Origin of the sequence: Streptomyces sp. Ag82_O1-12, from assembly GCF_900182715.1 — a bacterium.
In the GTDB taxonomy this organism is placed as follows: Bacteria; Actinomycetota; Actinomycetes; order Streptomycetales; family Streptomycetaceae; genus Streptomyces; species Streptomyces massasporeus.
In genome coordinates, this window is sequence record NZ_FXUW01000001.1 from 2733574 (window position 1) to 2848496 (window position 114923).

Consider the following 114923-nt stretch of genomic DNA (forward strand, 5'->3'; position numbering starts at 1 on the left):
GCGGCGTGCCCGCCACGGTGGCGGAGGTCGTCTCCTCCGGCCGCCTGTCCCGGGCCCGCTTCGGCGTCCTGCGCAAGGCCGACCACGCGGCCGTACGACGCGCCCTGGACCTCGTCGGCATGGCCGACCGGGCCAAGGACTCCGTCGACGCCCTGTCCGGCGGCCAGCACCAGCGGGTCCTCATCGCCCGCGCGCTCGCCTCCGAGCCGGAGCTGCTGATCATGGACGAGCCGATGGCCGGCGTCGACCTGGCCAGCCAGGAGGTCCTCGCGCACACCCTCACCGAGCAGGTCTCCCAGGGCACGACCGTGCTGCTCGTGCTGCACGAACTGGGCCCCCTGGAGCCCCTCATCGACCGGGCGGTCGTCCTGCGCGACGGCTGCGTCGTCCACGACGGGCCGCCCCCGAAGGCCGTCGGCCAGCACGCCCTGCCCGGCCACGACCACGTACACCCGCACGCACCCGCGGGCGCCGAACCGATCCGCACGGGACTGCTGAGCTGATGGACTTCCTCGACTACGCCTTCATGCAGCGGGCGCTGCTCGCCGCCGTCCTGGTCGGCATCACCGCCCCCGCGGTCGGCATCTACCTGGTCCAGCGCCGCCAGGCCCTGATGGGCGACGGCATCGGCCACGTCGCGATGACCGGCGTCGGCCTCGGCTTCCTGCTGACCTGGTCCCCGGTGTGGATGGCGACCCTGGTCTCCGTCCTCGGCGCGGTCCTCATGGAGCTGATCCGCTGGTACGGCAAGACCCGCGGCGACATCGCCCTCGCGATGCTGTTCTACGGCGGCATGGCCGGCGGTGTGATGTTCATCAACCTCGCGCCGACGGGCTCCAACGCCAACCTGACGTCGTACCTGTTCGGCTCCCTGTCGACGGTGTCCCAGTCGGACGTCACCGCGATCTGTGTCCTGGCCGCGTTCGTCGTCCTGGTCACCCTCGGCCTGCGGCGGCAGCTGTTCGCCGTCAGCCAGGACGAGGAGTTCGCCCGGGTGACGGGCCTGCCGGTGCGCGTCCTGAACCTGCTGACGGCCATCACCGCGGCCGTCACGGTGACCGTCGCGATGCGGGTGGTCGGGCTGCTGCTGGTCAGCGCGCTGATGGTGGTGCCGGTCGCGGCCGCCCAGCAGATCACCCGCAGCTTCGCCGCCACGTTCGCGATCGCCGTCGCCATCGGCGTCAGCGTGACGATCGGCGGTACCGTCACCTCGTACTACCAGGACGTGCCGCCCGGCGCGACGATCGTGCTGCTGACCATCGGCGCGTTCATCGTGCTGACGGCGATCGCGGCCCCGCTGGCCCGGCGCCGCGCCCGCGCGGCGGCGGCCTCGGACCCGACGGCCGACCCCGCCGAGTGCACGATCCCGGGCAGCCGGACGTCGGCCGACGAAGTCGGCGTCTGACCGCCCCCACCCCGGGCTGGCACAATGGCCCGGGCAAGGCAGACGTGAGGAGGCAACGGTGACGACCGCTGGACCGTCCGTGAAGGGCCGCGCCACCAAGCAGCGGGCCGCTGTGGCGGCGGCCCTGCAGGAGGTCGACGAGTTCCGCAGCGCGCAGGAACTGCACGACATGCTCAAGCACAAGGGCGACTCGGTCGGGCTCACCACGGTCTACCGCACCCTGCAGTCCCTCGCCGACGCCGGTGAGGTCGACGTCCTTCGCACGGCCGACGGTGAGTCGGTGTACCGGCGTTGCTCCACGGACGATCATCACCACCACCTGGTGTGCCGCGGCTGCGGCAAGGCCGTCGAGGTGGAGGGGCCGGCCGTGGAGAAGTGGGCCGAGTCCATCGCCGCGGAGCACGGGTATGTGAACGTGGCTCATACGGTTGAGATTTTCGGGACCTGCGCGGACTGTGCGGGGGCCTCCGGCGGTTGAGCCGGTTCACTCCCCGCCGTGGGGGTGAGGTTTCGTGGTCGGATGCGGCTGTGCGGGGGGTGTTCGCGCAGTTCCCCGCGCCCCTGAGGTCGGAAGCCTGCGGGTTCGTTGCCGGGTGCGGGTGCCTGGGGGGTGTTCGCGCAGTTCCCCGCGCCCCTGAGGTCGGAAGCCTGCGGGTTCGTTGCCGGGTGCGGGTGCCTGGGGGGTGTTCGCGCAGTTCCCCGCGCCCCTGAGGTCTGTTCGCGCGGTTCCCCGCGCCCCTGAGGTCGGAAGCCTCCTGGCCTCCTACGCGCCTCGGGTGCTCAGCCTGCGGCGGACCAGCAGGGACAGGGCGGTGGAGGTCAGGATCACGGCGCCGCCGACGCGCAGGACGAGGTCGTAGGCGCGTTCCGGGCCGGTCTCGGGGGTGAGTGAGGTGATGGCCGCCGCGACGGCCGCCAGGCCGATGGCGCCGAGCGTGACGAGGGCGGTGAGGACGACGCCCGAGGCCTCTCCGGCGCGGGCGGGCGAGACGACCTGTTGGGTGGCGACACTGGCGAAGGTCCAGCCGAGGCCCAGCCCGAGCGCGCACCAGGTGAAGACGGGCAGGTAGACCCACCAGGACCAGGCGAAGCTCAGCCCGATCATGCCGGTGCCGGCGATGGTCCCGGCCAGGGCCATGACGCTGGTGGCGCGCATCCGGCCGGACAGCCAGGCGCCGATGGGCCCCGAGCAGGCCACCATCACGGCCGGGGCGAGGAAGACCGTGCCGGACAGGATCGCCGACAGGCCGCGCACCTGCTGCAACTGGAGCGTGGCGAGGAACACCGTGACGGCGTAGCCCATGTTGGCGACCGACCCCATCACGGTGACCAGGTCGAAGCGGATGTTGCGGAACAGCCGGAAGTCGACGAGCGGATGGCGGCAGGTCCGCTCCCGCAGCGCGAAGAGGGCGCCGGCCACCACGGCGATCCCGAACAGGGCGAGCGTGCGGGCGTGGTCCCAGCCCCAGGCGCTCCCCCGCTCCACGGCCAGGGTCAGGGCGGCCAGGCTCGTCACCACGGCCAGACAGCCCGGCAGGTCGATCTGGCGGGGCGCGCTCTCGTCCCGCGAGTCCGGGACGTACCGCAGGGCGATCAGCAGGGAGACGGCGCTGAGCGGGGCCAGCAGCCAGAAGATCCACCGCCAGCCCGGCCCGTCGGTGAAGCCGCCGCCGACGAACGGTCCGAGGGCGGTGCCGACGTTGGCGATCCCGAACATCGCCCCGAGCGCCCGGGCCCGGGTCTCCTCGGGAAAGGCGTTGGTGATCACGGAGACCGACACGGGGAAGATCAGCGCCGCGCCCGCGCCCTGCACGATCCGGGCCGTGACGAGCACACCGAGGCTCGGCGCGAGGGCGCAGCCGACGGAGGCGGCGGCGAACAGCCCGGTCCCGGCCAGCAGGACCGGACGCCGGCCGAGGAGATCGCCCAGCCGCCCGCCGACGATGAACAGGCAGCCGAACGGCGAGCATGTACGCGGACAGCGTCCACTGGGCCGCGGAGACGGTCGTGTCCAGCTCGTCGGCGATCCCGGGGATGGCCAGGTTGAGCGCGAAGAAGTCCAGCTGGATGCAGAACAGGGCCAACGAGGCCGCGATGAAGACCCCGGCCTGTCTCGTGGTCCGCCGGGGTGCGCCGACGGCGGTCCCACCCATGCCACCAGGACACCGCCGCTGCGGCCCGGCTGCCACTGGAGGGGCCTGCCGGGCCGCGGCGGCGGCTGCGACGGATGAGGCCGCCGGGCCTGGCGTGCTACTGCTGCTCGCCCTCCATGGCCAGCAGTTCCTCGTTCGGGACGGCCCCGCCGAAGCGCCGGTCGCGCGAGGCGAACTCCAGGCAGGCCCGCCACAGGTCACGCCGGTCGAAGTCCGGCCACAGCACGTCCTGGAAGACCATCTCGGCGTAGGCGCTCTGCCAGATCAGGTAGTTGGAGGTGCGCTGCTCGCCGCTGGGCCGCAGGAACAGGTCCACGTCCGGCATGTCCGGGTAGTACATGTACTTCGCGAAGGTCTTCTCGCTGACCTTGGAGGGGTCGAGCTTTCCGCTCTTCACGTCCTCCGCCATGGCCTTGGCCGCGTCGGCGATCTCGGCCCGGCCCCCGTAGTTCATGCAGAAGTACAGGGTCAGCCGGTCGTTGTCCTTGGTCTGCTCCTGGGCGATCTGGAGCTCCTTGGCGACCGAGCGCCACAGCTTGGGCATCCGTCCGACCCAGCGCACGCGGATGCCCAGCGCGTCGAGCTGGTCCCGGGTCTTGCGGATGAAGTCCCGGTTGAAGTTCATCAGGAAGCGCACCTCGTCCGGCGAACGCTTCCAGTTCTCGGTGGAGAAGGCGTAGAGGGAGATGGCGCCGACGCCCATCTCGATGGCGCCCTGGAGCACGTCCAGCACGCGCTCGGCGCCGACCTTGTGCCCTTCGGTACGGGGCAGCCCCCGGTCCTTGGCCCAGCGGCCGTTGCCGTCCATGACGATCGCCACATGCTGCGGTACGAACTCCCCGGGGATCTTCGGGGGCCGCGCGCCGGACGGGTGCGGCTCCGGCGTCCTGTACTCCCGGCGCTGGCGCCCCAGGATCCCGCGTACGGCCATGTGTTTCTCGTCTCCTCGTGCTCGCTTGTCTCTGTGCTGCTCTGCTCCGCCGCCGCGCTACTTCTCGACGTAGCGCAGGGAGCGCAGCCCGCGCTCCATGTGCCAGTGCAGATACGCGGACACCAGCCCGCTGCCCTCCCGGACGTAGCGCGCCTCGCACGCGTCCGCGGTCTCCCAGTCTCCCGTAAGCAGGGCGCCGAGGAGTTCCAGGGCCTGGGGCGAGGGTACGACGCTGCCGGGTACGCGGCAGTCCACGCAGACGGATCCGCCCGAGGCGACCGAGAAGAACCGGTTGGGCCCGGGCATCCCGCACTTCGCGCAGTCGGTGAAGCTCGGGGCGTACCCGTTGACCGCGAGGGAGCGGAGCAGGAACGCGTCGAGCACGAGGTGCGGTGCGTGCTCGCCCCGGGCCAGGGTCCGCAGCCCGCCGACCAGCAGCAGGTACTGCTGCACGGCCGGCTCCCCCTCGTGGTCGGTGAACCGCTCGGCGGTCTCCAGCATCACGGTCCCGGCCGTGTACCGGGCGTAGTCGGTGACGATTCCGCCGCCGTACGGCGCGATGGTCTCGCTCTGGGTGCACAGCGGCAGCCCCCGCCCGATGAGCTCACTGCCCTTGGCGAAGAACTGCACGTCGACATGGGAGAACGGCTCGAGACGCGCACCGAACTTCGACTTCGTCCGGCGCACGCCCCGGGCCACCGCGCGTACCCGTCCGTGACCGCGCGTGAGCAGCGTGATGATCCGGTCCGCCTCACCCAGCTTCTGGGTGCGCAGCACGATGCCGTCGTCGCGGAACAGACTCATGGAGCCATTCTGGCAGGGCCGTCACGTCAAGGGACCTCGCCCCTGCTGCGTGCGTTGGCGTACGCCGTCGCCGCGCGCAGCCGCTCGGCCGGGGTGGCGTGCCGGACGGCCCCGGGGTCGGCGTCCCACTCCCTGCCGCCCCCGTACGGCCGCAGCTGCACGTAGGGCCCCTCATGCCCCATGACGATGCCGATGCGTCCGCAGCGGGTGTCCACGACATAGGCGCCGACCGGTGGCTTCATCGCGGCACCGCCGCGAGTCGGCGGGCGATCTCCATGGAACACCGGCCCAATTCCACGAGCGGACAGGGTGCCTTCCGCACAAGACTCACCGGGTCAAGTCCCAGTGAGGGCAGGATAATTCCGGCCTCGGCGAGTTCTGCCCGCAATTCTTTCACCGCGTCCTCCGCTTCTTCGACGCAGAGCGTCGAGTGTCGTGCCTCCACCGTGTTCCCCCCTCTTTCACTGTTTCACTCTTCGTATCCCCACGGTGACGCTCCGCGCCTACAATGAGGAGGGGTCTGTGTCCTACAACTGCGGTGCAGCACAGAGGGGTTCGGCAATGGCCAACGGTTTTCGACAGGTGGTGTGGGAGTTCTTCGGCGCGGGGAGGCCATTCGCAAACCGCCGTTGGATGTGGCGCAGCGGATCGGCGGGGTGCTGCAAACCGACGGTATTTTCGAGCGGTTGTGCAGGAAGCTGATTGACGATAGGCGGTATGCGGAGCATGGAGACGAAGAAGACCCAGCCGGGCCACCAGTACACCGAAACAGGACTGGCCTGGTCGATGCTTCCGGCACGACCGATGGACGTCGACGCGATTGCGGAACTGCGAGCGACAGTGATGCGCCCGGACCTGGAGCGTCTGGGCCGCTACGACGAACACCGGGTGAGGCGGCGGTTTCGGGACAGCTTCTCCCCGCAGCACACGTCGATCATCACGGCCGCCGGTTCCTTCGCAGGCAGCGTGACTCTTCGCCCAGCCGAGGACGGCCACTGGCTGGAGCACTTCTACCTCAGCCCGCACGTCCAGGGCCGAGGCCTGGGATCGGCAGTCCTCCGAACCCTCCTGGCCGGGACGGACGCCGCCGCCGAACCCGTCCGTCTGAACGTCCTCCAGGGCAGCCCCGCCCGCCGTCTCTACGAACGCCACGGCTTCAGGGCGGAATCCCAGGACCCGATCGACATCTTCATGCTGCGCCTCCCCCTGACGAGCCGAACACGCCAAGGGCTCTTGTAAAGCAACGAGCCGAAGCACGCGGAGGGGGTAAACCCCCTGAACAGTACGGCAGTTGACCGGATGTGATCAGGGTCGGAAAGCCGTCAAGCTCGTCCCATGAAGCAGATCAAGCGCAACGCCTCCCTGATCGCGGCCTCCGCCCTCCTGTGGGGACTCGCCGTCCCGCTGACCGCTTCCGCCGCCGATGCCGGGCCTCTCCGATGGACCAAGTGCGAGGGCACCGGCCTCGACCCCCGTCAGCAGTGCGCGACGCTCTCCGTGCCGATGAGCTACGCCGACCCGGGCGGCCGGAAGATCGACATCGCCCTCTCCCGCCTCCCCAGCCAGAACCCCTCGGCCCGCCGCGGCGCCTTACTGATGATCCCCGGCGGGCCCGGCGGGGACAGCCTCGCCGGCCCCTCCGAGGAGGGCAGGCAGCTGCCCCGGTCGGTACGCGACGCTTACGACCTCATCGGCTTCGCACCGCGCGGCAACTCCCCGTCCACGGCCGTGAGCTGCGGCATCGACCACTCCGATCTCGCCCGCACCAAGCTGCTCCCCTGGCCCGCAGCGAGCGGATCCGTCGCTGAGAACATGGCCACCGCCCGCCGGCTGTCGGACGCCTGCGCCCGCGAAGGCGACGAACTGCTGCGGCACATCAGCACCAAGAACAACGCCCGCGACATCGACCGCATCCGTGCCGCCCTCGGCGAGCGCAAGCTGTCGGCCTGGGGCGTCTCGTACGGCACCTACGTCGGCGCCGCCTACCTGGAGATGTTCCCGCGGCGCACCGACCGCATCGTGCTCGACAGCAACGACCACCCCGACCCGGCGCAGGCCCAACGCGCCTGGCTCGCCGCGTTCGAGGTCGGTGTCGAGGACAACTTCCCCGAGTTCGCCACGTGGGCGTCCCGGCCCGGCAACCCGTACCGGCTGGCCCGCACCGCGGCCGAGGTGCGCCCGCTCTTTCTGCGCCTCGCCGCCCGTCTGGACCGCACGCCGATCCCCTGGCCGGGCGCCAACCCCGAGGAGCTGAACGGCAATGTTCTGCGCCAGACCATGCTGGACGCGTTCTACGACCCCGCCGACGGCTACCCCGTCCTGGCCGAGTTGATCCGGGCGGCGAAGAAGGGCACGGTGCCGCCCGCGCCCCAGGCGCCGCCGGACTCGGCGCTGCGGAACTATGCCGCGGTCGTTGCCGCCACCCTCTGCAACGACGCCGCCTGGCCCCGGTCGGCCGCCGCCTACCGGAAGGACGTCGCCGCCGCCCGCCTGAAGTACCCGCTGACCGCGGGCATGCCGCGGAACGCGATGGTGTGCGCCGCCTGGCCGTGGCAGCCGAAGGAGCCGCCGGTACGGGTCACCGACCGGGGCCCGTCCCATGTCCTGCTCATCCAGAACGAGCGGGACGTGGCGACCCCTCTCAGTGGTGCGCTGAAGCTGCGCGAGGCCCTGGGCCGGCGAGCCGTGATGGTCACGAACGACGCCACCGGCCATGGCGCCTACCTGGACAACGGCACCGCGTGCGGCGACGCCCTCGTCTCCCGCTTCCTGGCCACCGGGGAACGGCCCCGCACGGACGCCTACTGCGGCTGACCGGCCCGGCGCGCCCTGGCGTACCTGCGGGCCACCGCGTGGAACGCCTCCTTCGGCTCCCAGTGCCAGCCGGAGGCGGGGTCGTCCGGGCGGTCCCTGATCACCTTGGTGAGGGCGTACGACGCCATGTCGAGGTCGAGGCGGGGCGCGTCCGGGCGGTGCGGGGCGTCCGCGCTGATGAACTCGAAGGCCATCGCCGCGTACAGACCCATCGACGCGAAGACGTCCAGCAACCCGCCCACGTAGTCGGCCTGGACACGCTCGCTGCGGACCGGATTCCCCTTGATCTCCGGCGGCTCCTTGGCGTAGTCGACGATGTCCCAGCCCATGCCGCCGGTCTCCGGCGCACCGACGTACGCGCAGGTGCCGAACTCGGTGATGGCGAGCGGCTTGCCCCACTTCAGGTACTGCCGCAGCTCCCGGACGTGGTCGGAGGGGGTGTCGAAGTACGCGTAGTAGTCGATGCCGACGATGTCGAAGAGGTTCCAGTCCGGGTCGTCGATGCTCTGGGCGGCCGCGTAGCTGAGGTCGCCCTTGAAGACGGAGCGGCCGACCTTCGCGGCCTTCGCCGTGAACTCGGCGAGGCGGCGCTGCGTCCGTGGCCAGTCCACCGTGCCGTTCTGGAGGTTCTCGATGCGCTCCAGCACCGTCTCGCCCGGCAGGATGCCGGGGACGAACAGCCAGAACTCGCAGCCGACACTGAGGTCGACACTCGCGCCCTGCCTGCGCAGCCGCTCCGCGAACCGGCCGGTCTCGGCGAGGTGCTCCAGGATGTCCCGCGAGGGGGCGTCCCCGAGGGTCGGCTGCAACCAGACGTGCAGCCCGCGTTCGGCGGCCTCGGCCGCGGTCTTCGTGAGGCGTTCGACGCCGTCGCCGGTGACGTCGACGGTGTCGGCGTGCAGGTCGTCCCGGATGGCCCGGATGTCGTGCCGCATCCGCCGGGCACTCCACGCAGTGCCCGGTGTCTCCCCCGCGCCGACCGTGTAGACGACGCCCCGCCTGCGCAGTCCCCGTCCCCGCCGGGTCTGCGCCGCCTGGGCCTGTCCGGCCGGTCCCGCCACCCCGGCGGCCCCCACCGCCGCGGCCCCGGCCAGGAACTGCGCCCGGCTGATTCCTCTCGCCTGCCTGGTCCCCTTGGTCTCTGCCATGCGGCCCACTGTGCCGAGCGCGGCACGGGCTGCGCTGTCGGCCGTCGGTCTACGGCCGTGCGACCAAGGTATGAGGTGCCGTGCCGAAGGAGAGGCTCATCCCTCCCCGAACCGGCGCACGTACCGCCGCTGCCAGGGCGTTTCCACCGCATGCCGGTCGTAGTGCTCACGGACGTAAGCCACCGCCTCCCCGCCGGGCACCCCGTCCAGCACCGCCAGGCAGGCCAGGGCCGTGCCCGTGCGACCGCGGCCGCCTCCGCAGGCGATCTCCACGCGTTCTTCGACGGCTCGTTCCCACGCGGCGGTCAGCAGGCCGCGGGCGGTCGCGCGGTCCGTCGGGAGGCGGAAGTCGGGCCAGCGGATCCAGTCGGATTCCCAGGCGGACTCGGGCGGCCGACGGCCGAGGAGGTAGAGGCCGTAGGAGGGCACCGGGGCGTCCGGGTCCAGGGGACGGCGCAGCCCGCGGCCCCGCACCAGCCGCCCGGACGGCAGGCGCAGGACGCCGCTGTCGGTCTCGCTCCACAGTTCGCTCACACCCCTCATCATGCTGGGCGTGCACCCGGCGCGGAGGCGCAATCAGCCGGCCCCCCGGGACTCCTTCGACGCCCTCGCCTCGATCCCCCGGAAGTGGACGGCCATCGCCCGCTGCGCACCCTCGGCGTCCCGGGCCCGGAGCGCCGTGACGATGTCCCGGTGGCGACGGGCGGTGACCTCGGGCGCCGGGTCTCCGGTCCAGCCGCGCGCCCCACTGACCCGGCGGAACACCGTCCAGAACGCGGCGAGAAGCTGTGGCACGAGGTCATTGCCCAGCGACGCGTACAGCACCTCGTGGAACTCGCGGTCGAGGTCGGGGAAGGCGCTGCCCGTGCGCCCCGTGCCGCACGCGGACTCCATGCGGGTCACCACGGCTTCCAGTCTGTCCAGCTCCGCCTCGGTGACCGTCGCGGCGACCCGGCGGATGAGGCCCACCTCCAGCACCTCCCGGACCTGGAGGATCTCGGCCAGGGCGCCGGCGTCGTCGTCGTGACGGGTGAGGGTGCGGAAGGTGAGGCCGTCGACGAGGGGGGTCAGGGAGGCCCGGCCGACATAGGTGCCGTAACCGTGCCGGATCTCCACGATGTCGAGGGCCTGGAGGGCCTTGAGCGCCTCGCGCACGGAGTTGCGGCTGACGCCGAGGTCCTCCATCAGTGCGGCCTCGGTGGGCAGCGGGGCCCCGGCGGTGAGTCTGCGGTCGAGGATGAGCTGGACGACCTGGCGCTGTATCCGGCTGGTCCTGGGCTCCTCGGACATGCGCCGCATCGTACGCGCCCCTGACATCCCACGTCCCACCTCTGGCGGTACCCGGTGCCGGACCTGCCCTGATAATGCGTCAACTCGCCACGCACACGCCGCCATTGGTCCGACCTCTGGCAGATACGCCATTCGTGTGCGATCCCTTGACCGCCCCCGAGCCCCCTCCTATGGTCGCGCTGACCACCGGACGTAGGACGTCGTATCTCCGCTGCCCGTCCCTTCCCCCCGGACCTCGCTGGAGGACCCGTGCGCGACGAGACCCCCGACGTGCCGGCGCCGCACCGCCGGTCGTTCCTGAAGTACACCGGCGCCCTGGGCGCGGCCGCCGCCGTCTCCGCGTCGCTGTCGGCCTGTTCGTCCGGGCCGGAGTCCACCAACGACACCGGTACGGGCAGCGGCCGGGACCGGACCCTCACCGCGGTGATCGGCTACGGCAACGACGGCAGCTGGGACCCCACCCAGACGGCGTCCGCGTTCTGCATGGCCGCCAACAACCACATCTACGAGGGCCTGCTGGACACCGACCCGATCTCCCGTGAGCCGTACGCGGCCCTGGCGACCGAGGTGCCGAAGGACCCGAACGGCACGTCGTGGACGTTCACGCTGCGGGCGGGTGCGACGTTCCACGACGGCAAGCCGGTCACCGCCGACGACGTGGTCTTCGTGTTCCAGCGGATCCTCGACCCGGACACCCAGACCCTCGCCAAGGGTTTCTTCGCGAGCTGGCTGAAGGAGGTCCGGAAGATCGACGCGCGGAACGTGGCGCTGGTGCTGAAGTTCCCGTTCCCGGACGGGCTCTCGCGGCTGACCCTCGCGAAGATCATGCCGAGGCACGTGTTCTCCCGGCCGGGCGCCTGGGACGACGCCATCAAGGGCAAGGCGATCGGCTCGGGGCCGTACCGGCAGACCGCGCACCACCCGAAGTCCAACACGACCTTCGAGGCGTTCGACGGCTACAACGGCCCCCGCAAGCCCGCCTTCCGGAAGATGAACTGGCTGACCATCGTGGACGCGGCCCCGCGCGTCGCGAAGATCTCGGGTTCCAGTGCCGGCGCCCAGATCGCGGACAACATCCCGTACGCCAACATCGGCCAGTTGGAGAGCGGCGGGATGACGGTGGGCGGCGGGGCCGGGATGAACAACCTGTTCCTGATGTTCAACACCCGGCACAAGCCGTTCGACGACGTGCGGGTGCGCCAGGCCCTGCACTACGCCATCGACACCGAGAAGATGGTGGAGGTCGCGCTCAAGGGCCACGGCAAGCCGTCCAGTTCCTTCCTCGACGAGGCCAACCCGTCCTACCGCCGGGCGAAGACGGTCTACGACCACGACCCGGACAAGGCGAAGGCGCTGCTGAAGGAGGCCGGGGTCACGGGGCTGAGCATCGAGATCCTGGCCGTGAACGTCAGCTGGATCGTCGACTGCCTGCCGACCGTCAAGGCGTCCTGGGACGCGATCGGGGTGCGCACGACCCTGTCCCCGCAGGAGACCACGGCCGTGTTCACCAAGATGGACCAGAAGCAGGACTACCAGGTCGTCGCCGCGGCCTCGAACCCCAACCAGTTCGGCCTCGACGCCGACCTGATCATGCACTACAACTACGGGCCCGAGAACCTCTGGATGCAGTACACCCGCTGGGCCGCCGACCCCGTCGCCAAGCAGCTCTTCAAGGACATGGACCGGGCCACCCGGGAGCCCGACCCGGCGAAGAAGAAGGCGATCGTCCAGGACTACATCGACGTCGTCGCCGAACAGGCCGTGCTCTACCCGGTCGTCCACAACGAGCTGATGACCGCCTGGGACCCGGAACGGCTCAGCGGGATAAGGGCACAGCCGTACCCGGGCATCAACCTCCTGACGGCCAAGTGGGCCTAGCCCCGTGACGGCCGTCCTGCGGATCCTGCTCCGCCGTGTCGCCCTGCTCGTGCCGCTGACGCTCGGGATCGTGCTGTTCGTGTTCCTGGTGATGCGGTTCTCGGACGTCGACCCGGCCTCGGCGTTCTTCCAGGGCGCCAACCCGACGCCGCGGCAACTGCACGACTTCCGCGAGGAGCACGGCCTGCTGGATCCGCTGCCGGTGCGCTACGCGGACTTCGTCGCCGCCCTGCTCCACGGCGACCTGGGCACCAGCGCGCTGACCCGGGCACCGGTGATCGACCAGGTCACCACCGCGCTGCCGCTCACCCTCCAGCTGACGTTCCTCGGCCTCGGCATCGCGGTCGTGCTGTCCCTCGTGGGCGGGGTGACCGCGGCGATCTACCGGGACCGGCTGCCCGACCAGATCATCCGGGTCGTGTCGCTGACCGGGGTCGCCGCGCCCGGCTTCTGGCTGGCTCTGCTGATGATCCAGTACCTGGCGGTCGACCTGGGCTGGTTCCCGACCGGCGGCTACATCAACCCGGCCGACTCCTTCACCGGCTGGCTGAGGACCATGACCCTCCCCGCCCTGGCGCTGTCGCTGCCGGTGGCGGCGCAGCTGACCCGGATCGTGCGGACGGCCGTGGTGGAGGAGTTGGACAAGGACTACGTGCGCACGGCGATCGGGAGCGGCCTGCCGCCGCGGGTGGTCGTCGGACGGAACGTGCTGCGCAACGCGCTCATCAACCCGCTCACCGTGCTCGGGCTGCGCGTCGGCTATCTGCTGGGCGGCGCGGTCGTCATCGAGACGATCTTCTCGCTGCCCGGCATGGGCAAGCTGATGATCGACGCCGTGAAGAACGGCGATCCGGCCGTCGTCCAGGGTGTCGTGCTGACGACGGCGGCCGGGTTCGTCGTCGTGAACCTCGTCATCGACGTCCTGTATCTGCTGGTCAACCCGCGACTGAGGGATGCGACCACATGATGACCCGCAAGAGTCTCACCGCGGAGCTGTCCCGGCCCGGCATCCGGCTGCGCGGCTGGCGCAGGCTGCCTCCGCTGTCGAAGATCGCCGTGTGCTTCCTGGCGGTCGTCGTCCTGATGGCGTTGCTCGCGCCGCTCCTCGCCCCGCACGACCCGCTCGACCAGCAGCCGCCGGCCGACGGCACCGGGCATCCGTCGGCCGGGCACTGGATGGGCCAGGACAGCCTCGGCCGGGACATCCTCAGCCGGCTGATGTACGGGGCGCGCTGGTCGCTGGCGATCGGGCTCGGCGCGACGGGGCTGGCCCTGGTCGCCGGTGCGCTGCTGGGGGCGGTCGCGGCGACCTCGCGCAAGGCGGTCGACGAGACGCTGATGCGCTGTCTGGACGTGGTGATGGCGTTCCCGGGCATCGCGCTGGCCGCCGTGCTGGTGGCGGTGTTCGGCGGCGGCATCACGGTGCTGATCTGCGCGATCGCGTTCCTGTTCACACCACCGGTGGCGCGGGTGGTCCGGGCGAACGTCCTCGACCAGTACGGCGAGGACTACGTGACGGCGGAACGGGTGATCGGCGCGCGGACCCCGCACATCGTGCTGCGGCACGTGGCGGTCAACTGCGCGGCGCCGGTGCTGGTGTTCTGCACGGTCCAGGTCGCCGAGGCGGTCGTGTTCGAGGCGTCGCTGTCGTTCATCGGGGCGGGCGTACGGCCACCCGACCCGTCCTGGGGCAGTGTCATCGCGGACGGCAAGAACATGGTGCTGACCGGCGGCTGGTGGGCGACGGTGTTCCCCGGGCTGCTGATGCTGGTGACCGTGCTCTCGCTGAACATCCTGTCCGAGGGCGTGTCCGACGCGTGGGCGGTTCCGTCGGAGCGGGAGGTGGACGTACGCGAGAACGACGACCCGCTTCAGGCCCCGGAGCCGGGCAGCGGCGAGGTACTGCCACTGCCGGGCCTCGCGGCAGCCGCGCAACGGCTGCGCGCGCGGGCCCGCCCCCTGCCCCAGGGGCGGCAACCGGTCCTCGCGGTCGAGAATCTCACCGTCGGCTTCGAGGGCCGGCACGGCGGGGTGGACATCGTCGACGGCGTCGGCTTCGAGGTGCTCCCCGGTGAAGTCCTGGGCCTGGTCGGCGAGTCGGGCTGCGGCAAGTCGCTCACCGCACTGGCGATCATGGGGCTCCAGCCGAAGGGGGCGCGGATCGGCGGCCAGGTCCGTTTCCACCAGCGGGACCTGCTCGCCGAGCCGACGCGCGTGCGCCGCAAGCTGCTCGGCCACGAGATGGCGATGATCTACCAGGACGCGCTGTCGTCCCTCAACCCCGCGATGACGATCCGCGCCCAGCTCAAACAAGTCGTACGCCGAGGCGGCCGCCGCACCCCCGCCGAACTCCTCACCCTGGTCGGCCTCGACCCCGGCCGCACCCTGCGCAGCTATCCGCACGAACTCTCCGGCGGCCAGCGCCAGCGCGTCCTGATCGCCATGGCCCTGTCCCGCGACCCGAAACTGATCGTCGCCGACGAGCCGACGACCGCCCTCGACGTGACCGTGCAGGCCCAGGTCATGGAGCTGCTGCTGCGGCTGCGTGCGGAGCTGGGCTTCGCGCTGATCCTCGTCTCGCACGACCTGGCGCTGGTCGCGGACGTCACCGACCGGGTGGTGGTGATGTACGGCGGGCAGATCGTGGAGACGGGCGTGACCGCCGACCTGGTGGAGGCCCCGGCGCATCACTACACCCGCGGGCTGCTCGGCAGTGTGCTGTCGCTGGAGTCGGCGGCCGAGCGGATGACACAGATCAAGGGTGTCGTGCCGTCCCCGGCGGACTTCCCGGCGGGCTGCCGCTTCGCCGACCGCTGCCCGCTCGCCTCCGAGACCTGCCGTACGACGCCTCCAGACCCGCTGGGCACGCCGACGCACACGGCGGCCTGCCACCACCCCGCGATCGACCTGGTCACCTCGGAGGTCGGGACATGAACGCCTGGTCGGAGGTCGGGACATGAACGCCCTGGTGGAGCTGTCCGGCACCCACGTCGTCCACAAGGCCCGCAGCGGCGGCCTCTTCACCCGGGACCGCGTGTACGCCCTGACCGGTGCCGACCTGGCGATCGCGCCCGGCGAGACCGTCGGCGTGGTGGGCGAGTCCGGCTGCGGGAAGTCGACGCTGGCGAAGGTGCTGGTCGGGGTGCAGCCGCCGACGCGGGGGACGGTGGCGTTCCGGGGCCGGGACCTGTGGGCGATGCCGGCCGCCGAGCGCCGCCGGGCCGTCGGCGGCAGCATCGGCATGATCTTCCAGGACCCGTCGACGGCCCTGAACCGCCGCCTGACCGTCCGGCAGATCCTGCGGGACCCGCTGGACGTGCACGACCGGGGCACGAGGAGCGGACGGGACGCGCGGGTCCGCGAGTTGATGTCCTTGGTCGGCCTCCCCCGCGCCCTCGCCGGGGCCCTGCCGGCGCAGTTGTCGGGCGGGCAGCGCCAGCGCGTCGCGATCGCCCGGGCGCTGGCGCTGGAGCCGGACCTGGTCGTGGCCGACGAGCCGACGAGCGCCCTGGACGTGTCGGTCCGGGCCCAGATCCTCAATCTGCTGCTGGACCTGAAGGAACGCCTGGGCCTGGCCCTGGTGTTCGTCTCGCACGACATCCAGACGGTACGGCGGATGAGCGACCGTGTGATCACCATGTACCTGGGCCGGATCGTGGAGGAGTCCCCGGCGGACCTGGTCACCGACCGGTCCCGGCACCCGTACACCCGCGCCCTGTTCTCCGCCACGCCGGGCCTGCTCGACCCGGTCGACCCGATCCCGCTGGCCGGTCCGCTGCCGTCGGCGACCCGCCCGCCGAGCGGCTGCCCGTTCCGCACCCGCTGCTGGAAGGCGGACGGGCTGTGCGCGGACGAGATGCCTGGCTTCTCCGCCGCGTCGGCGCCCGCGCACCGCTTCCGCTGCCACCATCCTGTCCAGGAGGACGAGTCGACCCGCGACCTCGTCCTTCGACGCGACCCGATGGAGGCCCCATGACTCTCGCCCCGCTGACCGGTGTCATCCCGCCCGTCTGCACGCCCCTGACATCGGACGGCGAGGTGGACGTCCCCTCGCTGACCAGGCTCGTCGACCATCTGGTGGCCGGCGGGGTGCACGGGCTGTTCGTGCTCGGCTCGACCTCGGAGGCCGCGTATCTGCCGGACCGGCAGCGCAGGCTGGTCGTCGAGTCGGTCACGGCCCATGTGGGCGGGCAGCTGCCGGTACTGGCCGGGGCGATCGACATGACGACGCCCCGGGTCCTGGACCATGTCGCGGCGGTGACGGCGGCGGGCGCGGACGCGGTCGTCGTCACCGCCCCGTTCTACGCCCGCACCCACCCCGCGGAGATCGCCCGCCACTACCGCGCGATCGCCGCCGCGAGCCCGGTCCCGGTGATCGCCTACGACCTTCCCGTCGCCGTCCACACGAAGCTGCCGGCCGACGTGGTGCTGGAGCTGGCCGCCGACGGTGTGGTGGCCGGGCTCAAGGACTCCAGCGGCGATCTGGCCGCCTTCCGCCAGGTCGTGACCGGTGTGCGGGAACGCCGGGGCATCACCGGCTTCAGCGTGCTGACCGGCTCCGAGCTGATCGTCGACGCGGCCCTCGCGATCGGCGCGGACGGCACGGTGCCGGGCCTGGGCAACGTCGACCCGCACGGCTACGTCCGCCTGGACGGCCTGTGCCGTGCCGGGGACTGGGAGGGGGCCCGGGCCGAACAGGAGCGGCTGTGCGCCCTGTTCGGCATGGTGACCGTCGGCGACCCGGCCCGGATGGGCCCGAACTCCTCGGCGATCGGCGCCTTCAAGACCGCGCTGCACCTGCGTGGCGTGATCGACTCCCCGGCGACGGCGGAGCCGCAGATCCCGCTGTCGCCGGGCGAGGTGGAGCAGGTCGGGAAGTACCTCGCGGCGGCCGGTCTGCTCTAGAAGCCGGGCCGTGCCCGGCCGTCAGACGCTCCCCGGGGTCACCATCCCCGACTCGTAGGCGACGATGACCAGTTGCGCCCGGTCCCGGGCCGCCAGCTTGCCCATGATGCGGCTGACATGGGTCTTCGCGGTGAGCGGGCTCAGGCCCAACGCGTCGGCGATCTCCGTGTTGTTGAGGCCGCGGCCGACCAGCGCGAGCACCTCACGCTCCCGGCCGGACAGGCACTCGGGTCCGCCCGTCTCCGGTGCCGAGGGGCTGCGCAGGAACCGCTCGATCAGCCGTGCCGTGGGCCCGGGCGACAGCAGGGCCTCGCCGGCCGCGACCGTGCGGATGGCGTCGAGGAGTTCGGCCGGCCGGGTGTCCTTGACCAGGAACCCGGAGGCCCCGGCGCGCAGGGCGTCCACGATGTTCTCGTCGGTGTCGTACGTGGTGAGGACGAGCACCCGGACGTCCGCGAGGTCCTCGTCGGCCGCGATGAGCCGGGTCGCCTCGATGCCGTCCAGGTCGGGCATGCGGATGTCCATCACCACGAGGTCGGGGCGGGCGCCGCGGGCCAGTTCGACGGCCTGCCGGCCGGTGGCGGCCTGGCCGACGACCTCCATGTCGCGGGCCGACTCCACGAGCATCGCGAACGCCTCCCGCACCAGCGTCTGGTCGTCCGCGAGCAGCACCCGTACGGTCATCCGGTCCTCTCCCCCGTCGTGGCCAGCGGCAGGACCGCGGTGACCTCGAACCCGCCCCCGGTGCGCGGTCCGGCGTCGAGTGTGCCACCGACGCTGCGGGCCCGCTCGCGCATCCCCACGAGTCCGAAGCCTGGGTGCCGCCCGGGGCCGGTCCGGTGCCGTGGTCACGGACCGACAGGTGCAGGGCGCCGTCCCGCTCGTCCAGTGCGACGTGGACGGCCGGTTCGGGTCCCGGGGCCGTGCCCTGGGTGGTGGTCGGGCTGTGGCTCGCCGCGCTCGTGCTGGTCGGGCCGCTCGCCGGCAAGTTCGCCGACATCCGGCAGAACCGCGCGGTCGACTACCTGCCCGACAGCGCCGACTCGACGCAGGTGGCGCGGATCCAGGACGAGTTGCCGGGCGGTGAGGCGACCGACCTGGTGCTCGTCTACCACCGGGACGGCGGACTCACCGACGCCGACCGGCGCACCGCCGGCCGGTAGATCACCGAGGTGAGCGGCGCCTACGACCTGCCCCTCGAATCGACCTCACGCCCGACGAACCGGCGCCCGGCCGGCGGGAGTCTGGAGACCGATCCAGACACCCGACCGGAGGGAGCCGGACCCATGGGGGCCGTAAGGACGCGTACCGGGCGGAAGCGTACTTCGGGGGGCGGCCCGGGCCGCGCGTTACTCCCCGGGGAGTACGCGGAAGCGGGTCCTACGAGGGGGTGCGCGCCGCCGCCGGCGGGCGGGCCCTACGAGGGGGTGCGCGCCGCCGCCAGCAGGCGGGTCACGTCGTCGGAGCAGATCGTGAGCGCCGCACCCACCGTCGCCAGCGCGTCCCGCTCGGCCGGGGTGTACGGCCCGTCCGCCAGGGCGATGCGGGCCCCCTGGAGCAGGATCGATTCGCGGCCGACGGTCGCGAGGTGCGGGGCGAGGGGGTCCAGGGCCTCGTGCAGTTCTATGGCCAGCCCCGCGCCGCAGGGTTCGCCGGCGATCCGGCCGGTGTCGGCCTCCAGCGCCTCGACGAGGGCGGCCAGCTGCTCCTCGGTGCAGTCGTCGAAGCCGGCCGCGCGCACGGCGAGCACGGCGGACTCCAGGGCCGAACGGGACCCGGCGCCCCCCGCGGCGAGCACCGCGAGGGCGACCGTGTGCACGGCGTCGCGGAGCATCGCGGAGAAGCGGGTGGTGGTCGGATGGTCGAGGACGTCCGTGCCGAAGTGGCGGCGGCAGGCGGCGCACTCCACGACCGGGCCGGTCTCGCCGCGCGGCAGCACGGGCAGGCCGAGCAGGGTGAAGCGGCGCTGTCCCGTCAGCCGCTGGTAGTTGCGGTCGCCGCCGCAGCCGGGGCAGAAGAACTCCCCGTCACCGGCGGCCGTCCACGCGGTCCGGGTGCCCAGGACGCGCGAAAGCCTGGCGGCATGGCCGTTTCGTCCCCGTCCTGGCAGCACGTCACACCTCCGTCACGCCGCACGGCAACGTCGCCGCGCTTGCGTGATGTTAGCCACATGAGAGACGAGGAGTCAGCACCCCGGAGGAGACCTTTCCGTGACCTCCACAGCAAATGGCCGGTATACGACGGGGCTCCACCCGCCGTACATCGGCGGACGGAGCCCCTGTGGCACCGGTGAGCGGCCTACGGCCGCGAACCCGTACGGCTGGTCAGCGAGCCGCGCGGTTGACGGCCGAGACGACGGCCTTCAGCGAGGCCCGCGTGGTGTTCGCGTCGATTCCGATGCCCCACAGGACCTTGTCGTCGATGGCGCATTCGATGTAGGAGGCGGCCTGCGCGGAGGCGCCCTCGCTCATCGTGTGCTCCTGGTAGTCCAGCAGGCGTACGTCGATGCCGACGGACTGCAGGGCGTCGAAGAAGGCCGAGATCGGACCGTTGCCCGTACCGGTCAGGACGGTGTCCTGCCCGTCGACCGTGGCCTCCACCGTGAGGGTGTCCACGCCGTCGGTGTCGGTCGTCGACTGGCCGTTGCGGACCTGGATGCGGCCCCACGGGTTCTCGGGGTTCGGCAGGTACTCGTCCTGGAAGACCGCCCAGATGTCCTTCGGCGTGACCTCGCCGCCCTCGGCGTCCGTCTTGGCCTGGATGACCTTGGAGAACTCGACCTGCATACGGCGCGGCAGGTCCAGACTGTGGTCGTTCTTCAGGACGTAGGCGATACCGCCCTTGCCGGACTGCGAGTTGACCCGGATGACCGCCTCGTAGGAGCGGCCGACGTCCTTGGGGTCGATGGGCAGGTAGGGGACGGCCCACTCGATGTCGTCGACGGTGACGCCCTGGGCGGCGGCGTCGGCCTCCATGGCGTCGAAGCCCTTCTTGATGGCGTCCTGGTGGGAGCCGGAGAAGGACGTGTAGACCAGGTCGCCCACGTACGGGTGGCGCGGGTGGACCTCCATCTGGTTGCAGTACTCCCACGTGCGACGGATCTCGTCGATGTCGGAGAAGTCGATCTGCGGGTCGACGCCCTGGGAGAACAGGTTCATGCCCAGGGTGACCAGGTCGACGTTGCCGGTGCGCTCGCCCTGCCCGAACAGGCAGCCCTCGACGCGGTCGGCGCCGGCCATCAGGGCCAGCTCGGCGGCGGCGACGGCGGTGCCGCGGTCGTTGTGGGGGTGGATCGACAGGCAGACGTGCTCGCGGCGGGAGAGATTGCGGCCCATCCACTCGAAGCGGTCCGCGTGCGTGGAGGGCGTGGAGCGCTCCACGGTGGCCGGCAGGTTCAGGATGATCTCGCGGCCCGGGCCGGGCTGCCAGACGTCCATGACCGCCTCGCAGACCTCCAGCGCGAAGTCCAGCTCGGTGTCGGTGAAGATCTCGGGGCTGTACTGGTAGCCGAACTCGGTCTCGGGGCCCAGCAGCTTCTCGGCGTACTCGACGACCAGCCGGGTGCCGTCGACGGCGATCTGCTTGATGTCGTCCTTGGAGCCGCGGAAGACGACCCGGCGGAAGACCGGGGCCGTGGCGTTGTACAGGTGGACCGTGGCGCGCTTGGCGCCCTTCAGGGACTCCACCGTGCGCTCGATCAGGTCCTCGCGGGCCTGGGTCAGTACGGAGATGGTGACGTCGTCGGGGATGGCCCCGGGCTCCTCGATGATGGAGCGCACGAAGTCGAAGTCGGTCTGGCCGGAGGCCGGGAAGCCGACCTCGATCTCCTTGTAGCCCATCTTCACCAGCAGGTCGAACATTGCGCGCTTGCGGGCGGGCGACATGGGGTCGATCAGGGCCTGGTTGCCGTCACGCAGGTCGGTGGAGAGCCAGCGGGGGGCGGTGGTGATGCGCTGCTCCGGCCAGGTGCGGTCCGGGATGTCGACCTGCTCGTAGCGGCCGTACTTGTGGATCGGCAGGGAACTGGGCTGCTGGCGGTTCGCCATGATGCTTAGGGCTCCTCAGAGGGTGTCCGGAAGGACGGCCGACGACGCAGCACCAAGCTCCGCGGGGAGGGAGTCGGCCTCGACTACAGGCCCTCGCCGCGGCAGCTAAGGAGAAGCAGCCCGAAACGCATGATGCGCAGCATGCTAGCCGAGCCTCTCCCGGCGCGTGGGGTCGTATCAGTATGCGGGACCCGGCGCACATAGGGGACAAAAAGTGCGCTATGCCACTTCGCCATAGCACTCACCACGGAGCGTGAGGGGTGTTGTCCCGGTATTTCACCAATCATGGTGGCGACTAGTGACAGCTTCGTCACGCAGTGCAAGGGTGCCGGGCATGACGACTCACGGGGGCTTCGAGCCCGTCTTCTGCACCATCGTTCCGCCTCATGTCCTCGACAAGCTCGCCCAGGCCGAGGACTCCGCGCTCGCCGGTCCCGCCCGCCGCACCCTGCAACGCGACGCCTTCGAGCGCACCCAGCGCCGCCTCACCACGGTCATCGGCGCGAGTGCCGTCGCCGCGGCCGCCGACGGCAAGCCGCGGCGCACGGTCCACGACGCCCGGCACGGCACCGACCTGCCCGGCCACAAGGTCCGCGGCGAGGGCGACAAGCCCGGAAAGGACGCCACCGTCAACCGCGCCTACGCCGGCCTCGGCGCGACCTTCGAGCTGTTCCTCCAGGCCTACCGGCGCGACTCGATCGACGGCAACGGCCTCCCGCTGAACGCGACGGTGCACTACGACCGCGACTACAACAACGCGTTCTGGAACGGCGAGCAGATGGTCTTCGGCGACGGGGACGGGGAGATCTTCCTGGACTTCACCATCCCGATCGACGTCATCGGCCACGAACTCGCGCACGGCGTCACGCAGTACACGGCCAACCTCACCTACTTCGGCCAGCCCGGCGCGCTCAACGAGTCCCTGTCGGATGTCTTCGGCGCCCTGATCAAGCAGTACACGCTCGGCCAGACCGCCGCCGAGGCCGACTGGCTGATCGGCGCGGGCCTGCTCGCCCCGCGCGTGACCGGCACGGCGCTGCGCTCCATGAAGGAGCCGGGCACGGCGTACGACGACGACGTCCTCGGCAAGGACCCGCAGCCGGCGACGATGGACGACTTCGTGCGCACCGGACGCGACAACGGCGGCGTCCACATCAACTCGGGCATCCCGAACCACGCCTTCTACCTCGCGGCCACGGCCCTCGGCGGCCACGCCTGGGAGCGGGCCGGACAGGTCTGGTACGACGTCCTGACCGGCGGCGAGCTGGAGCAGCAGGCGATGTTCGCCGACTTCGCCACGCTCACCGTGAAGGCCGCCCGGGAGCGCTTCGGCGACGGGGAGGAACTGGACGCCGTGTCGAAGGCCTGGGAGCAGGTCGGGGTGCGGACCCTGTAGTTCCGTACTAGACAGGTGTCATGCGTATTCAGGTGCGGCGCACGGGCGGGTTCGCGGGCATCGAGCGGCATGCCGAGGTGGACACCTCGGACCGGCCGGATGCCTCCGCGTGGCACGCCCTCGCGGAGCAGGCCGTGGCCGCCGGCCGGAGCACACCGCCGGTCGGGGTCCCGGACGGGTTCTCCTACCAGCTCACCGTGGACGGGAAGACCGTGTACTGCGCGGATCCCCGGCTGACGGACGAGCAGCGGAAGCTGATCTCGCGGGTGCTGAAGGAAGGGGCGTGACGGGTCCGCGCCACCAGCCGGACAACAGCTCCTTTCCGCCGGGCCGTTGACTTCCGTTACCGCCGGTACGGATGATCCAGCGCATGGCGACTGACGCAGGCAATCCGATCCCCCGTTTCCCGGCCGGTTTCCTCTGGGGCGTCTCCACCTCGGCGCACCAGATCGAGGGCGCCGCGGACGAACGTGAGCCGTCCGTGTGGGACGCCTTCACGGCCGAGCCGGGGCGGGTGAAGGACGGCTCGACGGCGGCGGTGGCCTGCGACCACGTCCACCGCCACCGCGAGGACGTGGCACTCCTGGCCGGCCTGGGCGTGAACGCCTACCGCTTCTCGATCTCGTGGCCGCGGGTGCGCTCCGAGAAGGGCCTGGACTTCTACGACCGGCTGGTCGACGACCTGTGCGCGGCGGGTGTCCGTCCCGTCCCGACACTGTTCCACTGGGACCTGCCCGCGGACCTGGACTGGCTGGAGCGGGACACGGCCGAACACTTCGCCGAGCACGTGGCGCGGGTCGCGGACCGCCTCGGCGACCGCGTGACGAAGTGGATCACCCTGAACGAGCCCGCCGAGCACACCCTGCTGGGCCACGCCCTGGGCGTGCACGCGCCGGGGCGGCAGCTGCTGTTCGACGCGCTGCCGGCAGCCCACCACCAGTTGCTCGCCCACGGCCTGGCCGTCCGGGCCCTGCGCGCCTCGGGCGCGTCGGACATCGGCATCGCCAACTCGCACGGCCCGACCTGGGCGGCGTCCACGGAGGCGGCGGACGTGGAGGCGGCGGACTTCTACGACCTGCTGCTGAACCGCCTGTTCGCGGACCCGCTGCTGCTGGGCCGCTACCCGGACGGCATCGGCGAGCTGATGCCGGGGGACGTCGAGGCGGACCTGAAGGTGATCGCCGAGCCGCTCGACTGGTACGGGATCAACTACTACGCCCCGACCCGGGTGGGAGCCCCGCAGGGCGCGGAGATCGAGTTCGGCGGGATCACCATGCCCGCCGAACTGCCCTTCTCCGTCCGCGAGATCGAGGGCCACCCGGTCACGGACTTCGGCTGGCCCGTCGTCCCCGAGGGCCTCACCGAACTCCTCACCACCTTCCGCGACCGCTACGGCGACCGGCTCCCGCCCGTCGTCATCACCGAGAACGGCTGCTCCTACCCGGGCGTCGACGACCAGGACCGCATCGCCTACCTGGACGGCCACGTCCGGGCCCTGCACCGGGCGGTGGAGGCGGGCGTCGACGTGCGCGGCTACTTCGTGTGGTCCCTGCTCGACAACTTCGAGTGGGCGGAGGGCTACGCACGCCGCTTCGGCCTGGTCCACGTCGACTTCGACACCCAGGAGCGCACCCCCAAGGCGTCCTACCACTGGTACCGGGAGCTGCTGAAGGCGCAGGCGCCTACGGCTTGATGCCCACCCCGGTCCACAGGCTGACCTCGGCGTCCGTCGGGGCGTCGCCCCCGGTGGCGTCGGGCCGCCAGCGGTGGCCCACGCTGACGCCCGGCTCGAGCAGGTCCAGGCCGTCGAAGAAGCGGGCGACCTCCTCCCGCGAGCGGAACCGCACCGGGGTGCCTGCCGAGGTGTAGATGTCGGTGACCTTCTGCCAGGTCGACGGGTCGAAGTCGGGCGTGCAGTGGCTGAGCGCGAGGGCGCTGCCCGAGGGCAGCACGTCCAGCAGGCGGCGCACGATGCCGTAGGGGTCCTGGGCGTCGGTGACGAAGTGCATCAGGGCGTTGAGGGACAGCGCGACCGGGCGGTCCAGGTCCAGGATCTCGGCCAGCTCGGGCGCGTTCAGCAACGACTGCGGGGCGTTGACGTCCGCCTCTATGTACGTGGTGCGGCCCTCGGAGGTGCTGCGCATCAGGCGCTCGGCGTACTTCAGGACGAGCGGGTCGTTGTCGGCGTAGACCACCCGGGCGTCCGGCACCACGGACTGGGCGACCTGGTGCAGGTTGGGCTCGGTGGGGATGCCCGTGCCGATGTCCAGCCACTGGCGGATGCCGTGCTCGCGGGCCAGGACGCGGGTGGCGCGGTGCATGAAGGCCCGGTTCTCGCGGGCGCACACGAAGATGGCGGGGTAGGCCTCGGCGACCCGCTCCGCCGCCAGCTTGTCGACCTCGAAGTGGTCCTTGCCGCCGAGGTAGTAGTCGTACATGCGGGCGGAGTGCGGCCTGCTGGTGTCGATGTCCCGCGCGGTCTGCGAGTTGCTCATGGGGTGCCTCTCAGTGGGGGGTGGTGGTGCGGGCCCGGCCCGCAGGGGGCTTCAGCGGGCCGTCAGATGGTCGGCGAGGCCCTGCTTGACCCCCGCGACGAACGCGGTGATCTCCTCGGGCGTGTAGATCAGCGCGGGACCGGCGGGATCCGTGGACTGCCGGACCGCCACGCGGCCGTCGGCGAGCTGCTTGGTCTCCACGCACTGGCCCCCGTTCGGACCGCTCCAGGGCCGTTCCCAGCCCTGCTCCCCCAGGTCCGACGCGGGCATCCCGTTGTAGACGGTGCCCTCGGTGATGGTCATGCGTACTCCTTCCGCATGCGGTTCAACAGCGCTCTGCTGTCCGCGGACGAGGTCTTCAGCGACAGCCGGTTGTGCGCCTCCAGATGGGCCACGACATCCGCGCGCTGGTCCAGGTAGACGGAGGCGGAGAGGATCTCGCTGTAGACGATGTCGGGCAGCTCACGCTCCTCGAACCGGAAGTAGGTGAAGGGCGCGCACGCCCCGACGTGGGCGCCCGCGCCGAACGGCACGATGTCGACGCTGACGTGCTCCAGCTCGGACGCCTCCAGCAGCCGGTCGATCTGGTCCCGCATCACCTCGGGGCCGCCCACCACCCGGTGCAGCACGGCCTCCTCCATCACCACCCACAGCGTGGGCGCGTCCGGCTTGGTGAGCAGGCTCTGGCGGCGCAGCCGCAGCTCCACGCGCCGGTCGAGGTCGTCCTCGCCGTCGTTGGGGAAGCCGCCGCGCAGCACGGCCCGCGCGTACCCGGGCGTCTGGAGCAGGCCCGTGACGTACTGCGGCTCATAGGTGCGCAGGGTTCTCGCGCCGGTCTCCAGGCTCACGTAGGCGGTGAACCAGGACGGCATCACATCCCGGTAGGGGTGCCACCAGCCGGGCTCGTTGGCCCGCTCGGCCAGGGTGACGAACTCGTCGATCTCCTGACGGCCGGCCCCGTAGGTCTCCAGCAGCTTCTCGACGTAGAGGATCTTCAGGCCGACCTCGGCCTTCTCCAGGCGGCGGATGGTCAGCGGCGTGACGCGCAGGGCCTTGGCGGCGTCGTCGAGCGACAGGCCCGCGCCCTGCCTGGCCTCCTGGAGCCGGCGGCCCAGGATCATGCGGAGAACGGTGGGAGCACCGGCACCGGCGCCGGATCGCGCGTCGTTCACGCCGTGCCTCCTGAAGGGTCGTCATCGCCGCTGATTTTGGGAGGACTTGAACGTTTCACCAGATCGTCCCGCCCGGGCGATACCGTCCTTCTGAAATTATCAGGCAGATGGTTGCAGCGTGAACTGCTCTACGAGCATAGTTACTTGTGTGACCAGGGTTCCGGAAGAAGCAACTCCCCCATCCGGCCGGTCCGTTGTCCGCTCGCCCCTTCCTTGACTGCGCCCACCCCCCACGGAAGGCGATCGCCGTGTCCCCCCACACGACATCCACTCCCCGGTTCCTGGACGCGGTGCGCCCGGACCGCACCGAATGGCTGGAGCTGCCTCCACAGCGGACCAGCGTCAGAGTCGCCCGCCATGCCATGAGCGCGCGGCTGGCCTCGTGGCAGGTGCCCGAGGAGGTGTGCGCGAACGCCGTGCTGCTCGTGTCCGAGCTGGTCACCAACGCCGTGCTGCACACGCTCAGCGAACGGGTCCTGTGCGGCGTCCAGCTGATGACGGACGCGCGCTTCCGGCTGGAGGTCCACGACGGCGACCTCACGGGCCGCGGCATCCCCGACCGCTGCCCCGGCCCCGACGACGAGGGAGGCCGCGGCCTGCTGCTCGTCCGGGAGATAGCCGACAGCTGGGGCATCACCCGCTCGACCCTCACGGGCGGAAACGCGGTGTGGGCGAGCCTGGGGACGGCGTTATGACCCGCCGCGGGACGTCACGAGGCCTGGGCTCGCGCCGTGGCCTCGCCGAACCTCAGAACCCCAGCTTGCGCAACTGCCTGGGATCCCGCTGCCAGTCCTTCGCCACCTTCACATGCAGGTCCAGGAAGACCGGGGTACCCAGCAGCGCCTCGATCTGCTTGCGGGACTTGATGCCGACCTCCTTCAGGCGCTTGCCCTTGGGGCCGATGATGATGCCCTTCTGGCTGGGGCGCTCGATGTAGACGAAGGCGTGGATGTCGAGGAGGGGCTTGTCGGCGGGGCGGTCCTCGCGGGGGAGCATCTCCTCGACGACGACGGCGATGGAGTGCGGCAGCTCGTCGCGGACGCCCTCCAGCGCGGCCTCGCGGATCAGCTCCGCGATCATGACCTGCTCGGGCTCGTCGGTCAGGTCGCCCTCGGGGTAGAGCGCCGGGCCCTCGGGCAGCAGGGGCACGATCAGGTCGGCCAGCAGACCCACCTGCTGGTCGCCGACCGCCGACACCGGCACGATCTCGGCCCACTCGAAGCCCAGCTCCTTGCCGAGCTGGTCGATGGCGATCAGCTGCTCGGCGAGCGTCTTGCTGTCCACGAGGTCGGTCTTGGTGACGATCGCGATCTTCGGCGTCTTCTTGATGGACGCCAGTTCCTTCGCGATGAAACGGTCACCGGGGCCGAGCTTCTCGTTCGCCGGCAGACAGAAGCCGATCACGTCGACCTCGGCCCACGTCGTGCGCACGACGTCGTTGAGCCGCTCGCCGAGCAGGGTGCGCGGCTTGTGCAGTCCCGGGGTGTCGACCAGGATCAGCTGGGCGTCCGGGCGGTGCACGATGCCCCGCACGGTGTGCCGCGTCGTCTGCGGCTGATTCGCCGTGATCGCCACCTTCTGGCCGACCAGAGCATTCGTGAGAGTGGACTTGCCCGCGTTGGGACGGCCCACGAAGCAGGCGAAACCGGCCCTGTGGACAGCTCCGGCCGGCTCTTCGGATGACTGGGTACGAACGCTCATGCCGCCCATTCTCCCTGATCCCCGGAGCCGCCCCGTACCGGACGCCCTCCGTGAGCTCCTGGAAACCCTCACGCAACGAAACGTCATGGAAACACACCCGTACGCAACCGGAAACGAGGGCCGGTGAACCTCTGACGAGCCCCCGCACCGTTGGAGACAACCGTGACCCTCGCCGCCGCAAGCGCCGACACCGGTGACACCGCCTGGCTGCTCGCCGCCACCGCCCTCGTCCTGCTGATGACCCCGGGCCTGGCCCTCTTCTACGGCGGCATGGTCCGTACGAAGAGCGTGCTGAACATGCTGATGATGAGCTTCGTGTCGATCGCCCTGGTGACGGTGGTGTGGCTGGCGGCCGGCTACTCGCTGGCCTTCGGCGAGGACGCGGCGGGCGGACTCATCGGCGGGCTGGAACACGTCGGCATGAGCGGCCTGGGCCCGGACAGCGTCCAGGGCACGGTCCCCACGGTCCTGTTCGCCACCTTCCAGCTCACCTTCGCGATCGTCACGGCCGCGCTGGTCAGCGGGGCGGTCGCCGACCGGGCGAAGTTCGCCGCGTGGCTGGTCTTCGTGCCGGTCTGGGCGCTGCTCGTATACGTTCCGGTCGCGCACTGGGTGTGGGGGCCGGGCGGCTGGATCCTGGAGCGGCTGGGTGCCCTGGACTTCGCGGGCGGACTGCCCGTGGAGATCGTCTCCGGCGCCTCGGGGCTGGCGTTGTGCCTGGTCCTGGGCCCGCGGATGGGCTTCAAGAAGGACGCCATGCGCCCGCACAACCTGCCCATGGTGATGCTGGGCGCCGGTCTGCTGTGGTTCGGCTGGTTCGGCTTCAACGCCGGCTCGGCGCTCGGCGCCAACGGTCTCGCGGCCGCCGCGTTCCTCAACACCCTGGCCGCGGGCTGCACCGGCCTGCTCGGCTGGCTCTTCGTGGAGCAGAAGCGCGACGGCCATCCCACGACCCTGGGCGCCGCGTCCGGCGCGGTCGCGGGGCTGGTCGCCATCACCCCGTCCTGCGGGTCCGTCTCCCTGCTCGGCGCGCTGGTCGTGGGCCTCGCGGCCGGTGTCGTCTGCTCGTACGCCGTGAGCTGGAAGTTCAAGCTGAACTACGACGACTCCCTGGACGTCGTCGGCGTCCACCTGGTCGGCGGTGTCATCGGCACGCTCCTCATCGGCGTCTTCGCCACCCGGGCGATGACGGGCGGCGCCGAGGGCCTCCTCTACGGCGGCGGCCTCGCCCAGCTCGGCAAGCAGCTGCTGGCCGTGGTCGTGGTGGGGGCGTACGCGTTCGGCGTGACCTACGGCATCGGCAAGCTGATCGACGCCACGATGGGCCTGCGCGCCACCGAGGAGCAGGAGCAGACCGGCCTGGACCTTACGGTGCACGCCGAGACGGCCTACGATCACGGGGTCCTGGGCCACGGCGCCCCGGTCTCCTCCTCCGTCGTCTCCCACCCCCAGAAGGTCACCCCCCAGGCATGAAGCTCATCACCGCGATCGTCAAGCCGTACCGCCTCGACGAGGTCAAGAACGCCCTGCAGGAACTCGGCGTGCACGGCCTGACCGTGAGCGAGGCCAGCGGCTACGGCCGGCAGCGCGGTCACACCGAGGTGTACCGCGGCGCCGAGTACCAGGTCGACCTGGTGCCCAAGGTCCGTATCGAGGTCGTCGTCGAGGACGCGGACTCCGAGGCCGTCATCGACGCGGTCGTGAAGGCCGCGCACACCGGCAAGATCGGCGACGGCAAGGTGTGGGCGCTGCCCGTCGACACGGTCGTGCGAGTGCGGACGGGCGAGCGCGGCCCCGACGCGCTCTGACACCGGGGCCGCGCCGCCGCTTTTCTCAGTCGAACACGAACGGGCCCGGCGACTGCGGCCCGGTCGCCGTGCAGGTGATGGTGATGCCGAAGACGGTCATCTTCAGCGAGCCGCCGAAGGCCTCCAGGCTGTCGCCGGAGGCCACGGTGCCGCTGAGCGGGCCGACCTCGACGGGGGCGCCGGCGGCCATCGCCGGGTTCTCCGTGCCGGCGAAGTCGACGGTGCCGCCGCCGGCCTTCACCAGGGTGAGGGTGGACGAGATCGAGTCCTCTCCCAGCGCGATGGGCGCCGTGATCGCGGAGGACTTGACGGTGAGCGTGGCGGCGGTGCCGTCCTGCGTGGCCGTGAGGGTGGCCTCGCCACTGCCGAAGGTGCCGCAGTCCGCGCTGATCGTCGCCGTCTGGGGGGTGACGGCGAGGGCCGCGGGGGCGAAGGCGAGTCCGGTGACCGCGAGGGCCCCGGCAGCCAGTGCCGCACCTGCTCCGATTCGCTTGCATCTCATGGGATTCCGGCTCCGTTTCCGTGGGGGGCGGACCGCTCGGCGCATGGATGCGGGCACACCGCCGAGAGTCGAACCTGACGGTCCGTCGGAATGGACGGTTCCATTGATGCGCGTGGGGCAGGCGGCGGCAAGGTTGAAAACTGGCCTAATTACCGCCGGTTACAGCGAAGTTCAGCCAGCGGTGACGGTGGTCCGGACCGTTCCGTCGGGCCCCGCCACCAGAACCGGTGTCCCCGCACCACCGAGGTCCCGTACGGCCGCCCGGTCCGCGTCGGACGCGGTCTCCGCCTCCGTCACGACCGCCGCCGCCTCCAAGGACGTCGCGCCCGAGGCCACCGCCATCGCCACCGCCGTCCGCAGGGCACTGAGCTTCAGTGAGTCGAGGGCCACGGTGCCCGCGACATAGGTACGTCCGGTCTCGTCCCGTACGGCCGCGCCCTCCGGCACGCCGTTGCGGGCCCGCGCGGAACGGGCCAGGGTGACGATCTTGCGGTCCTCGGGGTCGAGCGCGCTGCTGTCGGTCATGATCCGAGCATACGGAGCGAGCGCCCCGGCCCCGCCTCAGGGCCGGTCGAGGCGGAGGCGGTCCGCTCGGGGCAGGCTCGCGACGACCAGGTCGTACGAGTCCTCGATGAGCTCGCGGACCAGCTGGTCCGGCAGCTCGCCGTCGACCGTCACGGTGTTCCAGTGGCGCTTGTTCATGTGCCAGCCGGGGGCGATGAGGCCCTCGTACTCGCCGCGGAGACGGACCGCCTCGTCCGGGTCGCACTTGAGGTTGGCCTTGAGGGGGCGCGCGTCGAGGTGCGACAGGGCGAACAGCTTGCCCTGCACCTTGAAGACCGAGATCTCCGGGCTGAACGGGAACTCCTCCACCGCCGCGTTGAACGACAGGCAGAAGGCGCGCAGTTCCTGCGGGGTCACTCCGGCTTCTCCTCCTCGGGCGGGTCCGCCGGGTTCACCGGCTCCGCCAGCACGGTCACGATCTTGTTCCGGCGGCCGGCCGAGGCCTCCGCGGTCAGCCGCAGTTCCCGGCCGTCGGGGAGGTCCACGACGGACGAGGCTCCGGCGATGGGGACGCGCCCCAGTGCCTTGGCCAGCAGGCCGCCGACCGTCTCGACGTCCTCGTCGTCGAACTCCTCCAGGCCGTACAGCTCGCCCAGGTCGCTGATGTCGAGGCGGGCCGTGACGCGGAAGCGGTCGTCGCCGAGCTCCTCGATCGGCGGCAGTTCACGGTCGTACTCGTCGGTGATCTCGCCGACGATCTCCTCGAGGATGTCCTCGATGGTGACGATGCCGGCGGTGCCGCCGTACTCGTCGATGACGACTGCGACGTGGTTGCGTTCCTTCTGCATCTCGCGCAGCAGGTCGCCGGCGTTCTTGGTGTCGGGCACGAAGAACGCCGGGCGCATGGCCGTGGAGACCTGCTCGGACTCGGCGTCGCGGCTGATGTGCGTCTTGCGGACCAGGTCCTTCAGATACACGATGCCGACGATGTCGTCCTCGCTCTCCCCGGTCACCGGGATGCGCGAGAAGCCGGAGCGCAGGGCGAGGGTGAGGGCCTGGCGGATGGTCTTGAAGCGTTCGATGACGACCAGGTCCGTGCGCGGGACCATGACCTCGCGGACGAGGGTGTCGCCCAGTTCGAAGACGGAGTGCACCATGCGGCGCTCCTCGTCCTCGATGAGGGACTCCTTCTCGGCGAGGTCGACGAGGGCGCGCAGTTCCGCCTCGGAGGCGAAGGGGCCGCGGCGAAAGCCCTTGCCGGGAGTGAGCGCGTTGCCGATGAGGATCAGCAGCGACGGGATCGGGCCCATGATCCGGGCCAGCGGCACCAGGACGTACGCCGAGACCGTCGCGGTGTTCAGCGGGTGCTGGCGGCCGATGGTGCGCGGGGAGACGCCGACGGCGACGTACGACACGAGGACCATGACCGCGATGGCGACCAGCAGGGCCTCGGTGGTGCCGTCGAACGCCTTCAGGCAGCCGTAGGTGATCAGCGCGGCGGCGGCCATCTCACAGGCGACGCGGACCAGCAGCGCCACGTTGAGGTAGCGGGTCGGGTCGGCGGCGACCTGGGAGAGCTTGGCGCTGCCGCGGCGGCCGGAGCGTACGGCTTCCTCGGCGCGGAAGCTGGAGACGCGGGCGAGGCCCGCCTCCGCGCAGGCGGCGAGCCAGGCCACGACGACCAGGGCGATGGCGCCCAGGGCGAGTTGTGGACTCATCGGCGGCGTTACGAGACCGTCGGCGCCGGGGACGGGCCGGTCAGGCCCCGCTCCGAGCGCCAGCCGTCCACGATGGCCGCCTGGAGGCCGAACATCTCGGCCTTCTCGTCCGGTTCCTCGTGGTCGTAGCCCAGCAGGTGCAGCACCCCGTGGACGGTGAGCAGTTGGAGCTCCTCGTCCATGGAGTGCTGCGTCTCCGCGTCCTTGCCCTGCTTCTCGGCGACCTCGGGGCACAGCACGATGTCGCCGAGCAGGCCCTGCGGCGGCTCGTCGTCGTCCTTGGAGGGCGGGCGCAGCTCGTCCATCGGGAAGGACATGACATCCGTGGGGCCGGGGAGGTCCATCCACTGGATGTGGAGCTGCTCCATGGCGTCGGCGTCCACGACGATCACCGAGAGCTCGGAGAGCGGGTGGATGCGCATCCGCGCGAGCGCGTAGCGGGCGATGTCGAGGATCGCCTGCTCGTCGACCTCGGTGCCGGACTCGTTGTTGACGTCGATCGACATGGTGCTGTGTGTGTCTACTTCCCCTTGTGCCCGGACTTGCCGCGGCTCTTGTGCGCGCCGTTCTGGGTGCCGTGCGTGGTGTCGTACTTCTCGTACGCGTCGACGATACGGCCCACCAGCCTGTGCCGGACGACGTCCTGGGACGACAGCCGGGAGAAATGGACGTCCTCGACGCCGTCCAGGATGTCCTGCACCTGGCGCAGGCCGCTCTTCGTCCCGTCCGGCAGGTCGACCTGGGTCACGTCACCCGTGATCACGATCTTCGAGTCGAAGCCGAGGCGGGTGAGGAACATCTTCATCTGCTCGGGGCTCGTGTTCTGGGCCTCGTCCAGGATGATGAAGGCGTCGTTCAAGGTCCTTCCCCGCATGTACGCCAGTGGGGCGACCTCGATGGTGCCCGCCGCCATCAGCCGCGGGATCGAGTCCGGGTCGAGCATGTCGTGCAGCGCGTCGTAGAGCGGGCGCAGGTACGGGTCGATCTTCTCGTAGAGCGTGCCCGGGAGGAAGCCGAGCCGCTCGCCGGCCTCGACCGCGGGGCGGGTCAGGATGATGCGGTTGACCTGCTTGGACTGCAGGGCCTGCACCGCCTTGGCCATCGCCAGGTAGGTCTTGCCGGTGCCCGCGGGGCCGATGCCGAAGACGATCGTGTGCTTGTCGATCGCGTCGACGTAGCGCTTCTGGTTGAGCGTCTTGGGGCGGATCGTGCGGCCGCGCGAGGACAGGATGTTCTGCGTGAGCACCTCGGCCGGGGTCTCCTGGCCGTCGCTCTCGCCGTTGTCGCTCGCCTTCAGCATGGCGATCGAGCGTTCCACTGCGTCCTCCGTCATCGGCTGCCCGGTGCGGAGCACCAGCATCATCTCGTCGAACACGCGCGAAATGAGGGCGACGTCCTTCGGGTCGCCGACCGCGCTGATCTCGTTGCCCCGGACGTGGATGTCGGCCGCCGGGAAGGCCTTCTCGATCACGCGCAGGAGGGAGTCGCCGGACCCCAGCACGGTCACCATGGGGTGCTGGGCGGGGACGGTGAGCTGTGCTCTCGCCTGCTCCTGCGCGGGGGTGTGAGCTGTCGATGATTGAGTCATGGGCCGGCGCTTAAGGCCTGCGGTTCCTCCTCGTCATGGCCGCGCAGCTGAGGGCGGCCTCGCGATTCCCAGGGTACGACGGGGGAGTGACAACGCCGTAGGGGTTTTGGGGGTTGGTTGTCACCCGGCGCCACGGGAGCCTCACGCCGAGCGCCGGAAGCCGATCGTCGGTACGGCCCTGCGCAGCGGCCAGGGCCGCACCAGTTCCTCCGACACCAGCTCCGCGAGGAACCCGTACCTCTCCAGCGCCACCGGCGACTGCCCTTCGACCGACTGGACCCTGCGCCACCATGCCGCGATCTCCGACCAGCCCGGCGCCGACAGCGACCCTCCGAACTCCTGCACCGACAGCGCCGCGGTCAGCCCGGCGAAGGCCAGCCGGTCGGCGAGCGGCCAGTCCGCCAGCGTCCCGGCGACGAACCCGGCGACGAACACGTCACCGGCCCCGGTCGGGTCGAGCGCCTCGACCGCGATGGCCGGCACCTCCGCCGTCTCGCCCGTGCGCCGGTCCACCGCGTAGGCCCCGTCCGCGCCGAGGGTGACCACCGCGAGCGGCACGTACTCGGTGAGGGCGTGCGCGGCGGCCCGGGGGCAGTCCTCGCCCGTGTACCGCATCGCCTCCTGCGCGTTGGGCAGGAACGCCTCGCAGTGCCGCAGGTCGGGGAGCCCCGTCAGGTCCCACGCCCCGGTGTCGTCCCAGCCGACGTCGCCGAACACCCGGGTGCCGTTGCTCGCGGCCTGGGCGATCCAGGGTGCGCTCACGCCGGGGGCGAGGGAGGCGACGGCGGCACGCGCGCGTGGGGGGCAGGCGGGCGCGGGCTCCTCGGGGGGTGGCTCGTGGCCGTGCGAGATCATCGTGCGCTCGCCCTCGTAGGCCATGGAGACGGTCACCGGGGAGTGCCAGCCGGGCACCGTGCGCGAGGGGGAGAGGTCGATGCCCTCGCCGTGCTCCAGGGCGTCCCAGCAGTAGTCGCCGTAGTGGTCGTCGCCGAAGGCGGCCGCGAGGGAGGTGCGCAGGCCGAGGCGGGCCAGAGCGGTGGCCATGTTGGCGACGCCGCCGGGGCTCGACCCCATGCCGCGCGCCCAGGACTCCGTCCCGCGCACCGGGGCGGAGTCGAGCCCGGTGAAGATGATGTCCAGGAAGACGGTGCCGGTGAGGTAGACGTCCCAGGGCGGGTCGTCCGGTGTACGCAGCGGGGCGAGGGGATCGACCTGGCTCTGTCGGTGCGATCCCTTTCCGGCCGGGCCCCTTCCGGCCGGGGCGGTGGACGCGGTCACTGTGCGCTCCCTGACGTGGTGCGGATCAGGCCAGTCTGCACCACATCACCGACGAGGTGACGCCGATCACGCCGGACCCACCCGTCACCGTCAGCTCGCGCCGGGCCCCCGCACGCTCCCTCCCCCGGCCTCGGCGGGCCTCACCAGCGGGGCATCGCGGGCGTCACCCACTCCGGGTCGGCGATCCGCATCGCCGCCGCGTCGTCACGGTCGCGCAGGGCGCCGTCGTCGTCCAGCCACCGCTGGTGCAGTTCGGCCAGCCGCGCGCGGTCGAGCTCCACGCCGAGGCCGGGCGCGTCGGACACGGCGACCTTGCCGCCCTCGAAGGTGAGCCGCTCGGTGAGGACGTCCTCGGACTGCCAGGGGTAGTGGGAGTCGCAGGCGTGGTGGAGGTTCGGGACGGTGGCCGCCACGTGGGTCATCGCGGCGAGCGAGATGCCGAGGTGGGTGTTGGAGTGCATCGACACGCCGACGCCGAAGGTGCGGCAGACGGCGGCGAGCTGCTGGGTGTTGCGCAGTCCGCCCCAGTAGTGGTGGTCGGAGAGCACGACCTGGACGGCGCCCCGGGTGAAGGCCTCCTGGATCTCGGCGAAGGTCGTCACGCACATGTTGGTGGCGAGCGGGACCCCGGTGCGCTCGGCGACCTCGGCCATGGCGGGCGTGCCGAGCGCCGGGTCCTCCAGGTATTCCAGGATCTCGCCGAGCTCCTGGGCCACCTTCACCGACGTCTCCACCGACCAGGCGCCGTTGGGGTCCAGCCGCAGCGGATGTCCGGGGAACGCCTCGGCCAGGGCCTTGATCGCCGCGATCTCCTCGTCGGGCGGGAAGACGCCGCCCTTGAGTTTGAAGGAGGTGAAGCCGTACCGCTCCGTGAAGCGGCGGGCCTGCTCCACGACCCCCGCCGGATCGACGGCGGCGCCCCAGTCGTCCTTCTCGGCGGGTACGCCCTCGGGGTGGCCGGCCCACTTGTAGAACAGGTAGGCGCTGTACTCGACGGCGTCGCGCACCTTGCCGCCGAGGAGGGCGTGCACGGGCAGTCCGAGCGCCTTGCCGAGGGCGTCCAGGCAGGCGACCTCGAAGCCGGAGACGACGGACAGCCGCAGCTTGTCGGCGGTCTGGACACCGCGCAGCCCGCCGACGTCGACGGCGTTCTCGACGCGGGAGGCGTCCACCGCGACCTGGTCCGCGACGGTGAACAGGCCGTTCAGGTCGCTGACCTGGCGTCCCTTCAGCCGCTCGGCGAAGGGCCGGGCCAGCTCCAGGTACTTGGCGTCGCCGTAGGTCTCCCCCACGCCGGTGATTCCGTCGGCGGTGACGACCTCGACGATCAGCCGGGGCGTGTACGGCTGGTGGACGCCCTGGGTGTTCAGCAGCGGCGGGTCCGCGACCAGGATCGGCGTGAGCGTCACGTCGGTGATGGTGAGGTTCACAGGGTTGCTCCCACGAGGTCGAGTCCGGCGGTGAGGAGGGCGGTGAGGGCGGCCAGGTCGGCGGGTGTGGGGTCGGTGAGCGGGGCGCGGACCGGGCCGACCCGGTGGCCGCGGATCCGGGCCGCCGCCTTCACCAGTGACACGGCGTACCCGGGGACGCGGTCGCGCAGTTCGACGAGGGGGACGTAGAAGTCGCGCAGCAGCTTGTCGACGGTGCCGTGGTCGGCGTCGCGCAGGGCGGTGAAGAAGGCGCCGGCGATCTCGGGGGCGAAGGCGTGGACGGCGGAGGAGTAGGCGGGGACGCCGACGGTGGCGTAGGCGCGGGCCTGGATCTCGGCGGTGGAGGCGCCGTTGAAGAACAGGAAGTCCTCGGGGGCGGCCAGGGTGAGGCGCTGGAGCCGGTCGAGGTCGCTGTGGCCGTCCTTGAGGCCGATGACGTTCGCGACGGCGGCGATGCGCCGGAGCGAGTCGGCGGTGAAGGCGACCTGGCCGCGCTGGTAGGCGATCAGGGGCAGCGGGGTGCGGGCGGCGATCTGCTCCAGTTGGGCGACCAGTCCGTCCTGCGGGGCGGCGACCAGGTAGTGCGGCAGCACCAGGAGTGCGTCGGCTCCGGCGTCCTCGGCGATGCGCGCGAACCGGACGGCCTGCGCCCAGCCGTAGCCGGTGCCCGCGACGACCGGGACGCGGCCGGCGGCCTCCTCGACGGTGATGGTGACGACCTGCCGGTACTCGTCCTCGTCGAGCGAGAAGAACTCGCCGGTGCCGCAGGCCGGGAAGACTGCGCCGGGCGCGGCGGCGAGCCGCTCTGCGACATAGGCCCGGTAGGCGTCCGGGTCGAGGGCGCCGTCGTCGCGGAAGGCGGTCAGCGGGAACGACAGCACGCCGCCCGCCATGCCGTCCCGCAGCCGCTGCGCGACCGCCACCGGTCCAGCGCTCACGGTCATCACCCAGTCATCTCCTTATGTAGACGCCATCTATATATGAGAATGAAGGCTGTGTATGCGAACGTCAACCGCCCGGGCGGCCCGATTACCATCGGCACATGTCAGACACAGGGGGCGTCCGCGAGGTGAAGTCCGCGGCCCGCACGGTCGAGCTGCTGGAACTCCTCGCCGCGCGCGGCGACCGCCCGGCCCGGCTCCAGGAGCTGGCCGACGAACTCGGCGTGCCGCGCAGCTCGATGTACGCGCTGCTTCAGACCCTGATCTCGCGCGGCTGGGTCCGCACCGACGTCACCGGCTCCCTGTACGGCATCGGCATCCACGCCCTGCTCACCGGCACGAGCTACCTCGACTCCGACCCGCGGGTCCGGGCCGTGCGGCCCTACCTCGACGAGGCGTCCGAGGCGCTCGGCGAGACCATCCACATGGGCCGGCTGGACGGGCGGGACGTGGCGTACCTGGCCACGCGGGAGTCGCACGAGTACCTGCGCACGATCAGCCGGGTGGGGCGGCGGCTGCCCGCGCACGCCGGGGCCCTGGGCAAGGCTCTGCTGGCTCAGCGCCCGGACGACGAGCTGCCCGAGGGCCCGTACGAGGCGCTGACCCCGAACTCGCACACGAGCCGGGAATCCCTGCTGGCCGACCTCGTGGAGACCCGCTCGCGCGGCTGGTCCGTGGACCGCGAGGAGGGCGTGACCGGCATCGTCGGCTTCGGGTTCGCACTGCGCTACGACAGTCCGGCGCTGGACGCGATCAGCTGCTCGGTGCCCGTCGCCCGGCTCACGCCCGCGCACGAGGAGCAGATCGTCGCGGTGATGCGGGAGATCCGGATCAAGGCCGAGGCGACCGTTCCGTCGGGGTCCGGATCGGTGCACTGGCGTTAGCGAAAACGCCGCCGACGCCTGACGAAAGGCGCTCGTTTACCCGGGCTTCACCACTCCAAACTCAACGTGCTCCAGATCACAGGCCCCGGGTTCACGTGTGCGACTACGTGCTTGATACAAATTGCTCGCGCGTTCCTGTCCGTCGACGGTCGTCGCCCAATCCCCCTTTTCCCCCGCTCCTTTCGCATGCCCTGGGAACGCCCGTGTTCGCCCCTCGCACCACTCCCTGGCCCCTCGTCGCCCTTTTCACGGCCGGGTACCTCGCTCCGTATCTGCTGCCCACCACCGTCGGCAGACTCGACTCGGACCTTCCGCTCTCCGCCACACAGGCCGGCGCCGTCGGCAGTGCCCTGCTGCTGAGTTCGGCCGCCGCCGGGTTCGTCCTGGCCTCCCGGGTCGAACGGATCGGAGCCCGCACCCTCGCCCGGCTCGGCCTCGCCCTGGCCCTGCTCGGCTACGGCGGTGCCGCCCTGACCACCGCCGTCCCCGCCGTCGTCGCCGGCGCCATCGTCGGCGGGTTCGGCTCCGGCACGGCCACGACCGTCGCCGCGACCCTCATCGCGGGTCAGAGGGATCCGCACCGGGCCTCCACGGCCGGGCTGCTCACCGTCTCCGCCCTCGCGGGCGCCGTGTACCTGACGGTGCCGCACCTCGGCCCGGGGCACGGCCTGCCGCTGGCCGCGATCGCCCTCACGGCCATGGCCGTCTGGCCGCTCACCGGCAGCCTTCCCACCGGCCTGCCCGTCGTGCCCGCCCGGCACGACAAGGCCCGGCTGCCGCACGCCCGTTCGGGGCTGCTGCTGGCCGCCGCCATGGTGTGCTGGTCGCTCGCCCAGAACTCCCTGTGGGGCGTGAGCGGACGCATCGGCCTGGAGCAGGCGCACCTCGGCGAGGCCACCGTCGGCGTCGTCTTCGCCCTCGGCCTCGGCGCCGGCCTGACCGGGGTCCTCGCGGCGGGCGCCCTCGGGGCCCGGCTCGGACGCGCGATACCCATCGGCGGCGGCACCGTCCTCATCGCCGCCTGCATCGCGCTCAGCGCCTCCGCGACCGACCTGGGGAGCTTCGCGGCCGGCGAGATCGCCTGGAACACGCTCTACCCGGTGGTGCTGTCGTACCTCATCGGGCTCGCCGCCTCGCTCGACCCGCGCGGCCGCTGGGCGGTGCTGGTCGGCTCGGCGTCCTCGCTGGGCACGGCGGCCGGGCCGCTGACCGGCAGCGTGCTGTCGGCGCAGGCCGGATTCCCGGCCATGGGCACGGTCCTGGGCGCCGGGCTGCTGGTGATCGCCCTGCCGATGACCGCCGTCGCCCTGCACACCGGCGGACGCCCGCTGCTGCCCGGCGCGATCCGCCGCCGCGGCGGTCACCCTGCCGCCCTGGTCGCCGCAGCCACGGGCACGCCCACCGGCGCGATCCCCGAGATCGGCGCCCCGGAGCAGCCGGTGGTGGAGATCCCGGTCGAGACCCCGGCCGTCCCCGCCCAGCGTGCCTACGACAAGGCGGGGTCGGAGGTCTTCTGAGACCCCCCCGGAGCTAACCGAAGGTGTAGGCCTCCACCTCGGCGAGATACCGCGCCCGCAGCTCCTCGTCGTCCTCCAGGAAGGAGGCGAGGAAGGAGTTGCGGGCGAGCTCGCGCAGCCGCTCCTCGGTGAGGCCGAGGGTGGCGCGCACGGCGTCGAAGTTGTCGCCGGCGTAGCCGCCGAAGTAGGCCGGGTCGTCGGAGTTGACCGTGCACATCAGGCCGGCGTCCAGCATGGCGGGCAGCGGGTGGTCGGCGAGGGTGTCGACGGTACGCAGCCGGACGTTGGACAGCGGGCACAGCGTCAGCGGCACCCGGTCGCGCACCAGCCGCTCCACCAGCGCCGGGTCCTCCACACAGCGCAGCCCGTGGTCGACCCGCTCCACGCCGAGGACGTCCAGCGCCTCGGTGATGTACTCCGGCGGGCCCTCCTCACCGGCGTGCGCGACCCGCCTCAGACCGAGCGCGGCGGCCCTGTCGTAGACCTCGCGGAACTTCACCGGCGGGTGCCCGACCTCGGCGGAGTCGAGGCCGACGCCGGTGATCCGGTCCAGGTACGGCTTGGCCGCGTCCAGCGTGGCGAGGGCCGACTCGGCGGACTCGTCGCGCAGGAAGCACAGGATCAGCCGGGTCGAGACGCCGTGGTTCGCCTCGCTGCTCCCCAGCGCGCGCCACAGCCCCTCGACGACCGTGCCGATCTCCAGACCGCGGCCGGTGTGGGCCTGCGGGTCGAAGAAGATCTCCGCGTGCCGCACGCCCTGCGCGGCGGCCCGGGCGAGATAGGCGTTCGCCAGGTCCTCGAAGTCCCGCTCGGTACGCAGGACGGCCATGAGCTCGTAGTACAGGTTCAGGAAGGACTGAAGGTCCTCGAACCGGTAGGCCTCGCGCAGCTCGTCCGTGTCGGCGTACGGCAGCGTGACACCGTTGCGCGCGGCGAGCTCGAAGGCGAGCTCCGGTTCCAGGGTGCCTTCGATGTGAAGGTGCAGTTCGGCTTTGGGGAGGGACATCAATTCATCGTACGGCCGTTTCACCGACGCTTCGGAACCGGCACCCTGAGTAGATCGTGGGCCACGGTCAGTTCACCGTCATACCCGGCGGCCCGGGCCTGACGCTCGAACTCGTCGGGTTCCGTGTAGCGCTGGCTGAAGTGGGTCAGCACGAGGTGCCGCACGCCGGCGTCACGGGCCACCCGGGCCGCCTGACCAGCTGTCAGATGGCCGTGTTCGACGGCGAGTTCCTCGTCCTCGTCGAGGAAGGTCGACTCGATGACGAGCATGTCGCAGCCCTCGGCGAGCGCGTACACGCCGTCGCAGAGCCGGGTGTCCATGACGAACGCGAAGCGCTGGCCGCGCCGAGCCTCGCTGACGTCCTCCAGCGAGACCCCGCCGAGCGAGCCCTCGCGCTGGAGCCGGCCGACGTCCGGGCCCTTGATGCCGTGCGCGGCGAGCCGCTCGGGCAGCATGCGACGGCCGTCGGGCTCGACGATCCGGTAGCCGTACGACTCCACCGGGTGCGACAGCTTCCGGGCCTCCAGCGTGTAGCCGCCCGTGCGGGCGAGGGGCCCGTCGGCGGCCACCGGGGCCTCGGTGATGCCGACGGTCTCGCGGTAGGCGGTGGCGTACCGGAGCCGGTCGAAGAAGCGCTGTCCGGATCGGGGGTAGTGGGCGGTGATCTCGTGCGGGACCCGGTCGAGGTTGATGCGCTGGATCACACCGGCGAGGCCGAGGGAGTGGTCGCCGTGGAAGTGCGTGACGCAGATCCGGTTCAGGTCGTGCGCGGCGACCCCGGCACGCAGCATCTGGCGCTGCGTGCCCTCGCCGGGGTCGAACAGGATGCCCTCGGCATCCCAGCGCAGCAGATAGCCGTTGTGGTTGCGGTGCCGGGTCGGGACCTGGCTGGCGGTGCCGAGGACCACGAGTTCACGTACGGACAAGGCGGACTACCCCGGAGGCCAGTCGAGGCCGCGCCCGCCGAGCACGTGGGCGTGCACGTGCCAGACCGTCTGGCCGGCGCCGCCGCCGGTGTTGAGGACGAGGCGGTGGCTGTCGAGCTTCTCCTCGTCCGCGACGGCCTGGGCCTCGCGGAGCACGTCCGCGGTGAGGGCCGGGTCGGCGGCGGCCAGGGCGGCGGCGTTCTTGTAGTGCGCCTTGGGGATGACCAGGACGTGAGTGGGGGCCTGGGGGTTGATGTCGCGGAACGCGATGGTCGTCTCCGTCTGGCGGACGATGGTCGCCGGGATGGTGCCTGCGACGATCTTGCAGAACAGGCAGTCTTCCTGGGGCTCCCCTGCCATGTCTCCTCCGAGGGTTGGGCCGTGCGGTCCGACTCGGGCATCGTAGCGTCGTCGGGTGCGGGCCGTTTGTGGCTGGTCGCGCCCACGCGGCGGAGCCGCACATGGATACAGCCCCGCGCCCCTTAAGTCGGCAGGCCTGGAGGCGTTTTTGCAGGTGCTGTCTCCAGGCTCTCCAGTGCCAGTCGGATGGCCTCGTCCAGTTGGGTGTCCCTGCCCGCCGCGTAGTCCTGGGGGCGTTGCAGGACCTCCACGTCCGGGTCCACGCCGTGGTTCTCCACTCCCCACTCGTAGCCCTCCAGCCAGAAGGCGTACTTGGGTTGGGTGACCAGGGTGCCGTCGACCAGGCGGTAGCGGCTGTCGATGCCGATGACGCCGCCCCAGGTGCGGGTGCCGACGACCGGGCCGAGGCCGAGGGCCTTGATCGCCGCGTTGACGATGTCGCCGTCGGAGCCGGAGAACTCGTTGGCGACGGCCACGACGGGGCCGCGCGGGGCGTCCTCCGGGTAGCTGTAGGGCCGCATGCCGCGCGGGACGGCCCAGCCGACGATGCGGCGGGCCAGCTTCTCCACGACCAGCTGGGAGGTGTGGCCGCCGCGGTTCTCGCGGACGTCGACGACCAGGCCCTCGCGGGCGACCTCGACGCGCAGGTCGCGGTGGATCTGGGCCCAGCCGGGGGCCTGCATGTCCGGGACGTGGAGGTAGCCGAGGCGGCCGCCGGACTTCTCGTGGACGTAGGCGCGGCGGTCGGCGACCCAGGCGTGGTAGCGCAGGGGTTCCTCGTCGGCGACCGGGACGACGACGGCGTGCCTCGGGTCGCCACCGCCGGAGGGGGAGATGGTCAGCTCCACCGGCTTGTCGGCCGTGCCGATCAGCAGCGGGCCGGGGCCGAGAACCGGGTCGACCGGCTGTCCCGCGATCGCCACGATGGCGTCCCCGGGGCGTACCGCGGCTCCCGGCGCGGCCAGCGGGCTGCGGGCGTCCGGGTCGGAGGTCTCGGAGGGCAGGATGCGGTCGACGCGCCAACTGCCGTCCTCGTGGCGGGAGATGTCGGCTCCGAGCAGACCCTGGCGGGGGCCGCCGCCGCGGCCGCCGCGCGGCGTGACGTAGGCGTGCGAGGTGCCGAGTTCGCCCTGCACCTCCCACAGCAGGTCGACGAGGTCGTCGTGGGTGGCGCACCGGTCCACGACCGGGCGGTAGCGGTCGAGGACGCCGTCCCAGTCGACGCCGCTCATGTCGGGCCGCCAGAAGTGGTCCCGCATGATGCGGCCGTTCTCGTCGAACATCTGGCGCCACTCGGCCGCCGGGTCGACGAACTGGCGTACGCGGCCCAGGTCGACGGTGATGTTGGAGTCGCTGTCGTCGTCGCCGGAGGCACGCCGGTCGCTGGGGACGACCTTCAGCCGCCCGTCGGTCCACAGCAGCACCCGCTTGCCGTCGCCGCTGACCGCGAAGTGGTCGGCGTCGACGGCGAGATGCTCGACGCGCTGCTGGGCGAGGTCGTAGCGCTCCAGCTCGGACTTGGGCTCGGGGTCGTCCGGAGTGGCCCGGGACGCGCCGAGCACACCGGCGACCGGGTGGCGCAGCCACAGGACGCCGTCCTTGGCGACGCGCAGGTTGGTGTAGCGGGCGGCCTCGACCGGGAAGGGCACGATGCGGTCGGCGAGGCCCTCGAGGTCGATGCGGGTGGTGGGGGTGCCCTCGCTGTCGGGGGTCTCCTCACGGTCGGGCGTCTCGAAGGACCTGCCGTGCCGCTGCGGCCCGAACGGGGAGGGCGTGGTGGCCGCGAGGGTGATCAGATGCGGCCGGGCGCCCACCACGAAGGCCAGGTCGAAGACGTGCTCGTCGTAGACCGGGTCGAAGGAGCGGGTCGACAGGAACGCGAGGTGCTTGCCGTCCATCGTGAACGCGGGCGCGTAGTCCTGGAAGCGCAGCGGGGTGGCCTCGGTGACCGACAGGTCGGTGGTGTTGGCGAGCTTCAGCTGGCACAGGGGCCGGGGGCCGGGGTGGGACCAGGCCAGCCAGGAGGAGTCGGGCGAGAAGACGAGGCCCGACACATCGCCGTCCTCGCTGCGGTCGACCTCCCGCACCTCGCCCGTCTCCCGCTCCACGAGCAGCAGGCGCCCGTCGTGGCAGGACACGGCCGCTCGGCTGCCGTCGGGCGCCATGGCGAGGTCCAGCACCCGGCCGAGCTGCCCGGCGGCGAGCCGGCGGGGCGTCGCCCCGGGGGCGAGTCCGGTGGCGGGCGCGAACTCCAGGGCGTCGTCGCCCTCGGCGTCCGTCACCCACACCACCCACTGCTCGCCGTCCGTCCGGAACGTGCGCGGCAGGCGGGCCCGTACACCCGGTGTCGCGGCCAGTGCGCGGGCCGGTCCGGCGCGGTGGGTGACCCAGTGCACGGAGCCGCGGACGGCGACCGCGCTGCCGCGCGCCGTGTGGTCGGGGGACGCCGATCCGAACCACCGGGAGGCGTTCACCGGGAAGGGTTGCAGGTCGGCGCGCTGTCCGCCCAGCCGCACGTCCAGCCGCCGCGGCTCGGCCCCCTCCAGGTCGTCCAGCACCCACAGTTCACCGGCGCTGGAGTAGACGACCCGGGTGCCGTCGGTCGCGGCGTGCCGGGCGTAGAAGCCGTCGAGCGGCGTGTGCCGGCGCAGGTCGGAGCCGTCGGCGAGGGAGGAGTAGAGCGCTCCGGTGCCCTCGTGGTCGGAGAGGAAGGCGATCCGGTCCCCGACCCACAGCGGGTACTCGAGGTTGCCGTCGAGGTCCTCGTGCAGCCGCACGAACTCCCCGTCGCCCTCGCGGTCGATCCACAACTTGCCCGCCGTACCGCCTCGGTAGCGCTTCCACCAGGCCGCCTCACGCCCCATCGGCGCGGACAGCAGCACCGTGTGCGGGCCGTGGGCGACGTCGCCGACGGGCCCGTACGGCAGGGTGGCGGCCGGGCCGCCGTCCAGCGGGACGGCGCGTGCCCAGGTGCGGCGCAGGCTCGCCTGCCCCTGGGTGCTGATCGCCAGCACCTCGCCGTCCGGGGTCCAGCCGCGCACCTGTGTCTTGAGGCTCCCCCAGTACGTCAGCCGCTTGGCCGGGCCGCCGTCGACCGGGGCGACGAACACCTCGGGGGCGCCGTCGCGGGTGGAGGTCCAGGCGACGGTGGTGCCGTCGGGCGAGATGCGGGGCTGGGTCACCGGCATGTTGTCGGCGCTGACCCGCCAGGCTCGGCCGCCGCCGAGTGGAGCGAGCCACACGTCGTCCTCGGCGGTGAAGGCGACCAGGTCGCCGTGCACATGGGGGAACCGGAGGTAAGCAGACGATGTCACCTGATCACCCTATGCAGGGACCACGCCGCGCGGACAGGGTTCGGATCACTTGCCCTCGACGGGGCGGCAGTCCGGGTACCGGTCGCACCAGACGGTCTGGGTGACGGTCACGGTGACGGTCGGCCCGGGCCGGCCGTCGGCGGGCCCGCCGACGGGGGGCGGGGTGGTGGAGTCGCAGTCGCCGAGGCCGTCGACCTGGAACCACACCTTGCCGTCCACCTTGGCGGTGATGTTTCCGCGCACGCAGGCACCGTCCACCGCGTGGGTGACCTTGCCGTCGACGGTGATGTCCTTGCCGTCGTCGGTCTCGCCCTCGCAGTCGACGGTGGCGACGGTCCGCTCACGCGCCGAGGGCGACGACTTCCCGCCGTTCTCCCCGTAGGAGGCGGTGCAGGTGAGCCAACGCACGCCCGCCTTCTGCCGGTTGAGCTCTTTGGTCACGGTCTCGTCGGTGGTGTACGCGACGGACGCGGAGCTGATGCCGCCGGGCTCGCAGGCGACAGCGCCGCCCACCGCCAGCACCGCGAACGTCGCCGCGACCGCCACGCGCCGCCCGCGCGGCCCCAGTCGATACCTCGTCGAAGCCCCCATGGAGGGGAGCCTGCCACTGACGAGGGCCGCGCGGTAGGGCGCAAAGGCGTCAGCCGCGCAGCAGCAGCCACTCCTGAAGCTCCACCACGTTGCCCTCGGGGTCCTTGAGATGCGCCACCCGCATACGGTCCGTCATGGGCGCCGGGCCGTGCAGGACCGTCGCGCCGCGCAGCGTGATCTCCTCGCAGTACGCGTCCAGGCCGTCCACCCGCAGCACCACCAGGGAGCGGTGGCCGGCCGCCGCGTCGCCCAGTTCGTCGAGCACCTCGGCCATCATCGACCGGTCCTGCAACGCGATCCCCGCGGAGCCCGCCGCGGGACTGAACTTCTCGTACGGCCCCTGCGCCGCCCCCGACTGCGGTGTGAGGCCGAGGACCTCGCCGTAGAAGCGGTAGCAAGCGGAGAAGTCGGTCACGAGCAGACGAACCTGGGCGAGTTCCACGGTGCCTCCAAGCGGGTCAGGACCAGCGTCCGGTGCGTGCCAGGAGCACGGCCGCGGCGGCCGTCCCGGCAGTCGATGTGCGCAGCACACTGCGCCCGAGGCGATACGCCTGCGCCCCCGCCTCCTCGAACAGCGCCAGCTCCTCCGGCGCGACGCCCCCCTCGGGCCCCACGACCAGCACGATGTCACCGGTGGACGGCAGTTCGGCCGTAGCCAGCGGTTCGTCGCCGCTCTCGTGCAGCACGGCGGCGAAGTCCGCACCGGCCAGCAGGGCGGCGACCTGCTTGGTCGTCGCCGCCTCCGCGACCTCCGGGAAGCGCACCCGGCGGGACTGCTTGCCGGCCTCCCGGGCCGTGGCCCGCCACTTGCCCAGCGCCTTGACCCCGCGGTCGCCCTTCCACTGCGTGATGCAGCGCGCCGCCGCCCACGGCACGATCGCGTCGACCCCGACCTCGGTCATCGTCTCGACGGCGAGCTCACCGCGGTCGCCCTTGGGCAGGGCCTGGACGACGGTGACCCGGGGCTCCTCCGCGGGCTCCTCGGACACCGAGTCCAGCTGGAGGATCAGCCGGTCCTTGCCCTCCGTGTCGAGCACGACGCAGTCCGCCCAGCGGCCCGTCCCGTCCGTGAGGACGACGTCCTCTCCGGCGCGCAGCCGCTTCACGGAGACGGCGTGCCGCCCCTCCGGCCCGTCGAGGACGTACCGGCCGCCGCCGCCCGCGTCGAAGTGCTCGACCACGAACACCGGCGCGGTCACAGCACGCCCCCGCCCGTCAACGAGGCCCGGGCGGCGGCCAGTTCACCGGCCAGCACCTCGACCAGTTGCCCGGCGGGCAGCTCCCGCGCCATCCGGTGCCCCTGCCCGGCCCACAGCGCCATGCCCTGCGCGTCACCGGCCTTGGCGGCGGCCTTGCGCAGCGGCGAGGTGAGGTGGTGGATCTCGGGGTAGGCGGCGGGCGCGTACGGGCCGTGCTCGCGCAGGAACCGGTTGACGAGGCCGCGCGCGGGCCGCCCGGAGAACGCCCGGGTCAGCTCGGTGCGGACGAACAGCGGGTTGGTCAGCGCCTGCTTGTGCAGGGCGTTCGCGCCCGACTCGTGCGTGGCGAGGAAGGCGGTGCCCAGCTGGGCCGCGCTCGCCCCGGCCGCGAGGACCCCGGCGATCTGGCCGCCGCGCATGATGCCGCCGGCGGCGACGATCGGGATGCCGACGGCCTCACGGACCTGGGCGATCAGCGACAACAGCCCGATGCCGGATCCGTCCGTCTCGGGGATGTCCCGGTGGGTGCCCTGGTGGCCGCCGGCCTCGACGCCCTGGGCGATGACCCCGTCCGCACCCGCCCGTTCGACGGCGCGGGCCTCGTCGGGGGTGGTCGCGGCGGCCAGGACGAAGGTGCCGACGCGGTGCAGGGCGTCGACGACCTCACGGCTCGGGACGCCGAAGTGGAACGACACGACCGGCACGGGGTTGTCGCGCAGCACCACCAGCTTGGCCTCGAAGCCGTCGTCGCGTCCGCTGTCCGGATCGCCGAGCTCGGCCTCGTACCAGGTGGCCTCGCCGGCCAGCTGGTGGGCGTAGACGTCGACGGCGGCCGGGTCGGCGGACTCCGGCTGCGGCATGAAGACGTTGACGCCGAAGGGCCTGCCGGTGAGGCTCCGGATCTGCTTGATCTCCTGGTACATCCCGTCGGCGGTCTTGTACCCGGCGGCGAGGAACCCGAGCCCGCCCGCCTCGCACACGGCCGCGGCGAGCTGGGGTACGGAGACGCCGCCCGCCATGGGGGCCTGCACGATCGGGAGAGGGAAGAGATCGGTCAGTGCGGAGGACATGACCGCATGTTGTCACGTCCTCCGAACAACCCAGAAACCGGCCTGCCGACTGGCATAGACCAGAGGAACAAGCACCTCACGTCACCGGGGCGAGGCCCGCTCACCGTCCGTTGAACGCGTCCTTCAACCGCGAGAACAGCCCCTGCTGCCCCGGCTGACTGTGCCTGCCCGGGGGACGACCCCCGGACCCCCGGCAGCAGCCGCACCGCCGGCGTCACCGCCCGTCGAACGCGTCCTTCAACCGCGAGAACAACCCCTGCTGCCCCGGCTGACTGTGCCTGCCCGGGGGACGACCCCCGGACCCCCGGCAGCAGCCGCACCGCCGGCGTCAGCGCCCGTTGAACGCGTCCTTCAACCGCGAGAAGAGCCCCTGCTGCCCCGGCTGGAACTGCCCCGTGGGGCGTTCCTCGCCGCGGAGTTTGGAGAGCTCGCGGAGCAGGCGCTCCTGCTCGGGGTCGAGCTTGGTCGGGGTCTGGACCTCGACGTGGACGATGAGGTCGCCGCGTCCGCCGCCGCGCAGGTGCGTGACGCCCCGGCCGTGCAGCGGGATCGACTGGCCGGACTGGGTGCCCGGGCGGATGTCGACCTCCTCCATGCCGTCGAGCGTCTCCAGCGGCACCTTCGTGCCGAGGGACGCCGCCGTCATGGGGATCGTCACCGTGCAGTGCAGGTCGTCGCCGCGCCGCTGGAACGTGCTGTGCGGCAGCTCGTGGATCTCGACGTAGAGGTCACCGGCCGGACCGCCGCCGGGACCGACCTCGCCCTCGCCGGCGAGCTGGATCCGCGTGCCGTTGTCGACACCGGCCGGGATCTTGACCGTGAGCGTACGGCGGGAGCGGACGCGGCCGTCGCCCGCGCACTCCGGGCACGGGGTCGGGACCACCGTGCCGAAGCCCTGGCACTGCGGGCAGGGGCGGGACGTCATGACCTGGCCCAGGAAGGACCGGGTGACCTGCGAGACCTCACCGCGGCCGCGGCACATGTCACACGTCTGGGCGGAAGTGCCCGGGGCCGCGCCCTCGCCGCTGCAGGTGTTGCAGACGACGGCCGTGTCGACCTGGATGTCCTTCGTCGTGCCGAAGGCGGCCTCGTCGAGCTCGATCTCGATACGGATCATCGCGTCCTGGCCGCGGCGGGTGCGCGAGCGCGGTCCGCGCTGCGACGCCGTGCCGAAGAACGCGTCCATGATGTCCGAGAAGTTCCCGAAACCGCCGGCTCCGAAGCCGCCCGCGCCGCCGCCACCGGCCTGCGAGAGCGGGTCGCCGCCGAGGTCGTAGACCTGCTTCTTCTGCGGGTCCGACAGCACCTCGTAAGCGGCGTTGATCTCCTTGAACCGCTCCTGGGTCTTCGGATCGGGGTTGACGTCCGGGTGCAGCTCGCGCGCGAGCCGCCGGAAGGCCTTCTTGATCTCTTCCTGCGACGCGTCGCGGCGCACGCCGAGTACGGCGTAGTAGTCCGTGGCCACTACGACTCCGCCAGGATCTGTCCGACGTACCGTGCCACTGCGCGTACCGCTCCCATCGTTCCCGGGTAGTCCATGCGGGTCGGTCCGACCACGCCGAGCTTGGCGACTGCCTCGCCGCCCGAACCGTAACCGACCGACACGACAGACGTGGAGTTGAGTCCTACGTGGGCGTTCTCATGACCGATCCGTACGGTCACGCCCGGATCCTGCGCCTCGCCGAGCAGCTTGAGGAGCACGACCTGCTCCTCCAGCGCCTCCAGCACCGGCCGGATCGTGAGAGGGAAGTCATGCCCGAAGCGGGTCAGATTGGCGGTGCCGCCGATCATCAGCCGCTCCTCGTTCTCCTCGACGAGCGTCTCCAGGAGTGTGGAGAGCACCGTAGAGACCGTACCCCGGTCCTCGTGCTCGAACGCCTCCGGGAGATCCTCCACCAGACTCGGCACATCCGCGAAACGGCGGTTCGCCACACGGCTGTTGAGCCGGGCGCGCAGATCCGCGAGCGAGGCGTCGCCGAAGGGCGCCGGGCAGTCGACCATCCGCTGCTCGACCCGCCCGGTGTCCGTGATCAGCACGAGCATCACGCGTGCGGGCGCGAGGGAGAGCAGCTCCACGTGCCGCACCGTCGAACGGGTCAGCGAGGGGTACTGCACGACGGCGACCTGACGTGTGAGCTGCGCGAGCAGCCGCACCGTCCGCGCCACGACGTCGTCGAGGTCGACGGCGCCCTCCAGGAAGTTCTGGATCGCGCGCCGCTCGGGCGCGGTCATCGGCTTGACGCCGGCGAGCTTGTCGACGAACAGCCGGTAGCCCTTGTCGGTGGGGATGCGCCCGGCACTGGTGTGCGGCTGGGCGATGTACCCCTCGTCCTCCAGGGCCGCCATGTCGTTGCGGACGGTGGCCGGGGAGACGCCGAGGCTGTGCCGCTCGGTGAGGGCCTTGGAGCCCACCGGCTCCTCGGTGCCGACGTAGTCCTGGACGATGGCGCGCAGCACCTGAAGCCTGCGTTCACTGAGCATCGCGCACACCTCCAGAAGTCGTCCGCCCGTGGTCCTGCCTGTCGAGCCTGGCACTCTGCGCGTGCGAGTGCCAGCATTCCCCGGCCCAGTGTACGGCGGTGGGGTACACCCCCGGCAAGGCTGGTCGTGCGGCGCCGTGCCCCGAGCGGGGCGCACCGCTAGCGTCGCCGTATGACGGTGACTTGGGAAGACCTCGGATGGGAGCGCCTGGCCGCCGGTGTGGGGCGGTGCCGGCTGCCGGTGTGGGACTGCACGACCGGGCTGGTCGCCGGGGACGGGGCGGTCCTCATGATCGACGCGGGGTCGAGCCTCGCCGAGGGCGCGAAACTGGGCGCGCAGGCGCGGGCGCTCACCGGTCACCGTGTGACACATCTCGCGCTGACCCACCCGCACTTCGACCATGTCTTCGGTGCCGCGGCGCTCCCGGACACCGAGGTGTTCGGCGCGGTGGGCGTGGACGCGCTGCTGACGCGGGCGCGGGACCGCGAGGAACTGCGCGAGGACGGGGTGCGCCAGGGCCTGGCGGCGCCCACGGCCCGGGAGGCGGCGGAGCGGCTGACCCCGCCCGGCCACCTCGTCTCCGGCGAGTGGACGCTCGACCTGGGCGGCGGTCGGCAGGTGCTGCTGGCGAACGTCGGGCCGGGGCACACCGCGCACGATCTGGCGGTGCTGGTGCCGGGCGATCCGGAGGTGGTGTTCTGCGGCGACCTGGTCGAGGAGTCCGGCGAGCCGCAGGCGGGCCCCGACGCGATGCCGTCGCACTGGCCGGCCGCCCTGGACCGGCTGCTCGACCTGGGCGGCGAGGACGCGGTGTACGTGCCCGGTCACGGAGCGGTGGTGGACGCGGCGTTCGTGCGGGCGCAACGGGACGCGCTGGCGGCGCGTTTCGGCGTGTCGCGGTGATCGCCGTTCGCCTTCTCCTATCGTCATCCGAATGCGCCAGTACTCCGCCGATCTGACCCCGCCGTGGAAGAAGCCGAAACCGGTGCCCGAGGTGGCGGCGGAGCCGGGCCTGGTGGTGGAGGAGCCGGGGAGCGGCTTCTGCGGCGCGGTGATCCGCTGCGAGGCCGGCACGGTGACGCTGGAGGACCGCTTCGGCAAGCACCGGGTGTTCCCGATGGAGCCGCGCGGCTTCCTGCTGGAGGGCAGGGTGGTGACCCTCGTCCGCCCCTCGCCGGGCGGCCCCGCGCGTCCCACCCGCACGGCCTCCGGTTCGGTGGCCGTCCCCGGCGCACGCGCGCGTGTCGCCCGCGCCGGCCGCATCTACGTCGAGGGCCGGCACGACGCCGAGCTGGTCGAGAAGGTGTGGGGCGACGACCTGCGCATCGAGGGCGTGGTCGTGGAGTACCTGGAGGGCGTCGACGACCTGCCGTCGATCGTCTCCGAGTTCGCCCCCGGCCCGGACGCGCGGCTGGGCGTCCTGGTGGACCACCTCGTACCGGGCTCGAAGGAGTGGCGCATCGCCCAGTCGGTGACGAGCGAGCACGCGCTGGTCGTCGGCCACCCGTACATCGACATCTGGGAGGCGGTGAAACCGTCGTCCCTGGGCATCGCCGCCTGGCCCCGGGTCCCACGCGGCCAGGACTGGAAGACGGGCGTGTGCAGGGCTCTGGGCTGGCCGGAGAACACCGGTGCGGCCTGGCAGCGGATTCTGTCGGGGGTCCACTCGTACAAGGACCTGGAGCCGGAACTGCTGGGCCGGGTGGAAGAACTGATCGACTTCGTGACGGCGCCCTGACGGCGGTCATACCTGCCGCGCCCCTGCGCAGCCGCATAGCGGCGGACACACGCGGCCACCGAGCTGCGGACACACGCGGCCGCCCAGCTGCGGGCGCGCTCAGCCACGCAGCTGCGGGCATGCGTGCCGCGCGGCGCCCTGACGGCGGCCTAATACCTGCCGCCCCCCTGCGCAGCCGCATAGCGGCGGACACACGCGGCCACCGAGCTGCGGACACACGCGGCCGCCCAGCTGCGGGCGCGCTCAGCCACGCAGCTGCGGGCATGCGTGCCGCGCGGCGCCCTGACGGCGGTCCAATACCTGCCGCGCCCCTGCGCAGCCGCATAGCGGCGGACGCACGCGGCCACCGAGCTGCGGACACACGCGGCCGCCCAGCTGCGGGCGCGCTCAGCCGCCCAGCTGCGGGCATGCGTGCCGCCAGGGGCGGCTCCCGTCCCTGGGAGGGCGGCACTCCGCGACGCCGGGCTGCGGACCCACCCCGCCGCAGCCCGCACACCGAGCACCTCAGTCCACGAGGTCCCGGACAACCCCGTCCGCCAGCAACCGCCCTCGCAGGGTGAGCACGGCTCGCCCCTCCTCATACGCCCCGGCGTCCAGGAGCCCGTCCGACAGCGCCCTGCGCGAGGCCGCAAGCCCCTCCTCCCGCAGCAGCGACAACGGCACGCCCTCCCTGAGCCGCAGCTCCAGCAGGATCCGCTCGACCCGCCGATCCTCATCGCTCAGTACCTCACGCCCGGCCCCCGGCGACCGCCCCGCCGCCAGCGCAGCCGCGTACGCCCCCGGGTGCTTGACGTTCCACCACCGCACCCCGCCCACGTGACTGTGCGCACCGGGCCCGGCCCCCCACCAGTCGGCCCCCCGCCAGTACAGCTCGTTGTGCAGGCACCGCCCGGCCCGCGAGGTCGCCCAGTTCGACACCTCGTACCACGCGAAGCCCGCGCCCGAGAGAACCTCGTCCGCGATCAGGTACCGGTCGGCGTGCACGTCGTCGTCGGTCATCGGCACCTCGCCGCGACGGATCCGCCGCGCGAGCTGCGTCCCCTCCTCGACGATCAACGCGTACGCGCTGACGTGATCCGGCCCGGCCCCCAGCACCGCGTCCAGCGACGCCCGCCAGTCGTCGTCGGACTCCCCCGGCGTGCCGTAGATCAGGTCGAGGTTCACATGGTCGAACCCGGCCGCCCTGGCCTCCGCCACACAGGCCTCGGGCCGCCCCGGCGTGTGCGTGCGGTCCAGCACCTTCAGCACGTGCTGCCGCGCACTCTGCATCCCGAAGGAGATCCGGTTGAAGCCCCCCTCGCGCAGGGCGGCCAGATACGCGGGGTCGACGGACTCCGGGTTCGCCTCGGTCGTGACCTCGGCGTCCTCCGCCAGCCCGAACTCGTCCCGCACGGCCTTCAGCATCCGTACGAGATCTCCGGCGTCCAGCAGCGTGGGTGTGCCCCCTCCCACGAACACCGTGCGCACCGGCCGCGGATCGTCGCCCAGCACCTTGCGCGCCAGCCGGACCTCGTCGGCCAGTGTCTCGGCGTAGTTGTCGCGGGAGGCCAGCACCCCGCCGGTGCCGCGCAGCTCGGTCGCGGTGTACGTGTTGAAGTCGCAGTAGCCGCAGCGGGTCGCGCAGTACGGGACGTGCAGGTAGAACCCGAGCGGGCGGTCGGCGGCCCCGGCGAGCGCGGACGCGGGCAGTGCGCCGTCATCGGGGACGGGCTCGCCGTCGGGGAGTGCGGAAGGCATGCCTTCCATTGTCCAGCACCGGCGCGCCCGCTCCGCCCGGAGCGGCTGTCAGTCCGCCTGGAGGACCAGCAGCGCGAGATCGTCCGCGGGCGGACGCGCCCCGAACTCGTGCACCAGCCGCTTGATCCGCTCGGCTATCAGCTCCGCGTCCAGCCCGGCGCACCCGGCCAGCGCCGTCGCGAGCCCGTCCCCGTCGTCGAACTGGCGGGAGCCCGAGCGGCGCTCGGTCACGCCGTCGGTGACGCACAGCAGCGTGTCGCCGGAGCGCAGCTCGAAGGTCTCGCTGGTGTAGGTGGCGTCCTCCACGACGCCGAGGAGGGTCTGGGGCTGCGCGGCCGTGTGGACCTCGCCGCCCGCCCCGAGCAGCAGCGGCAGCGGGTGCCCGGCGGAGGCGACGGTGCAGCGGACGCCGCCGTCGAAGGGCACGAGCTCGCCGTACAGCAGGGACAGGAAGCGCGTCTGGGGGCCGTCGCCGGGCGGGGTCGGGCGCGCGCCAGCGGCCACCAGCGCCCGGGCCGCCGCGTCGGCGGCCTCCGTCGCGTCGTCGAGGAGCAGTTGGTTGAGGCGGTCGAGGACGTCGGCGACCCGGTAGCCCTCACGGGCCAGCAGCCGCAGCCAGGGCCGGGCCAGGCCGATCACGACGGCCGCCTCGGGGCCCTTGCCCTGGACGTCTCCCACGGCGAAGCACCAGCGGCCGTCGCCGGCGGGGAACAGGTCGTAGAAGTCGCCGCTCGGGCCGCCCTTGTCGCACGGCTCGTAGACGAGGGCGCTGCGCATGCCGGGGATCTCGGCCACGGCGCCGGGCAGCAGGCCGCGCTGCAGGACGGCGCTGATGGTGGCCTGGCGGGCGTACTGGCGGGCGGCTCCGATGGCGAGGGCCACCCGGCGGCTGAGGTCCTCCGCGAGTCCGGTGATCTCGTCGGGGAAGCCGGCCTTCCCGGAGCGCCCGATGACGAGGGTGCCCAGCGGGCGTCCCCCGGCGACCAGCCGGTACGCGAGGGCCGAGCCGGGCTCGCCGTCGCCGAGCGCCTCGCCGGGCCAGGGGTAGTCGACGGGCCCGGACCTGCCCCGCTCCCGGTTGCGTTCGAACGGGGACGACGACCCCGTGGGGTCGAACGGCTGCGGCGGGTCCTTCTCCAGGACGCGGCGCAGCTCCTCGATGCGGTTCTCGCTGCCGTGCCAGACCCGGGCGAGGCGTGGTCCGCCCGCGCCCGCTCCGCCGCTCCAGCCGCCGCCGGTGGCCTCGTCCTCCAGCCACACCGCGCACCAGTCGGCCAGCCGGGGCACGATCAGCTGCCCGGCGAGGGCCGCGACCAGGTCCTCGTCGAGCTGCCCGGCGAGCAGGTCGGAGGCCTCGGCGAGGAAGGAGAGGGCTCCGCGGCCGAGCCAGGCGCCGTCGGGCCCGTTGCGTCCGCCGGGGTTCTCGTGCCGGTCCCGCCAGTCCCGTAGGTCGTTCCAGTCACGCAGGTCACGAGCCTCCCGTAAGGCGGGCCAGTCCCGTGCCTCTCCGCCCTCCCGCGAGTCCCATGTCTCTTCTCCGTCACGCTGGTCCCACAGGTCGCCTGTGCCACGCCAGGCCCGTAGGGCCTCCACCGCCTCGTCACCCGGGTGCGATTCGGACGCCAGGATCTCGGCTGCCTCGTCGTCCTGGCGCGGCTCGGGCGCCAGGATCTCCGCGACCCGGAGGCCGCGCGCCAGCGCGTGCTCCCCGGCGTACGCCTCGATCTGCTCGCCCGCCGCGCACCCCCCGGCGGGCAGCCGTGCCCAGACGGTCTTGCGGCCCGTGCGGTAGGTGATCCCCCACGCCTCGGAGAGCGCGCCGACGAGCCGCAGGCCGCGCCCGTACTCGGGGGTGTCGTGCGGCGTCTCCGGCTCGCCGCCGCGTGGGGCCCGGGAGGGGTGGTGGTCGGAGACCTCGACGACGAGCGCGGCCGTGTCGGGGGTGTCGCCCTCCAGTCGGCACTCCATCTCGACGTCGGTGCCGGCGTGCACGACGGCGTTGGTGACGAGTTCGCTGACGACGAGCGTGGCGTCGTCGGCGAGGCGGTCGGTGAGGTGCTCGGCGCCGGGCAGTCCGAGCCCGGTCCACTCGGTGAGGGCCGCGCGCACCAGGGCGCGTGCGGCGCCCGGCGCGAGGGAACTGCCGGGCAGGGTCGCGTGCGCCCGCGCGCACTCCGGTGCGGGCGCCCCGGCGGACGGTGTGATCACCTCCGCGGACGGTGCGGGCTCCTCGGAAACGGGCCCCTCCTGGACGGGCACGGGCGTCTCCCAAGCGTGTGCAGGCGCCTCTGAGGCACGGGAAGCGGTCTCCCGTTGCGTCGGAATGGCCCCCATGGACAGCTCCCCGGGCAGTTCGTACGAATACGCCACAGTCGATGCCGACAGAGTGACAGACTGACCCCGCCCATAAGCGCCGAGTTACCGAAGTGGGCCGCCATGAGTGAGAACAGTGCTACTCCTGTGGTCGAAGACCGGCACGAAGACGGTCAGATTCGTGCATCCGATCTGCGTCCCCTGCTCGCAGCCATGACAGCGGCACGTGACGGTGATTTCACCAAGGTGCCGGAATCCGGCCACGGGATGGTGGCCGAACTCACCGCGGTCTTCAACCAGATCATGGACCGCAGCGTGCATTTCACGTCCGAGACGCGGCGCGTCAGACGGGAGCTGGTGCGGCACGGACGGCTCGACGAGCGGCTTTCGGCCAGCCCGGGCCAGGGCCTGTGGACATCCCGGGTCAACGACGTGAACCAGCTGCTCGACGCCCTGGTCGCCCCGGCGGCGAACGCCACGCGCGTGCTGGACGCGGTGGCCGGCGGCGATCTGACCCAGCGGGTCGATCTGCACGACGGGACGCGGCAGTTGCGAGGCGACCTGCGCCGCCTGGGCCGGGCCGTCAACACGATGGTGGACCAGCTCTCCCTGTTCACGGGCGAGGTGACGCGGGTCGCGCGCGAGGTCGGCACCGAGGGCCGGCTCGGCGGCCGGGCCAAGGTGCAGGGCCTGTCGGGCAGTTGGCGGGACGTGACGGAGGCCGTCAACACGATGGCGTCCCGGCTGACCGCCCAGGTGCGGGACATCGCCGCCGTGACGACGGCGGTGGCCCGGGGCGACCTGACCCGCACGGTGACGGTGGAGGCGACCGGCGAGTTGCTGGAGCTGAAGCTGACCGTCAACACGATGGTCGACCAGCTGTCCGCCTTCGCCGACGAGGTGACCCGTGTCGCCCGCGAGGTCGGCACCGAGGGCCAGTTGGGCGGCCGTGCCCAGGTGCGCGGCGTGTCCGGGGTGTGCCCGGCTCGCCGCCCTGATGCAGGGCCACCGGGATCTGATGGAGGTCGCCGACCTGATACTCCGCGAGCTGACCCCGCTGGTGAACGCCCAGTACGGCGCCTTCTATCCGGCCGACCCGGACGAGGACAGCGCGGCCCCGCGCACCACCGTGCCGATCAAGGGCCTGGCCTTCATCGCCGGGTACGGCGCCGCCCAGGACGCGACCGTCGAGACCGGCGGCCTGCCGGTGCACGGTCTGGTCGCGCAGGCGGCCCGGGAGAAGAAGCGGATCCTGGTGGAGGGCGCCCCGCCCGACTACATCAAGATCAACAGCGGCCTCGGCGAGGCGGCCCCGACCACGATCGTCATCATCCCGATCCTCTTCGAGGACAAGCTTCTCGGCGTCATCGAACTCGCCTCGTTCTCCCGCTTCTCCGACGTCCACCTGGCGTTCTTCGACCAGTTCGTCAACACCATCGGCGTCGCCATCAACACGATCATCGCCAACTCCCGCACGGAGTCCCTGCTCGGCGAGTCCCAGCGCCTGGCCATGCAGCTCCAGGAGCGCTCGGACGAACTCCAGAAGCAGCAGGGCGAACTCCAGCGCTCCAACGCCGAACTGGAGGAGAAGGCCGCCCTGCTGGCCACGTCCTCCCAGTACAAGTCCGAGTTCCTGGCCAACATGTCGCACGAGCTGCGCACACCGCTGAACTCCCTGCTGATCCTGGCCCGGCTGCTCTCCGACAACCCCGACGGCCATCTCTCCGACCAGGAGGTGCAGTTCGCGACGACCATCCACCGCTCGGGCTCGGACCTCCTGCAACTGATCAACGACATCCTGGACCTGTCGAAGATCGAGGCCGGCCGGATGGACGTACGCCCCAAGCGGCTCCCGCTCATCAAACTGCTCGACTACGTCCACGCCACGTTCCGTCCGCTCACCCTGGACCGGGGGCTGGCCTTCGAGGTCGCGGTCGGCGAGGACGTACCGCGCGAGATGTTCTCGGACGAGCAGCGGCTCCAGCAGATCCTGCGCAACCTGCTCTCGAACGCGATCAAGTTCACCGCGAACGGCAAGGTAGAGCTGCGGGTGGACCGGGGGGAGGACGCCGAGCACCGCTATGTCAGGGACACCGGCGACGTCATCGCGTTCGCCGTGTCCGACACCGGCATCGGGATCGCGTCGGAGAAGCTCCCCGTGATCTTCGAGGCGTTCCAGCAGGCCGACGGCACCACCAACCGCAAGTACGGCGGGACCGGGCTCGGCCTGTCCATCAGCCGGGAGATCGCGGGCCTGCTCGGCGGCCGGATCGTCGCCGAGAGCGAACCCGGCAAGGGCTCCACGTTCACCCTGTACGTGCCGGTCGTCAGCCCCGGGCACACGGCTCCCGTGCCCCTCCCCGAGGACCGCGCCGACCTGCCCCTGCCGCTCCAGCCGACCACCGGCCCCTTCCCGGTCGCGCACGACACGGACGACGCCTGGCCGTCCCCCACGAAGCTGGAGGCGTGGACGTCCGGCAGGCCGGGCCGGATCCTGGCCGGCCGGCGGGTGCTGATCGTCGACGACGACATCCGCAACGTCTTCGCCCTCACGCATGTCCTGGGCCGGGTCGGCATGACCGTGCTCTACGCGGAGAACGGCCGCGAGGGCATCGAGACGCTGGAGCGCAGCCCGGACGTCGAACTGGTCCTGATGGACATCATGATGCCGGAGATGGACGGCTACGAGACCATCTCCGCGATCCGCCGCACACCCCGCTGGACGGGCCTGCCGATCGTGGCGCTGACCGCCAAGGCGATGCCCGGTGACCGGGAGAAGTCCATCGCCCGCGGCGCCAACGACTACGTGCCCAAACCGGTGGACATCGACGGCCTGCTGACGGTCGTCTGCGAACTGCTGGACCCCGAGGGCACGGAAGAAGAGGCATGAGCAGCACGGCCACTCACCCCGAACGCGCCGGAATCCTCCTGGTCGACGACATGGAGGACAACCTGACTGCCCTGGAGGCCGTGCTGGCCTCCCTCAACGAGCCGCTCCTGCGGGCCCGTTCCGGCGAGGAGGCCCTGAAGGCCCTCCTGCGCCGGCCGATCGCCCTGGTCCTGCTGGACATCCGCATGCCCGGCATGGACGGCTTCGAGACCGCGTCCCACATCAAACGCCTCGACCAGACCCGTGACGTCCCGATCATCTTCCTCACCGGCGCGGACGACGACGCGGGCTATGCCTTCCGCGGCTATGCGACCGGCGCCGCCGACTACGTGACCAAGCCGTTCGACCCGTGGGTCCTCAGGGAGAAGGTCAGCGTCTTCCTGGACCTCTACCGAAAAGGCAGAGAGGTGGAACGCCTCAGGGCGGAGGTCCAGGACTTGAAACGCCGGGCGGGTGACGCACCTTAGGGGCGCGGGGCTGTATCGATGTGCGGCTCCGCCGCGTGGGCGCGAGCGACCACGAACGGCCTGTGGTCGCCCGCGCTCCCGCACCGCCCCCTACGCCTCGCGAGAGCCCTCGTACATCTCCTCGATCAGGTGCTTGTACTCCCGCTCCACAACGGGCCGCTTCAGCTTCAGACTCGGCGTGATCTCACCGTGCTCGACGTCCAGGTCCCGCGGCAGCAGCCGGAACTTCTTGATGGTCTGCCACCGCTGAAGCCCCTCGTTGAGCTGCTTCACGTACCCGTCGACCATGTCGACGGTCACCGGCGCGGCGACGATCTCCGCGTACGACTTCCCCTCGAGCCCGTTCTCCTTGGCCCACTCGGTGATCGCGGCCTCGTCGAGCGCGATGAGCGCCGTGCAGAAGTTCCGGTCGGCCCCGTGCACCAGGATGTTGGAGACGTACGGGCACACCGCCTTGAACTGCCCCTCGACCTCCGCCGGGGCGATGTACTTGCCGCCCGAGGTCTTGATGAGGTCCTTCTTGCGGTCGGTGATCCGCAGGTACCCGTCGGGCGACAGCTCCCCGATGTCCCCGGTGTGGAACCAGCCGTCCGTCTCCAGCACCTCGGCGGTCTTCTCGGGCAGCTTGTGGTAGCCCTCCATGATGCCCGGGCCGCGCAGCAGGATCTCCCCGTCGTCGGCGATCCGCACCTCCGTGCCGGGCAGCGGCTTGCCGACCGTGCCGGTGCGGTAGGCCTCGCCCGGGTTCACGAAGGACGCGGCCGAGGACTCGGTCAGGCCGTAGCCCTCCAGGATGTGGATGCCGGCGCCGGCGAAGAAGTAGCCGATCTCCGGCGAGAGCGCGGCGGAGCCCGAGACGCACGCCCGCAGGTTGCCGCCGAAGGCCTCGCGGATCTTGGCGAAGACCAGCGCGTCGGCGGCCTTGTGCTTCGCGCCCAGCCCGAACGGCACCGACGCGGTCCCGGTCCGCCGGAAGTTGTCCTGCGAGACCTTGGCGTACTCGCGGGCCACCTCGGCCGCCCACTGGAAGATCTTGTACTTGGCGCCGCCGCCGGCGCGGGCCTTCGCGGCCACGCCGTTGTAGACCTTCTCGAAGATGCGCGGCACGGCCGCCATGTACGTCGGCTGCACCACCGGCAGGTTCTCAATGATCTTGTCGACCCGGCCGTCCACGGCGGTGACGTGCCCGACCTCGATCTGCCCCGAGGTCAGCACCTTGCCGAAGACGTGCGCGAGCGGCAGCCAGAGGTACTGCACGTCCTCGGTGCTGACCAGGCCGGTCGCGGCGATCGCCTTCGCCATGTACGACCAGTTGTCGTGCGGCAGGCGCACGCCCTTGGGGCGGCCCGTGGTGCCGGAGGTGTAGATGAGGGTGGCCAGCTGGTCCTTGGTGATCGCGCCGACCCGCTCCTTGATCAGGTCGGGGTCCTTCTCCAGCCGGGCCGCGCCGCGCTTCTCCAGCTCGTCCAGGGTGAGGATCCAGTCGGCGGTCTCGACACCGGCCGCGTCGATCACCACGACATGCGTCAGCTCGGGCAGCTCGGCGCGCTTCTCCTCGGCCTTGGCCAGCTGCTCGGCGTTCTCCGCGATCAGCACCCGGCTCTCGGAGTCCGACAGGATGTACGCGGACTCCTCGGCGTTGGTCTGCGGATACACCGTGGTCGTGGCCGCGCCGGCGCACATGATGCCGAGGTCGGCGAGGATCCACTCGAGCCGGGTGCCGGCGGCGAGGGCGACGCGCTGCTCGGCCCGCACGCCCAGCTCGATGAGCCCCGCCGCGATGGCGTAGACCCGCTCGGATGCTTGCGCCCAGCTCAGCGACTTCCACTCGTCCGGCCCCTGGCCCGCGGGCGATGGGACCGGATACCGATAGGCCTCGGCGTCCGGCGTGGCCGCGACGCGCTCCAGGAAGAGGCCCGCCACGGACGGGGGACGGTTCTCGATCAGGGTCTGTGTGTCGCTCACGACATCCTCCGGGGCCCGCGACGATGCGGCTGGCTCAGGTGCGGCTGGGTGGCACTCACGAGATGCAGGTCTCGCCCGTTGTTTAACTCGTGAGTAACTAACGAGCAGGGATCAGAGTAAAGGGCGACCGGCCGCCGCGTAAGGGCCCGCGGCCTGTCACTTCGTACAGAGAGCTACCCCGCATACGCACAGGGCCCGCCGCACTTTCGCACGACGAGCCCCTGTTCAACCCGGATTGCGGTGTAACCCACGGTAATCCGTGGTTACTTCTTGCCCTTGCCCGACCCCGCGCTGTCATCACTGGACAGGACCGCGATGAAGGCTTCCTGCGGAACCTCTACGGAACCCACCATCTTCATTCGCTTCTTGCCCTCCTTCTGCTTCTCCAGCAGCTTCCGCTTACGCGAGATGTCACCGCCGTAGCACTTGGCGAGGACGTCCTTGCGGATGGCGCGGATGGTCTCACGGGCGATGACCCGGGAGCCGATGGCGGCCTGCACGGGGATCTCGAAGGCCTGGCGCGGGATCAGCTCGCGCAGCTTGGCGACGAGCCGCACTCCGTACGCGTAGGCCGCGTCCTTGTGGGTGACGGCGGAGAAGGCGTCGACGCGGTCGCCGTGCAGCAGGATGTCGACCTTCACCAGCTGGGCGTCCTGCTCGCCGGTGGGCTCGTAGTCCAGGGAGGCGTAGCCGCGGGTCTTGGACTTCAGGTTGTCGAAGAAGTCGAAGACGATCTCCGCGAGGGGGAGTGTGTAGCGGATCTCGACGCGGTCCTCGGAGAGGTAGTCCATGCCGAGGAGCGTGCCGCGACGGGTCTGGCAGAGCTCCATGATCGAGCCGATGAACTCGCTGGGGGCGAGGATCGTGGCCCGGACGACCGGCTCGAAGACCTTGTCGATCTTCCCCTCGGGGAACTCGCTCGGGTTGGTGACCGTGTGCTCCTTCCCGTCCTCCATGATCACGCGGTAGACCACGTTGGGCGCCGTGGCGATGAGTTCGAGGTTGAACTCGCGCTCCAGGCGCTCACGGATGACGTCCAGGTGCAGCAGGCCGAGGAAGCCGACGCGGAAGCCGAAGCCGAGGGCCGCGGAGGTCTCGGGCTCGTAGACCAGGGCCGCGTCGTTGAGCTGCAGCTTGTCCAGCGCCTCGCGGAGATCGGGGTAGTCCGAGCCGTCCAGCGGATAGAGACCGGAGAAGACCATCGGCTTCGGGTCCTTGTACCCGCCGAGGGCCTCGGTGGCGCCCTTGTCCTTGCTGGTGATCGTGTCACCGACCTTGGACTGACGGACGTCCTTCACGCCGGTGATGATGTAGCCCACCTCGCCGACGCCGATGCCGTCGGCCGGGGTCATCTCGGGCGACGAGACGCCGATCTCCAGGAGCTCGTGCGTTGCGCCGGTCGACATCATCTTGATGCGCTCGCGCTTGTTGAGCTGCCCGTCGACGACACGGACGTACGTGACCACGCCACGGTAGGAGTCGTAGACCGAGTCGAAGATCATCGCGCGGGCGGGGGCGTCCTTGACGCCGACCGGGGCCGGGACGTCGCGGACGACCCGGTCCAGGAGTGCGTCCACACCGATGCCGGTCTTCGCCGAGACCTTGAGCACGTCCTCGGGCTCGCAGCCGATGAGGTGGGCGAGCTCCTCCGAGAACTTCTCCGGCTGCGCGGCCGGCAGGTCGATCTTGTTCAGCACCGGGATGATCTTGAGGTCGTTCTCCATCGCCAGGTAGAGGTTGGCGAGGGTCTGCGCCTCGATGCCCTGGGCGGCGTCGACCAGGAGGATGGTCCCCTCGCAGGCGGCGAGCGACCGGGAGACCTCATAGGTGAAGTCGACGTGCCCGGGGGTGTCGATCATGTTCAGGATGTGCGTGTCGTTCTTGTCGTGGGTCGGGGCCCACGGCAGACGTACCGCCTGTGACTTGATCGTGATGCCACGCTCGCGCTCGATGTCCATGCGGTCGAGGTACTGGGCGCGCATCTGCCGCTGCTCGACCACTCCGGTCAGCTGGAGCATCCGGTCGGCGAGCGTGGACTTGCCGTGGTCGATGTGCGCGATGATGCAGAAGTTGCGGATCAGAGCCGGGTCGGTACGGCTCGGCTCGGGCACGTGGCTGGGGATCGCGGGCACGCAGGGTCCTGATTCTTGAGGCGTCCGCAGTGTCTGCGGTCTCGGGTCGGATCGATACGTAGCCTCCATGGTCCCACGGGTGGGGACCATGGACGGGTTTGGGCCGCGGAAGGGGCCGCTGGTAGCCTGGGTGGCTGTGCCTCATGCCCTCTCGCAGGAGGCGCGACCCAAGAAAATCACCCGGTGCGGGAATCGTGCGGTGTCCGTGCGGCCTCGTGCCAGAACCTGAGAAGGCTCATTCGTGGCGAACATCAAGTCCCAGATCAAGCGGATCAAGACCAACGAGAAGGCGCGGCTGCGCAACAAGGCCGTCAAGTCCTCCCTCAAGACCGCGATCCGCAAGGCCCGTGAGGCTGCTGCCGCGGGTGACGTCGAGAAGGCCACCGAGTACCAGCGCCTCGCCGCGCGTCACCTCGACAAGGCCGTCTCCAAGGGCGTCATCCACAAGAACCAGGCCGCCAACAAGAAGTCGGCGCTTGCTTCGAAGGTCGACGCGATCAAGGGCTGACATCTGATGTGACGCCGGAGGGAATCGAGCGGGCCCTCTCTCATCCGCTCCCGTCCGGCACCCCCGGATCCGCGCGCGGCCTGCGTTCGCCACGCGGGCGCGGATCCCGCAGCTTGAACCGAAGGCCTCGCTTTCCGCCCTTCCCCAGGGCGGCCGGCGGGGCCTTCGGCCTGTTCAGGACCAGAACTCGTTGTTCTTCTCGATGTCCTCGACGCATTCGTCGAGGTCGGTGACCTTGTCGCCGACGATCCGGAAGACGATGCAGCCGGTGTCGTCCAGCTTCCTGCCCTGCCGCTCGGCCGTGAACCTGCACATGCCGACCGCGTGCCCCCGGCCGTCGACGGCGATGCCGAGCATCTCCAGACGTATCGACCCGGCGGTCTCCTCGCCGAGCCGCCGGTACATGTCCATGATCGCGTCCTGGCCCTTGAAGTCACCCGAAAGCGGGTGACTTCCGGGCACGTGATGGGTCGCGTCCTTGGCGATCAGTTCCCGCAGGGTGTCCAAGTCACCACGTGAGAAGGCCTCGAACCCCTTGCGGACCAGCGCTGCGTGCGGGTGTTCAGCCATGACCCTCGCCACCTCTCCGTCTCTTGGCGACGTACGGCTGATACACCCGATTCTCCTCTTCGGCAGGAGGAGGGCGACTCGATCACGGCACAGTGGAGACATGGACGCAGACGACACGAGCGCGCCGGCCCTGGTCCGCGCGGCGACCAGACTCCCCGCCCAGGACCTGGAGCGGGCCCGGCGCTTCTACTCGGAGAAACTCGGTCTGGACCCCGTGGACGAACGCCCCGGCGGGCTGCTCTACCGCTGCGGCGGCGCGGAGTTCGTGCTGTTCCGGTCGACGGGAGCCTCGCCCGGCACCTTCACGCAGATGGCCTTGGAGGTCGAGGACATCGAGGCCGCGGTCGCCGAGCTGAAGCGGCGCGGCGTGGTCTTCGAGGAGGTCGACGCCCCCGGCTTCCGGACCCGGGGCGGGATCGCCGAGATCGACGGCAACTACCCGAGCAAGGGCGCACGGGGCGAACGCGGCGCCTGGTTCCACGACAGCGAGGGGAACCTGCTCGGGATGGGGGAGCCGGTGTTCTGAGGCGGCGGTTCATGGAAAGAGCTGTCGGGCGAGCCCATCGCGGGGCGGCCTGAAGCGTGCCGTAGAGGGAAGGCCCGTCGCGGGGCGGTCCCTGAAGCGTGCCGTAGAGGGAAGGCCCATCGCCGGGTGGTCCCTGAAGCGTGCCATAAAGAGAAGGCCCATCGCGGGGCGGTCCCTGAAGCGAGCCATAAAGAGAAGGCCCATCGCAGGGCGGTCCCTGAAGCGAGCCGTACCGGAACGACCCGTGGAGGAAGGTGCCCACGAGGCCTGAGTCCGATCGGCCCGGGCCCCGCTAGCCGCGTCCCCTGGAGCGGGCCGCCCTGGCGATGGTGACCACCGCCTTCTCCAGCGCGTACTCGGGGTCGTCGCCGCCGCCCTTCACCCCCGCGTCCGCCTCGGCCACGGCGCGCAGCGCGATCGACACACCGTCCGGAGTCCAGCCGCGCATCTGCTGCCGCACCCGGTCGATCTTCCACGGCGGCATGCCCAGCTCCCGCGCGAGGTCGGCCGGGCGGCCCCCGCGGGCCGAGGACAGCTTCCCGATCGCCCGGACGCCCTGTGCGAGCGCGCTCGTGATCAGTACCGGCGCGACCCCGGTCGCCAGCGACCAGCGCAGCGCCTCCAGGGCCTCCGCCGCCCGCCCCTCGACCGCCCGGTCGGCGACGGTGAAGCTCGACGCCTCGGCCCGGCCGGTGTAGTAGCGCCCGACGACCGCCTCGTCGATCGTCCCCTCGACGTCCGCGACCAGCTGCGACACCGCCGAGGCCAGCTCCCGCAGATCGCTGCCGATCGCGTCGACGAGCGTCTGGCACGCCTCCGGCGTGGCGGATCTCCCCGTCGTCCTGAACTCGCCCCGCACGAACGCCAGCCGGTCCGCCGGCTTCGTCATCTTCGGGCAGGCCACCTCACGGGCCCCGGCCTTGCGCGCGGCGTCGAGCAGCCCCTTGCCCTTTGCCCCGCCGGCATGCAGCAGCACCAGGGTGATCTCCTCGGCGGGGGCCCCGAGGTACGCCTTCACGTCCTTGATCGTGTCGGCCGACAGGTCCTGCGCGTTGCGTACGACCACGACCTTGCGCTCCGCGAAGAGCGACGGGCTCGTCAGCTCGGCGAGCGTGCCGGGCTGCAACTGGTCCGGGGTCAGGTCCCGTACGTCCGTGTCGGCGTCGGAGGCCTTCGCGGCGGCCACCACCTCCTGCACGGCACGGTCGAGGAGCAGGTCCTCCTGGCCCACGGCGAGCGTCACCGGGGCGAGGGGGTCGTCATTCGCAGTCTTCCTGGCCATCGCGCCAAGCATCCCACGCACCACTGACAACGGGTCCCGACGGACCGGGCCGTGGTCCCACGGACCGGGCTGTGGTCCCACGGACCGGTCCGTGCGCGCACGCGGGGCCGTGCGCGCACGCGGGACCGGCCGTGCGCGCACGCGGGCCCCAAGAGCCGCTACGGCTCCTCCCGCCAGCCCTCCCACTCGCCGGCCAGTCCGTCCAGCTCCGCGGGATCCAGCCGCTCGTCCTCGTCCCGCAGGACGACCAGCCACTGCGCGTCTTCGGCGTCGTCCTCGCCGGCCAGCGCGTCCCGCACCAGCTGCGGCTCCTCGACGACCCCGAACCGCTCCCGCAGCGCCTCCACCACCTCTTCCGCGGCGTCACGGTCGGGCAGCACCAGCACATGTCGCACATCACTCACGCCGGACATTGTCCGACACCGCCTCGCGGCCCGGCCGCTCAGCCCTTGCGGACGACCTGCACATCGAGGTCGACCTTGATGCTCGGCCCCACGACCGCGATGCCCCGCGCCAGCATGGTCTGCCAGCTCACGGTGAAGTCGTCCCGGTGCAGCTCGGTCGTGGCCCGGCAGGCCGCCCGCACCTCGCCCTCCAGGCCGTTTCCCAGCCCCAGGTACTCCGTGTCCAGCGTGACCGTCCGTGTCACGCCGTGCAGCGTCAGCGCCCCGGTCACGGCCCACCGGTTGCCGCCCCTGTGCACGAATCGTTCGCTGTAGAACTCCAGCGTCGGGAAGTTCTCGACGTCCAGGAAGTCCGCCGAGCGCAGGTGGTCGTCGCGCATACTCATGTCGGTGTCGATGGACGCGGCGTCGATCACCACGTGCATCGCCGAACGCTCCACCGGATCGGCGACGCGTATGACCCCCGCGAACGACTTGAACCGCCCGTGGATCCGGGCCAGTCCGATGTGCCGCGCGGTGAAGCCGATCGAGGAGTGCGCCGACTCGATCTCCCAGTCACCGGCATCGGGAAGCTCCGGCGGCCGGGCCACCTGCAGCGTCACGTCCCCGAGCGACGCGAGCGCGTTCTCGGCGACCTGCGTGGTCGCCCGGTACGGCGTGTACCCCTCCGCCGACACCGCGAGCCGGTACTCCCCGGCGGGCACGGTCGTCATGAACGACCCGTACGGATCCGCTCCCCCGCTGACCACCGGCCGCCCCACGGCGTCCGTGACCGCGAACTCCGCGTGTCGGACCGGCTCGTTGACCGGGTCCAGCACCCGGCAGGCCAGCACCCCCGCACTGGGCGGGGTCGGCACCGCCGCCAGGGGACTCGTTCGTTGCACCCGGTCGGTGCGGCTTCCCCGCCAGCGGCCGATCATCACGACTCCCTGAGTGGCTCGAAATCGCCTGTTGATCACTGTTGATCACACCTTGCCGAAGAAGCATTCGACCATCGGTGAGGCTTTCGGGGCAACACGGGACCACATCACGGGAATCCAGCACATGTGCTGGTACTACGCACGAGTAGCCCCGTGTGGCCGGAATGGACGTCTACGCGGGGTTTCGCAGCGTCGGCACCTTGTCGAGCTCGATCCCGAACCGGTCCCGGTACACCCCGAGGATCTCCTCGTCCGCCGCCAGCTCCCGCTCCTCCCGCGTCCCGTCGGCCGCCGTCACCGTGAGTTTGCGCCCGCTGAGCGTGATCCGCCCTCCCTCCTCCGTCACCCGCGAACAGACCAGCGACCGCGTGAAATGCGACACCGAGGACGTGCTGTGCCACCACGCTCCGGCCACGAAGTCACCGAGCACCCGCGGCCGCGTCTCCAGGCGGTACTGGGCACTGCCGTCCCGGAACACGTCCAGGTCCGCCGCCTCCACGGTGCCGTGCCCGCCGCGCACCCCGGCCGCGTCCGGCCCCGCCTCGACGATCCGGAACGTGCCACCGGGATCCTTCTGCTCACCCCGGTCCCCGAACGCCAGCGGAAGGTGGCTGTGCGCCCCGAACCCGACATCGGCCAGCCAGTCGCCCCCGTCCACCGTCCGTACCCGCAGCGCGAGATGGTCGTACGGGATGCCGAGCCGCCCCTCCTCCCCGTACACCCGCGCCGCCAGCAGCGCCACGTCGTACCCCAGCGCCGCGAGCAACGCCCCGAAGGAGCCGTTGAGTTCGTAGCAGAATCCGCCCCGCCGCGCGCCCACCACCTTGTCCAGCAGCCGCGTCTCCTCCAGCACGATCTCCTCGCCCAGATGGATCGACAGGTTCTCGAACGGCACGGTCCGCAGGTGACGCAGGTGCAGTTCGCGCAGCGCGTCGACGGTGGGCCACGCGGGGTGCTCGGCTCCCAGTCGGCGGAGATAGGCATCAACCTGTGCTGAGTTCATGCGCTCAGTCTCGCGCCACCCTCAGCTCTCCGCCCTCTCCTGCGACCGCGAGCGCGCCGTCCCGGTCCGTCCGCAGCACCGCCGCGCCCCCGGAGCGCAGCGCCGCGACCGTGCCGGGCGCCGGGTGCCCGTACGAGTTGTCACCGCAGGAGATGAGGGCCAGCCGCGGGGCCGCCCGGCGTATGAGCCCCGGGTCCTGGTAGGCAGAGCCGTGGTGGGCGACCTTCAGGACATCCACGCCCTCCAGTGCCGCGGCCGCGGGTGATCTCGCCAGCGCCCGCTGCGCCGGGGGCTCGAGGTCTCCCAGGAGCAGCAGGCGCAGTCCGGCCGTGCGGACCAGCATGGCGACGCTGGCGTCGTTCGGCCCCTCCGGCGCCGGCGGATGGACCGGAAGGGCTCCCGGAGGTGCCCCCGGCGGTGTCCACGGAGGCGAGTCCGGCGGTGGGCTCGGTGGCGGGCTGGGGGGCGGCCACACCACCTGCCAGGACAACTCCCCCGTCCGCCGCTGCTCCCCGGCCGCCGCCCGCGTCACGGGGATCCGCCGCGCCGCCGCCACTCTCCGCACGAACGCGGCCTGGTCGGCGGGCTCTTCGAACCCCGTCGCCTCGATCGCGCCCACGGCCCGGCCACGCAGCACCCCGGGCAGACCGGCCACGTGATCGGCGTGGAAGTGGGTGAGCACGACCAGCGGGATGCTGCTGATGCCCAGTGAGCGCAGACAGTGGTCGACGAGTCGCGGGTCGGGCCCGGCGTCCACCACCACGCCGGTCCCCTCGCCCGCCGCGAGCACCATGGCGTCGCCCTGCCCCACGTCACACATCACCAGCCGCCAGCCCGGCGGCGGCCAGCCCGTGACCGCCCGGGTCAGCGGCGGCGGTTGCACCACCACCAGCGCCAGCAGCAGTCCGCAGGCCGCGCACCACCAGGGATGCCCGAGCAGCCGCCGTCCGACGAGCACCACGACCAGGGTCGCGGTCAGGAGCAGCGCCGCGCCCGCCCAACTGCCCGGCCAGTCCACTCCCCCGCCCGGCAGCGCCGCCCCCGCCCGGGCGATCCGCGCGATCCATCCGGCGGGCCAGTGCGCGCACCACGCGAGCACCTCGGCCACCGGCATCGCCACCGGCGCCGTGGCCAGCGCCGCGAACCCCAGCACGGTCGCCGGCGCGATCGCGAACTCCGCGAGCAGATTGCACGGCACCGCCACCAGACTCACCCGCGCCGACAGCACCGCGACGATGGGCGCGCACAGCGCCTGCGCGGCCGCGGCGGCGCCCAGCGCCTCGGCCAGTCGCGGTGGTACTCCGCACCGCCGGAGTCCGGCGCTCCAGCGCGGCGCGAGTGTCAGCAGGGCACCGGTCGCCACGACGGACAGCAGGAATCCGTAACTCCGGGCCAACCACGGGTCGTACAGCACCAGCAGCAGGACCGCCGTCGCCAGCGCCGGGATCATCGACCTCCGACGGCCGGTCGCCAGGGCGAGCAGCGCCACGGCTCCGCAGGCCGCGGCGCGCACCACGCTCGGATCCGGTCGGCACACGACGACGAACCCGAGCGAGAGCACGCCCCCGAGCACCGCCGTCCCGCGCAGGGAGATGCCGAGCCGGGGCGCGAGGCCCCGCCGCTCGACGTGCTGCGCCAGGCCCGGCGGCCCGAGCAGCAGCGCGAGAAGGATCGTGAAGTTGGCCCCGGACACGGCCAGCGTGTGCGTGAGGTCGGTCTCCTTGAACGCCTCCTCCAGCTCCGGAGTGATCCGCGAGGTGTCCCCGACCACCAGGCCGGGCAGCAGCGCCCGGGGGTCCGCCGGCAGCCCGTCGGTCGCCTCGCGCAGCCCGGCGCGCAGCCGCCCGGCGAGCCGCTGCGGCCCCGAGGGCTCTCCCACCACCTCCGGTTCGCCCTGGTCCCGCACCCGCAGCACGGCCGCGACCCGGTCGCCGCCCGTCATCGCGGGCGCCAGCCGCGCACTGACCCGCAGCCGCGTCGACGGCAGCAGGCCGAGCCACGGTGACCGGCCCCGCCCATCGGCGACCCGACCGGGCGGGGCCGCGTCCACGTCCACGATCACCAGCACCGGCGCCCGTGTCGTCACCTCCGTGCCGCCCGCCTCCTGGACGCGCAGCACATCGGCGTCGATCAGCACGGCCGTCGGGGCCACGTGATCGCCCCTGACCTTCGGCCGGGTGAGCCGAGGGTCGGACGAGAGCTCGACCTCGGCCGTCACCGTCGCGTACTCCCGCGCCAGGCCGGGCACCGGACCCCGGCGCAGATCCGCCCCGTGCAGCCCGGCCGAGGCGGCAGCCGCCGCCACACACAGCAGCAGGGCGGCGGCGGAGGCGCGCGGCCATGACGCCACCCGCGCCCTGGGGGCCCGCCGGGCCAACGGCAGCAGTCCGACGGCCACCAGGCAGCCGATCACGAGGCCCAACACCCACGCCTCAGACGCGTCCAGCACCAGCGCCGCCGTGCCCCAGGCCGCGAGGGCGGGCGGCACGAGTCGCAGGTCCGTCGGGCCCTCCTGGCGTGGCCGGGCGGTGCCGAGACGGGTGCCGGACGAGGCGTGCACGGGTGACCGGGTGGGACGGAGCCCGGACGCGGGATCGTCCTGCCGCACCGGCGGGCCGGGGAGGCTCCTCATGGCCGTACGAGGTCGCGCAGGTCGGCGAAGCGGCGGTCGCCGATGCCGTTCACCTCGCGCAGCTCGTCCACGGAACGGAAACCGCCGTGCTGCGTGCGGTAGTCGATGATGTGCTGCGCCAGCACCGGGCCGACCCCCGGCAGGGTGTCGAGCTGGTCCGCGGTGGCCGTGTTGAGGGGGATGGGGGCGGCCGGCGCGGCCACTCCACCGGCCGGGCCGCCCGGAGCCGAACCACCACCCGCCCCTGGAGCCGGTGCGGGAGCCGGACCTCCGACGATCACCTGCTCGCCGTCCACGAGGAACCGGGCGCGGTTGAGCCCGTCGGTGTCCGTGCCGGGCTTCACCCCGCCCGCCGCGTGCAGCGCGTCCGCGACCCGCGAGCCGGCCGGCAGCCGGTGGATCCCTGGTTCACGCACCTTGCCGCCCACATCCACGACGATCTCGGGCGCGCCCGCCTTCACGGACCCGGCGGAAGCCCCCGAGGCGGCTCCGGCAGGCGCCCTCGCGGCGCCCGGGCCGCCCTTCCCTCCGGCCTGCCCGCTCTCCTGCCCCTCCCCGTACGGCACCGCCGCCCGCACCACCTCCGGCGGCCGCACGGACTGGGTTCGGCCTGCCCAGAAGTGCTGCACGGCGAAGGCCGCGGCGACGACGAGCACCACCGCCAGCGCCAGCACGCTCCGCCGCTCCAGACCGCACCTGGCCTGCAACCACAGCGGCATGCGCTCCCGCAGCGCCGACCCGGCCCGCTCCCGCCAGACTCCCCCACCCGCGCGGACGTCCTCGCCCTGGAGACCGCCCATGGGTTCCGCCTCCAGATCAGGGCGACCACCCATGGACTCCGCGAGCGCGGGGCGTCCACCACGCACTCGCGGGATCTCGTCGAGGCCGACGCAGCCCGGCGGCCCCTGCCCCGACTCCCGCCGGTCCCCGGCCGGTTCGACCGGCTCGGCCCGCCCAGGAGGCCCGGCCGACCCTGCGCGCTCTGCATGCTCTGCGTGCCCTGCCCGCTCTGCCTGCCCTGCGTGCTCGCCGAACAACACCCCCGCGCGCCGCCGCAGTTCCTCCGCAGAGGCATGGCGCTGCCGGGCCCGCCCGCGCGCGACAGGCGGGCGTCGGTGATGACGGACGCGCCCGTCGGACGCCGGATGACGGCCCGGCCCACTGGTCGCCGTCGCTGTGCGTGAACGTGATCGAAGTGCCATGCGACGAGGATCGGCCACTCCGGCCCACCCGCGATGATCTTGGTCAATTCCCGGGGACAATCCCCCGGTTGTGGATAACTCCGTCACTCACACGGGCGGCCACAGTCCCACAGCAACGTTCACCGGGGCGAAACCACGACCCCCAGCAGCCCGGGTCCCGTATGCGCCCCGATCACCGCCCCGACCTCGCTGACATGCAGATCGGCCAGACCGGACACCCGGGCCCGCAGCCGGTCGGCGAGAGCCGACGCCCGGTCCGGGGCGGCGAGATGATGGACGGCGACATCCACCTGGGCGTCGCCCGCACGGTCGGCCGCGATCTCCTCGAGGCGGGCGATCGCCTTGGACGCGGTCCGCACCTTCTCCAGCGGCTCGATGCGGCCGTCGGCCAGTTGCAGCAGCGGCTTCACCGCGAGCGCCGAGCCCAGCAGGGCCTGCGCGGCGCCGATCCGCCCACCGCGCCGCAGGTAGTCGAGGGTGTCGACGTAGAAGTAGGCGGAGGTGCCCGCGGCCCTCTTCTCGGCGGCTGCGACGGCCTCGTCGACCGTCCCACCCGACTCCGCGGTCTCCGCCGCGGCGAGCGCGCAGAACCCGAGCGCCATCGCGATCATGCCGGTGTCCACCACCCGCACCGGCACCGGCGCCTGCCGTGCGGCCACGACGGCCGCGTCGTACGTCCCGGAGAGCTCGGCGGAGAGATGGAGGGAGACGATGCCGGTGGCTCCGGACTCGGCGACCTTGCGGTAGGTCTCCTCGAAGACCGCGGGACCGGGCCGCGAGGTCGTCACGGGGCGCCGCTTCTGCAAAGCCTGGGCGAGGGCGCGGGTCGAGATCTCGGTGCCCTCCTCCAGCGCCCGGTCGCCGAGCACCACGGTCAGAGGTACCGCAATGATGCCGTGACGCTCCATCGTCCGGGTCGGCAGGTAGGCCGTTGAATCGGTGACGATCGCGACATGGCGGGACATGAGCTGGAGGTTACCTGCCGTAGCGTCCGCGCGGCAGCCCGGCCCCCGCGCCCTGCGGGGCCACTGGCCGGATCAAGTGGTGCTCTCGGGACGGGGCTTCTTCTGCCAGGGGTAGGTCGGGCGCGCTGCGGGCGGCGTGATGGCGGGCCGCGCCGGCTCCTGCTCGGGGCTCGACCGCGCGGTGTCCGGCCAGGTCTGCCCGGCCGTGGCGGCATCGGCGGCGGGCGCCTCGGGCCAGGGCGGCGGCGCGGCGGACTGCGACGAGGAGCCCGGCCGCGAGGAGGACGCGGACTGCCCGGAGGCGGACTGCGGCGAGGAGGCGGGCTGCGGCTCCGGCGCCGTCCAGTGCCGCAGGGCCCCGGACTCCAGGTCGATCTGGGCGCTGAGCGAGTCCAGGTCGTCGTCCGCGAAGCGGCGGGCCCGGTCGCGGGCCGCCCAGCGCAGCGAGTCCGCCGAGTGCGTGATGCGTTCGGTGCGCTCGCGCAGCCCCGGCAGCCGCTCGGTGAGCGCGGCGCGGTCCGGCTCGGACTCCAGGCGCCTGAGCTCGCCGTCCAGCTCGTGTCCGTGCGCGCTGAGCCGCTCGAAGAGGCCGAGGGACTCCTTCAGGGACTCGTCCTCGGCGACGGCCGCCTGCAGCGCGTCCTGCGTGGCCCGCATCGAGGTGCGCAGCTTCAGCCTGAGCTGGGCGAGTTCGCCGGCGGCGCCGGGCTGGGCGAAGGACTTGGCGCGCAGTGTGTGGTCCTCGACCGTGCGGCGGGCCTGGGTGATGCCGCGGTCCACGCCGCGCTTGGCGGCGCCGACCACCCTCACCGTGGCGTACACCCCGAGCCCGAGAAAGAGCACGAAGAGCAGGGCGAAGACTGCGATCACTGCTTCCACAAGGGCTCCTCCTCAGGACGTCGCGGCGCCTCACGTCGCTCTTCAACGGTAAACGCAACAGGCAGGTCCGGAGTTCCAGAAAAACCCCGAACCTGCCCGTAGGGGACCACCCCGAGAGCGGTCCTGCCCCTTGAGCGGAACCGAGAACGGTCCGAGCCCGGGCGGACCACCCCCGAGAGCAGCCCTACGCCTGACGGCTACGCCGGAACGATGTTCACCAGCTTCGGCGCGCGCACGATCACCTTCCGGATCCCGGCACCGCCCAGCGCGGCGACGACCTTCTCGTCGGCCAGCGCGACCTTCTCCAGCTCGTCGTCGGAGATCGAGGGCGAGACCTCCAGCCGCGCCTTGACCTTGCCCTTGACCTGCACGACACAGGTCACGGTCTCGTCGACGACGTACGCCGGGTCGGCCACCGGGAAGTCCTGGTGCACCACCGAGTCCGTGTGCCCCAGCCGGCGCCACAGCTCCTCGGCGATGTGCGGGGCCAGCGGCGCGGCCATCAGCACCAGGGCCTCGGCGACCGGTCGGGTCACGGCCCCGCCCACCTTGGTCAGGTGGTTGTTCAGCTCGGTGACCTTGGCGATGGCGGTGTTGAACCGCATGCCCTCCAGGTCGCCGCGGACCCCGTCGATCGCCTTGTGCAGGGCGCGCAGCGTGTCTTCGTCGGTCTCGGCGTCGACGACGGTCAGCTCGCCGGTCGCCTCGTCGACGATGTTGCGCCACAGCCGCTGCAGCAGCCGGAACTGCCCCACCACCGCGCGCGTGTCCCACGGCCGGGAGACGTCCAGCGGGCCCATCGCCATCTCGTACAGGCGCAGCGTGTCGGCTCCGTACTCGGCGCAGATCTCGTCCGGAGTGACCGCGTTCTTCAGGGACTTGCCCATCTTGCCCAGCAGCCGGGAGACCTTCTCGCCCTGGTAGTAGTAGGCGCCGTCGCGCTCCTCCACCTCGGCGGCCGGCACCGCGATGCCACGGCTGTCGCGGTAGACGTAGGCCTGGATCATGCCCTGGTTGAACAGCTTGTGGAACGGCTCCGCGGAGGAGACGTGGCCCAGGTCGTACAGGACCTTGGACCAGAAGCGCGCGTACAGCAGGTGCAGCACGGCGTGCTCGGCGCCGCCGACGTACAGGTCGACACCGCCGTGCGGCTGCCCCTCGCGCGGGCCCATCCAATACTGCTCGATCTCCGGGTCGACCAGCTTCTCGGAGTTGTGCGGGTCCAGGTAGCGCAGCTCGTACCAGCAGGAACCGGCCCAGTTGGGCATGGTGTTGGTCTCGCGCCGGTACGCGCGCGGGCCGCGGCCGTCGCCCAGGTCCAGGGTGACGTTCACCCAGTCCTCGTTGCGCGACAGCGGGGTCTCGGGCTCGGTGTCGGCGTCGTCCGCGTCGAAGGTGCGCGGCGAGTAGTCCTCGACCTCGGGCAGCTCCAGGGGCAGCATCGACTCGGGCAGGGCGTGCGCGATGCCGTCCTCGTCGTAGACGATCGGGAAGGGCTCACCCCAGTAGCGCTGGCGGCTGAACAGCCAGTCGCGCAGCCGGAAGTTGACGGTGCCCTCGCCGACACCGGACCGCTCCAGCCACTCGGTGATACGGGCCTTGGCCTCGGCGACGTCCAGGCCGTCCAGGCTCACCTCGTCGTTCGAGGAGTTGATGATCTTCGCGTCGTACGACGAGAAGGCGTTCTCCCAGGTCGAGGTGTCCGTGCCGCGGCCGTCGGTCGGCTCGACGATGCAGTGGATCGGCAGCTCGAAGGCGCGCGCGAACTCGAAGTCACGCTGGTCGCCGGCCGGGACGGCCATGATCGCGCCGGTGCCGTAGCCCATCAGGACGTAGTCGGCGATGAAGACCGGGACCTGCTCGCCGTTGACCGGGTTGGTGGCGTACGCGCCGATGAAGACGCCGGTCTTGTCCTTGGCCTCGGCCTGGCGCTCCACGTCGGACTTCGAGGCGGCCTGGGCGCGGTAGGCGGCGACGGCCTCACCGGGGGTCGCGTGGCCGCCGGTCCACACCTCGTGGGTGCCCTCCGGCCACGCGGCCGGGGTGAACTTCTCGACCAGCGGGTGCTCGGGCGCCAGCACCATGTAGGTGGCGCCGAACAGGGTGTCCGGGCGGGTGGTGAAGACCGTGATGCGCTCGCCGTCGATGGGGAAGTCGACGCGGGCGCCCTCGGAGCGGCCGATCCAGTTGCGCTGCTGCAGCTTGATGGCCTCGGGCCAGTCCAGCTCCTGCAGGTCGTCCAGCAGGCGGTCGGCGTAGGCCGTGATGCGCATGTTCCACTGGCGCAGCTTGGCCTTGAAGACGGGGAAGTTGCCGCGCTCGGAGCGGCCCTCGGCGGTGACCTCCTCGTTGGCCAGCACGGTGCCCAGCCCGGGGCACCAGTTGACCGGCGCGTCGGAGGCGTAGGCCAGCCGGAACTCGCCCAGGACGTCGGCCTTCTCGGCGGCGCTCAGCTCGCTCCACGCGCGCGTGTGGCCCGGTACGGGACGCTCACCGGACTCGAACTCGGCGACCAGCTCGGCGATCGGGCGGGCCCGGCGGGCGTCGTGGTCGTACCAGGAGTTGAAGATCTGCAGGAAGATCCACTGGGTCCACTTGTAGTAGTCCGGGTCGATCGTGGCGAACGACCGGCGCTTGTCGTGGCCCAGGCCCAGCCGGCGCAGCTGGGACTTCATGTTCTCCATGTTGGCTTCGGTGGACACGCGCGGGTGCGTGCCGGTCTGCACCGCGTACTGCTCGGCGGGCAGCCCGAAGGCGTCGAAGCCCAGGGTGTGCAGGACGTTGTGGCCGGTCATCCGCTGGAAGCGGGCGAAGACGTCCGTGGCGATGTAGCCCAGGGGGTGGCCGACGTGCAGGCCCGCACCGGAGGGGTACGGGAACATGTCCATGATGAACTTCTTGGGGCGGGCGACGATCTCCGGGTCACCGGCCAGGTCGCCCTTGGGGTTGGGCGCGGCGTAGGTGCCGTCGGCGTCCCAGAAGTCCTGCCAGCGTGCCTCGATCTCGGCAGCCATGGCGGCCGTGTAGCGGTGCGGCGCCGCCACCTCGGAGGTGACGGCGGGGTTCGTCTCGCTCATGATCCTCAAAGCTCCATCGATCGTCTCTGCCTGCGGCTGTCTGGTTCGAGAAACGAAAAATCCCCTCACACAGGAGGGGACGCCGCGCCGATGCCGGCCACTCGACTCGTCCGGTGGCCGGGACTGATCAGCGCGGCCCGCTAAGCAGAAGGCGTACGGCACGCATGGCGCTAGGGTACCGCAGGCCCTCAGCGCGTCGCGACGCACTTCCGGGCCCCTCTCGGCGCCCGAAAACCTGAACCAAGGTCAAAAGTTACTTCGCGTAACAGCCACTAAGGGGCATCACAACAAGCGCATTGTCCTTTGATAACAACGCAATAACTCAAACCTCGTACTCATCGGTATGGCTCCGCTTAGAGTTCGGCAGCGGGACCGCTGCTTTCCCGAACCGCTCGGAGTTGCCCCCATGAACCCTCATCGCAGTAACACCTCCCTACACCCGGTGGCCGGGACGTGGGGAGGCTTGTCGTGAACCCCTACGACTCCACGGCAGACGACTCGTTCGCCGAGTTCCTCAACTTCGGTGCGGGCGTGCTGTCCCTCGTGTGTCTGACGTGCTCGGTGATCTGGGGCCTGATCGCCCAGGACCGGGTCCTCCTCGACACGCGCCGCCGCATCCTGGCGCAGGCCGTGCACCGGACCACGGCCGTCGCCTCGATCGTCTTCCTGCTGGTGCACATCGGCGTGAAGCTGGCGCTGGCCCACACCTCGTGGATCGCCGCGGTGATCCCCTTCGGGCTGGCGTTCACCGACGAGGAAGTGGTCGGGGGCAGGTCGTTCCTGATCGGGCTGGGCACCCTGGCGGGCATGCTCATGATCTTCGTAGGCATCACCGGCGTGCTGCGCAACCGCTTCGCGTCCCCCGCGCCCGTCGCCGCGCGCTGGCGAGCCATGCACATGCTGGCCTACCCGGCCTGGTGCGCCGCCCTGGTCCACGGACTCTACGCGGGTCGCTCCGCCAAGCCGATCTTCGTCATCCTGTACTGCCTGTCCCTGGCCGGCGTGGCCGGAGCGCTCGCCCTGCGCGCGGCTCCGCGCCAGGTCAAGCGCAAGGTCGCCGACAAGGTCGCCTCGATGATCGGACCCGGCGACGGCCTGGGCCGCAGGGACCTGGAGGAGAGCCGGGCCCGGGCGGCGGGCGGGTTCGCGCGCGGCGACCAGAAGGGCCGGGGAGCATCCGCGCGCGCCGCGGTGTCCCCGAAGGGCCCGCTGTACGAGAAGGCGGAACGCGGCGCGGCCAAGGAACCGGCGAACGGCTTCGCCGCCGCCTACCGGGCCGTCTCGAGCCCTCCCCAGGGCGGGCAGGCCTTCGCGCCCGGGCCGACGACCAGCATGCAACTGCCGCTGGACATGCAGCCCACCGAGACCTTCCCGACCGTGGACGGCCTCTCCAGCACCTCGGGCAACTGGCCGATCCCGTCCCCGCCCCCGGTCGGCGAGGCCCCGCCGTCGGCCTACGACCCGCTCCAGGACACGGGCTTCAACATCCCCCCCTACGACCCCCTTCAGGACACCGGACAAAGCATCCCGGCCTATGGCAATCCAGGCGCCGCCGGCTACGGATCGAGTGATGTGTACGACACGGGTGAGACGAATGCCGTCTACGACACGTACTACCCGAACGACACGTACAACAGCGGTCCCGCCAATGAAACAAACCCCGGTGCGTCCTATGACTTCGACGCACCGGGATCGGGCGAACCTTGGAACACGCCTTCCGGAGGCTTTAAGTGAACGAGGCCCTGCCCGACGTACCCGAAGTCCGCGTAGTCGGTCTTCCCCAGCTCACGTCGGGCTTCGACCTTGTCGATCGACTCGATCTGCCCATGCATCTCAAGGTGCACGGGCCGCTCGAGCCGATGGGCGGCGAGCAGCTCGCGCAACTCGCCGAACGCATCAACCTGAAGGGCCGCGGCGGCGCGGGCTTCCCCTTCCACAAGAAGCTGCGCTCGGTCGCCGATGCGGCGATCAAGCGCGGCGTCCGTCCGGTCGTCGTCGTGAACGGCAGCGAGGACGAGCCGGCCTGCCGCAAGGACACGGTGCTGATCAACCGTGCCCCGCATCTGATCCTGGACGGCGCGCTGCTGTGCGCCGAGGCCCTGGGTGCCCGCACGCTCGTGGTGGGGGTCACCCGTGAGTCGACCCAGCGCTCCATGGAGGCCGCGCTGGCCGAACGCGGCCTCAGCAACGGCCGCCGGTCGGCGCTGCGCGCGCGTGTCCAGCGCAACCCGGTGCGCATGGTCACCGGTGCCGCCGCGTCGCTGATCCGCTCGATCGACGGCGGCCCGGCCATCCCGCCCGGCCGCAAGGTCAGCGCCTCGCAGAACGGCGTCGGCGGCGCACCCACGCTGCTGTCCAACGCCGAGACCTTCGCCCAGCTGGCGATCGCCGCCCGCATCGGCCCCGAGCGCTACGGCAACACCGGCCTGTACGACGAGCCGGGCACCGTGATGCTCACGGTCTCCGGCGCGGTCGCCCGCCCCATGGTGATCGAGGTCCCGACGGGCGTGCCGTTGCGCTACGTCCTGCAGCTCGCCGGCGCGCCGCCAGTACCGCAGGGCGTGCTCACCGGCGGCTACCACGGCAAGTGGATCGACGCGGCGACGGTCAACGAGGCGGTCGTCTCCCGCAACTCCCTGGACGCGGTGGGCGGCGCGCTCGGCGCCGGCGCGATTCTGCCGATCACTCAGGACACCTGCCCGCTGGGCGAGTCGCTGCGGGTGGCGCAGTGGCTGGCCGAGGAGAGCGCGGGCCAGTGCGGCCCCTGCTACCTCGGCCTGCCGGCCGCCGCACGCGGCCTGGAGGACATCCTCAACGGCGGCGGACCGGCCGCCCTGGAGGCCCTCAAGCAGGTCGCCAAGAACGTGAAGCGGCGCGGGGCGTGCTCGCACCCGGACGGCTCCGCGATGTTCATCGAGTCGACCATCAAGGCCTTCACCGACGACCTGGCCGCCCACGTCCTCGGCAACGGCTGCGGACGGCCCGTGGAGGGCGTTCTGCCGCTCTTCGAGGGGGGCAGGGCCCCCACGGGCATCCCGGGCGGCGGAGAGTCCGAGGAGAACGGCCCCAGCCGCCAGAAGATCTACGTGGACTGGACGCTGTGCCGGGGCCACGGGTTGTGCGCGGACATCCTCCCCGAGGTGTTCCAGCTGGGCGCCGACGGCTTCCCGACCGTGGCGCAGGCGCAGGTCCCGCGGTACGCCGAGGCCAAGGCTCTACGCGCGGTGCGCCGCTGCCCGGCGCTGGCGCTGCGCCTCGAGGAGGGGAGCGCGCCGGGAGCGCCGTCCCGCAACCTCCCGGTCCTCTCCCAGGGCCGCGGCCGCCGCGCTCTCGGCCGCTGAGCACAGACACGGCGGGCCCGGCCGGGCCCGCCGTGAGCGCACCGGGCGACACACAAGACCACGCACACGAAGAAGGCGGGCCATCCGAATCGGATGGCCCGCCTTCTCATCTGCTGTGGAGCTAAGGAGAATTGAACTCCTGACCTCCTGCATGCCATGCAGGCGCTCTACCAACTGAGCTATAGCCCCTTGCCAGTGCTCCTCCGGGTTTCCCCGGCGGCGACGCCAACATTACTGGCCCATCAGGCCCAACACCAAATCGGTTTCGCTTCGCCCGAAATGCCCGTTATGCCGTGACGAACGAGTAGAACCGCTTGAGCGTGCAGTGCTCCTCCAGAAGCCGACCGTAGATCGGCTCGCCCTCCAACTCGCGGTACGTCTCGATCGGGTCGCCTTTTATGATCAGCGCCCGCGCGCATTCCTCGCACCAGTACTGGTAGTCGGGATTGATCGGCTCCATGTCGCGGACGATCGGAGTCCCGCTGCCGCACCAGTCGCACTTCCGCCTGTGTGCACCCATCGATCAGCTCCAGCTGTGGCCGCAGGCCGTGCACACGTAGGAAATCCCGCCGTTGTCGCCGAGCATCTGGGCCACGTGCGCGGAACCGCAGGAAGGGCAGCTGAGCCGGGTGGACATCTCCCGTGTGAACGCCGCTTCGAGGAGGTGGTCGACCTCCTCGCGGATGCTCGCAGGCATCGCTACTCCTCCCGTCGGGCCGCGCCCCCTTCCGGCCGTTTGATTCTGCCACGGCCGGACCAATACGGTCAGCGACGCCTCAGTACCAGTCCGGACACAGCACCGGGCGGAGCCGTAGAGGTATACGCCTGAGCGAGCCCGAGTGACTCAAGCCGGAGCACGAAAAATCCCGCCCCCTGAGCGGGAACGGGATCTTGACGTGGAGCTAAGGAGAATTGAACTCCTGACCTCCTGCATGCCATGCAGGCGCTCTACCAACTGAGCTATAGCCCCTCGTGCTCTTCCCGCTTGGCGGGGCGAACAAGAAGAACTTTAGCCTGCGACCTGCCGGAAAGTGAAATCCGGAGGTCAGTCGTCGTCGCCGAGCACCGCTTCCGGCAGGGTGCCGGCGTTGTGCTCCAGCAGACGCCAGCCGCGGGCGCCTTCGCCGAGCGCGGACCAGCAGCAGTTGGAGAGTCCGCCGAGGCTCTCCCAGTGGTGGGGATCGAGACCCAGCAGACGACCGATGGTGGTCCGGATCGTGCCGCCGTGGCTGACCACGACGAGCGTGCCGTCGTCGGGGAGCTTCTCGGCGTGCCGCAGCACCACGGGGGCGGCGCGGTCGGCGACCTCGGTCTCCAGTTCGCCACCGCCGCGGCGGACGGGCTCACCGCGCTTCCACGCGGCGTACTCCTCGCCGTACCGGGCGATGATCTCGTCGTGCGTCAGGCCCTGCCAGACGCCCGCGTAGGTCTCCCGCAGCCCCTCGTCGTGAGTGACGTCGAGGCCGGTGAGCGTGGCGAGCTCGGCGGCCGTGGCCGCTGCGCGCCGCAGGTCGGAGGCGACCATGGCGTCCGGCTTCAGGGAAGCGAGCAACCGGGCGGCGCGGCGGGCCTGGGCGAGACCCGTCTCGGTCAGCTCGACGTCCGTGCTGCCCTGGAAACGGCGCTCCACGTTCCACGAGGTCTGGCCGTGCCGCCACAGGATGATGCGACGGCCACGGCCCTTCCCGGCGGACGCCTCACTGGAGGAGGTCACCGCCAGTCACCGTCCAGCTCCGCCGCCTCCTCGGCCGCCCGCAGCTTGGCGTGCTCCTCGGCCTTCCCGCGGGTGGCCTTGGCCTCCTCGGGCAGCTCGACCTCGGGGCAGTCCTTCCACAGCCGCTCCAGGGCGTAGAAGACGCGCTCCTCGCTGTGCTGGACGTGGACGACGATGTCGACGTAGTCGAGCAGTACCCAGCGGGCCTCGCGGTCGCCCTCGCGGCGCACCGGCTTGGCGCCGAGTTCCTTCGAGAGGCGCTCCTCGATCTCGTCGACGATCGCCTTGACCTGGCGGTCGTTGGGTGCCGAGGCCAGCAGGAAGGCGTCCGTGATGGACAGCACGTCACTGACGTCGTAGGCGACGATGTCGTGGGCCAGCTTGTCGGCGGCCGCCTGGGCGGCGGTGTTGATCAGCTCGTGAGAGCGGTCGGTCACGGTCACTGCATGGCTTTCGGTCGGCGGGCGGTTGACACCAAGGGTCTCACGGACCGCCGCCGGCCCCCCACGCGATGACAGGGATCACGTGGGGAGCGCGCTCCGTCGACTAGCCGGCGGACGCCTTGTAGTCCTGGCCGAGGACCACGGAGACATCGGCGCTCCCCGAGGTCCTGCCCTTCGTGACGGACCCCGCGGACAGTCCGAGGGTCTTGGCGACCTCGGCGGCGTTCGCCTGGTCGGCGGCGTCGGCGTAGACGACCTCGGAGGTGGCCCGGGCGGTGCCGGTGCCGCCCTCCAGGAAGGTGAAGCCGCCGTTGAGGAGCACGACGCGGGCCTTCTCGGTGTTGTCCTTGACGCCGGTGGCGTTCTGCACCGAGACGCTGACGGCGGCGTCCTTGTCGGGGCTCTTGGCGGTGCCGCCGAGGACGTTCTTGACGACCCGCGCGCTCGCCTGGGCACTGAGCGTGCCGTCGTTCTGGACGGGCAGCAGATCGGTCTTGACGTCGCCGCCCTTGGCGAGGTCGGAGAGCCCGGCGAGGAAGGTGCCGAGGTCCTTGTCGGTGAGGGACGGGTCGAGGATCTGCGCGAGGGTCTGGATGGTGGTCGTCGCGGCCTTCGGGTCGGAGGACATCTTGCGCAGCACGCCCTGCATGACCTGGCCGAAGCGCTCCAGCTGGGCGTTCTGGGCCTCGCCGGGGGCGCGGTAGGTGGCGTAGGCGACCGCCATCTTGCCGCTCAGCGTCTGGTCCCGGCCCTTGTTGACCAGCGGGGCCTCGCCCTTCTTCTTGGCGGCGGGGTCGGGCACCTCGGCGTCGGTGTCGACGTCGATGTTGCCGACGAGGTCGACGAGGTTCTGCAGGTAGGGGGTGTCCAGGCGCCAGGTGCCCTCGATGTCGGTGCCGAGGACCGTGTCGAGCGCGTCGCGGGTGCCGTCGGAGCCGTCGTCCTCGACCGACTTGGCGAGCGTCGTCGTGGTGCCGTCGTCGCTGGTCAGGGCGAGGGAGTTGGGTACCAGGACGGTGGTGCCCCGCTCGGTGGTGGTGTTGTCGACGAGGAGGGCCGTGGAGGTGCCGCCGCCCTTGATGTCGTGCAGGTGGACGACGATCACGTCGCGCTTCTGGGCGCCCGCGGCCGTCGCGGTGCCCGCCTTGGAGTCCTCGGACGACAGACCGGGCAGCTTCTCCGCGTACCAGAGGTAGCCGACGCCGCCGGCCACGACGAGTGCGAGGACGACCGCCAGGGCGACGATCCGGCTGCGGGACCGCCGCCGTGCCTCCTCGCGGCGTTCGGTGCGGTTCTCGGTGAACTTCAGCCAGTCGATGACGTCTTCGGAGTTGGCGTCCGGTTCCTCGACGAAGGCGAACTGCTCGGTGTGGTACTCCCGTTGCGGCTCGGCGGGGGCTTCCTGGTCGTGGTCGGGGCCCGCCTGCTGCGGGATGTGGGCGGTCTGTTCGGCGACCCGGGGCTGTCGGCCGGTGGTGCCGGCGGCGGTCCGACCGTAGGGGTCGTGCGGAGCGCCCTGCGCGGCACCGCCCTGGTGCGTGGTGGTGCCGTACGGGTCGTAGGAGCCGTAGTCGGGGGCGGGCTGCCCGCCGGTGCCGTAGTCGTAGGCGGGCGGGGACTGCGGGCCCTGCTGCTGCCCCTGCTGCGCGTACGGGTCGTAGCCGTAGCCCTGCTGGTGCTGCTGGGTGTACGGGTCGTAGGTCTGCTGCTGGGTCTGCTGCGTCGGGACCTGCCGGTAGACAGGCTGGCCGTACTCGTCGTAGCCGACGAGCTCGTACTGGTCGGCGCCGTATCCCGCGGACCCCGCGTCGTATCGGTCGTTCACCGGTGCCCCTCTCGGCTCACTCGCCGCGGTACAGCTCGCGCTTGTCGATATAGCGCACGACGCCGTCCGGCACCAGGTACCAGATGGGGTCGCCCTTGGCGACTCTCGCACGGCAGTCCGTGGAGGAGATGGACAGAGCCGGAACCTCCACGAGCGAGACACCGCCCTCCGGGAGTCCGGAGTCGTCCAGGTGGTGGCCCGGCCGGGTGGCCCCGATGAAGTGCGCCAGGGAGAACAGCTCCTCGTTGTCCCGCCAGGTCAGGATCTGGGCGAGCGCGTCGGCGCCGGTGATGAAGAACAGGTCCGTGTCCGGGTTGAGCGCGCGCAGGTCGCGCAGCGTGTCCACGGTGTAGGTGGGGCCGCCGCGGTCGATGTCGATGCGGCTCACGGAGAACTGCGGGTTCTCGGCGGTCGCGATGACCGTCATCAGGTAGCGGTCCTCGGCCGGGGAGACGCTGCGGTGGGTCTTCTGCCAGGGCTGGCCGGTCGGCACGAAGACCACCTCGTCGAGGTGGAACGCCGCGGCGACCTCGCTGGCCGCCACCAGGTGCCCGTGGTGGATCGGGTCGAAGGTGCCGCCCATGACACCGAGGCGGCGCTTGACCGGTCGCGACGGGCTCTTTCCGGGGCCGTCGGTCCGGCCGGCCACCGCGGAGGCACGGCGGGGCTCCGAGTGTCGCTCGGTTCCGCTCGCCGTGTCCCGTGCCGGGTCGTGCGGCGTCTCGTTCGCCGGACCGGTAGGCATGTCCTGCTCTCCCATGCGTGCAGACCCTACCGGCCCTGCCTGAGGGCTCCGGCCGCCCCCGTGGTCCCCCGGGCGTCCGCGGCGGGATGCCCCGCCGGTCTCAGCGGTCGCGGTTGAAGCGGGTGGTGATCCACAGCAGGAGCAGCAGGATGAAGAGGGCGCCACCGCCGGTGAGGTAGGGGCTGAGGCTCTCGTGATTTCCGCCGTGCTCTTCACCCTCGGCGGCGAGGGTGACCAACTGGGCAGCGGTGCTGTGGAAGCTCATCTTCGGCAGGACCTATCGCGTGAGGGCGGGTTAAAGACGTCGGCTCATCGTAAGCGGGCGCCCGTTCCGCGATCACCCCGACTCCGCTTGTTCGTGCCGCGGGCGGTCACGCGTGCCGCCGCCGGGGCCGGTCCCGGGACCCGGCGGGGAACCTTCGTGTGGCCTCAGTCGTCCTTCCGTCTGTAGCCACGCAGCAGCAACCACGCGGTCAGCGCACAGCCAAGGATCATCACGATCAGCACGATCCGCAGCATCCCCGGCCCTTGCCCCTCGGCGGCGTTCGCGGCCCCGGCGAGCCAGGCGGATGCGGGGTGGTGCTCCATGACGGTGGTCTCCTTCGCTGTACTGCCCGTCCACCGTAACTCCGCCTAGGCTGGGCTCTGCCTCGGGGAAGCAAAAGGCCGCACAAAGGGCCGCAAAGGTCACACCAGACGCTGGGGGAAGACATGTCCGACGGCCACGAGCACACCGGGCACGAGCACGTGCCGAGCAGGCAGCGCAGGCGCTTCCCCGGGATCTCCTCGCGCACCTACGAGCACCCGGCCGACCGCTCCGCCCTGGTGGCGCTGCGCAAGCTGAGCGGTTTCGACACGGTGTTCAAGGCGCTCAGCGGCCTGCTTCCCGAGCGCAGTCTGCGACTGCTGTTCCTGTCCGACTCGGTGCGGGTCTCGGACCAGCAGTTCGCCCATCTGAACGTGATGCTGCGGGACGCCTGCTACATCCTGGACCTGGAGAAGGTCCCGCCGATGTACGTGAACCAGGACCCGCAGCCGAACGCGATGTGCATCGGCCTGGACGAGCCGATCATCGTCGTCACGACGGGCCTCGTGGAGCTCCTCGACGAGGAGGAGATGCGGGCGGTCGTCGGGCACGAAGTGGGCCACGCGCTGTCCGGTCACTCCGTCTACCGGACGATCCTGCTGTTCCTGACCAGCCTCGCCGTCCGGGTCGCCTGGATCCCCCTGGGCAACCTCGCCATCATGGCGATCGTGACCGGCCTGCGGGAGTGGTTCCGCAAGTCGGAGCTCTCCGCCGACCGGGCCGGGCTGCTGGTCGGGCAGGATCTGCAGGCCTCCATGCGGGGTCTGATGAAGATCGCGGGCGGCAACCACCTGCACGAGATGAACGTGGACGCGTTCCTCGCGCAGGCCGAGGAGTACGAGGCGGGCGGTGACCTGCGCGACTCGGTGCTGAAGATCCTCAACGTGCTGCCCCGCTCCCACCCTTTCACCACCGTGCGGGCGGCCGAGCTGAAGAAGTGGGCCGAGTCGCGGGACTACCAGCGGATCATGGACGGCCACTACCCGCGACGCGACGAGGACAAGGACACCTCGGTCCGGGACTCCTGGCGCGAGTCGGCGAACCACTACAGCACCCATGTGAAGAGCTCCAAGGACCCGCTGATGAAGCTGGTCACCGACCTCGCGGGCGGCGCCGGCGACCTGGGCGACCGGGTCCGCCGCGGCTTCGGCGGCTTCACGAACACGTCCCCGAAGCCGCCCCAGGGGCCGGAGACGGGCCCGTCGGACTCCTCCGGGGACGACCGGCCGCCGCGGGACGGCAGCTAGCACCCTTCCGGCCCTCCGGCCCCTCAGACCTTCGGCTGCGCGCTCGTCGCCAGCGTGCCGCACAGGGCCGTCGCGCTGCCCGTGGCGTAGGGGTCGGTGCCCGCGGGGCCGCCCTCCTTGGCCGTCTGGCCGGCCAGGAGGGGTCTCAGATGGTTCGTGGAGTCCTCGGCGCAGGAGAGCGGGCCGGCCTGGACGTAGGAGACGACGAGCTGCGCCTGGTGCAGCCGCAGATCGTCGCGGTCGAAGCGGAAGTGCAGCTCGCGCCGGAGGGTGAACAGGGACACCTCGTCCGGGCCGCCCGAGCCGGACCCGGTCGCCCGCAGCGCGTACACGAACGTGTGGTCGGCGGTCACCTCGAGGGTGGACGCATCGGCCTCGGCGGCCTGCAGCGTGCCCTGGACCCGGACCTTGTTGTCGGCGAGCTGGGCGCGCGAGGGGTCGAAGCGGACCAGCCAGCCGGTGGGCGCGTGGCGGCCGTCGGCGGTGGGGCGGGTGAAGCTCTGGTCGAACTGGTCCAGTTGCTCGGGGTCGAGCAGCACGCGGACGGCCCTGACCTCGCCGCCCGTGAGCACCTCCGGGTCGAGAGCCGACCGCACGATGTAGTCCTTGGCGGTGCTCAGGGCGCTCACGACCTGGCTGTCGGAGAAGTGCGCGGTGCGCCGCGAGGCGGGCAGCGGCACGCCCTCCGCGCCGGTCCGGAACTGTGCGGCGGGGCTGTGCTCATACAGGTTCGCCAGGTCGGCCGTGCCGGGCACCTTGCCCTCGGGGGCGAGCGGGATGACGGTCATCCGCAGGGGCTCGATGGGCTCCCGGGCGGCGGGGGTCTGGTAGGGGTGCCGTACTCCCATGTAGATCGCGGTGCCGAAGGCGACGGCGATCAGCAGGACCAGGACCAGGGCCTGCCGGGACAGGCCCCGGCGCAGGGGCGGCCGGCGTCGCACGGCGGGCGCGTGGTCGGCGATGCGCTCCCGCGCGGAGAACTCCTGGAGGCGGGCAGCACGGACGAACGACTCGTCGAAGACGACGGATCGATACTCGTCCTCTCCACCTCCGGGGGCGCCCTCGGGACTCCCCTCAGGTGGGTTTCCAGGCCCGCCCATATCTTCAGGGTAGGTCGCCGGAAGCTCGGGTAAACGCCCGGCTGCTCCACAAGTTCTGACAGGTTCTCACCAGGATGGGCGGGTTCCGGTCAGGGGCTGCGGGGGATCACCGAGACGGCCGGCTGGGAGTAGTCGGCGGACGCCGAGGGGGCGGCTGCGCCGCCCTGTTCCAGGCCGGTGGAGGCGGGCGGTGGCGCGGGCTCGTCCCGGCTGGAGGACGCGCCCCGGTAGACCGCCATGAAGGCCAGGGCGACCATGCCGACGCCCATCACGAGGGCGAGCAGCCAGGCGACGGGGCGGTGCCAGCGGACCTGTTTGGAGTACGTCCCGGTGCTGCCGTAAGGGCCCTCGATGACATCGGGGTCGTCGAACTCGTCGAAGTCGGGATCATGGCCGAAATCTCCGCGCCCGTCCGCGTACCGGTCGTCGAAGCGCTCGCCTCTGGTGTGGGCGCGGCGCGACTCCGCCTCGGAGGCCTCGGCTCTCGCCTGGGCGGCGGCCAGGAGGCGCTCCACCGCTGTCGGCTCGTGCACCACGGCCGCGCGTACGAAGGCCTCGTCGAAGACCACGGAGGCGAACTCTTCGTCCGACACCCCGCGGTCGTGGTCGTCGTCGGGCTCCCGGCCGTCCGGAAACGGCGTGCCCCCCACGTCCTCCGGCACGAATCCAGAGTAGACCTGGGGGGTCAATTTGGGCAGACGGTACGGAAATTCATCCGCCGGTTGAGACGGCTCGCGCGGGGCCCCACACGGCGCACGCCCGCCCGGGCACTCCGGTCGCGCGCGTCTGCGCCATCCGGATGACCCGCACGGTCATACGACGGCTTGCATACCCCCGCGCTCCGGGGAAGCGCGGGTCAGCGCCGCACGTGCCCGTCCCCGGTGACGATGTACTTCGTGCTGGTCAGCTCCGGCAGGCCCATGGGGCCGCGGGCGTGCAGCTTCTGCGTCGAGATGCCGATCTCGGCGCCGAAGCCGAACTGGCCGCCGTCGGTGAAGCGGGTGGAGGCGTTCACGGCGACGGTGGTGGAGTCGACCAGCTGGGTGAAGCGGCGGGCGGCCTGCTGGGAGGTCGTCACGATGGCCTCGGTGTGGCCGGAGGTCCACAGCCGGATGTGCTCGACGGCCTTGTCCAGGGAGTCCACGACCGCGGCGGCGATGTCGTACGACAGGTACTCGGTCTCCCAGTCCTCGGCCGTCGCCTCGACGACGGTGGCCTTGGAGTCCTCGGCGTAGGCCTGCACGCGCTCGTCGGCGTGCACGGTGACGCCGGCCTCCGCGAGGGCGTCCAGGGCGCGGGGCAGGAACGCGGCGGCGATGTCCTGGTGGACCAGCAGGGTCTCGGCGGCGTTGCAGACGCCGACCCGGTGGGCCTTGGAGTTGATCAGGATCTCGACGGCCATGTCGAGGTCGGCCTGCGCGTCGACGTAGACGTGGCAGTTGCCGGTGCCGGTCTCGATGACCGGGACGACGGACTCCTGGACGATCGTGTTGATCAGGGAGGCGCCGCCGCGCGGGATGAGCACGTCGACGAGGCCGCGGGCGCGCATCAGCTCGCGCACGCTGTCGCGGCTCTCGCCGGGGACGAGCTGGATGGCGTCGGCGGGCAGTCCGGCCCCGCCGACGGCGTCGCGCAGGACGCGCACCAGGGCGGTGTTCGACTGGTACGCCGAGGAGGAGCCGCGCAGCAGGACCGCGTTGCCGGACTTCAGGCAGAGGGCGGCGGCGTCGACGGTGACGTTCGGGCGGCCCTCGTAGATGATCCCGACGACGCCGAGCGGCACGCGGACCTGGCGCAGGTCGATGCCGTTGGGCAGCGTGGAGCCGCGGACGACCTCGCCGACCGGGTCGGGCAGGGCGGCGACGTCGCGCACGTCGGAGGCGATGGCGCGGATCCGCTCGGGGGTGAGCGTGAGCCGGTCGATCATGGCCTCGCTGATGCCGGCCTCGCGGGCCTTGGCGACGTCCTTGGCGTTGGCCTCGACGATTTCGCTCGCACGGACCTCCAGCGCGTCCGCGATGGCGAGCAGCGCGTCGTCCTTCTCGGCCCGGGGCAGCGGCGCGAGGGTCGCGGCGGCGGCCTTGGCGCGGTAGGCGGCCTCGGTGACCGGGGACATGGAGTCGTACGGCGAAAGCGTGGTCATGAGGGAAGCGTAGTGCGCCGAGCGGATCCGTTCATCGCGCGTTTCACACCCCGAGACGTTTCCCGGACCGGATCAAAACGGGTGAACTCCGACGGGCGAGGCCGGGGGCGGCCCGTACCCCTCCGCGATGCGCTGGTGGTACGTGGCGCGGTCGATGACCTCCAGGCCGACGATCTCCCAGGGCGGCAGGCCGGCGGTCTGCCGGTGCTCGCCCCACAGGCGCAGGGCGACGGCGGCCGCGTCGTGCAGGTCGCGGGCCTCCTCCCAGTAGCGGATCTCCGCGTGGTCGACCGCGTACCGGCTGGTCAGGAAGAAGGGATGGTCGTGGGCGAGCTGCTCCAGGGCGCGCCGGACCTCCGGGAGCGGGGCCTCCTTGCCGGAGACGCTGAGGGTGACGTGCCACAGACGCGGGGTGTCGCCGGGTTCCTCGCCCTGGAACCGGTCCCCGGCCGCCACGCTCGTCAGGGCGCGCTCCTCACCGGCCGCACGGGAGCCGGCACCACCGCGGGACGCCTGAGTCCCAGGGCGCACTCGTCTCACGACGGCCTCCTTTGCGCTTGGCGCTGCTGCGGAACAGTTCCCCGAGACAAAGTTGAGCAGGCCGCAAGGCATCGCGTGGCGGTTTTGCGGAACGTCCACCACCGGGGGCGGACGTTTCGACCCATTACGGGTGCAGGACCACCAGGTCGTCCCTGTGTACGACCTCGCGTTCGTACGCGGGTCCGAGTTCGCGGGCCAGTTCCCGGGTCGAGCGGCCGATGAGCCGGGGGATCTCCTTGGCGTCGAAGTTGACCAGCCCGCGGGCCACCGCGTGCCCTGTGCCGTCCCGCAGCTCGACCGGGTCGCCGGCGCTGAACTCGCCCTCGACGGCGGCGATCCCGGCCGGCAGCAGCGACTTGCGGCGGTCCACGACGGCCTGCACGGCGCCGTCGTCCAGGGTCAGCGCGCCCTGCGGGGTGGAGGCGTGCTGGAGCCACAGCAGCCGGTCGGCGGAACGCTTGCCGGTGGGGTGGAAGAAGGTGCCGGTGTCCTGGCCGGTCAGGGCGTCGGCCGCGTGGACGGCGCTGGTGAGGACGACGGGGACGCCGGCGGCCGCGGCGATCCGGGCGGCCTCGACCTTGGTGACCATGCCGCCGGTGCCGACACCGGCCTTGCCGGTACTGCCGATCTCTACGCCCGCGAGGTCGGAGGGGTCGCGCACCTCGCCGATGCGGGAGGTGCCGGGTTTCGCCGGGTCGCCGTCGTAGACGCCGTCCACGTCGGACAGCAGGACCAGCAGGTCGGCGTGGACGAGGTGGGCGACGAGGGCGGCGAGGCGGTCGTTGTCACCGAAGCGGATCTCGTCCGTGGCGACGGTGTCGTTCTCGTTGACGATCGGGACAGCACCCATGGCGAGCAGCTTGTCGAGGGTGCGCGAGGCGTTGCGGTGGTGCGAGCGGCGGCTCATGTCGTCGGAGGTCAGCAGGACCTGCCCGACGCGGACGCCGTAGCGGGCGAACGAGGCGGTGTAGCGGGCGACCAGCAGGCCCTGGCCGACGCTGGCGGCGGCCTGCTGCCGGGCGAGGTCCTTGGGGCGGCGGCGCAGGCCCAGCGGGGCGAGGCCGGCGGCGATGGCGCCCGAGGAGACCAGGACGATCTCGCGTTCCCCGCCGCTGCGGACCTTGGCGAGGACATCCACCAGCGCGTCCACGCGGTCCGCGTCCAGGCCGCCCGAGGCGGTGGTCAGCGAGGAGGACCCGACCTTGACGACGATCCTGCGGGCCTCGCCCACGGCCTGCCTTGCCCCTGCCACGTCGCCGTCCGTCCCCTCGCGTCGATTCGGTCCCTCACCAGGAAATCTACGGGACTGCCGGACGGGGTGCGGCGCCGGTCCACGCTACGGACGGTGCCGTCCGCGTCACGGGAGCGGTGCCGTCCGCGTCACGGGAGCGCTGCCGGCGTCGTCAGGGGAGCGGTGGCGGCGTCGTCGCGGGAACACTGCCCCGTCGCGTCGCCAGGGTGGCAATGCCACCGCCGTCACGGGAACGCTGCCCCGGTCGTCACGGGAACGCTGCCCCAGTCGTCACGGGAGCGCCGCCTCCGTCGTTACGGCAACGCCGCCCCCGTCGTCACGGGAACGCCGCCCCCGTCGTCACGGCAGCGCTGCCGCCCTTCCTCGACTCCACAACGCGACCTTTCCCCCTTGTCGGGCCTCTTCCCCGACCTTCTTCGACCCCGCCCGCGACAGGAACAGGATCTTCCGCTACGGTCCACGACACGCGAGACGGTAACCGCCCCCACGCCCCTGCGACACGCGCGTGTCGTAGAGAGGTCGCCGCGCGTTAACCCGGACGGCCGACCTGCGCCGACCCGACGCTCCTGGAGTGACCGCAGTGCCCGTACCTCTCCCCCGCCCGCAGGCCCTCCTCAAGGGGCTGGTCACCGTCGTCCTGGCCGCCGCGTTCGCCGCACAGGCGGTCGCGGCGCTGCTGCCCCACGTCCCGCTGCTGATCGCCGCGACGGCCGTCTCCCTGGCCACCGAGGGCGTGCTGTACCGGTGGCAGCGCGGGGTGCTGTCGCTGTTCGCCAAGTCGCACGCCGACATCACCGTGCGGCACGTCCTGCGGGACCTGCTGCTGGTCGTGGCCCTGCTGCGGCTCGGCGAGCAGGACCGGGAGACGGTGTACGCCCCGCTGGTGGCCGGGCTGCTCGTCTTCTACGCGCTGCACTGCGCGATCCAGGCGGTCTCCGTGCTGGTCCGCCGCACCCGCACGCTGCCCGTGGTGACCCGGAACATCGACGCCTCGGCGCTGCGGCTGTCCCCCGCCCCGTCCGTGCTGCTGCGCCGCCCCGGCCACCGGCTGCTGGTGTTCGGCCTGCCCGCGACCGCCGGGCTGCTGGCCAGTGCGCCGGGCGACCGGCCGGTCTACGCGGCGGCGGGCATCGCGCTCTCCCTCGCCCTCGGTCTGACCGGCCTCGCTGCGCTGCTCCTGCGCCTGCTGCCGGGACGCCGCCCGGCGGACGAGCAGGAGGTGCTCGACTGGTTCGACGCCTGGCTGGCCACGTACCGGCCGACCGCCGGCCTGTACTTCTCCGGCGGTGCCGCCTCGGCCTACCAGGCGAACATGTGGCTGGAGCCGCTCGCCGGGCTGGACGGCAGGCCGGTCATCATCCTGCGCGAGCGGTTCATGGTGCAGAAGATCGCGGCGACGGACATCCCCATCGTGTGCCTGCCGAAGGTGTCGACGCTGATGCGCCTGGAGCACTCCACTCTCCAGGTCCTCATCCACCCGTCGAACTCCGGCAAGACCTCCCAGGTGCTGCGCATCCCCACGATCAAGCACACCTTCGTCAACCACGGCGAGAGCGACAAGCTGTCGTCCTGCAACCCGTACGCGAAGGCGTACGACGAGGTGTGGGTGGCCGGGCCCGCCGCGCGCGAGCGCTACGCCCTGGCCGAGGTCGGGGTCGAGGACAAGGACGTGGTGGAGACGGGCCGCCCGCAGCTGGACGGCGTGCTGCCCTACGCGGGCCCGCCGGCCGGGCCGCGCACGACCGTGCTGTACGCGCCGACCTGGGAGGGCTGGGACGGCAATCCCGGCAACACCTCGGTGATCGCGGCCGGCGAGAACCTGGTGCGGGCGCTGCTCGCGGACCCGGGCGTGCGGCTGCTGTACAAGCCGCACCCGCTGACGGGCTCGGTGGACCCGCGCGCGGGCGCGGCCGATCTGCGGATCCGGGAGCTGATCCGGGCGGCCAACCGGGAGCGGGCGGGCGCACGCACCTCGGACAGCGCCGAACTCACCCTCCGCACCGCAGAGCTGGACCGGCTCACCACGTCGGTGTTCCGGGCCGGGGCCGACACCCTGGAGCGGATGCTGGTGCAGTCGGCGCCGGAGCCGGGCCGCGCGGAGGCGGTGGCGCGGGCGACGGCCGCGTGGGAGGAGGCGTACTGGTCCTCGCTGCCGGAGGGTGCGCACCAGATCATCACGGACGCCCGGCCCACGCTGTACTCCTGCTTCAACGTGGCCGACCTGCTGATCAGCGATGTGTCGAGCGTGATCAGCGACTTCCTCGCGAGTGCGAAGCCGTACGCCGTGGCCAACACCAGCGGGCTGTCCGAGGACGCCTTCCGGGTGGCGTTCCCGACGGTGGTGGCGGCGACGGTGCTGACGCCGGACGCCGCCGGGGTGCCGGACCTGCTGGACGCCGTCCGGCACCCGGAGCGCGACGAACTGGCCGAGGCGCGAGCCGAGTTGAAGCTGCGGCTGCTCGGCCCGGCGGAGCCCTCGTCACAGGAGCGCTTCAACGACGCCGTCCGGGCGCTGTGCGGGGCGGCCCGGGACCACAGGGCACGGGTGGCGGAGCGGCTGGCCGCGGTGCCCGGTCAGCGCACCGCGGCCGAGGTCTCCACCGCGCCGCGTTGAGCGGCACCGCGCCGCAGGTCCCGACCGCACCACGTCGAGCGGCACCGCGTTCCAGGTCGCGCCCCCACGCGCCGAGCGGCATCGCGACGGGGGCCCCGACCGATCGCGTCGAGCGGCACCGCGACCGAGGTCCCGACCGCACCGCGTCGGGCAGCGGCACGTGCGGTCACGCCGCGTGCCGCACCTCGCGCGACGTCAGCACCCGGCGCGCCTTGCGCACCGCCCGGCGCATGAAGGTGTCGACACCGCCCTCGCGGTAGCCCGGGAAGGCCCGGGCCTCCCGGGGCTCGGCGAGGTAGACCGCGTCGGGGACGCCGGCGGCGCGGTCCCGGAAGTGCGGGTAGGCCAGGTACACACGGCGGCCCTTCCTCTCCAGGAGGGCCGCCGCCTGCTTCTTGGCCTTGACGAACTTCACGACGTCCGGCAGCAGTTCGGGGCGCTGCTCGGCGACCAGGTGCAGCCGCAGCCGCTCGTGGACCTTGAGGCGCTGGGCGACACCCTCGGTCCAGTAGGTGTCCATCAGCGGCTTGGCGAGCTCGAACTTGTGCCGGCGGACCTCCTCGCTGTCCGTCAGGTACTTGGGTCCGAACTGCGGCAGCAGCGTGACGAGGAAGGGGCGGATCATCAGCTGGTCCCGCCGGCCGCCCGCGGGGACGAGATCGGCGATGAGCTCCATCAGGGCCCGCGCGGAGTCGAAGCGCAGCGTGTAACCGCCGCTCTTCGTCACGTGCTTGCCGTCGTCGCGGCCGACCAGGTAGTAGCAGGTGTGGTCGGCGACCACGGAGACGCCGTCCGCCCGCAGATACGCCTCCATGGTGAACAGCGCGTCCTCGCCGGTGAACAGCGACTCGTCGAAGCGCATGCCGTGCCGGTCCAGCAGGGCGCGGCGGAACAGCTTCTGCGCGCTGAGCGTGAACTTGATGTTGGAGGAGAAGACGTCCGTCCGCTCCACCGTCTTGCCCCACATGGACTTCGGCGCCGAGCGGTTGACGCCCTCGACCTTGCCGAGCACCACGTCCGTGCCGGCGCGGTCGGCCATGTCGACCATCCGCTCCAGGGCCTCGGGGCCCAGCCGATCGTCCGCGTCGAGGAAGAACACGTAGCGTCCGGTGGCCTTGCCCAGGCCCACGTTGCGCGGGCCGCTGGGGCCGCCGGAGTTCTCCTGCCGGATCACCAGCACATGCATGGGAGCCCGCGCGGCGAACTCCTCCAGGTACTCCCCCGTCCCGTCCGTCGAACCGTCGTCCACCGCGATGACCTCGACGCGCATCGGATCGATGGTCTGCGCCTCGACGGACGAGAGGCACTCGATCAGATACGGCATCGCTTCGTACGCCCCGATGATCACACTCACATCAGGCTGCGCAACGGCCACGTTTCCCCCTAGTCAATGGGATATTCCCCCCGTATCGCCTCATTCGCTACTTGATAGACGGGTGATCGGGGCAAGCGGTTGCCTCGGACACCCGTGTTAGTGGTTCAGGTCACAAAGTGAACGAACAGGAAACGGGGAAACGAAAGGGTTCGGCCCCGAGGAGAACTCCTCGGGGCCGACCTGTCTCACGCGGGGGCAGTTCAGCCCGTGCCGACTCCGTCCGTGTCACCGGCGGTCGACACCCGCTGCCCGGGCACGGCGTTCGCCAGCTCGGCCTCGCTCTCCGCGAGGGCGGCCACGTCCCGGGACTGCTGGCCGACGTTGCGCGCCTCGGCCTTGACCGCGAGGTTCGCGACGGCGGTGTTGAACTGCTCCAGCGAGGTCGGCTCGTCGGGGCCCAGCAGATACTGCTTGAGCTCCTTGCGGTCCCCGGCCAGCCGGTCGGCGTCCGGGGCGCGGACCGCGCCGAGCAGCTCGCCCAGCTCGGACGCGCTGTTGGAGAGGATCACCGCGGCACGCACCGCCGTGTTGTTCCGCTTGAACTCCTCGACGCCCACTCCGGCGGAGTCCGTGACCGCGTACGGCTTGCCGCTCGCGATGAAGTCGGACACCACGCTGGAGATGTCGGAGACCATCGCGTCGGAGACGTTGAAGCAGTCGTACAGCCGCGGTTCGGCTCCGGTGATGACGCGGTGCTCCCAGGACGGGAAGGAACGCCAGTAGGCGTCGTTCCACTCGGCGCGCAGCCGGGCGGCCTCCTCGTGCCGGGCGACGTCGATCAGCCCGTCACGGGTGGCCTCGGCCTCGTCGCCGCGGTCGCCGCCGGAGCCGGACAGCTGCGCGAGCCGGGCCTCGATCCGCTCCAGCTCGGCCTTGGCCTGCGCCTGGGCGGCGGTGTCGGCGATGAAGCGCGTGTTGATGGCGCGCTCCGCGGCGGCCTTCTGCACCAGGGCGGTGATCCGCCGGTGAGCGGCGCCGGCCTCCTTGCTGACGTTGCCGGTGAACGGGTGCGGCTTGTACAGGACACGGACCGGCGGGTCGGCCTGCACGAGCTGCTTCACGATGTTCTCGCCGGCCAGCACGACCGAGGTGTTGCCCGGGTTGCCGTCCCAGCCCTCCCAGGTGGGGGCGTACAGAACCGTGGGGATGCGGCCCTCGGGCACGCCCTGCCAGGTCTGGATCGGGGCGAGCTGCGGGCGGCCGACCTCGACGATGTCGTCGTCGCGGACACCGACGTCGGCGATGGCGTAGCGGTCGCGGCCCGCACGGCCGGCCGTCCACACCTCGTCGTAGACCTTGCTGTACGGGTTGACGCTGGCGAGCTTGTCGCTGTCGCCGTGGCCGATGAAGACGTGCTTGATGGTGGGCACGCGCAGCAGGTGGATGTTCTTGCCGACGTTGGCCGCGTAGAGCGCGACGCGCACCGTGGAGAGGTCCAGGTTCATCAGGTGCACCCCTCCGGGCACGCAGATGACGGGGACCGTGGTGGGCGCCAGATTGTTCAGGATCGCCCGCTCACGCAGGATGATCAGCGGCTTGGACTCCAGCTTCTCCATGGTGTCGAGCCACATGTTGACCTGGTAGGCGGAGTCCTTCGAACCCGAGAAGTACAGGACCGTCTCCGGCTTGTACTCGCCCAGCCAGTCGTCGACGGCGGCCAGGACCTTCTCTGCGTTCGGCGGGGTCTTCCGGCCGCGCACGTACGGCACGAGCGCCAGGACGTACAGGGTGGCCAGGGCCACGGTGATGCCGATGCCGATGAAGCCGACCAGGGCCGACTTGACCTGCGCGGCGACCAGGATGCCGACGACCGCCACGAGGTCGAGGTGGAGCATCTTCTCGGCGGAGCGGTGCAGCAGCCTGCGCGGCGGGGCGTCCGGGATGCGGATGCGCGAGGCCAGGTCGACGTTGCGGGTGGCGACCGGCATGCGGCGGCGGTTGCGGATCAGCTGGACCAGCGCGCCGTGCGGGGCCTGGAGACCGTAGAAGGCGATGAAGCAGGCGATCGCCCCGTAGTAGATCAGGTTGTCCGCGAGGGACAGCCGGGCCAGCAGCAGGACGAGCAGCAGCTGCCTTATCAGGAAGCGGATCGACAGACCGGCCCGCACCTTGCCGAGGCGGTTGATCAGGTAGCTGCCCTTGCGGTGCAGATAGTGGTCCGCCAGGTACGTCACGGCGGCCGCTGCCGCGAAGGCGGGAACGCTCGGGACGAGCGCGGCCAGCATGAGGGCGGGGAAGCCCGCCACCATGAGGATCGCCGCGGCCAGCTCGGCCGCGCTGCCCACCCGGGCGACGCGAATAGCGGTGGATATCACGGAGAAACCTGCTCTTGGGAGGGGTGTGCCGGTCTTGGTTCGAGAATGCGGCTGGTCTGTGAATATTCGCGAGACTGTATGGATTCAGGCCCCTGCGAACACTCCGATCGACGGCAAAAGCCGTGAACAGGAGGGCGCAGAGGCCTGAATTACTGAAGTCTATTTGGCGCCAATTATTACACGCCGTCCTGCCGGTCCAGCACCGTGGCCAGTGCCTGCTCGAAGCCGGTGGCCCGGGCCGCGCCGGCCGTCGGGTCCTGCTGGCGGACGTCGATGACGTGGCCGGTGAGCTCGGAGAGCAGCACGTCGAGGGAGGTGCGGGCCACGGCCTCGGAGGACAGCAGGGAACCCGAGGGCTCCTGGCCGAACGCCTTGGTGCGCATGGGCGTGGCGGTGCGCTCGGGGTTGATGCAGTTGACGCGGACGCCGTCGCCGGCCCACTCGTCGGACAGGGCCTGGGTGAGGTTCACCATCGCGGCCTTGGTCGAGGAGTACAGGCTGTACTCGGCACGGCCCCGGGTGTAGCTGCTGGAGGTGTAGAGCAGCAGCTGGCCCTTGGTCTCGGACAGGTACTTGTACGACGACCGGGCGATCTGCACCGGGGCCAGGTAGTTGACCTTCAGCGCCTCCTCGATGGTGGCGTTGTCGGTCTCGGCGAGCTTGCCTATGCGCAGCACGCCGGCGGTGTTGACCACGTAGTCGATGCGGCCGGTCTCGGCGTAGGCCTTCGACAGGGCGTCGTCGACCTCCTCCGGGTTCTCCACGTGGGTGCCGGTGGTGGAGCGGCCGAGCGCGTAGACCTTGGCGCCGTAGGACTCGGCGAGCTCGGCGATGTCCTTGCCGATGCCGTAGCTGCCGCCGAAGACGACCATGGTCTTGCCGGTCAGCAGCTCGCGGTAGGCCTCCTCGGAGACCTGCTCGGGGGCGGCGGTGGAGGCCAGCTGGAAGAGCTTGTCGGCGATGAAGACGTCGACGGGCTGGGTGACCTTCATGTTGTACTCGTCACCCGCGACGACGTGGATCGGCACGTCCGGCAGGTACTTGAGCACGACGGAGCAGTCGTCGGTCGCCTGGAAGTTGGGGTCGCCGGCGGCGACCTCGTAGGCGCGCTTGATCGTGGACAGCTTGAAGGCCTGCGGGGTCTGGCCGCGGCGCAGGCGGGAGCGGTCCGGGATCTCGGTGATGAACTCGCCGTCGTCGCCGTGCGTGCGCGTGACGATGATGGTGTCCGCGGACGGGATGGCCACGTCGACGGCCTGGTAGCGCTCCAGGGCGACGACGCAGTCGTCGATGACGCGCTGCGAGAGCAGGGGGCGCACAGCGTCGTGGAAGAGGACGTTGGCGTCCTCGCCCTCGGCCAGGCCCTCGCCCAGCGCGGCGATGGCGCGCTCGGTGGTCTCGTTCCGCGTGGAGCCGCCCTCGATGACCTTCGAGACCTTCTTCAATCCGGCCTTCGCGACGATCTTCTCGATGTCGGGCACGTAACCCGGCGCCATCAGCACGATGATGTCGTCGATCGAGTCGGCGTTCTCGAAGGTGGTCAGCGTGTGCTCGATGACTGCCTTGCCGGCGATCTTCAGCAGCTGCTTGGGGATCGACAGACCCACGCGCTGACCGGTACCACCGGCCAGGATCACTGCGGTGGTACGGGGCTTGGCTATGTGCTGGGACACAGGTGACCTACCTTGGGGCGACAGGGAACTTGGAAATGGTCCCACTTGTGGTTACCGCAATGCAAGGTGAGCGACCTCCACCGCATATGTGCGCGCAACCTCTCATTCACCTGGAGACGCCGCTCATTGCGAGACGGCTGCGCGAGCCCCGGGAAATGCGCTGTGAGTAACTGCACAGAAGCCCAGCGACAGCGGAGCCGCTCGGGGCGGCGGTGACCGAGGGGCCCTCACGGGCTCCTTGGGACGATGTCCTGTGCACGGTACGCGCTTTGACGGCGCCCCGTGCACCACGGCCGCCGCTCGCCCGGGCGGTCACGGGGGCCGCGGAGTGCGACTCCGCACTTCCCCGGGCCCGGGGCGGCACTCGTTCTTCATGCGGGCCGACCGCGAATACCGCTCTCCCGGCAGCTCATTGCCGCGGAATTCCTGGTTGCGATTGCGCAGCATTTCGGTCTCGGCATGAGCAATACACCAGCGGGACCAGGTCGGACTTCTCACACATCTCACACGTCCCGTACGACGAAGAGCCCGGGACTCCGAGGAGTCCCGGGCTCACGCGCCTCGCGGGCCGGGTCAGACGACCTCGACGCCCGGGTGCCCCGCCTCGACCCGCAGCCGCGCCAGGGTGCTCGGCGTCGAGGTCGGCTGCCGCACGGTGTCGACCACCCTGACCTGGGCGTCGATGCCGTCACGGCGGACATCGAAGAGGTGGTAGCCGCGGTGGGCGTCGAGCAGCTTCCAGTGCGGGTTGTCCGGGCGCCGCGGGTCCCACTCCTTGCGGAAGGCGGCCTGGTCCTGGTCGCCGTTGCTGGAGATGGAGGTGCCGACGAACTCGGCGCCGACGACCCTGGCGTCCGGGTCGGCGTAGTCCTCCTTGAGGTCGCTGATCATCGTCAGGTGCCGGTCGCCGGAGAGCACCACCGGGTTGCGGACCTGCCTGAACTCCTGGAGGAACCGGTTGCGTTCGGCCTGGTAGCCGTCCCAGGCGTCGTAGAACCAGAGCTTGCCCTCGCCCACCTGGAGGTCCGTCTCGGCCATCATGATCTGGGAGGCGATGAGGTTCCAGCGGGCGGGCGAGTCCTGCAGCCCGTTCAGCAGCCACCGCTTCTGCCGGGCGCCGAGCATGGTCAGCGACGGGTCCTGGGCGCCGGCCTGGCTGGTGGCCTGGTCGCTGCGGTACTGGCGGGTGTCCAGGACGTTGAGCCGGGCCAGGCGGCCGAACTCCAGGCGGCGGTACATCCGGATGTGCGGGCCGTCCGGGACGGCGGTGGCACGGACCGGCATGTGCTCGTAGAAGGCCTGGTAGGCCGCGGTCAGCCGGGCGACGAACGCGTCGTGCGGCTGCTTGTCCGGGTCCTGCGGGATCTCGCCGGCGAAGTCGTTGTCCACCTCGTGGTCGTCGAAGGTCACCACGAAGGGCGCGTTCGCGTGCATCGCCGCGAGGTCCGGGTCGGTGCGGTACTGCGCGTAGCGGTTGCGGTACTGGACGAGGCTGAGGGGCTCACCGGCGCCCTCGTGCCGCCGTACGCCCGTCGCCGAGGGCGTGGACTCGTAGATGTAGTCGCCGACGAACACCACGACGTCCGGGTCCTGGTCGAGCATGTCTGCGTATGGCGTGAAATAGCCGTGCTGCCAGTTCTGGCAGGAGGCGAGGGCCATGCGCAGGGAGCCACCGGAGCTGTGGGGGTGGGGCGCGGTACGGGTGCGGCCGACGGGCGAGAGCTGCCCGCTGGTGCGGAAGCGGTACCAGTACGTACGGTCCGCGCGCAGCCCGCGTACGTCCACGTGAACGCTGTGCCCGTACTCGGGCCGGGCCTGTGCGGTGCCCTCTCGGACGATTCTTCTGAACCGGGAGTCCTCGGCGAGCTGCCACTCCACCGGCACCGGCCGGTCGGGCATGCCGCCGCCGTTCAGCGGGTCCGGGGCGAGTCTGGTCCACAGCACGATGCCGTCCGGCAGCGGGTCGCCCGAGGAGACGCCGAGGCTGAACACACCGTCGGGCAACGGCGTCTCGGCCGCTCGGGCGGCGGCCGGGAGCCACAGCTGGGCGGAGGCCGCGGCGCCGAGCACCGCGGCTCCCGCGGTCAGAAAGCGGCGTCGGTCGGGGGATACTGCTCCGGTCATCGGCTGACTCCCTTACCTCGCTGGCCACATGGACACTGGGAAGCTTCACGCTCGTGGGCGGTCCGCCCGCTGAACGCCGGGGTTCACGTACATGACAACTAAGCAGACAAAGAGAGACTCGCCGCCAGCATCGGAACAAGCCGTTGCCGGGGCGAGTCTGACAGGTGATCAGTAACGGGTCAGCGTGCGAAACCCCTGCCGAGGGAGGAGCCGCTCGTGACCGTGCCGAGGGTCCCCGCGCCGAAGCTGAACGAGCCGGTCGCGGTGGGAGTGTTCACCGGGTTGGGGAACGCCCAGACGCCGCCGTCCCGGTTCTCGCCGGTGGCGCCGGCGAACAGCTCGGCCCGGCCGTCGCCGTTGACGTCGAGCAGGTTGGTGTCGGCGCCGAAGAAGTCGTTCTGCTCCGCGGTGCCCGGGACGTCCTTGGTGTTCTGGCTGATGCTGTAGGCGCCGTTCCCGGTGAGCCCGGACCCGCCGCCGCGCAGGACGGTCACCTGGCCGGCCGCGTACACCTCGCCGAGGTCCTCGCTCGCACTGCCGGTGGCGACGTCCGCGTAGCCGTCGGCGTTGACGTCACCGACGGAGATGCCCCCGCCGAAACTGTCGGACCACTCCGAGCTTCCGGGCACACCCGGGGTTTCCTGCGTGATGATCGTCGTACGGGAGGTGTCGGGTCCGTTCGCCGAGCCGTGCACCACACCGATCTGGCCGCCCTTCAGCAGCGGGTCGTCGAGGTCGACTTCGCCGAAGCCGTCGTTCGGGCGGCCGATGACGAGGTCGGCGTACCCGTCCTTGTCCACGTCGCCGACGCCGAGGCTCTCGCCGCCGCGCATGCGCGTGCCGTCGGGGTTGTTCACCGGGGCGGGGGCGCTCAGGCCGTCATGGGTGCCCCGCAGGAAGACCGCGCGCCGGTGCCGGTAGTCGGGGTCGTGCATGTCGTCGTCGCTGACGTCGTGGATGAGCGCGACCAGGTCCGTGATGCCGTCGTGGTCGACGTCCCCGGCCGCCACGTCGTCCGTGACGTACGCGGGCTCGATGGCCAGGGTCCGGCTCTTCGCGGCGCCCGTGATGCGGTCGAACGGCCCGGACAGCAGCCGGTTGCCGGTGGCGAGGTCCAGATGGCCGTCGCCGTCGAAGTCGCCGAGCGCCGGGGTCTCGGGGTCGACCCGGTCTTCCTCGGTGCCGGTGGCCACGGCCGTGCCGCCGGACAGGCCCTGCTTCCCGCCCCACAGCACGGCGAGCGTGCCGGCCGCCGTGACGTCTGCGACGCTCTCGCCCGGGGCGCCCACGACCAGGTCGGCGTAGCCGTCGCCGTCCAGGTCGCCGGCGGCGAGACCGTCGCCGTAGTCGTCGTTGGTCTCCGCGGCACCGGGTATGCCCGGGGTGTTCTGGCTGAGAACCTGCTTGTGGGTGAGGTCGAGGCCCTTGGCCGAGCCGTACACGACGGCCACGTAACCGGCCTGGGCCTGTCCGTCGACCTTTCCGCGCGGGGCGGCGACGGCCAGGTCCTGGTAGCCGTCGCCGTTGAAGTCGTCCTGGAGCCTCTCCGCGCCGGACGGAGCGGCCGGGGCGGCGTGTGCGGCCGCCACCGGGGTGGTCACGGCCGCGACGACGGCGATGGCCGCGGCGACCACTCGGCCGACCCTGCGCTTGCTCATGGACTGAGGCACGTCAACTCCGTTGATCCGCTGGGCAGTTACGGCGCGGCGGGGAACAAGATCCCTACCGGCGCCACCCTGTACGACTCACCGGAGAACGACTTGGTTGCGCCGAAGTCCGTTGCAATTTGCTGTTCGTTAACTCAGAACGGCTCGAAGTCGTCGAACTCCTGCTGCGCGTCGTCCCGCTCGGCCTGCCGGTCCTTGCGGCGCTGCGCGGCCGGCCGCTCCCCCTCGAAGCGGTGGTCCTCACCGCGCCGGCCGAGCATCTCGGCCCCGGCCGTCATGGACGGCTCCCAGTCGAAGACGACCGCGTTGTCCTCGGGGCCGATGGCCACGCCGTCGCCGCCCCGGGCGCCCGCCTTCACCAACTCCTGCTCGACACCGAGCCGGTTGAGCCGGTCGGCGAGGTATCCGACGGCCTCGTCGTTGTTGAAGTCGGTCTGGCGCACCCAGCGTTCGGGCTTCTCGCCCCGCACCCGGAACAGGCCGTCGGCCTCCTGCGCCACGGTGAAGCCGGTGTCGTCCACGGCCTTGGGCCGGATCACGATCCGGGTCGCCTCTTCCTTCGGCTTCGCGGCCCGCGACTGCGCCACGAGCTCGGCGAGCGCGAAGGACAGCTCCTTCAGACCCATGTGCGCCACGGCCGAGACCTCGAACACGCGGTAGCCGCGCGCCTCCAGGTCGGGGCGCACCATCTCGGCCAGATCCTTGCCGTCCGGTACGTCGATCTTGTTCAGGACGACCATCCGCGGCCGGTTGTCCAGTCCGCCGTACTGCCGCAGCTCTTCCTCGATGATGTCGAGGTCGGAGACGGGGTCACGCTCCGACTCCAGCGTCGCGGTGTCGAGGACGTGCACGAGCACACTGCACCGCTCCACGTGCCGCAGGAACTCGAGACCCAGGCCCTTGCCCTGGCTGGCCCCGGGGATCAGACCGGGCACGTCGGCGATCGTGTACACGGTCGAACCGGCCGTGACGACACCGAGGTTCGGCACGAGCGTGGTGAAGGGGTAGTCGGCGATCTTCGGCTTGGCGGCGCTCAGCACCGAGATCAGCGACGACTTGCCGGCGCTCGGGTACCCGACGAGGGCCACGTCGGCGACGGTCTTCAGCTCCAGGACGACGTCCCGCAGGTCTCCCGGCTCGCCGAGCAGCGCGAACCCGGGCGCCTTGCGCCGCGCGGAGGCCAGCGCCGCGTTGCCGAGCCCGCCCCGGCCGCCCTGCGCGGCGACGTACGACGTGCCGTGCCCGACCAGGTCGGCGAGGACGTTGCCCGCCTTGTCCAGCACGACCGTGCCGTCCGGCACGGGCAGCACGAGGTCCTGGCCGTCCTTGCCGGAGCGGTTGCCGCCCTCGCCGGGCTTGCCGTTGGTGGCCTTGCGGTGCGGGGAGTGGTGGTAGTCGAGCAGCGTGGTGATCGACTGGTCGACGGTGAGGATCACGTCCCCGCCGCGCCCGCCGTTACCGCCGTCCGGCCCGCCGAGGGGCTTGAACTTCTCACGGTGAACGGAGGCACAGCCGTGGCCTCCGCTACCCGCGGCGACGTGCAGCTCGACGCGGTCCACGAAGGTGGTCATGGTGTGTGCCTCCAGGTGCGTACGTATGTGTACGAGGTTGTACGGGGTTGCTCTCTGCGTAACACGCGAAAGGCGGACCCGCTTCCCGTGAGGGAAGTGAGGTCCGCCTCGCGAAAGCTTCCGATCAGGCGACCGGAACGATGTTCACGACCTTGCGGCCACGGTGGGTGCCGAACTGCACCGAACCGGCCTCGAGGGCGAACAGCGTGTCGTCGCCGCCACGGCCGACGCCGGAGCCCGGGTGGAAGTGGGTGCCACGCTGACGGACCAGGATCTCACCCGCGTTGACGACCTGACCGCCGAAGCGCTTCACGCCGAGCCGCTGGGCATTGGAGTCGCGACCGTTCCGGGTGGACGATGCGCCCTTCTTGTGTGCCATTTCTCCTCAGTCCCTTACTTCGCAGCCGCGGGGATCTCAGTGACCTTGATCGCCGTGTACTGCTGGCGGTGGCCCTGGCGACGGCGGTAGCCGGTCTTGTTCTTGTAGCGCAGAATGTCGATCTTCTGGCCCTTGTGGTGGTCCACGACCTCGGCCTGGACCTTGATGCCGGCCAGCACCCACGGGTCGCTGGTCACGGCGTCGCCGTCGACAACGAGCAGGGTCGAGAGCTCGACCGAGTCGCCAACCTTGGCAGTGGAAATCTTGTCAACCTCAACGATGTCGCCGACAGCAACCTTGTGCTGGCGACCACCGCTGCGCACGATGGCGTACACGCGGAACTCACTCTCTAGCTCGGGAAACGGCACCCCCGCAGGCCAGCCGCCCGACTCAGCAGGCAGCCTCTCCTGGCGCCCGGCGCCCGGAGGATGAGGTTTACGGGGATGTAGACGCGTCAATCGACACGCCGACGGTCAAGGTTACGGGGCCGCGGCCGAAGGGGTCAAACCGAGCCGGGCCCGTCACCTGTGCGACCGGTCACGCCGGTCGCACAGGCAGGGGAACTCAGCCCTCGTCGGTGGAGGCCGAGACGGAGGACGCGGACGATGCCGCCTGCTCCGCCGCCACGGTCTTCTTCGACGCGGTCTTCTTGGCGGCGGTCTTGGTGGTCTTCGCCGCCTTCTTGGCCGTCGTCTTCTTGGCGGCGGTCTTCTTCGCCGCCGTCTTCTTGGTGGTGGTGGCGGCCTTCTTCGCCGTGGCCTTCTTGGCCGTCTTGCGGGCCGTCTTCTTGGCGGGCGCCGATTCCTCGGCGGCCTCCTCGGTGACGGCGTCCGACGCGGGCGCCTGCGGGGCCTGCGCGGACACGGCCTCCTCCACGGCGGTCTCCTCGGACGCGGCCGACGGGACGACCACCACGGCCGTCTCCTCGGACGCCGTGGACACCGTGGGCTTGCGCACGGCGCGGCGGCGCGGACGAGCCGGGGCGGCGCTCTCCGCGGGCGCCTCGGCGACCGGCTCGGCGGCCTCGGCGCGCTCGGCCGCCTCGGTGGCCGCGGGCGCGGTCTCGGCGACCGTCACCACGGTCGCCTCGGCCCCCGCCGGGGAACCGGCCGGAGCGGACACCTTGCGGGTGGCCCGACGCCGGGTACGGCCCTTGGGCGCGGCCTCCTCGACCGAAGCGGCCTGCGCGGCCTCGACCACCGGGTCCTCCATGGCCATCGGCTCGGCATGGGCTTCGGCGGCCGACTCCGGCTGCACCGGACGGGCGACCTCCTGCTCGGCGGTCACGTCCTGAGCCGTCGGCGCCTCCGCCTCGGCCTGCTCGGCCCGGCCCCGGCCGCGCCGGGTGCGGTCCCTGCCCTGCTCTGCCTTCGGCTCGGCGGCCTCACCGCGCGGGGAGCCCGCCGGTGCCGACGCCCGCCGGCCGGACCGGCGACGCGACCGTCCGCGGCCGGCCGCGGCCTCCGCCTCGGCGGCGCTGCCGTACAGCTCCTCGTCGGGCTCGAAGGACGGCTCGGGCAGCGCGATCGGCTCGGCGGCCTCGGCTCCGACCTCGGCCTCGGTCTCGGCCTCCTGCTCGGCGGTCTCGACGGCCGCCTCGTGCACGTGCGGCTGCTCGGCGGCGCCGGCACGCGCGCGCTTCTTGCGCTTGCCGCCGCCCCCGGCGGCCGTCGGCTGCTCCATGTGCACGATGACACCGCGTCCGTTGCAGTGGACGCAGGTCTCGGAGAAGGACTCCAGCAGGCCCTGCCCGACCCGCTTGCGGGTCATCTGCACGAGCCCGAGCGAGGTCACTTCCGCGACCTGGTGCTTCGTACGGTCCCGGCCCAGGCACTCCAGCAGGCGCCGCAGCACCAGGTCCCGGTTGGACTCCAGCACCATGTCGATGAAGTCGATGACGATGATGCCGCCGAGGTCGCGCAGCCGCAGCTGACGCACGATCTCCTCGGCCGCCTCCAGGTTGTTCCTGGTGACGGTCTCCTCGAGGTTGCCGCCCTGGCCGGTGAACTTGCCGGTGTTGACGTCGACGACGACCATCGCCTCGGTCCGGTCGATCACCAGCGAACCGCCGCTGGGCAGCCACACCTTGCGGTCGAGGGCCTTGGCGAGCTGCTCGTCGATCCGGTAGGTGGCGAAGACGTCGACCTCGGAGGTCCACTTCGACAGCCGCTCGGCGAGGTCCGGCGCGACGTGCGAGACGTACCCGTGGATGGTCGACCACGCCTCGTCACCGCTGACGACGACCTTGGAGAAGTCCTCGTTGAAGATGTCGCGCACGACCCGGACGGTCATGTCCGGCTCGCCGTACAGCAGCGTCGGAGCGTTGCCGCCCTTGGCCTTCTTCTGGATGTCCTCCCACTGCTGCTGCAGCCGCTCGACGTCCCGGCGCAGCTCGTCCTCGCTCGCGCCCTCGGCGGCGGTGCGCACGATGACGCCCGCGTCCTCGGGGACGATCTTCTTGAGGATGGTCTTCAGCCGGGCCCGCTCGGTGTCGGGCAGCTTGCGGCTGATGCCGGTCATGGAGCCCTCGGGCACGTACACGAGGTAGCGGCCCGGGAGGGAGACCTGGCTGGTCAGGCGGGCGCCCTTGTGACCGATCGGGTCCTTCGTCACCTGGACGAGCACGGACTGGCCGGACTTCAGGGCGGACTCGATGCGGCGCGGCCCGTGGGCCATGCCGAGCGCCTCGAAGTTGACCTCACCGGCGTACAGGACGGCGTTGCGGCCCTTGCCGATGTCGATGAAGGCGGCCTCCATCGACGGCAGCACGTTCTGCACCTTGCCGAGGTAGACGTTGCCGACGTACGAGGTCGCCTGCTCCTTGTTGACGTAGTGCTCGACGAGCACGTCGTCCTCGAGGACGCCGATCTGCGTGCGGTCGCCGTGCTGGCGGACGACCATGACACGCTCGACAGCCTCGCGGCGGGCCAGGAACTCGGCCTCGGTGATGATCGGCACGCGCCGACGGCCCTGCTCGCGGCCTTCGCGGCGGCGCTGCTTCTTGGCCTCCAGACGGGTCGAGCCCTTGATGGACTGCACCTCGTCGGACGGCTCGGCCTTGGGGCGGGGCTCGCGGACCTTGACGACCGTGCGCTCGGGGTCGTCGTCGGAGGGCTCGGATTCGGTGCCGGAGTCACCGGCGCGGCGACGGCGGCGCCGACGCCGGCGGCTGCTGCTGGAGCCGCCTCCGCCGGACTCGTCGCGGTCGGTGGCGTCGTCGGAGTCCTCGTCGTCCTCCTCGGCGTCCTCGGTGTCCTGCCCGGCGGCGGCCTGCTCGGACTCGGCGTCCGAGGCCTCGCCGCCCTCTCCGTCGGCGTCGGCGGACTCGCCACGCCGACGGCGGCGACCGCCCCGGCGACGGCGGCGGCGCGAGCCGGTGCCCTCGGACTCGTCCTGGTCGTCCTCGTCGGCCTGATCCTCGGCGGACTCGTCGGCCTCCTCCGGCTCATCGGCGGAGGTGTCGGCGGCGGCGGTCTCGGGGGCCTGGGTCTCGGGGGCCTGGGTCTCGGGGGCCTGGGTCTCGGGCTCGTCGCCGGCACCCCGGCGACGGCGCCGACGGCGGGAGCCGCCGGTCTGCTCCTCGCGCTGGGCCTCGGCCGGCGAGGACTCCTCCGCCTCCTGCGGCTCATCGGCCCCCGCGGCCTCGGCGGCGGCCGCGGCAGCGGCCCGCTCCGGGGTCTGGAACTGGGGCTCGGTGAAGACGGGCGCCTGGAACAGCGCGACGGCGGGGCGCCTCGGACGCGACGTCGGCTCGCTCTCGCCGTCGGCCGCACTCGCGGTCGCCCGGGCGGCGGCCTTCGAGGCCCTCGTGCCCTTGGCGGGCTGAGCGGGCTCGGCGAAGCCACTGGCGGCCCGGCGCACGACGCGGCGACGGCGCCGCGGTCCGGCCTCTTCGGCCGACTCGGCGGCAGCCTCGTCCGCTGCGGTCTCGGCGGGGGCGTCGGCAGCGCGGGCGGGCTCGGCGGCAGCGGTCTCGGAGGCGGTCGCCTCGGACGCGCGGGCGGGCTCGGCAGCGGGGTTCTCGGTCATGGATGCCTTCGCCTCCTCGGCGTTGCCTTCCACCGCGTCCGCGGCGGAAGGCGCCCCGGCGGGCGCGGACGCCCGCCGCGAGGCACGCCGGCGAGTCCGACGCGGAGCAGCCTCTTCAGCGGCCTCGGCACCTTCGGCGGCGCCGTCGGCCACGACCGCCGGCTCCGGGGCGTCGGCCACGGCCGGAGCGGCGACGGTCTCGGCCGCCTCCGCCGGAGCGGCGACGGTCTCGGCGGTCTGCGCCGGAGCGGCGGTCGGCGAAGTCACGGTGCGGGTGGCGCGACGCCGGGTGCGCTTGGGAGCGGCGTCCTCGGTCGCATCGGCGGACGCGGCGGCGGTGACGGCCTCGGCGGGCTCGGACGCGGCGGGAGTACCTGCGGCCGCCGTGACCACGGTCTCGGCGGCCTCGGCCGCCTCCGGAGCCCCGGCGGGCGCGGAGGCACGGCGCACGGCGCGACGCCGCTTGGGCGGGGCGGGCGCGGCGGCCTCGTCGCTCTCGGCGGCCTCGGGAGCCTTGTCCGCCTCGGCGGTGGCTTCCTCGACCTCGTCCGTCTCCACGACGTCGGCCGCGAGATCCTCGGCCTCGGCGGCCGCTATGGCCGGCGCGACGGTCTCCACCGGCGCGTCGGAGGCACCGGTGGGCGGACCCGCCGGGCGGGACGCGGCACGCCGCCGCCGGCGCGGCGGCAGGGTGTCGCTGGGAGTGTTCTGTTCGGAACCCTCTGTGGGTTCGGTCGGTTCGAGCATGCGGGCTTATCTCCCGTCAGGCTCCCGGGCGCCGCGCCTGGTCCGGCAGTGCCGGTGACGTCCGCGGCGCGCGCTGTGCGCGTTCGCCGCCGTCCGGGGCGCGGGCGCCGCACGGGAGCTCTCTGTGTCCTGTCTCGCCGGTTCCGTACGCCGAATGCGTACGGCCTGGCGAAAGTCTTCTGGTCGGTGCGCTGCCCGACCCAGGTGGCTCCCGAGTCCGAGGGCGGCGCTACGACGTCCGTCCCTACGCGGGACCTTCCTTACGCCGACGCCGTCGCGGCGGCAGTCGGTTCGGCCGTTGAGTGGGCCTCGACTGCCTCGCGGTCGGGCGCGAGCGGGTCGGTCACCGTGCCGGTCTCTGCATCGAACAGCCCCTGCGCCAGCCTGGTCACCGCAGCGGGGACCGGCGGCGCCAGGTCGGCCACGGCGCGGAGACCGGACAGGACGTCGTCGGGTCGTACGGCAGGCGTCACGTGCCGAACAACCAGCCGCAGTATCGCACAGGGCTGGTCGGTCGGCCTATCAGCCTGCGAACTGTGCGTTTCCTCCGGGCCGCGGACCTCCAGGCTCGCGACCGCGGAACGGGCGTCGAACGTACGGACGCCGTTCTTGGCGAGGCGCTGGACCTCGACGGTCTCGGCCGCGTTGAAGGCGTCCGCCGCCCGGCGGGCCTCCTCGACCGGCACTCCGTCCAGCCGGAGCTCCCATACGGAAGCCGTCAGCCGGTCGGCGAGTCCCGAGGTGCGGGCCTCGACCGCCTCGGTGATGTCGAGCCCGGTGGGCAGCGACTCGTCGAGGAGGGCCCTGAGCTGCTCCGGGTCGCGCGGTGCGGTGAGCGCGATCTCCAGGTACTCCGCCTCACTGCCCGTACCGGTGGGTGCGGCATTGGCGTACGACACCTTCGGGTGCGGTGTGAAGCCGGCCGAGTAGGCCATCGGCACCTCGGCACGGCGCAACGCACGCTCGAAAGCGCGCTGGAAGTCACGGTGGCTGGTGAACCGGAGGCGGCCGCGCTTGGTGTAACGCAGTCGGATGCGCTGCACCGCGGGTGCGGGCGGCGGGCCTTCGGGCTGTCGCTTGCCCAGTGTCGTTCAGTCCTTCGTGAGAGCGGTCGTACTGCTACCAAGAGTACGTGCCTCGCGCCCCGATGGTTCCCTCCGGCCGACCGGCTGCGGCTGCCGCGGCTCGCCGAAGAGCATCCGCCGGAAGTCGGCGCGGGCCTGACGTACGGACTCCCGGGCGGCGGTCAGCGCCTGCCGGGTGGCCCGTCCCACGCTGCGGGCGGCCTCGGCGGCGGGCCGCAGGACGGTGGCCCGCACGACGTGCCCGACGGGCGTCAGCACGCTGCGGTACACCCACCGCACCGGTTCGACGAAGATCCACCGGAGGAGGGTGCCGAGGAAACGCCCGACGGTGAGCGAGATGTGCCCGGCGACGCGCCAGGCGTGGCCCAGGGCGTCCCACACCTCCCGGCCGATGACGGCCAGGACCCGTCCGACAGGCGTGAGGATCCACCGCCAGAGGGCGAGCGCGGGCAGGACGAGCAGGATGCGGGCGATCCAGTAGAGGGTCATGCCGATGCCGGTGACGATCATGCTCACCAGCCGCACGAGCCCCTTGCCGCACCAGACGACCGCGCGGCCGACGGGGGCGAGCAGCCAGGTGTACAGCCAGACGGCGGGTACGACGACGAGGTACCTGGCGAGCCAGGCCACGACCGTCCAGACGCCGATGCCGAGCGCGGCGAGCCCGGCGCCCAGCCCCTTCAGGACCCATGCCACCGCGTGCCCGACGGGCGTCAGCAGGTGGGCGTACACCCAGCCGAGCGCGGCTCCGACGCCCCTCGCGAGCCAGGCGACGGCCGCCCCGACACCCCGGGCGAGCCAGGCGAGCGCGTGCCCCACCGGCGTCAGGACACAGCGGTACAGCCAGACCAGAGGCACGACGAGGACGACGTTCCCGAGCCATCCGAGGGCCTTGCCCACCGGGACCACGACATAGCGCCACAGCCCCACGAACGGCCAGACGAACACCGCCCGGCCGAGCCAGAGCAGCGCCCGGCCGAGCGGCCGCAGCAGCGCGTCGTTCAGGAACCGGCCGGTGACGACGAGCGCGTCCCACAGCATCCGCACGGGGACGACGAGGACGAGCACGATGATCCGCACGGGAATCCGGATCGCGACGGCGAGACAGCCCTCGACCGCCTCCGGCTCGCGCCGGACCTGCGGTTCGGCCGGCCGTTTGCCCAGATCGACCCGTGCCTCAAAGCCCTCGCGGGGGCGCTTCTCCAGATCCATACCGTCGTAGACGCCCTCAGAGGCCCGTCCGGATCCAGCACCGCACAACCCCGCCCCGTTCTCCCGCGATTCCTCCACTCGGCCGCAAGATCATACGGCTCACGCGCGGGTGATCCGCGCCTGCAGCAGCCGGGGCGACCCCTCGAAGCCGCTGCGGGCGTACGCGGGGACGGCCCGCGAGCTGGAGTGCACGGTCACCCGCTCCAGGCCGAGCCCGCGGGCCTCGTCCAGGACGGCCCGGACGAGCCGCCCGCCGAGTCCGCCGTCACGCGCCTCGGGTACGACGTACACGCACTGCAGATCGCCGGAGGCACGCCGCGGCGACCGGGGCGTGGGCACCCGCTGCACCATCGCGAGCCAGGCCATGCCGATGACCCGGTCGTCGCGGACGACCACCGTGCAGTGGTGGGTCCGGGCGTTCTCCTGCGCCCAGGCGACGAAGTGCCGTACGAAGTCGTCGGGTTCGCCGAGGTCCGCCGAGCCGTTCTCGACGAGCCACTCCCACCTCAGGGCGGCCACGGCCGCGAGTTCGGCGGGGCGGGCGGGGCGGATGCCGATGTTCTCCATCAGAGCATGGTGGGGTATCAGAGCATGGTGGGCTCCACTGCCCCGTCCGTCTCCCAGCGCAGCAGATCTCCCGGCTGGCACTCCAGCACCTCGCACAGCGCGGCGAGGGTGGAGAAGCGGACCGCCTTGGCGCGGCCGTTCTTGAGGACGGCCAGGTTGGCGGG

General features: G+C 71.6%; 101 protein-coding genes, 2 tRNA genes and 4 pseudogenes (2 of these 107 only partly in view). 30 read left to right on the top strand and 77 right to left on the bottom strand.

The window, feature by feature from the left end:
- The 3 genes in view from QOL88_RS12540 to QOL88_RS12550 are tightly spaced (at most 58 nt apart) and all read left to right on the top strand, a layout consistent with a single transcriptional unit that may run on beyond the window.
- Window positions 1–503 carry the 3' portion of a metal ABC transporter ATP-binding protein gene (locus QOL88_RS12540; protein WP_097222969.1) on the top strand. 265 nt of this gene lie to the left of the window's left edge, so the window shows 503 of its 768 coding nt (coding positions 266–768); its start codon lies beyond the left edge, outside the window; its stop codon occupies window positions 501–503.
- A complete protein-coding gene (locus QOL88_RS12545) occupies window positions 503–1405 on the top strand; it encodes a metal ABC transporter permease (protein ID WP_097216504.1) in 903 nt (300 codons plus the stop codon). Before QOL88_RS12540 ends, QOL88_RS12545 begins: the two co-directional genes overlap by 1 nt.
- Before the next feature lie 58 nt (window positions 1406–1463).
- Window positions 1464–1883, top strand: a complete 420-nt coding sequence (locus QOL88_RS12550) for a Fur family transcriptional regulator (protein WP_030836532.1) — start codon at window positions 1464–1466, stop codon at window positions 1881–1883.
- A gap of 285 nt (window positions 1884–2168) precedes the next feature.
- Here the strand turns inward: QOL88_RS12550 and QOL88_RS12555 are convergent, their stop codons facing one another.
- From QOL88_RS12555 to QOL88_RS12575, 5 genes are read right to left on the bottom strand one after another with little or no spacing between them, the layout of a single operon-like run.
- The gene (locus QOL88_RS12555) at window positions 2169–3752 is read right to left on the bottom strand and encodes an MFS transporter (protein ID WP_097216505.1); all 1584 of its coding nucleotides are present in this window, start codon (window positions 3750–3752) and stop codon (window positions 2169–2171) included.
- A complete protein-coding gene (locus tag QOL88_RS12560) occupies window positions 3656–4489 on the bottom strand; it encodes an isoprenyl transferase (protein WP_097216506.1) in 834 nt (277 codons plus the stop codon). The genes QOL88_RS12555 and QOL88_RS12560 overlap by 97 nt, the downstream gene beginning before the upstream one ends.
- A gap of 57 nt (window positions 4490–4546) precedes the next feature.
- Window positions 4547–5293: a DNA repair protein RecO gene (gene recO, locus QOL88_RS12565; protein ID WP_030836523.1), complete on the bottom strand. Its 747-nt coding sequence runs from the start codon at window positions 5291–5293 to the stop codon at window positions 4547–4549.
- Window positions 5294–5319: 26 nt separating this feature from the next.
- Window positions 5320–5535 (bottom strand): hypothetical protein, encoded by a 216-nt coding sequence (locus tag QOL88_RS12570; protein ID WP_097216507.1) that lies wholly within the window; start codon window positions 5533–5535, stop codon window positions 5320–5322.
- A complete protein-coding gene (locus QOL88_RS12575) occupies window positions 5532–5738 on the bottom strand; it encodes a hypothetical protein (RefSeq protein ID WP_097216508.1) in 207 nt (68 codons plus the stop codon). Before QOL88_RS12575 ends, QOL88_RS12570 begins: the two co-directional genes overlap by 4 nt.
- Before the next feature lie 116 nt (window positions 5739–5854).
- On the opposite strand from QOL88_RS12575, the pseudogene QOL88_RS12580 reads away from it, so the two are divergent.
- The 3 genes and pseudogenes from QOL88_RS12580 to QOL88_RS12590 form a co-directional block, all read left to right on the top strand.
- Window positions 5855–6021, top strand: a pseudogene (locus QOL88_RS12580) (transcriptional regulator); the annotation flags it as partial.
- A 58-nt stretch (window positions 6022–6079) separates the two neighbouring features.
- Window positions 6080–6532, top strand: coding sequence for a GNAT family N-acetyltransferase (locus QOL88_RS12585; protein WP_097222970.1), 453 nt, complete (start codon window positions 6080–6082; stop codon window positions 6530–6532).
- Between the two features lie 96 nt (window positions 6533–6628).
- The gene (locus QOL88_RS12590; protein ID WP_097216509.1) at window positions 6629–8107 is read left to right on the top strand and encodes an alpha/beta hydrolase; all 1479 of its coding nucleotides are present in this window, start codon (window positions 6629–6631) and stop codon (window positions 8105–8107) included.
- Here the strand turns inward: QOL88_RS12590 and QOL88_RS12595 are convergent.
- From QOL88_RS12595 to QOL88_RS12605, 3 genes are all read right to left on the bottom strand, one after another.
- Window positions 8095–9255, bottom strand: coding sequence for a glycoside hydrolase family 113 protein (locus QOL88_RS12595; RefSeq protein WP_097216510.1), 1161 nt, complete (start codon window positions 9253–9255; stop codon window positions 8095–8097). The genes QOL88_RS12590 and QOL88_RS12595 overlap by 13 nt on opposite strands.
- A 96-nt stretch (window positions 9256–9351) precedes the next feature.
- Window positions 9352–9798, bottom strand: coding sequence for a protein-tyrosine phosphatase family protein (locus tag QOL88_RS12600; RefSeq protein ID WP_097222971.1), 447 nt, complete (start codon window positions 9796–9798; stop codon window positions 9352–9354).
- A gap of 33 nt (window positions 9799–9831) precedes the next feature.
- The gene (locus QOL88_RS12605; RefSeq protein WP_097216511.1) at window positions 9832–10554 is read right to left on the bottom strand and encodes a FadR/GntR family transcriptional regulator; all 723 of its coding nucleotides are present in this window, start codon (window positions 10552–10554) and stop codon (window positions 9832–9834) included.
- A 240-nt stretch (window positions 10555–10794) separates the two neighbouring features.
- Here QOL88_RS12605 and QOL88_RS12610 point away from each other — a divergent pair, with 240 nt between their 5' ends.
- The 5 genes from QOL88_RS12610 to QOL88_RS12630 are packed head-to-tail and all read left to right on the top strand — an operon-like array spanning window position 10795 to window position 17328.
- Window positions 10795–12423: an ABC transporter substrate-binding protein gene (locus QOL88_RS12610; RefSeq protein WP_097216512.1), complete on the top strand. Its 1629-nt coding sequence runs from the start codon at window positions 10795–10797 to the stop codon at window positions 12421–12423.
- 4 nt (window positions 12424–12427) lie between these two features.
- Window positions 12428–13390, top strand: coding sequence for an ABC transporter permease (locus QOL88_RS12615; protein ID WP_097216513.1), 963 nt, complete (start codon window positions 12428–12430; stop codon window positions 13388–13390).
- Window positions 13387–15357 carry a dipeptide/oligopeptide/nickel ABC transporter permease/ATP-binding protein gene (locus QOL88_RS12620; protein WP_097216514.1) on the top strand — a complete coding sequence of 657 codons (1971 nt, stop codon included), beginning with the start codon at window positions 13387–13389 and terminating at the stop codon, window positions 15355–15357. Before QOL88_RS12615 ends, QOL88_RS12620 begins: the two co-directional genes overlap by 4 nt.
- A 22-nt stretch (window positions 15358–15379) precedes the next feature.
- On the top strand, window positions 15380–16399 hold the full coding sequence (locus QOL88_RS12625; RefSeq protein ID WP_097216515.1) for an oligopeptide/dipeptide ABC transporter ATP-binding protein: 1020 nt from the start codon (window positions 15380–15382) through the stop codon (window positions 16397–16399).
- Window positions 16396–17328 (top strand): dihydrodipicolinate synthase family protein, encoded by a 933-nt coding sequence (locus QOL88_RS12630; RefSeq protein ID WP_097216516.1) that lies wholly within the window; start codon window positions 16396–16398, stop codon window positions 17326–17328. The genes QOL88_RS12625 and QOL88_RS12630 overlap by 4 nt, the downstream gene beginning before the upstream one ends.
- 21 nt (window positions 17329–17349) lie before the next feature.
- On the opposite strand, the gene QOL88_RS12635 is transcribed toward QOL88_RS12630, so the two are convergent.
- Both QOL88_RS12635 and QOL88_RS12640 read right to left on the bottom strand, forming a co-directional pair.
- On the bottom strand, window positions 17350–18012 hold the full coding sequence (locus tag QOL88_RS12635) for a response regulator transcription factor (protein WP_097216517.1): 663 nt from the start codon (window positions 18010–18012) through the stop codon (window positions 17350–17352).
- Window positions 18009–18244, bottom strand: a pseudogene (locus QOL88_RS12640) (ATP-binding protein); the annotation flags it as partial. The pseudogene QOL88_RS12640 and the gene QOL88_RS12635, both read right to left, overlap by 4 nt.
- A gap of 7 nt (window positions 18245–18251) precedes the next feature.
- On the opposite strand from QOL88_RS12640, the pseudogene QOL88_RS12645 reads away from it, so the two are divergent.
- A pseudogene (locus QOL88_RS12645) lies at window positions 18252–18488 on the top strand (MMPL family transporter); the annotation flags it as partial.
- 257 nt (window positions 18489–18745) lie between these two features.
- Here the strand turns inward: QOL88_RS12645 and QOL88_RS12650 are convergent.
- Both QOL88_RS12650 and leuA read right to left on the bottom strand, forming a co-directional pair.
- Window positions 18746–19441, bottom strand: a complete 696-nt coding sequence (locus QOL88_RS12650) for a TerB family tellurite resistance protein (RefSeq protein ID WP_097216518.1) — start codon at window positions 19439–19441, stop codon at window positions 18746–18748.
- 211 nt (window positions 19442–19652) lie between these two features.
- Window positions 19653–21374 carry a 2-isopropylmalate synthase gene (leuA, locus tag QOL88_RS12655; protein WP_097216519.1) on the bottom strand — a complete coding sequence of 574 codons (1722 nt, stop codon included), beginning with the start codon at window positions 21372–21374 and terminating at the stop codon, window positions 19653–19655.
- 334 nt (window positions 21375–21708) lie between these two features.
- On the opposite strand from leuA, the gene QOL88_RS12660 reads away from it, so the two are divergent.
- The 3 genes from QOL88_RS12660 to QOL88_RS12670 all read left to right on the top strand — a co-directional run bounded on the left by QOL88_RS12660 (window position 21709) and on the right by QOL88_RS12670 (window position 24463).
- Window positions 21709–22770: a M4 family metallopeptidase gene (locus QOL88_RS12660; RefSeq protein WP_097216520.1), complete on the top strand. Its 1062-nt coding sequence runs from the start codon at window positions 21709–21711 to the stop codon at window positions 22768–22770.
- Between the two features lie 20 nt (window positions 22771–22790).
- On the top strand, window positions 22791–23057 hold the full coding sequence (locus QOL88_RS12665) for a protealysin inhibitor emfourin (RefSeq protein WP_097216521.1): 267 nt from the start codon (window positions 22791–22793) through the stop codon (window positions 23055–23057).
- Window positions 23058–23140: 83 nt separating this feature from the next.
- Complete coding sequence (locus tag QOL88_RS12670; protein WP_097216522.1) at window positions 23141–24463, top strand: GH1 family beta-glucosidase; 1323 nt, start codon at window positions 23141–23143, stop codon at window positions 24461–24463.
- Here QOL88_RS12670 and QOL88_RS12675 read toward each other — a convergent pair.
- The 3 genes from QOL88_RS12675 to QOL88_RS12685 are packed head-to-tail and all read right to left on the bottom strand — an operon-like array spanning window position 24453 to window position 26437.
- Complete coding sequence (locus tag QOL88_RS12675) at window positions 24453–25265, bottom strand: SAM-dependent methyltransferase (RefSeq protein WP_097216523.1); 813 nt, start codon at window positions 25263–25265, stop codon at window positions 24453–24455. The genes QOL88_RS12670 and QOL88_RS12675 overlap by 11 nt on opposite strands.
- Before the next feature lie 51 nt (window positions 25266–25316).
- The gene (locus tag QOL88_RS12680; protein ID WP_097216524.1) at window positions 25317–25568 is read right to left on the bottom strand and encodes a DUF397 domain-containing protein; all 252 of its coding nucleotides are present in this window, start codon (window positions 25566–25568) and stop codon (window positions 25317–25319) included.
- The gene (locus QOL88_RS12685; protein WP_097216525.1) at window positions 25565–26437 is read right to left on the bottom strand and encodes a Sco1979 family transcriptional regulator; all 873 of its coding nucleotides are present in this window, start codon (window positions 26435–26437) and stop codon (window positions 25565–25567) included. Before QOL88_RS12685 ends, QOL88_RS12680 begins: the two co-directional genes overlap by 4 nt.
- A 248-nt stretch (window positions 26438–26685) precedes the next feature.
- Here QOL88_RS12685 and QOL88_RS12690 point away from each other — a divergent pair, with 248 nt between their 5' ends.
- Window positions 26686–27132, top strand: a complete 447-nt coding sequence (locus QOL88_RS12690; protein WP_097216526.1) for an ATP-binding protein — start codon at window positions 26686–26688, stop codon at window positions 27130–27132.
- Between the two features lie 52 nt (window positions 27133–27184).
- Here QOL88_RS12690 and era read toward each other — a convergent pair whose 3' ends face one another.
- A complete protein-coding gene (gene era, locus QOL88_RS12695) occupies window positions 27185–28147 on the bottom strand; it encodes a GTPase Era (RefSeq protein WP_097216527.1) in 963 nt (320 codons plus the stop codon).
- Between the two features lie 153 nt (window positions 28148–28300).
- On the opposite strand from era, the gene QOL88_RS12700 reads away from it, so the two are divergent.
- Both QOL88_RS12700 and QOL88_RS12705 read left to right on the top strand, forming a co-directional pair.
- Window positions 28301–29611 carry an ammonium transporter gene (locus QOL88_RS12700; protein ID WP_097216528.1) on the top strand — a complete coding sequence of 437 codons (1311 nt, stop codon included), beginning with the start codon at window positions 28301–28303 and terminating at the stop codon, window positions 29609–29611.
- A complete protein-coding gene (locus QOL88_RS12705) occupies window positions 29608–29946 on the top strand; it encodes a P-II family nitrogen regulator (RefSeq protein ID WP_097216529.1) in 339 nt (112 codons plus the stop codon). The genes QOL88_RS12700 and QOL88_RS12705 overlap by 4 nt, the downstream gene beginning before the upstream one ends.
- Window positions 29947–29971: 25 nt before the next feature.
- Here QOL88_RS12705 and QOL88_RS12710 read toward each other — a convergent pair whose 3' ends face one another.
- From QOL88_RS12710 to QOL88_RS12750, 9 genes are all read right to left on the bottom strand, one after another.
- Window positions 29972–30448 (bottom strand): hypothetical protein, encoded by a 477-nt coding sequence (locus QOL88_RS12710; protein ID WP_097216530.1) that lies wholly within the window; start codon window positions 30446–30448, stop codon window positions 29972–29974.
- 171 nt (window positions 30449–30619) lie between these two features.
- Entirely contained in the window at window positions 30620–30973 is a 354-nt protein-coding gene (locus QOL88_RS12715; protein WP_097216531.1) for a cytidine deaminase-like protein, read from the bottom strand.
- 36 nt (window positions 30974–31009) lie between these two features.
- Window positions 31010–31369: an MmcQ/YjbR family DNA-binding protein gene (locus QOL88_RS12720; RefSeq protein ID WP_097216532.1), complete on the bottom strand. Its 360-nt coding sequence runs from the start codon at window positions 31367–31369 to the stop codon at window positions 31010–31012.
- Window positions 31366–32670, bottom strand: a complete 1305-nt coding sequence (locus QOL88_RS12725) for a hemolysin family protein (protein WP_097216533.1) — start codon at window positions 32668–32670, stop codon at window positions 31366–31368. The genes QOL88_RS12720 and QOL88_RS12725 overlap by 4 nt, the downstream gene beginning before the upstream one ends.
- A gap of 8 nt (window positions 32671–32678) precedes the next feature.
- Window positions 32679–33176: an rRNA maturation RNase YbeY gene (gene ybeY, locus QOL88_RS12730; RefSeq protein WP_031106287.1), complete on the bottom strand. Its 498-nt coding sequence runs from the start codon at window positions 33174–33176 to the stop codon at window positions 32679–32681.
- A 14-nt stretch (window positions 33177–33190) separates the two neighbouring features.
- Window positions 33191–34258 carry a PhoH family protein gene (locus QOL88_RS12735; protein ID WP_097216534.1) on the bottom strand — a complete coding sequence of 356 codons (1068 nt, stop codon included), beginning with the start codon at window positions 34256–34258 and terminating at the stop codon, window positions 33191–33193.
- A 141-nt stretch (window positions 34259–34399) separates the two neighbouring features.
- Entirely contained in the window at window positions 34400–35536 is a 1137-nt protein-coding gene (locus QOL88_RS12740; RefSeq protein WP_097216535.1) for a carbohydrate kinase family protein, read from the bottom strand.
- A 140-nt stretch (window positions 35537–35676) separates the two neighbouring features.
- Window positions 35677–36966, bottom strand: a complete 1290-nt coding sequence (locus tag QOL88_RS12745; protein WP_097216536.1) for a glucarate dehydratase family protein — start codon at window positions 36964–36966, stop codon at window positions 35677–35679.
- On the bottom strand, window positions 36963–37910 hold the full coding sequence (locus tag QOL88_RS12750; protein WP_097216537.1) for a 5-dehydro-4-deoxyglucarate dehydratase: 948 nt from the start codon (window positions 37908–37910) through the stop codon (window positions 36963–36965). Before QOL88_RS12750 ends, QOL88_RS12745 begins: the two co-directional genes overlap by 4 nt.
- Window positions 37911–38008: 98 nt before the next feature.
- Between QOL88_RS12750 and QOL88_RS12755 the strand changes: the two genes are divergently transcribed.
- Together QOL88_RS12755 and QOL88_RS12760 are read left to right on the top strand one after the other, a co-directional pair.
- A complete protein-coding gene (locus tag QOL88_RS12755) occupies window positions 38009–38791 on the top strand; it encodes an IclR family transcriptional regulator (RefSeq protein ID WP_097216538.1) in 783 nt (260 codons plus the stop codon).
- A 203-nt stretch (window positions 38792–38994) separates the two neighbouring features.
- Window positions 38995–40308: an MFS transporter gene (locus QOL88_RS12760; RefSeq protein ID WP_097216539.1), complete on the top strand. Its 1314-nt coding sequence runs from the start codon at window positions 38995–38997 to the stop codon at window positions 40306–40308.
- A 13-nt stretch (window positions 40309–40321) separates the two neighbouring features.
- On the opposite strand, the gene QOL88_RS12765 is transcribed toward QOL88_RS12760, so the two are convergent.
- The 10 genes from QOL88_RS12765 to hrcA form a co-directional block, all read right to left on the bottom strand.
- Entirely contained in the window at window positions 40322–41314 is a 993-nt protein-coding gene (locus tag QOL88_RS12765; protein ID WP_179878848.1) for an adenosine deaminase, read from the bottom strand.
- Window positions 41315–41334: 20 nt separating this feature from the next.
- Window positions 41335–42240, bottom strand: a complete 906-nt coding sequence (locus QOL88_RS12770) for a ribonuclease Z (protein ID WP_097216541.1) — start codon at window positions 42238–42240, stop codon at window positions 41335–41337.
- A 6-nt stretch (window positions 42241–42246) separates the two neighbouring features.
- Window positions 42247–42600 (bottom strand): histidine triad nucleotide-binding protein, encoded by a 354-nt coding sequence (locus QOL88_RS12775; protein ID WP_097216542.1) that lies wholly within the window; start codon window positions 42598–42600, stop codon window positions 42247–42249.
- 122 nt (window positions 42601–42722) lie between these two features.
- Complete coding sequence (locus QOL88_RS12780; RefSeq protein ID WP_097216543.1) at window positions 42723–45914, bottom strand: S41 family peptidase; 3192 nt, start codon at window positions 45912–45914, stop codon at window positions 42723–42725.
- 45 nt (window positions 45915–45959) lie between these two features.
- Window positions 45960–46505, bottom strand: coding sequence for a hypothetical protein (locus QOL88_RS12785; protein ID WP_097216544.1), 546 nt, complete (start codon window positions 46503–46505; stop codon window positions 45960–45962).
- A 49-nt stretch (window positions 46506–46554) separates the two neighbouring features.
- Window positions 46555–46947 carry a VOC family protein gene (locus QOL88_RS12790; protein ID WP_097216545.1) on the bottom strand — a complete coding sequence of 131 codons (393 nt, stop codon included), beginning with the start codon at window positions 46945–46947 and terminating at the stop codon, window positions 46555–46557.
- A gap of 16 nt (window positions 46948–46963) precedes the next feature.
- The gene (locus tag QOL88_RS12795) at window positions 46964–47704 is read right to left on the bottom strand and encodes a 16S rRNA (uracil(1498)-N(3))-methyltransferase (protein WP_097216546.1); all 741 of its coding nucleotides are present in this window, start codon (window positions 47702–47704) and stop codon (window positions 46964–46966) included.
- On the bottom strand, window positions 47701–48774 hold the full coding sequence (locus tag QOL88_RS12800) for a nitronate monooxygenase (RefSeq protein WP_097216547.1): 1074 nt from the start codon (window positions 48772–48774) through the stop codon (window positions 47701–47703). The genes QOL88_RS12795 and QOL88_RS12800 overlap by 4 nt, the downstream gene beginning before the upstream one ends.
- A 328-nt stretch (window positions 48775–49102) precedes the next feature.
- Window positions 49103–50239 carry a molecular chaperone DnaJ gene (gene dnaJ, locus QOL88_RS12805; protein WP_097216548.1) on the bottom strand — a complete coding sequence of 379 codons (1137 nt, stop codon included), beginning with the start codon at window positions 50237–50239 and terminating at the stop codon, window positions 49103–49105.
- Window positions 50239–51255: a heat-inducible transcriptional repressor HrcA gene (gene hrcA, locus QOL88_RS12810; protein ID WP_097216549.1), complete on the bottom strand. Its 1017-nt coding sequence runs from the start codon at window positions 51253–51255 to the stop codon at window positions 50239–50241. Before hrcA ends, dnaJ begins: the two co-directional genes overlap by 1 nt.
- A gap of 171 nt (window positions 51256–51426) precedes the next feature.
- Between hrcA and QOL88_RS12815 the strand changes: the two genes are divergently transcribed.
- Window positions 51427–52158, top strand: coding sequence for an MBL fold metallo-hydrolase (locus tag QOL88_RS12815; RefSeq protein ID WP_097216550.1), 732 nt, complete (start codon window positions 51427–51429; stop codon window positions 52156–52158).
- A 31-nt stretch (window positions 52159–52189) separates the two neighbouring features.
- Window positions 52190–52993 carry a DUF3097 domain-containing protein gene (locus QOL88_RS12820; protein WP_097216551.1) on the top strand — a complete coding sequence of 268 codons (804 nt, stop codon included), beginning with the start codon at window positions 52190–52192 and terminating at the stop codon, window positions 52991–52993.
- 504 nt (window positions 52994–53497) lie between these two features.
- Here the strand turns inward: QOL88_RS12820 and hemW are convergent.
- Together hemW and QOL88_RS12830 are read right to left on the bottom strand one after the other, a co-directional pair.
- Window positions 53498–54730, bottom strand: coding sequence for a radical SAM family heme chaperone HemW (hemW, locus tag QOL88_RS12825; protein WP_097216552.1), 1233 nt, complete (start codon window positions 54728–54730; stop codon window positions 53498–53500).
- Between the two features lie 48 nt (window positions 54731–54778).
- Entirely contained in the window at window positions 54779–56989 is a 2211-nt protein-coding gene (locus tag QOL88_RS12830; RefSeq protein WP_373559279.1) for a SpoIIE family protein phosphatase, read from the bottom strand.
- A gap of 177 nt (window positions 56990–57166) precedes the next feature.
- Here QOL88_RS12830 and QOL88_RS12835 point away from each other — a divergent pair.
- Together QOL88_RS12835 and QOL88_RS12840 are read left to right on the top strand one after the other, a co-directional pair.
- Window positions 57167–59933, top strand: a pseudogene (locus QOL88_RS12835) (ATP-binding protein).
- Complete coding sequence (locus tag QOL88_RS12840) at window positions 59930–60400, top strand: response regulator (protein ID WP_097216554.1); 471 nt, start codon at window positions 59930–59932, stop codon at window positions 60398–60400. Before QOL88_RS12835 ends, QOL88_RS12840 begins: the two are co-directional and overlap by 4 nt.
- A gap of 90 nt (window positions 60401–60490) precedes the next feature.
- On the opposite strand, the gene QOL88_RS12845 is transcribed toward QOL88_RS12840, so the two are convergent.
- Together QOL88_RS12845 and lepA are read right to left on the bottom strand one after the other, a co-directional pair.
- Window positions 60491–62365: an AMP-dependent synthetase/ligase gene (locus QOL88_RS12845; RefSeq protein WP_097216555.1), complete on the bottom strand. Its 1875-nt coding sequence runs from the start codon at window positions 62363–62365 to the stop codon at window positions 60491–60493.
- Between the two features lie 263 nt (window positions 62366–62628).
- A complete protein-coding gene (gene lepA, locus QOL88_RS12850) occupies window positions 62629–64497 on the bottom strand; it encodes a translation elongation factor 4 (protein WP_097216556.1) in 1869 nt (622 codons plus the stop codon).
- A gap of 241 nt (window positions 64498–64738) precedes the next feature.
- Here lepA and rpsT point away from each other — a divergent pair, with 241 nt between their 5' ends.
- Window positions 64739–65005, top strand: a complete 267-nt coding sequence (gene rpsT, locus QOL88_RS12855) for a 30S ribosomal protein S20 (RefSeq protein WP_097216558.1) — start codon at window positions 64739–64741, stop codon at window positions 65003–65005.
- A 174-nt stretch (window positions 65006–65179) separates the two neighbouring features.
- Here rpsT and QOL88_RS12860 read toward each other — a convergent pair whose 3' ends face one another.
- Complete coding sequence (locus QOL88_RS12860) at window positions 65180–65575, bottom strand: nuclear transport factor 2 family protein (RefSeq protein WP_097216559.1); 396 nt, start codon at window positions 65573–65575, stop codon at window positions 65180–65182.
- 100 nt (window positions 65576–65675) lie between these two features.
- Here QOL88_RS12860 and QOL88_RS12865 point away from each other — a divergent pair, with 100 nt between their 5' ends.
- On the top strand, window positions 65676–66101 hold the full coding sequence (locus tag QOL88_RS12865; RefSeq protein ID WP_097216560.1) for a VOC family protein: 426 nt from the start codon (window positions 65676–65678) through the stop codon (window positions 66099–66101).
- A 292-nt stretch (window positions 66102–66393) separates the two neighbouring features.
- On the opposite strand, the gene holA is transcribed toward QOL88_RS12865, so the two are convergent.
- The 9 genes from holA to leuS form a co-directional block, all read right to left on the bottom strand.
- Window positions 66394–67383, bottom strand: a complete 990-nt coding sequence (gene holA / locus QOL88_RS12870) for a DNA polymerase III subunit delta (protein ID WP_179878849.1) — start codon at window positions 67381–67383, stop codon at window positions 66394–66396.
- Window positions 67384–67541: 158 nt separating this feature from the next.
- The gene (locus tag QOL88_RS12875) at window positions 67542–67787 is read right to left on the bottom strand and encodes a hypothetical protein (protein WP_097222973.1); all 246 of its coding nucleotides are present in this window, start codon (window positions 67785–67787) and stop codon (window positions 67542–67544) included.
- A 38-nt stretch (window positions 67788–67825) separates the two neighbouring features.
- The gene (locus QOL88_RS12880; protein ID WP_097216561.1) at window positions 67826–68707 is read right to left on the bottom strand and encodes a YceI family protein; all 882 of its coding nucleotides are present in this window, start codon (window positions 68705–68707) and stop codon (window positions 67826–67828) included.
- 172 nt (window positions 68708–68879) lie between these two features.
- Complete coding sequence (locus QOL88_RS12885) at window positions 68880–69710, bottom strand: arylamine N-acetyltransferase family protein (protein ID WP_097216562.1); 831 nt, start codon at window positions 69708–69710, stop codon at window positions 68880–68882.
- Between the two features lie 4 nt (window positions 69711–69714).
- A complete protein-coding gene (locus tag QOL88_RS12890) occupies window positions 69715–72342 on the bottom strand; it encodes a ComEC/Rec2 family competence protein (RefSeq protein WP_097216563.1) in 2628 nt (875 codons plus the stop codon).
- Window positions 72339–73544, bottom strand: coding sequence for a ComEA family DNA-binding protein (locus QOL88_RS12895; RefSeq protein WP_097216564.1), 1206 nt, complete (start codon window positions 73542–73544; stop codon window positions 72339–72341). The genes QOL88_RS12890 and QOL88_RS12895 overlap by 4 nt, the downstream gene beginning before the upstream one ends.
- A 119-nt stretch (window positions 73545–73663) precedes the next feature.
- A complete protein-coding gene (locus tag QOL88_RS12900) occupies window positions 73664–74509 on the bottom strand; it encodes a DegV family protein (RefSeq protein WP_097216565.1) in 846 nt (281 codons plus the stop codon).
- A 72-nt stretch (window positions 74510–74581) separates the two neighbouring features.
- A complete protein-coding gene (locus tag QOL88_RS12905) occupies window positions 74582–75388 on the bottom strand; it encodes a hypothetical protein (RefSeq protein ID WP_097216566.1) in 807 nt (268 codons plus the stop codon).
- A 197-nt stretch (window positions 75389–75585) separates the two neighbouring features.
- A complete protein-coding gene (leuS, locus tag QOL88_RS12910; protein ID WP_097216567.1) occupies window positions 75586–78465 on the bottom strand; it encodes a leucine--tRNA ligase in 2880 nt (959 codons plus the stop codon).
- A gap of 468 nt (window positions 78466–78933) precedes the next feature.
- Between leuS and QOL88_RS12915 the strand changes: the two genes are divergently transcribed.
- Together QOL88_RS12915 and QOL88_RS12920 are read left to right on the top strand one after the other, a co-directional pair.
- Window positions 78934–80199, top strand: a complete 1266-nt coding sequence (locus QOL88_RS12915; RefSeq protein WP_097216568.1) for a ferric reductase-like transmembrane domain-containing protein — start codon at window positions 78934–78936, stop codon at window positions 80197–80199.
- The gene (locus QOL88_RS12920; protein WP_097216569.1) at window positions 80196–81806 is read left to right on the top strand and encodes an NADH-quinone oxidoreductase subunit NuoF family protein; all 1611 of its coding nucleotides are present in this window, start codon (window positions 80196–80198) and stop codon (window positions 81804–81806) included. The genes QOL88_RS12915 and QOL88_RS12920 overlap by 4 nt, the downstream gene beginning before the upstream one ends.
- Window positions 81807–81922: 116 nt before the next feature.
- Here QOL88_RS12920 and QOL88_RS12925 read toward each other — a convergent pair.
- The 10 genes from QOL88_RS12925 to QOL88_RS12970 form a co-directional block, all read right to left on the bottom strand.
- A tRNA-Ala gene (locus QOL88_RS12925) sits at window positions 81923–81995 on the bottom strand.
- A gap of 97 nt (window positions 81996–82092) precedes the next feature.
- The gene (locus tag QOL88_RS12930) at window positions 82093–82326 is read right to left on the bottom strand and encodes a hypothetical protein (protein WP_006136074.1); all 234 of its coding nucleotides are present in this window, start codon (window positions 82324–82326) and stop codon (window positions 82093–82095) included.
- 3 nt (window positions 82327–82329) lie between these two features.
- The gene (locus tag QOL88_RS12935; protein WP_101927779.1) at window positions 82330–82503 is read right to left on the bottom strand and encodes a hypothetical protein; all 174 of its coding nucleotides are present in this window, start codon (window positions 82501–82503) and stop codon (window positions 82330–82332) included.
- 200 nt (window positions 82504–82703) lie between these two features.
- Window positions 82704–82776 (bottom strand) — tRNA-Ala (locus QOL88_RS12940).
- A 75-nt stretch (window positions 82777–82851) separates the two neighbouring features.
- Window positions 82852–83526 (bottom strand): histidine phosphatase family protein, encoded by a 675-nt coding sequence (locus tag QOL88_RS12945; RefSeq protein ID WP_097216570.1) that lies wholly within the window; start codon window positions 83524–83526, stop codon window positions 82852–82854.
- Window positions 83517–83963: a ribosome silencing factor gene (rsfS, locus tag QOL88_RS12950; RefSeq protein WP_031108827.1), complete on the bottom strand. Its 447-nt coding sequence runs from the start codon at window positions 83961–83963 to the stop codon at window positions 83517–83519. Before rsfS ends, QOL88_RS12945 begins: the two co-directional genes overlap by 10 nt.
- A gap of 103 nt (window positions 83964–84066) precedes the next feature.
- Window positions 84067–85788 carry an LCP family protein gene (locus QOL88_RS12955; RefSeq protein ID WP_097216571.1) on the bottom strand — a complete coding sequence of 574 codons (1722 nt, stop codon included), beginning with the start codon at window positions 85786–85788 and terminating at the stop codon, window positions 84067–84069.
- A gap of 16 nt (window positions 85789–85804) precedes the next feature.
- Window positions 85805–86548 (bottom strand): nicotinate-nucleotide adenylyltransferase, encoded by a 744-nt coding sequence (gene nadD / locus QOL88_RS12960; RefSeq protein ID WP_097216572.1) that lies wholly within the window; start codon window positions 86546–86548, stop codon window positions 85805–85807.
- Between the two features lie 85 nt (window positions 86549–86633).
- Window positions 86634–86798, bottom strand: coding sequence for a hypothetical protein (locus tag QOL88_RS12965; RefSeq protein ID WP_003990192.1), 165 nt, complete (start codon window positions 86796–86798; stop codon window positions 86634–86636).
- A 164-nt stretch (window positions 86799–86962) separates the two neighbouring features.
- Window positions 86963–87121, bottom strand: a complete 159-nt coding sequence (locus tag QOL88_RS12970; protein WP_097216573.1) for a hypothetical protein — start codon at window positions 87119–87121, stop codon at window positions 86963–86965.
- 123 nt (window positions 87122–87244) lie between these two features.
- Here QOL88_RS12970 and QOL88_RS12975 point away from each other — a divergent pair, with 123 nt between their 5' ends.
- A complete protein-coding gene (locus QOL88_RS12975) occupies window positions 87245–88366 on the top strand; it encodes a M48 family metallopeptidase (protein ID WP_097216574.1) in 1122 nt (373 codons plus the stop codon).
- Window positions 88367–88389: 23 nt separating this feature from the next.
- Here the strand turns inward: QOL88_RS12975 and QOL88_RS12980 are convergent, their stop codons facing one another.
- The 5 genes from QOL88_RS12980 to proB form a co-directional block, all read right to left on the bottom strand.
- Window positions 88390–89466 carry an SCO2583 family membrane protein gene (locus QOL88_RS12980; RefSeq protein WP_097216575.1) on the bottom strand — a complete coding sequence of 359 codons (1077 nt, stop codon included), beginning with the start codon at window positions 89464–89466 and terminating at the stop codon, window positions 88390–88392.
- 89 nt (window positions 89467–89555) lie between these two features.
- Window positions 89556–90128 carry an SCO2584 family spore wall biosynthesis protein gene (locus tag QOL88_RS12985; protein ID WP_441349293.1) on the bottom strand — a complete coding sequence of 191 codons (573 nt, stop codon included), beginning with the start codon at window positions 90126–90128 and terminating at the stop codon, window positions 89556–89558.
- Between the two features lie 194 nt (window positions 90129–90322).
- Window positions 90323–91609, bottom strand: a complete 1287-nt coding sequence (locus QOL88_RS12990) for a glutamate-5-semialdehyde dehydrogenase (RefSeq protein WP_097216577.1) — start codon at window positions 91607–91609, stop codon at window positions 90323–90325.
- A gap of 72 nt (window positions 91610–91681) precedes the next feature.
- Window positions 91682–92140 (bottom strand): DUF8830 family protein, encoded by a 459-nt coding sequence (locus QOL88_RS12995; protein ID WP_031108816.1) that lies wholly within the window; start codon window positions 92138–92140, stop codon window positions 91682–91684.
- A gap of 133 nt (window positions 92141–92273) precedes the next feature.
- Window positions 92274–93380, bottom strand: a complete 1107-nt coding sequence (gene proB / locus QOL88_RS13000) for a glutamate 5-kinase (RefSeq protein WP_097216578.1) — start codon at window positions 93378–93380, stop codon at window positions 92274–92276.
- 601 nt (window positions 93381–93981) lie between these two features.
- Here proB and QOL88_RS13005 point away from each other — a divergent pair.
- Window positions 93982–96015 carry a CDP-glycerol glycerophosphotransferase family protein gene (locus QOL88_RS13005; protein ID WP_179878850.1) on the top strand — a complete coding sequence of 678 codons (2034 nt, stop codon included), beginning with the start codon at window positions 93982–93984 and terminating at the stop codon, window positions 96013–96015.
- A gap of 166 nt (window positions 96016–96181) precedes the next feature.
- Here QOL88_RS13005 and QOL88_RS13010 read toward each other — a convergent pair whose 3' ends face one another.
- From QOL88_RS13010 to QOL88_RS13070, 13 genes are all read right to left on the bottom strand, one after another.
- Window positions 96182–97390 carry a glycosyltransferase family 2 protein gene (locus tag QOL88_RS13010; RefSeq protein ID WP_097216580.1) on the bottom strand — a complete coding sequence of 403 codons (1209 nt, stop codon included), beginning with the start codon at window positions 97388–97390 and terminating at the stop codon, window positions 96182–96184.
- Window positions 97391–97590: 200 nt separating this feature from the next.
- On the bottom strand, window positions 97591–99705 hold the full coding sequence (locus tag QOL88_RS13015; RefSeq protein WP_257027735.1) for a CDP-glycerol glycerophosphotransferase family protein: 2115 nt from the start codon (window positions 99703–99705) through the stop codon (window positions 97591–97593).
- Window positions 99706–99881: 176 nt separating this feature from the next.
- Window positions 99882–101378: a bifunctional cytidylyltransferase/SDR family oxidoreductase gene (locus QOL88_RS13020; RefSeq protein ID WP_097216582.1), complete on the bottom strand. Its 1497-nt coding sequence runs from the start codon at window positions 101376–101378 to the stop codon at window positions 99882–99884.
- Window positions 101379–101951: 573 nt separating this feature from the next.
- Window positions 101952–103502, bottom strand: a complete 1551-nt coding sequence (locus tag QOL88_RS13025; protein ID WP_097216583.1) for an alkaline phosphatase D family protein — start codon at window positions 103500–103502, stop codon at window positions 101952–101954.
- A 179-nt stretch (window positions 103503–103681) separates the two neighbouring features.
- Window positions 103682–105160 carry an FG-GAP-like repeat-containing protein gene (locus tag QOL88_RS13030; RefSeq protein WP_257027736.1) on the bottom strand — a complete coding sequence of 493 codons (1479 nt, stop codon included), beginning with the start codon at window positions 105158–105160 and terminating at the stop codon, window positions 103682–103684.
- Between the two features lie 143 nt (window positions 105161–105303).
- Window positions 105304–106740, bottom strand: coding sequence for a GTPase ObgE (gene obgE, locus QOL88_RS13035; protein WP_097216585.1), 1437 nt, complete (start codon window positions 106738–106740; stop codon window positions 105304–105306).
- Window positions 106741–106864: 124 nt separating this feature from the next.
- Window positions 106865–107119, bottom strand: coding sequence for a 50S ribosomal protein L27 (rpmA, locus tag QOL88_RS13040; RefSeq protein ID WP_031107501.1), 255 nt, complete (start codon window positions 107117–107119; stop codon window positions 106865–106867).
- A 14-nt stretch (window positions 107120–107133) separates the two neighbouring features.
- On the bottom strand, window positions 107134–107454 hold the full coding sequence (gene rplU, locus QOL88_RS13045) for a 50S ribosomal protein L21 (RefSeq protein WP_031130898.1): 321 nt from the start codon (window positions 107452–107454) through the stop codon (window positions 107134–107136).
- A gap of 229 nt (window positions 107455–107683) precedes the next feature.
- Window positions 107684–111895 carry an Rne/Rng family ribonuclease gene (locus tag QOL88_RS13050; protein ID WP_097216586.1) on the bottom strand — a complete coding sequence of 1404 codons (4212 nt, stop codon included), beginning with the start codon at window positions 111893–111895 and terminating at the stop codon, window positions 107684–107686.
- A 260-nt stretch (window positions 111896–112155) separates the two neighbouring features.
- Complete coding sequence (locus QOL88_RS13055; RefSeq protein ID WP_097216587.1) at window positions 112156–112938, bottom strand: TIGR03936 family radical SAM-associated protein; 783 nt, start codon at window positions 112936–112938, stop codon at window positions 112156–112158.
- 48 nt (window positions 112939–112986) lie between these two features.
- Complete coding sequence (locus QOL88_RS13060) at window positions 112987–114192, bottom strand: hypothetical protein (RefSeq protein WP_179878851.1); 1206 nt, start codon at window positions 114190–114192, stop codon at window positions 112987–112989.
- A 99-nt stretch (window positions 114193–114291) separates the two neighbouring features.
- Window positions 114292–114759 (bottom strand): GNAT family N-acetyltransferase, encoded by a 468-nt coding sequence (locus QOL88_RS13065; RefSeq protein WP_097216588.1) that lies wholly within the window; start codon window positions 114757–114759, stop codon window positions 114292–114294.
- A 17-nt stretch (window positions 114760–114776) separates the two neighbouring features.
- Window positions 114777–114923: the 3' portion of a helix-turn-helix domain-containing protein gene (locus QOL88_RS13070; RefSeq protein WP_097216589.1), read on the bottom strand. 84 nt of this gene lie beyond the right edge of the window; 147 of the gene's 231 nt are visible here — the last part of the coding sequence; the start codon falls outside the window, past its right edge — the gene reads right to left on this strand; it ends in the stop codon at window positions 114777–114779.

Bases quoted from the DNA above. Each gene is read 5' to 3' on its own strand.
- QOL88_RS12965 (WP_003990192.1), bottom strand. From the start codon at position 86,798: ATGAGCTTCCACAGCACCGCTGCCCAGTTGGTCACCCTCGCCGCCGAG.
- QOL88_RS12660 (WP_097216520.1), top strand. From the start codon at position 21,709: ATGACGACTCACGGGGGCTTCGAGCCCGTCTTCTGCACCATCGTTCCG.
- QOL88_RS12725 (WP_097216533.1), bottom strand. From the start codon at position 32,670: ATGAGTCCACAACTCGCCCTGGGCGCCATCGCCCTGGTCGTCGTGGCC.
- QOL88_RS12715 (WP_097216531.1), bottom strand. From the start codon at position 30,973: ATGACCGACAGCAGCGCGCTCGACCCCGAGGACCGCAAGATCGTCACC.
- QOL88_RS12800 (WP_097216547.1), bottom strand. From the start codon at position 48,774: ATGTCCTCCGCACTGACCGATCTCTTCCCTCTCCCGATCGTGCAGGCC.
- QOL88_RS12585 (WP_097222970.1), top strand. From the start codon at position 6,080: ATGCTTCCGGCACGACCGATGGACGTCGACGCGATTGCGGAACTGCGA.
- QOL88_RS12590 (WP_097216509.1), top strand. From the start codon at position 6,629: ATGAAGCAGATCAAGCGCAACGCCTCCCTGATCGCGGCCTCCGCCCTC.
- QOL88_RS12735 (WP_097216534.1), bottom strand. From the start codon at position 34,258: ATGACTCAATCATCGACAGCTCACACCCCCGCGCAGGAGCAGGCGAGA.
- QOL88_RS12600 (WP_097222971.1), bottom strand. From the start codon at position 9,798: ATGAGGGGTGTGAGCGAACTGTGGAGCGAGACCGACAGCGGCGTCCTG.
- QOL88_RS12900 (WP_097216565.1), bottom strand. From the start codon at position 74,509: ATGTCCCGCCATGTCGCGATCGTCACCGATTCAACGGCCTACCTGCCG.
- QOL88_RS13065 (WP_097216588.1), bottom strand. From the start codon at position 114,759: ATGGAGAACATCGGCATCCGCCCCGCCCGCCCCGCCGAACTCGCGGCC.
- leuS (WP_097216567.1), bottom strand. From the start codon at position 78,465: ATGAGCGAGACGAACCCCGCCGTCACCTCCGAGGTGGCGGCGCCGCAC.
- QOL88_RS12935 (WP_101927779.1), bottom strand. From the start codon at position 82,503: ATGCCTGCGAGCATCCGCGAGGAGGTCGACCACCTCCTCGAAGCGGCG.
- QOL88_RS12880 (WP_097216561.1), bottom strand. From the start codon at position 68,707: ATGATCGGCCGCTGGCGGGGAAGCCGCACCGACCGGGTGCAACGAACG.
- ybeY (WP_031106287.1), bottom strand. From the start codon at position 33,176: ATGTCGATCGACGTCAACAACGAGTCCGGCACCGAGGTCGACGAGCAG.
- QOL88_RS12840 (WP_097216554.1), top strand. From the start codon at position 59,930: ATGAGCAGCACGGCCACTCACCCCGAACGCGCCGGAATCCTCCTGGTC.
- QOL88_RS12545 (WP_097216504.1), top strand. From the start codon at position 503: ATGGACTTCCTCGACTACGCCTTCATGCAGCGGGCGCTGCTCGCCGCC.
- holA (WP_179878849.1), bottom strand. From the start codon at position 67,383: ATGGCCAGGAAGACTGCGAATGACGACCCCCTCGCCCCGGTGACGCTC.
- QOL88_RS12990 (WP_097216577.1), bottom strand. From the start codon at position 91,609: ATGACCACGCTTTCGCCGTACGACTCCATGTCCCCGGTCACCGAGGCC.
- QOL88_RS12595 (WP_097216510.1), bottom strand. From the start codon at position 9,255: ATGGCAGAGACCAAGGGGACCAGGCAGGCGAGAGGAATCAGCCGGGCG.
- QOL88_RS12750 (WP_097216537.1), bottom strand. From the start codon at position 37,910: ATGACCGTGAGCGCTGGACCGGTGGCGGTCGCGCAGCGGCTGCGGGAC.
- recO (WP_030836523.1), bottom strand. From the start codon at position 5,293: ATGAGTCTGTTCCGCGACGACGGCATCGTGCTGCGCACCCAGAAGCTG.
- QOL88_RS12765 (WP_179878848.1), bottom strand. From the start codon at position 41,314: ATGTCCCTCCCCAAAGCCGAACTGCACCTTCACATCGAAGGCACCCTG.
- era (WP_097216527.1), bottom strand. From the start codon at position 28,147: ATGGGCGGCATGAGCGTTCGTACCCAGTCATCCGAAGAGCCGGCCGGA.
- leuA (WP_097216519.1), bottom strand. From the start codon at position 21,374: ATGGCGAACCGCCAGCAGCCCAGTTCCCTGCCGATCCACAAGTACGGC.
- QOL88_RS12820 (WP_097216551.1), top strand. From the start codon at position 52,190: ATGCGCCAGTACTCCGCCGATCTGACCCCGCCGTGGAAGAAGCCGAAA.
- QOL88_RS12605 (WP_097216511.1), bottom strand. From the start codon at position 10,554: ATGCGGCGCATGTCCGAGGAGCCCAGGACCAGCCGGATACAGCGCCAG.
- QOL88_RS12815 (WP_097216550.1), top strand. From the start codon at position 51,427: ATGACGGTGACTTGGGAAGACCTCGGATGGGAGCGCCTGGCCGCCGGT.
- QOL88_RS12865 (WP_097216560.1), top strand. From the start codon at position 65,676: ATGGACGCAGACGACACGAGCGCGCCGGCCCTGGTCCGCGCGGCGACC.
- QOL88_RS13030 (WP_257027736.1), bottom strand. From the start codon at position 105,160: ATGAGCAAGCGCAGGGTCGGCCGAGTGGTCGCCGCGGCCATCGCCGTC.
- QOL88_RS12755 (WP_097216538.1), top strand. From the start codon at position 38,009: ATGTCAGACACAGGGGGCGTCCGCGAGGTGAAGTCCGCGGCCCGCACG.
- QOL88_RS12980 (WP_097216575.1), bottom strand. From the start codon at position 89,466: ATGGGCGGGCCTGGAAACCCACCTGAGGGGAGTCCCGAGGGCGCCCCC.
- QOL88_RS12630 (WP_097216516.1), top strand. From the start codon at position 16,396: ATGACTCTCGCCCCGCTGACCGGTGTCATCCCGCCCGTCTGCACGCCC.
- QOL88_RS12635 (WP_097216517.1), bottom strand. From the start codon at position 18,012: ATGACCGTACGGGTGCTGCTCGCGGACGACCAGACGCTGGTGCGGGAG.
- QOL88_RS12975 (WP_097216574.1), top strand. From the start codon at position 87,245: ATGTCCGACGGCCACGAGCACACCGGGCACGAGCACGTGCCGAGCAGG.
- QOL88_RS12885 (WP_097216562.1), bottom strand. From the start codon at position 69,710: ATGAACTCAGCACAGGTTGATGCCTATCTCCGCCGACTGGGAGCCGAG.
- QOL88_RS13025 (WP_097216583.1), bottom strand. From the start codon at position 103,502: ATGACCGGAGCAGTATCCCCCGACCGACGCCGCTTTCTGACCGCGGGA.
- QOL88_RS12620 (WP_097216514.1), top strand. From the start codon at position 13,387: ATGATGACCCGCAAGAGTCTCACCGCGGAGCTGTCCCGGCCCGGCATC.
- QOL88_RS12860 (WP_097216559.1), bottom strand. From the start codon at position 65,575: ATGGCTGAACACCCGCACGCAGCGCTGGTCCGCAAGGGGTTCGAGGCC.
- QOL88_RS12890 (WP_097216563.1), bottom strand. From the start codon at position 72,342: ATGAGGAGCCTCCCCGGCCCGCCGGTGCGGCAGGACGATCCCGCGTCC.
- QOL88_RS12775 (WP_097216542.1), bottom strand. From the start codon at position 42,600: ATGGCAGGGGAGCCCCAGGAAGACTGCCTGTTCTGCAAGATCGTCGCA.
- QOL88_RS12710 (WP_097216530.1), bottom strand. From the start codon at position 30,448: ATGAGATGCAAGCGAATCGGAGCAGGTGCGGCACTGGCTGCCGGGGCC.
- QOL88_RS12895 (WP_097216564.1), bottom strand. From the start codon at position 73,544: ATGGCACTTCGATCACGTTCACGCACAGCGACGGCGACCAGTGGGCCG.
- QOL88_RS13050 (WP_097216586.1), bottom strand. From the start codon at position 111,895: ATGCTCGAACCGACCGAACCCACAGAGGGTTCCGAACAGAACACTCCC.
- QOL88_RS13060 (WP_179878851.1), bottom strand. From the start codon at position 114,192: ATGGATCTGGAGAAGCGCCCCCGCGAGGGCTTTGAGGCACGGGTCGAT.
- QOL88_RS12970 (WP_097216573.1), bottom strand. From the start codon at position 87,121: ATGGAGCACCACCCCGCATCCGCCTGGCTCGCCGGGGCCGCGAACGCC.
- rpmA (WP_031107501.1), bottom strand. From the start codon at position 107,119: ATGGCACACAAGAAGGGCGCATCGTCCACCCGGAACGGTCGCGACTCC.
- QOL88_RS12680 (WP_097216524.1), bottom strand. From the start codon at position 25,568: ATGACCATCACCGAGGGCACCGTCTACAACGGGATGCCCGCGTCGGAC.
- QOL88_RS12625 (WP_097216515.1), top strand. From the start codon at position 15,380: ATGAACGCCCTGGTGGAGCTGTCCGGCACCCACGTCGTCCACAAGGCC.
- QOL88_RS12705 (WP_097216529.1), top strand. From the start codon at position 29,608: ATGAAGCTCATCACCGCGATCGTCAAGCCGTACCGCCTCGACGAGGTC.
- QOL88_RS12560 (WP_097216506.1), bottom strand. From the start codon at position 4,489: ATGGCCGTACGCGGGATCCTGGGGCGCCAGCGCCGGGAGTACAGGACG.
- QOL88_RS12785 (WP_097216544.1), bottom strand. From the start codon at position 46,505: ATGGGGGCTTCGACGAGGTATCGACTGGGGCCGCGCGGGCGGCGCGTG.
- QOL88_RS12675 (WP_097216523.1), bottom strand. From the start codon at position 25,265: ATGAGCAACTCGCAGACCGCGCGGGACATCGACACCAGCAGGCCGCAC.
- obgE (WP_097216585.1), bottom strand. From the start codon at position 106,740: ATGACCACCTTCGTGGACCGCGTCGAGCTGCACGTCGCCGCGGGTAGC.
- nadD (WP_097216572.1), bottom strand. From the start codon at position 86,548: ATGGGAGAGCAGGACATGCCTACCGGTCCGGCGAACGAGACGCCGCAC.
- QOL88_RS12570 (WP_097216507.1), bottom strand. From the start codon at position 5,535: ATGAAGCCACCGGTCGGCGCCTATGTCGTGGACACCCGCTGCGGACGC.
- QOL88_RS12930 (WP_006136074.1), bottom strand. From the start codon at position 82,326: ATGGGTGCACACAGGCGGAAGTGCGACTGGTGCGGCAGCGGGACTCCG.
- hrcA (WP_097216549.1), bottom strand. From the start codon at position 51,255: ATGCTCAGTGAACGCAGGCTTCAGGTGCTGCGCGCCATCGTCCAGGAC.
- QOL88_RS12670 (WP_097216522.1), top strand. From the start codon at position 23,141: ATGGCGACTGACGCAGGCAATCCGATCCCCCGTTTCCCGGCCGGTTTC.
- QOL88_RS12665 (WP_097216521.1), top strand. From the start codon at position 22,791: ATGCGTATTCAGGTGCGGCGCACGGGCGGGTTCGCGGGCATCGAGCGG.
- hemW (WP_097216552.1), bottom strand. From the start codon at position 54,730: ATGCCTTCCGCACTCCCCGACGGCGAGCCCGTCCCCGATGACGGCGCA.